Origin of the sequence: Gemmobacter lanyuensis (assembly GCF_014652355.1) — a bacterium.
Lineage (GTDB): Bacteria > Pseudomonadota > Alphaproteobacteria > Rhodobacterales > Rhodobacteraceae > Gemmobacter > Gemmobacter lanyuensis.
In genome coordinates, this window is sequence record NZ_BMYQ01000002.1 from 115344 (window position 1) to 228421 (window position 113078).

The 113078-nt window shown below is 63.6% G+C and carries 108 protein-coding genes (2 of these 108 cut by a window edge); 72 read left to right on the plus strand and 36 right to left on the minus strand.

Features of this window, described 5'->3' with window-relative positions:
* Window positions 1–189 carry the start of a uroporphyrinogen-III synthase gene (locus IE101_RS05625; RefSeq protein WP_189632840.1) on the minus strand. It extends 585 nt beyond the left edge of the window, so the window shows 189 of its 774 coding nt (coding positions 1–189); its start codon is at window positions 187–189; the stop codon falls past the left edge of the window.
* A 48-nt stretch (window positions 190–237) separates the two neighbouring features.
* On the opposite strand from IE101_RS05625, the gene tsaD reads away from it, so the two are divergent.
* The 4 genes from tsaD to IE101_RS05645 are packed head-to-tail and all read left to right on the plus strand — an operon-like array spanning window position 238 to window position 2944.
* A complete protein-coding gene (gene tsaD, locus IE101_RS05630; protein ID WP_189632841.1) occupies window positions 238–1317 on the plus strand; it encodes a tRNA (adenosine(37)-N6)-threonylcarbamoyltransferase complex transferase subunit TsaD in 1080 nt (359 codons plus the stop codon).
* A complete protein-coding gene (locus IE101_RS05635) occupies window positions 1314–2249 on the plus strand; it encodes an NAD(P)H-dependent glycerol-3-phosphate dehydrogenase (protein ID WP_189632842.1) in 936 nt (311 codons plus the stop codon). The genes tsaD and IE101_RS05635 overlap by 4 nt, the downstream gene beginning before the upstream one ends.
* A 3-nt stretch (window positions 2250–2252) precedes the next feature.
* A complete protein-coding gene (locus IE101_RS05640) occupies window positions 2253–2525 on the plus strand; it encodes a YciI family protein (protein ID WP_189632843.1) in 273 nt (90 codons plus the stop codon).
* Window positions 2525–2944, plus strand: a complete 420-nt coding sequence (locus tag IE101_RS05645) for an EVE domain-containing protein (RefSeq protein ID WP_189633106.1) — start codon at window positions 2525–2527, stop codon at window positions 2942–2944. Before IE101_RS05640 ends, IE101_RS05645 begins: the two co-directional genes overlap by 1 nt.
* A 206-nt stretch (window positions 2945–3150) precedes the next feature.
* On the opposite strand, the gene IE101_RS05650 is transcribed toward IE101_RS05645, so the two are convergent.
* The 3 genes from IE101_RS05650 to ahcY all read right to left on the minus strand — a co-directional run bounded on the left by IE101_RS05650 (window position 3151) and on the right by ahcY (window position 5707).
* Entirely contained in the window at window positions 3151–3492 is a 342-nt protein-coding gene (locus tag IE101_RS05650) for a DUF2853 family protein (protein WP_189632844.1), read from the minus strand.
* A gap of 116 nt (window positions 3493–3608) precedes the next feature.
* Window positions 3609–4175: a class I SAM-dependent methyltransferase gene (locus tag IE101_RS05655; RefSeq protein WP_189632845.1), complete on the minus strand. Its 567-nt coding sequence runs from the start codon at window positions 4173–4175 to the stop codon at window positions 3609–3611.
* 131 nt (window positions 4176–4306) lie between these two features.
* Window positions 4307–5707 (minus strand): adenosylhomocysteinase, encoded by a 1401-nt coding sequence (gene ahcY, locus IE101_RS05660; protein WP_189632846.1) that lies wholly within the window; start codon window positions 5705–5707, stop codon window positions 4307–4309.
* An 85-nt stretch (window positions 5708–5792) separates the two neighbouring features.
* Between ahcY and IE101_RS05665 the strand changes: the two genes are divergently transcribed.
* Complete coding sequence (locus IE101_RS05665) at window positions 5793–6440, plus strand: HD domain-containing protein (protein WP_189632847.1); 648 nt, start codon at window positions 5793–5795, stop codon at window positions 6438–6440.
* On the opposite strand, the gene IE101_RS05670 is transcribed toward IE101_RS05665, so the two are convergent.
* The 3 genes from IE101_RS05670 to IE101_RS05680 form a co-directional block, all read right to left on the minus strand.
* Window positions 6404–6712 carry an H-NS histone family protein gene (locus IE101_RS05670; RefSeq protein ID WP_189632848.1) on the minus strand — a complete coding sequence of 103 codons (309 nt, stop codon included), beginning with the start codon at window positions 6710–6712 and terminating at the stop codon, window positions 6404–6406. The two genes, IE101_RS05665 and IE101_RS05670, sit on opposite strands and share 37 nt — an antisense overlap.
* A gap of 114 nt (window positions 6713–6826) precedes the next feature.
* Window positions 6827–7381, minus strand: a complete 555-nt coding sequence (locus tag IE101_RS05675; protein ID WP_189632849.1) for an ActR/PrrA/RegA family redox response regulator transcription factor — start codon at window positions 7379–7381, stop codon at window positions 6827–6829.
* A 58-nt stretch (window positions 7382–7439) separates the two neighbouring features.
* Entirely contained in the window at window positions 7440–8072 is a 633-nt protein-coding gene (locus IE101_RS05680; protein ID WP_189632850.1) for an SCO family protein, read from the minus strand.
* A gap of 90 nt (window positions 8073–8162) precedes the next feature.
* Between IE101_RS05680 and regB the strand changes: the two genes are divergently transcribed.
* From regB to addA, 7 genes are all read left to right on the plus strand, one after another.
* Window positions 8163–9524 (plus strand): sensor histidine kinase RegB, encoded by a 1362-nt coding sequence (gene regB / locus IE101_RS05685; protein WP_189632851.1) that lies wholly within the window; start codon window positions 8163–8165, stop codon window positions 9522–9524.
* A 98-nt stretch (window positions 9525–9622) separates the two neighbouring features.
* Window positions 9623–11212, plus strand: coding sequence for a PAS-domain containing protein (locus IE101_RS05690; protein WP_229804032.1), 1590 nt, complete (start codon window positions 9623–9625; stop codon window positions 11210–11212).
* Window positions 11213–11254: 42 nt separating this feature from the next.
* Window positions 11255–11713 (plus strand): tRNA (adenosine(37)-N6)-threonylcarbamoyltransferase complex ATPase subunit type 1 TsaE, encoded by a 459-nt coding sequence (tsaE, locus tag IE101_RS05695; RefSeq protein ID WP_189632853.1) that lies wholly within the window; start codon window positions 11255–11257, stop codon window positions 11711–11713.
* Window positions 11710–12723, plus strand: coding sequence for an aminoglycoside phosphotransferase family protein (locus IE101_RS05700; RefSeq protein WP_189632854.1), 1014 nt, complete (start codon window positions 11710–11712; stop codon window positions 12721–12723). The genes tsaE and IE101_RS05700 overlap by 4 nt, the downstream gene beginning before the upstream one ends.
* On the plus strand, window positions 12702–13397 hold the full coding sequence (locus IE101_RS05705; protein WP_189632855.1) for a nucleotidyltransferase family protein: 696 nt from the start codon (window positions 12702–12704) through the stop codon (window positions 13395–13397). The genes IE101_RS05700 and IE101_RS05705 overlap by 22 nt, the downstream gene beginning before the upstream one ends.
* Complete coding sequence (addB, locus tag IE101_RS05710) at window positions 13390–16323, plus strand: double-strand break repair protein AddB (RefSeq protein WP_189632856.1); 2934 nt, start codon at window positions 13390–13392, stop codon at window positions 16321–16323. The genes IE101_RS05705 and addB overlap by 8 nt, the downstream gene beginning before the upstream one ends.
* Window positions 16313–19624: a double-strand break repair helicase AddA gene (addA, locus tag IE101_RS05715; protein WP_373296065.1), complete on the plus strand. Its 3312-nt coding sequence runs from the start codon at window positions 16313–16315 to the stop codon at window positions 19622–19624. Before addB ends, addA begins: the two co-directional genes overlap by 11 nt.
* Here the strand turns inward: addA and IE101_RS05720 are convergent.
* Window positions 19613–20476 (minus strand): ribokinase, encoded by an 864-nt coding sequence (locus IE101_RS05720; RefSeq protein WP_189632858.1) that lies wholly within the window; start codon window positions 20474–20476, stop codon window positions 19613–19615. The two genes, addA and IE101_RS05720, sit on opposite strands and share 12 nt — an antisense overlap.
* A 14-nt stretch (window positions 20477–20490) precedes the next feature.
* Window positions 20491–22746, minus strand: a complete 2256-nt coding sequence (locus IE101_RS05725) for an NADP-dependent malic enzyme (RefSeq protein ID WP_189632859.1) — start codon at window positions 22744–22746, stop codon at window positions 20491–20493.
* A 133-nt stretch (window positions 22747–22879) separates the two neighbouring features.
* Here IE101_RS05725 and mutS point away from each other — a divergent pair, with 133 nt between their 5' ends.
* Window positions 22880–25522: a DNA mismatch repair protein MutS gene (gene mutS / locus IE101_RS05730; RefSeq protein WP_229804033.1), complete on the plus strand. Its 2643-nt coding sequence runs from the start codon at window positions 22880–22882 to the stop codon at window positions 25520–25522.
* 35 nt (window positions 25523–25557) lie between these two features.
* Here the strand turns inward: mutS and IE101_RS05735 are convergent, their stop codons facing one another.
* Together IE101_RS05735 and hrcA are read right to left on the minus strand one after the other, a co-directional pair.
* Entirely contained in the window at window positions 25558–26091 is a 534-nt protein-coding gene (locus IE101_RS05735) for a nucleotide exchange factor GrpE (protein WP_189632860.1), read from the minus strand.
* Window positions 26092–26112: 21 nt separating this feature from the next.
* A complete protein-coding gene (gene hrcA, locus IE101_RS05740; RefSeq protein ID WP_189632861.1) occupies window positions 26113–27186 on the minus strand; it encodes a heat-inducible transcriptional repressor HrcA in 1074 nt (357 codons plus the stop codon).
* A gap of 120 nt (window positions 27187–27306) precedes the next feature.
* Between hrcA and rph the strand changes: the two genes are divergently transcribed.
* From rph to hemW, 3 genes are read left to right on the plus strand one after another with little or no spacing between them, the layout of a single operon-like run.
* On the plus strand, window positions 27307–28020 hold the full coding sequence (rph, locus tag IE101_RS05745; RefSeq protein WP_189632862.1) for a ribonuclease PH: 714 nt from the start codon (window positions 27307–27309) through the stop codon (window positions 28018–28020).
* Between the two features lies 1 nt (window position 28021).
* Complete coding sequence (rdgB, locus tag IE101_RS05750) at window positions 28022–28630, plus strand: RdgB/HAM1 family non-canonical purine NTP pyrophosphatase (protein WP_189632863.1); 609 nt, start codon at window positions 28022–28024, stop codon at window positions 28628–28630.
* Window positions 28627–29799, plus strand: a complete 1173-nt coding sequence (gene hemW, locus IE101_RS05755; protein WP_189632864.1) for a radical SAM family heme chaperone HemW — start codon at window positions 28627–28629, stop codon at window positions 29797–29799. The genes rdgB and hemW overlap by 4 nt, the downstream gene beginning before the upstream one ends.
* Window positions 29800–29830: 31 nt before the next feature.
* Here the strand turns inward: hemW and IE101_RS05760 are convergent, their stop codons facing one another.
* From IE101_RS05760 to hemJ, 7 genes are all read right to left on the minus strand, one after another.
* The gene (locus IE101_RS05760) at window positions 29831–30751 is read right to left on the minus strand and encodes a ParB/RepB/Spo0J family partition protein (RefSeq protein WP_189632865.1); all 921 of its coding nucleotides are present in this window, start codon (window positions 30749–30751) and stop codon (window positions 29831–29833) included.
* Between the two features lies 1 nt (window position 30752).
* Window positions 30753–31577, minus strand: a complete 825-nt coding sequence (locus IE101_RS05765) for a ParA family protein (RefSeq protein WP_189632866.1) — start codon at window positions 31575–31577, stop codon at window positions 30753–30755.
* A complete protein-coding gene (gene rsmG / locus IE101_RS05770) occupies window positions 31570–32190 on the minus strand; it encodes a 16S rRNA (guanine(527)-N(7))-methyltransferase RsmG (protein WP_373296074.1) in 621 nt (206 codons plus the stop codon). The genes IE101_RS05765 and rsmG overlap by 8 nt, the downstream gene beginning before the upstream one ends.
* Entirely contained in the window at window positions 32184–34043 is a 1860-nt protein-coding gene (gene mnmG / locus IE101_RS05775) for a tRNA uridine-5-carboxymethylaminomethyl(34) synthesis enzyme MnmG (protein ID WP_189632868.1), read from the minus strand. Before mnmG ends, rsmG begins: the two co-directional genes overlap by 7 nt.
* Window positions 34044–34054: 11 nt before the next feature.
* Window positions 34055–35347 (minus strand): tRNA uridine-5-carboxymethylaminomethyl(34) synthesis GTPase MnmE, encoded by a 1293-nt coding sequence (mnmE, locus tag IE101_RS05780; RefSeq protein WP_189632869.1) that lies wholly within the window; start codon window positions 35345–35347, stop codon window positions 34055–34057.
* Window positions 35348–35366: 19 nt separating this feature from the next.
* Window positions 35367–36650 carry a transcription termination factor Rho gene (gene rho, locus IE101_RS05785; RefSeq protein WP_189632870.1) on the minus strand — a complete coding sequence of 428 codons (1284 nt, stop codon included), beginning with the start codon at window positions 36648–36650 and terminating at the stop codon, window positions 35367–35369.
* A gap of 129 nt (window positions 36651–36779) precedes the next feature.
* A complete protein-coding gene (gene hemJ / locus IE101_RS05790; protein ID WP_189632871.1) occupies window positions 36780–37229 on the minus strand; it encodes a protoporphyrinogen oxidase HemJ in 450 nt (149 codons plus the stop codon).
* Between the two features lie 413 nt (window positions 37230–37642).
* Here hemJ and IE101_RS05795 point away from each other — a divergent pair, with 413 nt between their 5' ends.
* From IE101_RS05795 to dnaQ, 4 genes are read left to right on the plus strand one after another with little or no spacing between them, the layout of a single operon-like run.
* Window positions 37643–38242 (plus strand): Maf family protein, encoded by a 600-nt coding sequence (locus IE101_RS05795; RefSeq protein ID WP_189632872.1) that lies wholly within the window; start codon window positions 37643–37645, stop codon window positions 38240–38242.
* Entirely contained in the window at window positions 38239–39078 is an 840-nt protein-coding gene (locus IE101_RS05800; protein ID WP_189632873.1) for a shikimate dehydrogenase, read from the plus strand. The genes IE101_RS05795 and IE101_RS05800 overlap by 4 nt, the downstream gene beginning before the upstream one ends.
* Window positions 39075–39668: a dephospho-CoA kinase gene (gene coaE, locus IE101_RS05805; protein ID WP_189632874.1), complete on the plus strand. Its 594-nt coding sequence runs from the start codon at window positions 39075–39077 to the stop codon at window positions 39666–39668. Before IE101_RS05800 ends, coaE begins: the two co-directional genes overlap by 4 nt.
* Window positions 39661–40362, plus strand: a complete 702-nt coding sequence (gene dnaQ, locus IE101_RS05810; RefSeq protein ID WP_189632875.1) for a DNA polymerase III subunit epsilon — start codon at window positions 39661–39663, stop codon at window positions 40360–40362. The genes coaE and dnaQ overlap by 8 nt, the downstream gene beginning before the upstream one ends.
* 3 nt (window positions 40363–40365) lie before the next feature.
* On the opposite strand, the gene secB is transcribed toward dnaQ, so the two are convergent.
* Together secB and IE101_RS05820 are read right to left on the minus strand one after the other, a co-directional pair.
* Complete coding sequence (gene secB, locus IE101_RS05815; RefSeq protein ID WP_189632876.1) at window positions 40366–40854, minus strand: protein-export chaperone SecB; 489 nt, start codon at window positions 40852–40854, stop codon at window positions 40366–40368.
* 63 nt (window positions 40855–40917) lie between these two features.
* Entirely contained in the window at window positions 40918–41385 is a 468-nt protein-coding gene (locus tag IE101_RS05820; protein WP_189632877.1) for an FxsA family protein, read from the minus strand.
* Between the two features lie 111 nt (window positions 41386–41496).
* On the opposite strand from IE101_RS05820, the gene IE101_RS05825 reads away from it, so the two are divergent.
* Genes IE101_RS05825 through IE101_RS05835 form a run of 3 tightly spaced genes read left to right on the plus strand, consistent with a single transcriptional unit; the run spans window position 41497 to window position 43807 of the window.
* Window positions 41497–42159: a Tim44/TimA family putative adaptor protein gene (locus IE101_RS05825; RefSeq protein ID WP_189632878.1), complete on the plus strand. Its 663-nt coding sequence runs from the start codon at window positions 41497–41499 to the stop codon at window positions 42157–42159.
* Window positions 42159–43196: a murein transglycosylase A gene (mltA, locus tag IE101_RS05830; protein WP_505706135.1), complete on the plus strand. Its 1038-nt coding sequence runs from the start codon at window positions 42159–42161 to the stop codon at window positions 43194–43196. The genes IE101_RS05825 and mltA overlap by 1 nt, the downstream gene beginning before the upstream one ends.
* Before the next feature lie 5 nt (window positions 43197–43201).
* Window positions 43202–43807, plus strand: coding sequence for a Smr/MutS family protein (locus tag IE101_RS05835; protein ID WP_189632880.1), 606 nt, complete (start codon window positions 43202–43204; stop codon window positions 43805–43807).
* On the opposite strand, the gene IE101_RS05840 is transcribed toward IE101_RS05835, so the two are convergent.
* The 5 genes from IE101_RS05840 to IE101_RS05860 are packed head-to-tail and all read right to left on the minus strand — an operon-like array spanning window position 43804 to window position 48863.
* Window positions 43804–44922, minus strand: coding sequence for an alpha/beta hydrolase (locus tag IE101_RS05840; protein WP_229804034.1), 1119 nt, complete (start codon window positions 44920–44922; stop codon window positions 43804–43806). The genes IE101_RS05835 and IE101_RS05840 overlap by 4 nt on opposite strands.
* Before the next feature lie 58 nt (window positions 44923–44980).
* Window positions 44981–46279 carry an ATP-dependent protease ATPase subunit HslU gene (hslU, locus tag IE101_RS05845; RefSeq protein WP_189632882.1) on the minus strand — a complete coding sequence of 433 codons (1299 nt, stop codon included), beginning with the start codon at window positions 46277–46279 and terminating at the stop codon, window positions 44981–44983.
* Window positions 46276–46833: an ATP-dependent protease subunit HslV gene (gene hslV, locus IE101_RS05850; RefSeq protein WP_189632883.1), complete on the minus strand. Its 558-nt coding sequence runs from the start codon at window positions 46831–46833 to the stop codon at window positions 46276–46278. Before hslV ends, hslU begins: the two co-directional genes overlap by 4 nt.
* Before the next feature lie 45 nt (window positions 46834–46878).
* On the minus strand, window positions 46879–48030 hold the full coding sequence (gene nagA / locus IE101_RS05855) for an N-acetylglucosamine-6-phosphate deacetylase (RefSeq protein WP_189632884.1): 1152 nt from the start codon (window positions 48028–48030) through the stop codon (window positions 46879–46881).
* Window positions 48030–48863 carry a glucosamine kinase nucleotide-binding domain-containing protein gene (locus IE101_RS05860; protein ID WP_189632885.1) on the minus strand — a complete coding sequence of 278 codons (834 nt, stop codon included), beginning with the start codon at window positions 48861–48863 and terminating at the stop codon, window positions 48030–48032. Before IE101_RS05860 ends, nagA begins: the two co-directional genes overlap by 1 nt.
* A 463-nt stretch (window positions 48864–49326) precedes the next feature.
* On the opposite strand from IE101_RS05860, the gene IE101_RS05865 reads away from it, so the two are divergent.
* From IE101_RS05865 to IE101_RS05965, 21 genes are all read left to right on the plus strand, one after another.
* A complete protein-coding gene (locus tag IE101_RS05865) occupies window positions 49327–52164 on the plus strand; it encodes an Ig-like domain-containing protein (protein WP_189632886.1) in 2838 nt (945 codons plus the stop codon).
* Window positions 52165–52175: 11 nt separating this feature from the next.
* Entirely contained in the window at window positions 52176–53537 is a 1362-nt protein-coding gene (locus tag IE101_RS05870; protein ID WP_189632887.1) for a TolC family protein, read from the plus strand.
* A 26-nt stretch (window positions 53538–53563) separates the two neighbouring features.
* A complete protein-coding gene (locus IE101_RS05875; RefSeq protein WP_189633108.1) occupies window positions 53564–55741 on the plus strand; it encodes an ATP-binding cassette domain-containing protein in 2178 nt (725 codons plus the stop codon).
* Window positions 55738–56919 carry a beta-barrel domain-containing protein gene (locus IE101_RS05880; protein WP_189632888.1) on the plus strand — a complete coding sequence of 394 codons (1182 nt, stop codon included), beginning with the start codon at window positions 55738–55740 and terminating at the stop codon, window positions 56917–56919. The genes IE101_RS05875 and IE101_RS05880 overlap by 4 nt, the downstream gene beginning before the upstream one ends.
* A gap of 71 nt (window positions 56920–56990) precedes the next feature.
* Window positions 56991–58178 (plus strand): ABC transporter substrate-binding protein, encoded by a 1188-nt coding sequence (locus IE101_RS05885; RefSeq protein WP_189632889.1) that lies wholly within the window; start codon window positions 56991–56993, stop codon window positions 58176–58178.
* A 107-nt stretch (window positions 58179–58285) separates the two neighbouring features.
* Window positions 58286–59839 carry an ABC transporter permease gene (locus IE101_RS05890; protein WP_189632890.1) on the plus strand — a complete coding sequence of 518 codons (1554 nt, stop codon included), beginning with the start codon at window positions 58286–58288 and terminating at the stop codon, window positions 59837–59839.
* Window positions 59826–60491 carry an ATP-binding cassette domain-containing protein gene (locus IE101_RS05895; RefSeq protein WP_189632891.1) on the plus strand — a complete coding sequence of 222 codons (666 nt, stop codon included), beginning with the start codon at window positions 59826–59828 and terminating at the stop codon, window positions 60489–60491. Before IE101_RS05890 ends, IE101_RS05895 begins: the two co-directional genes overlap by 14 nt.
* 57 nt (window positions 60492–60548) lie before the next feature.
* Window positions 60549–61361: a flagellar motor protein MotB gene (locus IE101_RS05900; protein ID WP_189632892.1), complete on the plus strand. Its 813-nt coding sequence runs from the start codon at window positions 60549–60551 to the stop codon at window positions 61359–61361.
* Between the two features lie 83 nt (window positions 61362–61444).
* Window positions 61445–62749: a flagellar hook protein FlgE gene (locus IE101_RS05905; RefSeq protein WP_189632893.1), complete on the plus strand. Its 1305-nt coding sequence runs from the start codon at window positions 61445–61447 to the stop codon at window positions 62747–62749.
* Between the two features lie 9 nt (window positions 62750–62758).
* Window positions 62759–64189, plus strand: a complete 1431-nt coding sequence (gene flgK, locus IE101_RS05910) for a flagellar hook-associated protein FlgK (RefSeq protein WP_189632894.1) — start codon at window positions 62759–62761, stop codon at window positions 64187–64189.
* Between the two features lies 1 nt (window position 64190).
* Window positions 64191–65186, plus strand: a complete 996-nt coding sequence (locus IE101_RS05915) for a flagellin (RefSeq protein WP_189632895.1) — start codon at window positions 64191–64193, stop codon at window positions 65184–65186.
* A 41-nt stretch (window positions 65187–65227) separates the two neighbouring features.
* The gene (locus IE101_RS05920) at window positions 65228–66277 is read left to right on the plus strand and encodes a flagellar basal body P-ring protein FlgI (protein WP_229804036.1); all 1050 of its coding nucleotides are present in this window, start codon (window positions 65228–65230) and stop codon (window positions 66275–66277) included.
* Window positions 66278–66414: 137 nt separating this feature from the next.
* Window positions 66415–67248, plus strand: a complete 834-nt coding sequence (locus IE101_RS05925) for an urease accessory protein UreD (protein WP_189633109.1) — start codon at window positions 66415–66417, stop codon at window positions 67246–67248.
* Window positions 67245–67547 (plus strand): urease subunit gamma, encoded by a 303-nt coding sequence (locus IE101_RS05930; protein WP_189632897.1) that lies wholly within the window; start codon window positions 67245–67247, stop codon window positions 67545–67547. Before IE101_RS05925 ends, IE101_RS05930 begins: the two co-directional genes overlap by 4 nt.
* Before the next feature lie 9 nt (window positions 67548–67556).
* Window positions 67557–67739 carry a hypothetical protein gene (locus tag IE101_RS05935; RefSeq protein WP_189632898.1) on the plus strand — a complete coding sequence of 61 codons (183 nt, stop codon included), beginning with the start codon at window positions 67557–67559 and terminating at the stop codon, window positions 67737–67739.
* Window positions 67736–68041 (plus strand): urease subunit beta, encoded by a 306-nt coding sequence (locus IE101_RS05940; protein WP_189632899.1) that lies wholly within the window; start codon window positions 67736–67738, stop codon window positions 68039–68041. Before IE101_RS05935 ends, IE101_RS05940 begins: the two co-directional genes overlap by 4 nt.
* On the plus strand, window positions 68042–69748 hold the full coding sequence (gene ureC / locus IE101_RS05945) for an urease subunit alpha (protein WP_189632900.1): 1707 nt from the start codon (window positions 68042–68044) through the stop codon (window positions 69746–69748).
* A 12-nt stretch (window positions 69749–69760) separates the two neighbouring features.
* Window positions 69761–70246 carry an urease accessory protein UreE gene (locus tag IE101_RS05950; RefSeq protein ID WP_189632901.1) on the plus strand — a complete coding sequence of 162 codons (486 nt, stop codon included), beginning with the start codon at window positions 69761–69763 and terminating at the stop codon, window positions 70244–70246.
* Complete coding sequence (locus tag IE101_RS05955) at window positions 70215–70871, plus strand: urease accessory protein UreF (RefSeq protein ID WP_229804037.1); 657 nt, start codon at window positions 70215–70217, stop codon at window positions 70869–70871. The genes IE101_RS05950 and IE101_RS05955 overlap by 32 nt, the downstream gene beginning before the upstream one ends.
* Window positions 70868–71488 (plus strand): urease accessory protein UreG, encoded by a 621-nt coding sequence (gene ureG, locus IE101_RS05960; protein ID WP_189632902.1) that lies wholly within the window; start codon window positions 70868–70870, stop codon window positions 71486–71488. Before IE101_RS05955 ends, ureG begins: the two co-directional genes overlap by 4 nt.
* 100 nt (window positions 71489–71588) lie before the next feature.
* Window positions 71589–71903 carry an antifreeze protein gene (locus IE101_RS05965; RefSeq protein WP_189632903.1) on the plus strand — a complete coding sequence of 105 codons (315 nt, stop codon included), beginning with the start codon at window positions 71589–71591 and terminating at the stop codon, window positions 71901–71903.
* Here the strand turns inward: IE101_RS05965 and IE101_RS05970 are convergent, their stop codons facing one another.
* A complete protein-coding gene (locus tag IE101_RS05970) occupies window positions 71904–72185 on the minus strand; it encodes an SCP2 sterol-binding domain-containing protein (protein WP_189632904.1) in 282 nt (93 codons plus the stop codon).
* Between the two features lie 125 nt (window positions 72186–72310).
* On the minus strand, window positions 72311–73540 hold the full coding sequence (locus IE101_RS05975; RefSeq protein ID WP_189632905.1) for an argininosuccinate synthase: 1230 nt from the start codon (window positions 73538–73540) through the stop codon (window positions 72311–72313).
* Window positions 73541–73663: 123 nt separating this feature from the next.
* On the opposite strand from IE101_RS05975, the gene IE101_RS05980 reads away from it, so the two are divergent.
* The 3 genes from IE101_RS05980 to ilvA are packed head-to-tail and all read left to right on the plus strand — an operon-like array spanning window position 73664 to window position 76493.
* The gene (locus tag IE101_RS05980) at window positions 73664–74413 is read left to right on the plus strand and encodes a hypothetical protein (protein WP_189632906.1); all 750 of its coding nucleotides are present in this window, start codon (window positions 73664–73666) and stop codon (window positions 74411–74413) included.
* Between the two features lie 57 nt (window positions 74414–74470).
* Window positions 74471–75208, plus strand: a complete 738-nt coding sequence (locus IE101_RS05985; RefSeq protein WP_189632907.1) for a hypothetical protein — start codon at window positions 74471–74473, stop codon at window positions 75206–75208.
* 37 nt (window positions 75209–75245) lie between these two features.
* Window positions 75246–76493 (plus strand): threonine ammonia-lyase IlvA, encoded by a 1248-nt coding sequence (ilvA, locus tag IE101_RS05990; protein WP_189632908.1) that lies wholly within the window; start codon window positions 75246–75248, stop codon window positions 76491–76493.
* On the opposite strand, the gene IE101_RS05995 is transcribed toward ilvA, so the two are convergent.
* Window positions 76494–76826, minus strand: a complete 333-nt coding sequence (locus IE101_RS05995; protein ID WP_189632909.1) for an Hpt domain-containing protein — start codon at window positions 76824–76826, stop codon at window positions 76494–76496.
* Window positions 76827–76989: 163 nt separating this feature from the next.
* Between IE101_RS05995 and IE101_RS06000 the strand changes: the two genes are divergently transcribed.
* On the plus strand, window positions 76990–78246 hold the full coding sequence (locus IE101_RS06000) for a PP2C family protein-serine/threonine phosphatase (RefSeq protein ID WP_373296076.1): 1257 nt from the start codon (window positions 76990–76992) through the stop codon (window positions 78244–78246).
* On the opposite strand, the gene IE101_RS06005 is transcribed toward IE101_RS06000, so the two are convergent.
* The gene (locus IE101_RS06005) at window positions 78234–78680 is read right to left on the minus strand and encodes an NUDIX hydrolase (protein WP_189632911.1); all 447 of its coding nucleotides are present in this window, start codon (window positions 78678–78680) and stop codon (window positions 78234–78236) included. The two genes, IE101_RS06000 and IE101_RS06005, sit on opposite strands and share 13 nt — an antisense overlap.
* 72 nt (window positions 78681–78752) lie before the next feature.
* Between IE101_RS06005 and hslO the strand changes: the two genes are divergently transcribed.
* From hslO to IE101_RS06035, 6 genes are all read left to right on the plus strand, one after another.
* Window positions 78753–79751, plus strand: a complete 999-nt coding sequence (gene hslO, locus IE101_RS06010; protein ID WP_189632912.1) for an Hsp33 family molecular chaperone HslO — start codon at window positions 78753–78755, stop codon at window positions 79749–79751.
* Window positions 79741–80328: a CoA pyrophosphatase gene (locus IE101_RS06015; protein WP_229804039.1), complete on the plus strand. Its 588-nt coding sequence runs from the start codon at window positions 79741–79743 to the stop codon at window positions 80326–80328. The genes hslO and IE101_RS06015 overlap by 11 nt, the downstream gene beginning before the upstream one ends.
* Complete coding sequence (locus tag IE101_RS06020) at window positions 80325–81467, plus strand: CCA tRNA nucleotidyltransferase (protein WP_189632914.1); 1143 nt, start codon at window positions 80325–80327, stop codon at window positions 81465–81467. The genes IE101_RS06015 and IE101_RS06020 overlap by 4 nt, the downstream gene beginning before the upstream one ends.
* Before the next feature lie 133 nt (window positions 81468–81600).
* On the plus strand, window positions 81601–83445 hold the full coding sequence (locus tag IE101_RS06025; RefSeq protein ID WP_189632915.1) for an ABC transporter ATP-binding protein: 1845 nt from the start codon (window positions 81601–81603) through the stop codon (window positions 83443–83445).
* A complete protein-coding gene (locus IE101_RS06030; protein WP_189632916.1) occupies window positions 83442–84662 on the plus strand; it encodes a class I SAM-dependent RNA methyltransferase in 1221 nt (406 codons plus the stop codon). Before IE101_RS06025 ends, IE101_RS06030 begins: the two co-directional genes overlap by 4 nt.
* Window positions 84663–84770: 108 nt before the next feature.
* On the plus strand, window positions 84771–85268 hold the full coding sequence (locus IE101_RS06035; RefSeq protein WP_189632917.1) for a L,D-transpeptidase family protein: 498 nt from the start codon (window positions 84771–84773) through the stop codon (window positions 85266–85268).
* 57 nt (window positions 85269–85325) lie between these two features.
* On the opposite strand, the gene dalA is transcribed toward IE101_RS06035, so the two are convergent.
* Window positions 85326–85922 (minus strand): divisome-associated lipoprotein DalA, encoded by a 597-nt coding sequence (dalA, locus tag IE101_RS06040; RefSeq protein WP_189632918.1) that lies wholly within the window; start codon window positions 85920–85922, stop codon window positions 85326–85328.
* Between the two features lie 160 nt (window positions 85923–86082).
* On the opposite strand from dalA, the gene IE101_RS06045 reads away from it, so the two are divergent.
* Together IE101_RS06045 and IE101_RS06050 are read left to right on the plus strand one after the other, a co-directional pair.
* Entirely contained in the window at window positions 86083–86655 is a 573-nt protein-coding gene (locus IE101_RS06045; protein ID WP_189632919.1) for a L,D-transpeptidase, read from the plus strand.
* Between the two features lie 144 nt (window positions 86656–86799).
* Window positions 86800–86979 (plus strand): hypothetical protein, encoded by a 180-nt coding sequence (locus IE101_RS06050; protein WP_189632920.1) that lies wholly within the window; start codon window positions 86800–86802, stop codon window positions 86977–86979.
* Between the two features lie 78 nt (window positions 86980–87057).
* On the opposite strand, the gene hemH is transcribed toward IE101_RS06050, so the two are convergent.
* Window positions 87058–88143 (minus strand): ferrochelatase, encoded by a 1086-nt coding sequence (hemH, locus tag IE101_RS06055; RefSeq protein ID WP_189632921.1) that lies wholly within the window; start codon window positions 88141–88143, stop codon window positions 87058–87060.
* 51 nt (window positions 88144–88194) lie between these two features.
* Window positions 88195–89022 (minus strand): methyltransferase domain-containing protein, encoded by an 828-nt coding sequence (locus IE101_RS06060; RefSeq protein WP_189632922.1) that lies wholly within the window; start codon window positions 89020–89022, stop codon window positions 88195–88197.
* Window positions 89023–89057: 35 nt separating this feature from the next.
* On the opposite strand from IE101_RS06060, the gene IE101_RS06065 reads away from it, so the two are divergent.
* Genes IE101_RS06065 through IE101_RS06080 form a run of 4 tightly spaced genes read left to right on the plus strand, consistent with a single transcriptional unit; the run spans window position 89058 to window position 91373 of the window.
* Window positions 89058–89780: a double zinc ribbon domain-containing protein gene (locus IE101_RS06065; RefSeq protein WP_189632923.1), complete on the plus strand. Its 723-nt coding sequence runs from the start codon at window positions 89058–89060 to the stop codon at window positions 89778–89780.
* A gap of 58 nt (window positions 89781–89838) precedes the next feature.
* Window positions 89839–90096 (plus strand): glutaredoxin 3, encoded by a 258-nt coding sequence (gene grxC, locus IE101_RS06070; RefSeq protein ID WP_189632924.1) that lies wholly within the window; start codon window positions 89839–89841, stop codon window positions 90094–90096.
* 3 nt (window positions 90097–90099) lie between these two features.
* Complete coding sequence (locus IE101_RS06075) at window positions 90100–90930, plus strand: carbon-nitrogen hydrolase family protein (RefSeq protein ID WP_189632925.1); 831 nt, start codon at window positions 90100–90102, stop codon at window positions 90928–90930.
* A complete protein-coding gene (locus IE101_RS06080; protein WP_189632926.1) occupies window positions 90930–91373 on the plus strand; it encodes a MarR family winged helix-turn-helix transcriptional regulator in 444 nt (147 codons plus the stop codon). The genes IE101_RS06075 and IE101_RS06080 overlap by 1 nt, the downstream gene beginning before the upstream one ends.
* 6 nt (window positions 91374–91379) lie before the next feature.
* On the opposite strand, the gene IE101_RS06085 is transcribed toward IE101_RS06080, so the two are convergent.
* Window positions 91380–92504, minus strand: a complete 1125-nt coding sequence (locus IE101_RS06085; protein WP_189632927.1) for a polysaccharide biosynthesis/export family protein — start codon at window positions 92502–92504, stop codon at window positions 91380–91382.
* A 124-nt stretch (window positions 92505–92628) separates the two neighbouring features.
* On the opposite strand from IE101_RS06085, the gene IE101_RS06090 reads away from it, so the two are divergent.
* The 7 genes from IE101_RS06090 (at window position 92629) to IE101_RS06120 (ending at window position 100314) form a co-directional block, all read left to right on the plus strand.
* Window positions 92629–93480 (plus strand): NAD-dependent epimerase/dehydratase family protein, encoded by an 852-nt coding sequence (locus IE101_RS06090; RefSeq protein WP_189632928.1) that lies wholly within the window; start codon window positions 92629–92631, stop codon window positions 93478–93480.
* Window positions 93477–94097 (plus strand): sugar transferase, encoded by a 621-nt coding sequence (locus IE101_RS06095; protein WP_189632929.1) that lies wholly within the window; start codon window positions 93477–93479, stop codon window positions 94095–94097. Before IE101_RS06090 ends, IE101_RS06095 begins: the two co-directional genes overlap by 4 nt.
* Before the next feature lie 134 nt (window positions 94098–94231).
* Entirely contained in the window at window positions 94232–96154 is a 1923-nt protein-coding gene (locus tag IE101_RS06100) for a polysaccharide biosynthesis protein (protein ID WP_229804041.1), read from the plus strand.
* 89 nt (window positions 96155–96243) lie between these two features.
* Window positions 96244–98421: a YjbH domain-containing protein gene (locus tag IE101_RS06105; protein WP_189632930.1), complete on the plus strand. Its 2178-nt coding sequence runs from the start codon at window positions 96244–96246 to the stop codon at window positions 98419–98421.
* The gene (locus IE101_RS06110) at window positions 98418–99080 is read left to right on the plus strand and encodes a YjbF family lipoprotein (RefSeq protein WP_189632931.1); all 663 of its coding nucleotides are present in this window, start codon (window positions 98418–98420) and stop codon (window positions 99078–99080) included. Before IE101_RS06105 ends, IE101_RS06110 begins: the two co-directional genes overlap by 4 nt.
* 77 nt (window positions 99081–99157) lie before the next feature.
* Window positions 99158–99370, plus strand: a complete 213-nt coding sequence (locus tag IE101_RS06115; RefSeq protein WP_189632932.1) for a hypothetical protein — start codon at window positions 99158–99160, stop codon at window positions 99368–99370.
* An 86-nt stretch (window positions 99371–99456) separates the two neighbouring features.
* The gene (locus tag IE101_RS06120; protein WP_189632933.1) at window positions 99457–100314 is read left to right on the plus strand and encodes a YihY/virulence factor BrkB family protein; all 858 of its coding nucleotides are present in this window, start codon (window positions 99457–99459) and stop codon (window positions 100312–100314) included.
* Here IE101_RS06120 and IE101_RS06125 read toward each other — a convergent pair.
* From IE101_RS06125 to IE101_RS06135, 3 genes are all read right to left on the minus strand, one after another.
* A complete protein-coding gene (locus tag IE101_RS06125) occupies window positions 100308–104129 on the minus strand; it encodes a translocation/assembly module TamB domain-containing protein (RefSeq protein WP_189632934.1) in 3822 nt (1273 codons plus the stop codon). The two genes, IE101_RS06120 and IE101_RS06125, sit on opposite strands and share 7 nt — an antisense overlap.
* Window positions 104129–105952 carry an autotransporter assembly complex protein TamA gene (locus IE101_RS06130; RefSeq protein ID WP_189632935.1) on the minus strand — a complete coding sequence of 608 codons (1824 nt, stop codon included), beginning with the start codon at window positions 105950–105952 and terminating at the stop codon, window positions 104129–104131. The genes IE101_RS06125 and IE101_RS06130 overlap by 1 nt, the downstream gene beginning before the upstream one ends.
* 110 nt (window positions 105953–106062) lie before the next feature.
* Window positions 106063–107334 (minus strand): ROK family transcriptional regulator, encoded by a 1272-nt coding sequence (locus IE101_RS06135; RefSeq protein ID WP_189632936.1) that lies wholly within the window; start codon window positions 107332–107334, stop codon window positions 106063–106065.
* Window positions 107335–107547: 213 nt separating this feature from the next.
* On the opposite strand from IE101_RS06135, the gene xylF reads away from it, so the two are divergent.
* From xylF to xylA, 5 genes are all read left to right on the plus strand, one after another.
* A complete protein-coding gene (gene xylF, locus IE101_RS06140) occupies window positions 107548–108573 on the plus strand; it encodes a D-xylose ABC transporter substrate-binding protein (protein WP_189632937.1) in 1026 nt (341 codons plus the stop codon).
* A gap of 150 nt (window positions 108574–108723) precedes the next feature.
* Window positions 108724–110043, plus strand: a complete 1320-nt coding sequence (locus IE101_RS06145; RefSeq protein ID WP_189632938.1) for a sugar ABC transporter permease — start codon at window positions 108724–108726, stop codon at window positions 110041–110043.
* A 12-nt stretch (window positions 110044–110055) separates the two neighbouring features.
* On the plus strand, window positions 110056–110814 hold the full coding sequence (locus tag IE101_RS06150) for an ATP-binding cassette domain-containing protein (protein WP_189632939.1): 759 nt from the start codon (window positions 110056–110058) through the stop codon (window positions 110812–110814).
* A gap of 1 nt (window position 110815) precedes the next feature.
* Window positions 110816–112258 (plus strand): xylulokinase, encoded by a 1443-nt coding sequence (gene xylB, locus IE101_RS06155; protein ID WP_189632940.1) that lies wholly within the window; start codon window positions 110816–110818, stop codon window positions 112256–112258.
* Window positions 112255–113078 carry the 5' portion of a xylose isomerase gene (xylA, locus tag IE101_RS06160; protein WP_189632941.1) on the plus strand. It continues 478 nt past the right edge of the window, so 824 of the gene's 1302 nt are visible here — the first part of the coding sequence; it begins with the start codon at window positions 112255–112257; its stop codon lies beyond the right edge, outside the window. The genes xylB and xylA overlap by 4 nt, the downstream gene beginning before the upstream one ends.

Sequence of the window (113078 nt, forward strand, 5' to 3'; positions counted from 1 at the left end):
GACCGAGGTAAGGATAAGCGCTGAAACCGGACGATCAGGAAGATCAAAGGGCAGAAACTCCGGCGCCATCAGGGGCGACACGATCTGCCGCAGATCTGGCGCCCGGGCCGCCAAATCCCGCGCAAACCGCGCGCCCTGTTCAGCGGGGCGCGTAAGGATCACCACAAAGGGGCGGGATTGCCTGACCATGCCTGTGGTGTTACCTGCGGAGGGACCGTGTTTCAACCGGAACCACCGATGCCGGACAGCCTCACCTTCCTTGGAATCGAAAGCAGCTGCGATGATACGGCAGCCGCCGTCGTACGCCTGACCAGCGGGCGGGGCGAGATCCTGTCCTCGGTCGTCGAGGGGCAGACGGCGCTGCATGCGGCCTTTGGGGGCGTGGTGCCAGAGATTGCCGCCCGCGCCCATGCAGAGCGGGTTGATCTTTGTGTGGAGCGGGCCTTGGCCGAAGCGGGGCTGCCGCTGGCCGCGCTGGATGGTATTGCCGTGACAGCGGGGCCGGGGCTGATTGGCGGGGTTCTGTCGGGGGTTATGTGCGCCAAGGGCCTTGCCGCGGCAACGGGCCTGCCGCTGGTGGGGGTGAACCATCTTGCAGGCCACGCGCTGACCCCGCGCCTGACGGATGGCATCGATTACCCCTATCTCATGCTGCTGGTATCGGGCGGGCATTGTCAGTTCCTGCGCGTCGATGGCCCCGATGATTTCACGCGACTTGGCGGGTCGATCGACGACGCACCGGGCGAAGCCTTTGACAAGGTGGCAAAAATTCTGGCGCTGCCACAGCCCGGCGGCCCCTCGGTCCAGGCCGAGGCGGAACGCGGTGATGCCAAGCGCATTCCGCTGCCGCGCCCCCTGCTGGACCGACCCGGCTATGACCTGAGCTTTTCGGGCCTGAAGACCGCCGTCCTGCGCGCCCGCGACGGGCTGATGGCGGGGCTGGGCGGTCTGCGCCAGCAGGATCGCGCGGATCTTTGCGCCGCCTTCCAGCGCGCAGTGGCTGATGTGCTGGTGGAAAAGTCGCGCCGGGCGCTGACAGACCATCCCGTCCGTACCTTTGCCGTGGCGGGGGGCGTTGCCGCCAATAGCGAAATCCGCGCCCGGCTTCAGGCGCTTTGCGCTGGATTAGACACTGTTTTTCTGGCGCCGCCGCTGCGGCTGTGCACCGACAACGCAGCGATGATCGCCTGGGCGGGGATCGAGCAGTTCCAGCTGCGCGGTGCCGATGACATGACGCTGGTCGCCCGGCCACGCTGGCCACTGGACAAGCGCAGCCCCGCCCTGATCGGGTCGGGCAAGAAGGGAGCCAAGGCATGAAGATTGCCGTTCTCGGCGCGGGCGCATTCGGTGCGGCCCTTGCCATCTCTCTGGCCGCGAAGGGGCCGGTTACCCTTTGGGGACGCGGGCAACAGGGTCGCACCGTCCGCCGCCTGCCGGGCATCATGCTTCCGGACAACGTCTCTATCACAGCGGAAATCGCAGAGACCGACGAGGCCGATGCGCTGCTGCTGTCGCTGCCGATGCAGGCGCTCGCGGGGTTTGCCGCCGAACAGGCCAGCCGCTTGCGCGACCGCCCGCTGGTGGCCTGCTGCAAGGGGGTGGATCTGCTGTCTGGTCTCGGCCCGGTCGAGATTCTGCAAAAGCTGGGCGGGCCTGCCCCTGCGGTGCTGACCGGCCCCAGCTTTGCCGCCGATATCGCGCGCGGCCTGCCCACGGCGCTGACGCTGGCCTGCGCGGATGACACGCTGGGCGAGTCGCTTCAGGCAACGCTGTCGACGCCTGTGCTGCGGCTTTACCGGACGACCGATTACATCGGCGCTGAAATCGGCGGGGCGCTGAAAAACGTCATGGCCATTGCCGCTGGCGTGGTCATCGGCGCCGGTCTGGGTGATTCCGCTCGCGCCGCGCTGATGACGCGCGGCTATGCCGAAATGCAACGCTTTGCGCTGGCGCGCGGGGCGCGGGCCGAAACGCTGGGCGGGCTGTCGGGGTTGGGCGACCTCGTGCTGACCTGCACCTCGGATCTGTCACGCAACTTCCGCTTCGGGCATGCGCTGGGGGCCGGGCAGGCCTTTGACAGCGACACCACCGTCGAGGGCGCGGCCACCGCCAAGGCCGTGGCGCAGATCGCCCGGGCCGAGGCACTGGACATGCCGATTTCCACCATGGTGGCCGCGCTGGTTGACGGCAAAGTCACGCTGGCCGACGCTATGCAGAGCCTTTTGACCCGCCCCCTGAAACAGGAGTGATCCATGCGCGTGGCGCTTGTGTGCAAAGACAAACCCGGTGCGCTCCAGATCCGTCTGGATAACCGCCCCGCCCATCTGGACCATATCCGCGCCTCGGGCGTGGTGGAAATGGCCGGTCCGTTCCTGAGCGAGACGGGCGACATGTGCGGATCACTGGTGATCCTTGAGGTCGAAACGCTGGCGCAAGCGCAGGATTGGGCCGCGAATGACCCCTATGCCAAGGCGGGGCTCTTTGAAAGCGTGCAGATCACCGAATGGAAAAAGGTTATCGGCTGATGGCCTATTGGCTGTTCAAATCCGAACCCGATGCCTGGTCATGGGACCAGCAGGTCGCCAAGGGGGACGCGGGCGAGGAATGGGCAGGCGTCCGCAACTATCAGGCGCGCAACAACATGCGCGCCATGAAGATCGGCGATCTGGGGTTCTTTTACCATTCCAACATCGGGAAAGAGATCGTCGGCATTGTCGAGGTCTGCGCCGAGAGTGCGCCCGACAGCACGACTGACGATCCGCGCTGGGATTGCGTGCATATCCGCGCTCTGCGGCCCCTACAGCGGCCCGTGACGCTGGAGACCTGCAAGATGCAGCCGGGGCTTGAGAATATGGCGCTGGTGAAATCCATGCGGCTGTCGGTGCAGCCGGTGACGCCCGAGGAATGGCGCATCGTCTGTGCGCTTGGCGGCGTCGATCCGTAAACGAAATGGAGGGCCCCGACCCCAACGGGACCCTCCATCCACCCCACGCGCTCCCCTAGCACCACGCGTGTTCTGATAAGGTCCCGGGCGTCCTGCCCTTGTGATCTGGATACCACGTCCCGCCGTAGGGACCAAAGGCCAAGTATCCGGCATTTGATCCGAATGCCGCGGAACGGAAGCGCCCGCCAGCGCGGGCGCCCGCAGGATCAGCCGTAGACAGCCTCGCGCCCGAAGTGGCGGGTCAGCATGTAATAGACCACCGCACGGTATTTGTTGCGCTCGGACCGGCCGTAGATGTCGACCACGGCGTTGATCGCCTCCATCAACGCAGGGCCATCGGTCAACCCCAGCTTCTTGATAAGGAAGTTGCGGCGCACGGTTTCCAGTTCGGCCTCATCCGAGGCGGCAATGGTTTCGCTGTCGGCATTGTAGATCGCCGGACCGCAGCCAATGGTGACCTTGGTCAAAAGATCCATGTCCGGCTCGACCTTGCATTTATTGCGCAGATCCCCGGCGTATTTGGCAATCAGCTCGTCCCGCTTGCTCATCCGAAAACTCCCCTCGTTGTGCCCGGCGGGCTTCCGACCCGCCTTGGCGCGAAAGACTAGCCAAGGCGACATCGGCCACAAAGGGAATTATCGACGCAGGTTCCCGTTGAACGCAATCAAGGGGCTGGGCGGTTCAGCTTGACGATCCACTGATTGGCCAGAAGCGTCAGCTCGGCCTGATCGCCCAATGCGGACACCATGCTTTCCACCGCACGTTTGACCGGGGCACCCTGTGCATCCGACATCCAGTTGAAATCGTCGCCCGCAAGGATACCGTCATGTTTGACCTTTTGGAGGCAAAGCGCGATATCCCGCCCGACGAAGGGCTCATTGTGATTGCCGTCGATATAGACCCAGTCAAGCGAGGCATCTTCAAAACCGGCAAGCGCCACCTCTGACAGGGCGCGATGCACTTTCACCCGCGGATCCTGTGCGAATTTGGCGCAGACATCCTGATATTTCACGTCCATCAGGGTTTCGTTCTTCTTGCGCCCGAAGCCGGTATTGGCGAATTCCGGCTGATAGAGCCACGGGTCGATCAGATGCAGTTCGACAGGATCGCAGATCTCAAGAATACGCTCGCTGAAATGCCCTTCCCATACACCGATCTCGGCCGCGCGCGCCTTTTTGGGCATGGCTTCCAACAGACGGCGGCGCACCTTTTCACGCTTTGACTCTTCCACCTTTGCTCCCTCCGGAAATCACGCTCTTTGACGCGTTGCCAGTGAGATTAGCTCTGGAATACGCTCTCGGCAAATCAAAGGCCCCGGTTGATCCAACCGGGGCCCGGAATGATGCAGCGCTGCCGCAGCAATCAATAGCGGTAGTGATCGGCCTTGAACGGGCCATCCACCTTGACGCCGATATAATCGGCCTGTTCGGGGCGCAGTTCCGTCAGTTTCACGCCGATCTTTTTCAGGTGCAGACGGGCGACTTTTTCATCCAGCGCCTTGGGCAGGATATAAACGCCCGGCGCATAGTCGGCGCCCTTGGTCCAAAGTTCGATCTGCGCCAGAACCTGGTTGGTGAAGCTGGCCGACATCACGAAGGACGGATGCCCGGTCGCATTGCCAAGGTTCAGCAGACGCCCTTCCGACAGCAGGATGATCTTGTTGCCCGAGGGCATCTCGATCATGTCCACCTGGTCCTTGATATTGGTCCATTTGTGGTTACGCAGGGCGGCGACCTGAATTTCATTGTCGAAATGGCCGATATTGCCGACGATGGCCATGTTCTTCATCTCGCGCATATGCTCGATGCGGATCACGTCCTTGTTGCCGGTGGTGGTGATGAAGATGTCAGCGTCATGCACCACGTCTTCCAGCACCACGACCTCAAACCCGTCCATCGCGGCTTGCAGCGCGCAGATCGGATCAACCTCGGTCACTTTCACACGGGCGCCCGCGCCACGCAGCGAAGCCGCAGACCCCTTACCCACGTCGCCATAGCCGCAAACCACGGCAACCTTGCCGGCCATCATGGTATCGGTCGCGCGGCGGATGCCATCGACGAGCGACTCCTTGCAGCCGTATTTGTTGTCGAACTTCGACTTGGTGACCGAATCATTCACGTTGATCGCCGGGAAGGGCAGCAGGCCCTTCTTGTGCAGATCATACAGACGATGCACGCCGGTGGTGGTTTCTTCCGAAACGCCCTTGATCGCGTCGCGCTGCTTGGTGAACCAGCCGGGGCTGGCAGCCAGACGCTTCTTGATCTGGTTGAAGAGGCAGACTTCTTCCTCGCTGGTCGGAACGGCGATCAGGTCGGTTTCGCCCGCTTCCACCCGTGCGCCCATGAGGATGTAGAGCGTCGCATCTCCGCCATCGTCGAGGATCATGTTACAGGTGCCGCCCTCGCCGCCGAACTGGAAGATGCGGTCGGTGTATTCCCAATACTCTTCAAGGGTTTCCCCCTTGATCGCGAAGACCGGCGTGCCGCTGGCAGCGATGGCCGCGGCGGCGTGGTCCTGGGTCGAGAAGATATTGCACGATGCCCAGCGCACATCCGCGCCCAGCGCCTTGAGCGTTTCGATCAGCACAGCGGTCTGGATCGTCATATGCAGCGATCCGGCGATGCGGGCGCCCTTCAGCGGCTGGCTCGGCCCGAATTCCTCGCGGCAGGCCATCAGGCCCGGCATTTCGGTTTCGGCGATGTCGAGTTCCTTGCGGCCGAAATCAGCCAGAGCAATATCCTTGACGATGTAATCCTTCGGCATTCGCCGCACTCCTTGCCATGTCTTTGCGGGCTGAGATAGCACTCTGTCGAGGTGCGGACAACTTGCAGGGAAATCAGGTCGAATTATGGCGGGCACAGCACGAGGCAAACAGACGCGGGCCTGGCAGCGCATGCTTTCGGGCCGCAGGCTGGACCTGCTGGACCCCACGCCCATGGATATCGAGATCGAGGACATCGCCCATGGTCTGGCCTTTGTCGCACGCTGGAACGGCCAGACGCGGGGCGATTTCGCCTATTCGGTCGCGGAACATTCCTTGCTGGTGGAGCGCATCTTCGACCGGCAGAACCCCGGCATTGCACCGCGCTGGAAACTGGCTGCGCTGCTGCACGACGCCCCGGAATATGTGATCGGCGACATGATCAGCCCGGTCAAAGCCGCCGTCGGTCCGGGGTATGGGGAATTGGACGCAAGATTGACCGCCGCAATTCACCGCCGCTTTGGTCTGCCTGCGGTTTTACCGGCGCCGATCAAGAAGGCGATCAAGGCCGCCGATCTGGTTTCCGCCTGGATGGAGGCCGTGCAAATCGCAGGGTTCAGCGCCGAAGAAGCCGACGGATTTTTTGGCCATCCCGCCGCCATTTGGCGGAGTGACCTGGAAATTGTGCTGCGAGCACCGGTTCTGGTGCGCAACGATTTTACCGCGCGCTACCAGAGCCTTGTTACAGAGATCGACGGTCAGACCGCGAGATCATCCACCGAACGCCCGGACTGAAGCGCGGCCTCAAACCAGCGCGGCTTGCGCCCGCGGCCCGACCATGTTTCCGACGGATTTTCCGGATTGGCATATTTCGCCGAGGCCGGTGCCCGCTTGCGCGTAACCGGGGTACCCAGCAATTCCGCCAGGGTGAAACCCATGGCGCGCGCGCGATCTTCCAGCTCGGACAGGGCCTCTTTCTTTTTGCGATCTTCGTAAGAGGCAATGGCCTTGTTGACCTGCGTTTGCAGGTCTTTCAGCTCGCGCAGCGAAAGTGCGTTCAGATCCATACTGTCGATGTCCTTTCAGGAGTCCGCGTTTCTGTTTTTGTCAAACAGGAATTAACAGCTGATTACAGCGTATCACATAGATACGCTTTTAAAGCTGTTTTTTTTAGCGGCAACTTATTTTGGACTACGCTTGGCAAGAATGCGCTGCAACGTCCGACGGTGCATGTTCAGCCGCCGCGCCGTTTCCGAGACGTTGCGGTCGCACATCTCATAAACCCGCTGGATATGCTCCCAGCGCACGCGATCGGCCGACATCGGATTTTCCGGCGGATCGGGCAGCATTTCACCGCGTGACAAAAGGGCATTTGTCACTTCATTCGCATCGGCGGGTTTCGAAAGATAATCCGTGGCGCCAATTTTTACCGCGGCCACGGCAGTGGCAATTGCGCCATATCCGGTCAGAACCACAATGCGGCAATCGGGGCGGCGTTCGCGCAGCGCCTCGACCACATCGAGCCCGTTGCCATCTTCCAGCCGCAGGTCAACGACCGCATAGGCCGGCGGGCGGCTTTGGGCAATTGCCTTGCCCGCCGCGACGCTTTCGGCCGTTTCAGGAATGAAGCCGCGCTTTTCCATCGCCTTGGCGAGACGTTTGACGAAGGGTTCGTCGTCATCCACCAGCAAAAGTGACCGATCCGGTCCGAGATCGAGACTCAGATCTTCAACCATGGCGAATTCCTCTGTTCGGCGCGACGTTACGCAAGGCTAGGCTGCTTTGACGGGAAGGTCAATTTTTCGCAAGTCCTTTGGCGGCATCGACATAGCAGGCAACCCGATCCGCCATCTCTTCAGGTGTAGTTTCCCGCTTGAAGAAATCCACAAAGCCGATCCCCGGCAGGGTCAGATAACTGAAAGTTGAATGGTCCATCAGATAGAATTCATCCTCGGACTCCTGCTTCTTGAAATAGGTCTTGTAAGCCAGCGAGGCCGCCTTGACCTGTTCCATGCTGCCGGTCAGGCCAATCATCTTCGGATGCAGATTGGCGGCAAAATCCTTCATCACCTCGGGCGTGTCGCGTTCCGGGTCAATCGAGATAAAGACGGGCTGCACGTCATAGCCCTTGCTTTCCAGCAGATCGACGGCATCGGCGTTGCGGGCATTGTCCATCGGGCAGACATCCGGGCAGAAGGTATAGCCAAAGTATAGGATCGTGGGCTTGGTCAGCACCTCGGCATCGGTGACAGTTTTGCCGTTCCCATTGACCAGCGTGAAGGGGCCACCGATGGCGCCGCCACCGATCTGGCCGCCGCGGCAGGCCGCGAAGGGGTCATTCCCGCCTTGCAGGACGGAATAGCCGTAAAGACCGCCCACCATCCCCACGACGGCCGCAATGGCCAGACCCGCATAGAGTTTTGACATCCCCAGACCCCTTTCAAGAACCGGGCGCATTGATCCCGCAAAGCGCCGGTTTTAACAATGGCAAAACCAAGCCTGCGACAGGAAGGGCCCATGACCCCGAACCCGACCCTTACCAAAGGCGCCCCGCGCGACGATGTGCTGCGCCTGCGGACACTGATCCTTATCCGATGGGCTGCCATCACGGGGCAAATCGTAACGCTCTTTGCTGCCGACCAAATCTATCAAGTCGGTCTGCCGCTTGGTCTTTGCTTCATGGTGGTGGGCGCCTCGGTCATCGTCAACCTGTTGCTGATGTTCCTCTTCCCGGAAAACACCATGCTGACCGACCGGCAGGTGTTCTTCATGCTCGCCTTCGATCTGGCGCAGTTGGTGCTGCTTTTGTGGCTGACCGGGGGGCTGACCAACCCCTTCGTCCTGCTGATCGTGGCGCCGGTGACGATTTCGGCCACCGCGCTCAGCACAAGGGCGACGCTGGTTCTGGGCGGGGCGGCGGTGGCCTCTGTGTCTGGTCTGGCCGTTACGCATCTGCCGCTGACACTCCAGGGCGTGCCTTTCACGCTGCCCGCGCTCTTTGCCTTCGGGTTCTGGCTGGCGGTTGTGATCGGGATCGTGTTCCTCGGTATTTACGCGCGGCGGGTGGCGGGTGAAATCCACACCATGCAGGATGCGCTGCTCGCCACGCAGATGGCGCTGGCGCGGGCGCAAAAGCTCACGGATCTGGGGGGCGTGGTCGCCGCCGCCGCGCATGAGCTTGGCACCCCGCTTGCGACCATCAAGCTGGTCAGCACTGAGCTGATCGACGAGCTGGATGATGACCCCGACCTTCAGGCCGATGCGCGGCTGATCCGAGAACAGGCCGAACGCTGCCGCGAAATCCTGCGCTCGATGGGTCGGGCGGGCAAGGATGACCTGCATTTGCGGCAGGCCCCTTTGGAGGCACTGCTGCGCGAGGCCGCCGAGCCGCATATGGCGCGCGGCAAAACGGTCGACTTCCTGCTGCTGCCCCCCGAAGAGGACGACATTGCCCCAACCGTGCTGCGCCAGCCCGAGATCATCCACGGACTGCGCAACCTGATCCAGAATGCGGTGGATTTTGCAGACGGTCAGGTCTGGGTCGAAGCCGAATGGACCCCCGCCCAACTGACCCTGCGTATCATCGACGATGGCCCCGGTTATCCGCCCCAGATGATCGGCCGCATCGGTGAACCCTTCATGCGGAGCCGCCGCAGCAGTGCCGATCTGGCTGCGCGTCCCGAATATGAAGGCATGGGGCTGGGGCTTTTCATCGCCAAAACTCTGCTGGAACGCACCGGCGCGGAATTGACCTTCGACAATGCCGCCCGCACCAGCGCCGATAACCCGCGCAAGGGCGCCATCGTCGAGGTCATCTGGCCGATGGACCGCATATCGGCCGGGCGCGGCGCCTTGGGGCACAACCCCGTCAACGATTGATCCGCAATACCACAAAAATTACCTTGCAATTTTTCGTTTAACTTCACGTTAACTTTATCTCCTCAAGGTTGCTGAACCACAGCATGAGGGAGGGGACGTTGACAGGATGGGCGTTGCTGGTTCTGGTGCCAACTGCGGGCCTGCTGGCTCTCGCCGCGCTCTTTGTGCTGGCGGCCTTGCAGCGCCATGGTGATGCTCGGGCGGGCGGTATTTTTGCTGATCGCTGCGGAGGAACGGTCTTCCTGTTTGATGGTGATCGTCTGGTCGACGCGACCCCACCGGCACGCGCGCTTCTGGCGCAGGGCGCGGCGCAGGGGCCCAGTTGGGCGCGACTGCTCGCCTATCTCGGCCCGCGGTTTCCCCAGATCGAACCACGCCTCGCAGGGCTTGAGGCCGACGGGATGCTGACGCTCGCAAGCCGGGGATCTGACGGTATGCCCCTGTCGTTGCAGGCCGAACATCGTGGCGGGCTTTTGCGCATTACCCTGTCACAGGATGTCGGGCATCAGAACGGGCTTGGCCACGATCTGCTGACGCTTCGGGCGCTGCAGGATGAACTGGCGCAGTTACGCGGGACATTGGCGCAGGCACCCCTGCTCATCTGGCGGGAAACCGCCTCGGGCGAGGTGGTCTGGGCAAATGCCCGCTATCTGACCGAAGTCGGCGACCGCCTGGATCCCGGGCAGGATCTGTCCTGGCCGTTGCCACGGCTGCTTGAGGCTCCGGCCGACAACCCCGTGGCCCATGGGCAACGGCAGCGCCTGATGACGGAAGGGCGGAAAGACCGCTGGTTCGACCTGTCTGCCACAACCGACGATCAGGGCGAACGGCTGATCTTTGCCACACCCGCTGACACGACCGTGCAGGCAGAAGGCGCCCTCCGCGAATTCACCCAGACGCTGACCAAAACCTTCGCCCATCTGCCGATCGGTCTGGCGATCTTTGACCGGCAGCGTCAGTTGCAGCTCTTCAACCCCGCCTTGCTTGACCTGTGCAACCTGCCCCCGGATTTCCTGTCGGCCCGCCCCACGCTGTTTGCCTTTCTCGACATGATGCGCGACCGTAACATGTTGCCCGAACCCAAGGATTACCGCAGCTGGCGGAAGCAGATGGCCGAATTGGAGGCGGCAGCAGCCTCAGGACATTATGAAGAAACGTGGAGCCTACCCTCCGGACAGACCTATCGCCTCATTGGCCGCCCGCACCCCAATGGGGCCTTGGCGCTGATGTTTGAAGACATCTCGAACGAGATCACCCGCATCCGTCGCTATCGCGCCGATCTGGAGTTGGGCCAGGCGGTGCTGGATTCGATGGATGAGGCCTTGGCCGTGTTTTCGGCTGCGGGGGTCATGGTCATGGCGAACAGCCGATATGGCGAAATCTGGGGTCATGATCCGGCCGGAAGCATTGCCGGGGGCACGCTGGCCACCGTCTGCAGCTATTGGCGCGACCGTAGCGCCCCCAGCGCCTTCTGGACCGAGGCTGAGGCTTTCTGCCGCGACGACAGCCGCGACGACAGCCGCGAGGATGCGTTGCGGGGTGATATCCGCCTGCAAGACGGACGACTGGTGCACTGCGCCTTCAGCCGCCTGCCGGGCGGTGCGGCACTGGCCCGCTTCAGCGTGGCAGGCCCTGCACTGCCCGAACCGGTTGCTCCACCCGCCGAAGACGACCGTCGTTCTGCCTGATCCGGCTTGCGGCGGGGGTTCTTGCGGCGGTAAAACCGCTGCATGACACAAAGCCCGTTTTCGCTTTACCTGGCCGATGATGCGGCAACCTCGACCCTCGGCGCGGTCTTAGCGGATCGTGCCGGACCGGGCACGGTAATCTTGCTGTCCGGCCCGATCGGTGCAGGCAAGACGCATCTCGCGCGCGCCTTCATTCGGGCACGGATCGGGGCCGATATCGAGGTCCCCTCGCCCACCTTTACGCTGGTCCAGACCTATGAGGACGCGGCGGGCGACATCTGGCACGCCGATCTTTATCGGCTTGGCCACACAGATGAGGTGATCGAACTGGGGCTGGAGGCGGCCTTTGAGACGGCGCTCTGTCTGGTCGAATGGCCCGACCGACTGGGCCCGCTGGTCCCCGCCAACGCACTGCACCTGTCCCTTGCCCCCGAAGGCGAAGGCCGCCGCCTGAGCGCGACGCCCGCCGATCATCCGCTGCTGCGCGGTCTGGGCCAATGAAGGACCGGGACATCGCCGCGCGGGCCTTTTTGGAACACGCGGGCTGGGGCAAGGCCAAGCGGTATTTTCTGGCCGGGGATGCCTCGGACCGCAGTTATGAACGGCTGTCCAAGGGTAGCGCAACCGCCGTCCTGATGAACGCCCCCCCCGGGAAAGGCGATGACCCAGCGGATTTCATCAAGATCGCCCGGCATTTGCGGCAGATCGGCCTGTCCGCGCCCGCCATCCTTGCCGACGATCTGAAGCACGGGTTCCTGCTGCTTGAAGATCTGGGGGATGACATCTACGCCCGTGTGCTGGCAACCGACACGACGCTGGAGGTGCCGCTTTACGCCGCGGCGGCGGATGTGCTCTTGCATCTGCAGTCTGCACCCATGCCGGCGCAGCTGCCGGATCTGACCTGCACCGACTGGGCAACCGCTGCGGCATTCGCGCTTGACTGGTATCGCTTCGCGATTGTCGGCGAAAAGTGCGACACGGCGCCGTTTATTGATGCACTGGCCGCCGTGTTGGCGCGTCACGCGGATGGGCCGCGCGTGCTGATCCTGCGGGATTTCCATGCCGAGAACCTGCTGTGGCTGCCAGATCGGCAGGGGCTTGCACGGGTCGGGCTGCTCGACTTCCAGTTGGCGCAGGGGGGACAACCGGCCTACGATCTTGTGTCGCTGTTGCAGGACGCGCGGCGTGATGTTGCCCCCGAAACCGAGGCTGCGATCTGCATCCGTTTCCGCACCGCCCTTGGCCAAAGCGAGGCCGACTTTGGCGCGGCCTATGCCGCACTGGGTGCCCAGCGCGCGCTGCGTATTTTGGGGATTTTTGCCCGGCTCTGCTGCGTGGCGGGCAAACCCGGATACCTGACGCTGATCCCGCGCGTCTGGGGCCAGTTGCAACGCAATCTCGCCCATCCGGCGCTGGCAGAACTTGCCCCGATTTGCGCCGCGCTTCTGCCCGACCCCACGCCGGACCGCCTTCAACGGATCAAGGACCAATGCCCGCACCCCACGCCCTGATGCTTTTCGCCGCCGGGTTCGGCACCCGTATGGGCGCACTGACCGCGACCTGCCCGAAGCCCTTGGTCCGGGTTGCCGGGCGACCGCTGATTGATCACGCACTGGACCAGACCGCGGGCGTCAATCTGCAGCGCGTCGTCGCCAATGTGCATTACCTGCCCGATATGATGCGCGATCATCTGGCAAAACGACCGGACATCGCCATTGCGGATGAAAGCGCCGAAATCCTTGAAACCGGAGGTGGGCTGCGCGCGGCGCTGCCGCTGCTCGGCCCGGAACCGGTCTTCACGCTGAACACCGATGCGGTCTGGACCGGGGCCAACGCCTTGTCGCAGCTGGCGGCAGTCTGGCGACCCGAGGACATGGATGCTTTGCTGCTTCTGCTGCCTGCGGCGCAGGCCAGCGGCTACAGCGGCGCCGGGGATTTTCTGCTGGCGCCTGACGGGCGCATCCGGCGGGCGCAGGGGGCGGCGGGCTGGGCCTATCTGGGGGCGCAGATCGTGAAGACCGACCGTCTGGCAGAAATCCCCGAGCGGGTCTTCTCGCTCAACCGCCTGTGGGATCTGGCGATTGCCGAAGGGCGCGCATTCGGGGTGGTTCATCAGGGCGGCTGGTGCGATGTGGGCCGCCCCGAGGGGATCGCCGAAGCTGAGGCGCTGCTGGCCCATGCGTGAAACGGCTTCCCCCCTGTTCGCGCTGCCCTGCGGGGCGGATTTCCCGGCCGAACTGGTGCGCGGGCTGCGCGCGCGCCTTGCCGGATCGCCGCCCGAGGCGATGGCGCGGGTCCAGCTGTTCCTGAACACCGAACGCATGCGCCGCCGGGTGCAAGAGATCTTTGTCGCCGAGGGGGCAAGCTTTCTGCCCAAGCTGCGGGTGCTGACCGACCTTTCGCCCGAGGCTGCACGGCTGGGCATCCCCCAGCCTGTCCGGCCCCTGCGGCGGCGGTTGGAGCTGACGCAGCTGATCACCCGGCTGCTGGATGCACAGCCCGATCTGGCGCCACGCGCGGCCCTGTTCGATCTGGCCGACAGTCTTGCGAACCTTGTGGATGAGATGCAGGGCGAAGACGTGCCGCCCGAACGCATCGCCGCGCTGGATGTGTCCAATCATTCGGCGCATTGGACGCGGACCCAGTCTTTCCTGAACATCGTAACCCAGTTCTTTGATGCCGAGGCCGCACCGGACCCGCAGGCACGGCTGCGCCGCACGGTCGAGGCGCTGGCCCTGCACTGGGACCAGAGCCTGCCGCAAGATCCGGTGATCATCGCAGGATCGACGGGGTCACGCGGCACGACGCTGCGCTTCATGCAGCTGGTGGCGGCGCTGCCGCAGGGGGCGCTGGTGCTGCCCGGCTTTGATTTCGACATGCCGGATCATGTCTGGTCGGGCATGGGCGATGCGCTGACGGCCGAGGATCACCCCCAGTTCCGCTATCGCCGCCTGATGGACCTACTAGGCAAAACACCGGCCGACGTGCAGCGCTGGACCGATGCGACCGGCCCCGCCCCCGACCGCAACCGCCTGATTTCCCTTGCGCTTCGCCCTGCCCCTGTCACCGATCAGTGGATCACCGAAGGCCCGCTGCTGCCCCATCTCGGCCCCGCGACCGAGGGGCTGACACTGATCGAGGCCGACAGCCCGCGGGATGAGGCGCTGGCCGTGGCGCTGGTGCTGCGCGAGGCGGCAGAGGCTGGCACGCGCTGCGCGCTGATCACCCCCGACCGCGGTCTGACACGCCAGGTTGAGGCCGCGTTGGACCGCTGGGGCATCCGCCCGGACGATTCCGCAGGCAAACCGCTTGCCCTTTCGGCGCCGGGGCGGTTGCTGCGCCATGTTGGCGCGCTGATGGGGCGCAAGCTGACTTCGGAGGCGCTGCTGACGCTGTTGAAACATCCGCTTGTCGCCTCGGGCGGGGAACGGGGGCCGCATCTGCTCCTGACGCGGGAGCTGGAGCTGAAACTGCGCCGCAATGGCCCACCCTTCCCCGATGCGCTCTGGCTGCGGGAATGGGCCGGGGCGCGCAAAGAGGAAGCGGCGCTGCCTTGGGCCGAATGGATGATTGCCGCGCTGGCGGGGTTGGAGCAGGCGGTGATCCTGCCGCTGGCCGACCATCTGGCCCGCCACCTGCGCGTGACGGAAGAGCTGGCCCGCGGCCCCTGGGGAAGCGACACCGGCGAGCTGTGGCTTGAGGCCGCGGGCATAGAGGCGCAGCGCGTGGTGTGCGAGCTTGCCACCGATGCCGAAGCCGCCGGGCGGCTGGCGCTGCACGATTACCGCAACCTCTTTGACGCGGTGCTGAACCGGGGCGAGGTGCGGCAGGATGTGCAGACCCACCCGCTGATCATGGTCTGGGGCACGCTTGAGGCGCGGGTGCAGGGCGCGGATCTGGTCATTCTTGGCGGGCTGAACGACGGGATCTGGCCGAAACTGCCCGCGCCTGACCCCTGGCTGAACCGCCGGATGCGGAAGGACGCGGGCCTGAGCCTGCCGGAACGCCAGATCGGCCTTTCGGCGCATGACTTCCAGCAGGCGATTGGGGCTGCGCGCGTGGTGCTGAGCCGCGCCCGCCGCGATGCCGAAGCAGAAACCGTGCCGTCGCGCTGGCTGAACCGGCTGACGAACCTGCTGGGCGGCCTGCCCGATCAGGGCGGCGATCAGGCGCTGACGCAGATGCGCGGGCGCGGGCAGGTCTGGCTGGATCTGGCACATCGGCTTGAAACGCCCGAGGTGGAACTGCCGCTGTCGCCCCGCCCTGCCCCGCGCCCCCCCGTGGCGCATCGCCCGCGCGAACTGGCGCTGACGCGGATTTCGACGCTGATCCGCGATCCCTATGCCATCTATGCCCGCTATATCCTGCGGCTGTTCCGGCTGGAGCCGCTGCATCGCAGCCCGGACGCGCGGCTGCGCGGGTCGGTCCTGCACAAGATTCTGGAAACATTTGTCGGGCAGCGCCGCCCCGAAGATCGGCCTTCCGCGCGGCGATTGCTGATGTCCACCGCCGAGGCCGTTCTGGCGCAGGAAGTTCCCTGGCCCGCGGCCCGCGCGCTCTGGCTTGCGCGGCTGGAGCGAGCGGCGGATTTCTTCCTCGACCATGACGGGATGGAAGGGGGCATCCCCGTCAGCCTTGAGGAGAAGGGCCGTATCCGACTGGAAACGCTTGATTTTTCGTTGTTCGGTACGCCAGATCGAATTGACGCGCTGCCCGATGGGCGGCTGCACATCCTTGATTACAAGACTGGGACGCCGCCTTCGGAAAAGCAGCAGGAACTGTTCGACAAGCAGCTTCTGCTGGCGGCCTGCATGGCGGAACGCGGCGGCTTCCGGCAGCTTGGACCGGCCGAGGTGGCGAAGATCACTTATATCGGCCTCGGCTCCTCGCCCAAGATCGTCTCGACCCCGATGACTGCCGAGGCGACCGGCAAGGCGTGGGAGGATCTGCACAAGCTGATTTCGCGCTATATGGTGGCCGAAACCGGCTATACCGCCCGCCGCGCCATGTTTGAAACCCAGTTTCCGGGCGATTACGACCACCTTTCGCGCTTTGGCGAATGGGAGATGACGGATCGCGCCCAACCCCAGGATGTCGGTCATGATGCGTAACGCCGCCAGCGAACGGCAGGTCACTGCGGCCCATCCGGCCATGTCCACCTGGCTTTCCGCCAATGCCGGATCGGGCAAGACGCGGGTGCTGACCGACCGCGTGGCGCGGCTCTTGCTGTCCGGGGTCGAGCCCTCGCGCATCCTGTGCCTGACCTATACCAAGGCGGCGGCGTCCGAGATGCAGAACCGGCTTTTTGCGCGGCTCGGGTCCTGGGCGATGAAACCCGAGGCGGATCTGCGTGCCGCTCTGGAGGAGCTGGGCGTCGAGGGCGGTGTTTCACGTGAAACATTGGCCGAGGCCCGGCGCCTGTTTGCCCGCGCGATTGAAACGCCGGGGGGGTTGCGGATTCAGACGATCCACAGCTTCTGCGCCACGCTGCTGCGCCGTTTTCCGCTGGAGGCCGGGGTTTCCCCGCAATTCACCGAACTTGACGACCGCGCGGCAAAGCTGCTGCGCGAGGATATTGTTGAGGAGATGGCCGAATCCCTCGCCCCTGAAGCGATTTCCACCATGGCGGCCCTGTATTCCGGCGAAGATTTCGGACAACTGGCGGGCGAAATCGCGCGCAAGGCCGAGGGGTTTCAACCGCCGCTGCGGGAAGATCAGATCGGCGCCTTGTTCGGCCTGCGCCCCGGCGAGGATGAGGACGCCATTCTGGCGGATGTCTTTCTGGGCGACGAAACCGTCTGGATGCCCGACGCGATTGCGATCATCGCCAAGGGCAAGGCCACTGATGTGAAGACGGCCGGGCGGCTGGCCGCGCTGGATTTTACCATCCCGAACATAGGGCTTTTGGCCGCGCTGGAGGATCTGTTCCTGACCGGGGAAACCGCAAAGGAACCCTTCACCGCCAAGGTGGACAGCCTGCCCACCAAAGATATTCGCACCGCCCTGGGCGATCTGGGTGACAAGCTGGCCCAGCTGATGCGCCGCGTGGAATCCGCCCGCGGGCGGCGCGTGGCGTTGATCAGCGCACGGCGTAGCGCCGCTCTGCATCGCTTCGCTGCGGCCTTCTTGCCGCTCTATCAACAGCGCAAACAACTGCGCGGCGCGCTGGATTTCGACGATCTGATTGCCCGCGCCAAGGCCCTGCTGACCGATCCGGCCGTGGCGCAATGGGTGCTGTTCCGGCTGGATGGCGGGATTGACCATATTCTGGTGGATGAAGCGCAAGATACCTCGCCCGATCAGTGGAAGGTGATCGAGCTGCTGGCCCAGGAATTCACCTCGGGCCAGGGCGCACGAGAGGTGGAGCGGACGATCTTTGTCGTCGGCGATCAGAAGCAATCGATCTATTCCTTTCAGGGGGCGGATGTATCGGCCTTCGCGCGGATGCGCGATACGTTCCGCGACCGGCTGACCACCATCGGCGCGCCCTTCCAGTCGTTGGAGCTGGAACATTCCTTCCGATCGTCGCCCGCCGTGCTGCAGCTGGTCGATGAAACCTTCCCGCAGGATCTGCATGGGGCGCTTGGCGGGGCATCCCGACATATCGCCTTTCGGGACGCCCTGCCCGGCCGCGTGGAGATCTGGCCCCCCATCGCCCCCTCGACCAACCCCGAGGATGAAGACTGGACCAACCCTGTCGATCTGGTTTCCGGCGAACATCACGCGGCCGAGCTGGGCCGCCGGGTTGCAGCGCGGATTCAGGACATCCTCGACGCCGGAACACAGATCCCTGAAGGCAGCGGCAGCCGCCCCGTCCATGCCGGCGATTTTCTTATTCTGGTGCGCCGCCGATCACCGCTGTTTTCCGAAATCATCCGCGCCTGCAAAGAGGCGCAGCTTCCCATCGCCGGGGCGGACCGTCTGCATCTGGGCGGGGAAATGGCGGTCAAGGATATCACCTCGCTTCTGGCCTTCCTTGCCACATCCGAAGATGATCTGGCCCTGGCCGAGACGCTGCGTTCCCCCCTGTTTGGCCTGACCGAGGATGATCTCTACCGCCTCGCCCAGCCCCGCAAGGGCTATCTCTGGGCAGCCCTGCGGGCCGCTGAAGACCGCCACCCCACCGCTGTGGCCATTTTGCGCGATCTGCGGAACCAGTCTGATTTCCTCCGCCCCTTCGATCTGATCGAACGCGCGCTGACGCGGCATGACGGGCGGCGCAAGTTGCTGGCCCGCCTGGGGGCCGAGGCCGAGGATGGCATTGATGAGCTGTTGTCACAGGCGCTGGCCTATGAACGCAATGACGTGCCCAGTCTGACGGGTTTTCTGACCTGGCTGCAAACCGATGACGTGCAGGTGAAGCGCCAGATGGAAAGCGGCGGGCGCAAGATCCGCGTGATGACAGTACATGGCTCCAAAGGGCTGGAGGCGCCGATCGTCATCCTGCCCGATACCGCCGATGCGCGGCCGAATGACCGGGATGAGCTGTATATGCTCGACGATACCGCCCTGTGGCGAATGCCCCGCGACACCAGCCCCCCGGCGCTCGAGGCGATCCGCCGCGACCGGGCCGAGCGCAACAAGGCGGAATCGATGCGCCTTCTGTATGTTGCGCTGACGCGGGCGCAAAGCTGGCTGATCGTGGCCGCGGCCGGGCCGCTGGCTTCGCAAAAAGACGGCAAGAAAGAGGGTGAGCCCGCCTGGTATGATCTGATCCGCGCCGGGGCGGAACGTCTGGGTGCGAAACCGGACGCCGAGGGGCGGCTACACATCAGCCACGGTGACTGGCCCGCCGACAAAACCGTTTCTGTCCAGGCAGACATGGCAGAGGAAACGCCGCTTCCCGCTTGGCTGCGTCAGGCCGCGCCCGATATGCCCCGGCCGCCGAAACCGATCACCCCTTCGGGCCTTGGTGGGGCCAAGGCGCTGTTTGGGGATGCCGAGGGCGACACCCAGGCCGCGATGGACCGCGGCACCGCGCTTCACAGCCTGCTGGAACATCTGCCCGGCACCCCGCCCGACAGCTGGCCCGATCTGGCCGCCGCGCTGATTTCGGATGATGCCCTGCGCGCCGAGCTGCTGGCTGAGGCAACGCGAGTGCTGACCACCCCCGACCTCGCGCCGATCTTCGGGCCGGATGCCCTGACCGAAGTCTCTATAACAGCGGAATTTGAGGGTCAGCGGCTTTATGGGACCATCGACCGGCTGCTGATCTGGCCGGATCGGGTGCTGATCGTCGATTACAAATCCAACCAGATCGTGCCCGAAACGGCCGATCAGGTGCCGGAGGGCCTGCGCCGTCAGATGCAGGCCTATGCCGAGGCGATGCGGCAGATCTATCCGGAACGGAAGATCGAAACGGCGATCCTCTGGACGAAGACCGCCACGCTGATGCCTGTTTCAGTGGGTTGAGAGGAAGGCCTCAACCTCAGCCGCAGTGGGGATGGCCTGCGCCGCCCCCAGCCGCGTGACCTGCAAGGCCGAGGTGGCACTGGCGCGGCGCATTGCAGCCTCGCGCGGCAGGCCAAGGTCCAGCGCCGCGGCCAGCGTGCCGATGAACGTATCCCCGGCGCCCGTGGTATCGACGGGCATCACCTTGAAGGCGGGCATGAAAAGCGGCTCTGACACGGCAGAAATCCATTCTGCGCCCTGCGCGCCTTTGGTGATGATGCAGTCGATCTGCGGCAGCGCCCCCTGCGCCGCGCGCAGTTGTTCGGCCTCAACCTCGTTCATCACCAGCAGGCTGACATGGGGCAGAACGGCGCGCACGGCGCCGATGTCAAAGGGCGCGGCGGAATAGACTACGCGCATCCCGCGCGCAGCGGCAATCGCGGCGGCCTCGGCTTGCGCCGAGGTTTCGTTCTGCAGCAGGAGACTATCCGCCGGACCCGCCCCCGCCAGCGCAGCGGTGGCCATATCAGCGGTCAGGGCGCGGTTGGCGCCCGGAAAGATGACGATATTGTTTTCGGCCTGCGGATCGACATTGATGATGGCATGGCCCGTGGCGACGGGAAGCACGCTCACATACCGCAGATCGATGCCATAGGCCTGCATTTCGGCCAGAACCCAGTCACTGTTCGGCCCGATCGCGCCGATATGGTGGCACATCGCCCCAGCGCGCGCGGCGGCGACCGACTGGTTTGCCCCCTTGCCGCCCAGCCCCTGCGCGTAATCCAGCGCCGAAAGGGTTTCCCCCGGCGCCGGAAGGTGAGGCACGCGATAGACATGGTCGATGTTGATCGAACCCAGATTGTAAACCGCCATCGCGTGCCCTTTCGTCAGCCGATCTTGCAGGCGGCCAGCGCCGCCATGTTGAGGATGTCATTCACGGTCGAGTTGGTCGAACAGATCTGGATGGGCTTTTTCACCCCGGTCAGGATCGGCCCGATCACGGTGGCCCCAGCCATTTCCTGCATCAGCTTGACCGAGATCGAAGCCGAATGCCGCGCCGGAACCACCAGGATATTCGCCGGGCCCGACAGACGGCAGAACGGGTAATTCGCCATCGCGCTGGGGTTCAGCGCCACGTCCACGGCCATTTCGCCGTCATATTCGAAGTCGACCTTCATCTCGTCCAGAATGGCCGGCGCCTCATGCATCTTCGCGGCGCGTTCCGATATCGGATAGCCGAAGGTCGAGAAGCTGACGAAGGCCACGCGCGGCTCAAGGCCCAGACCGCGTGCGACATTGGCCGAGCGCACGGCGATATTGGCCAGATCCTGCGCCTCAGGCCATTCATGCACCAGCGTATCGCTGATCAGCACAATCCGCCCCTTGTGCAGCAGCGCCGTCACCCCGACCGCCCCGTCCGAGGATTTGGCATCGAAAACATGGTTGATCAGGTTCAGCACATGGGCCGATTTCCGCGTGGCGCCGGTGATCAGACCATCACCATGCCCATGCGCCAGCATGAGCGAGGAGAACACATGCCGGTCACGTGTGGCCAGACGGCGAATGTCATGGTCATCAAAGCCCTGACGCTGCAGGCGGCGATAGAGATAGTCCTTGTAGAGGTCGAGATGCCGGGAATTGGCGGCATTGACCACCTCAAGCTCTCGCACGGCGTCGTGCAGACCTGCGGTCTCCAGCTTTTCGCGCACATCCGCCTCACGCCCCACGACCAGCGCCTTGCCCAGACCGGCGCGCTGATAAGCAACGGCGGCGCGCAGCACCCGTGGGTCATCGCCCTCGGCAAAGATCATGCGGGCCTGTGCGGCCCGGGCGCGGGCATGGACGCCCTGCAGGATCGAGGCAGTCGGGTCCATCCGCGACTTGAGGCTGAGTTCATAGCCATGCAGATCGATGATCGGACGACGCGCCACGCCAGTGTCCATCCCGGCCTTCGCGACGGCGGGCGGAATGGTATAGATCAGACGCGGGTCAAAGGGTGTAGGAATGATGTAATCGCGCCCGAACGAAAGCTTGCGGCCATAGGCCATTGCAACTTCATCCGGCACATCCTCGCGCGCCAGCGCGGCCAGCGCCTTGGCACAGGCGATCTTCATTTCGTCATTGATGGCGCGGGCGTGAATATCCAGCGCGCCGCGGAACAGATAGGGGAAGCCCAGGACGTTGTTGACCTGGTTGGGGTAATCGCTGCGCCCGGTCGCCACGATGGCATCGGCGCGGACGGCGTGCGCCTCTTCGGGGGTGATTTCCGGATCAGGGTTCGCCATGGCGAAAATCACGGGGTTTTCGGCCATCGAGGCCACCATCTCGGCCGTCACCGCGCCCTTGGCCGAAACGCCAAGGAAGACATCCGCCCCCACCATCGCCTCTTCCAGCGTGCGCGCCGGGGTATTGGCGGCATGGGCCGATTTCCACTGGTTCATGCCCTCGGTACGGCCCTGGTAGATCACGCCCTTGGTGTCGCACATGATGCAATTGTCATGGCGCGCGCCCATGGCCTTGAGCAGTTCAAGACAGGCAATCCCGGCCGCACCGGCGCCATTGAGGACGATCTTCACATCCTCGATCTTCTTGCCGCTGATTTCGAGCGCATTCAGCAGACCGGCCGCACAGATCACGGCGGTGCCGTGCTGGTCATCATGGAACACCGGGATGTCCATGATCTCTTTCAGGCGCTGTTCAATGATGAAGCATTCGGGCGCCTTGATGTCTTCCAGGTTGATCCCCCCGAAGGTCGGGCCCATCAGACTGACAGCCTTGATGATTTCGTCGGCGTCTTCGGTATCAAGCTCGATATCGATCGCGTTCACATCGGCGAAACGCTTGAAGAGGACGGCCTTGCCCTCCATCACCGGTTTTGACGCCAGCGCCCCCAGATTTCCCAGACCAAGGATCGCGGTTCCGTTCGAGATCACCGCCACCATATTGCCCTTGACCGTATAGTCATAGGCGGTTTCCGGACGTTCAGCGATGGCCTGCACCGGCACAGCGACGCCGGGGCTATAGGCCAGCGACAAGTCGCGCTGGGTGGCCATCGGGGTCGAGGCGACGATGTCATATTTGCCGGGGCGCGGTTCCAGATGGTAGGCAAGCGCCTCTTCCGCGGTGATCTTGGTCTTGGTCATGTCAGGGGGCCATCCTGTATTGCTCTCTGTTTCGTCTTAGCGCCCCGGCACACGCCTGCCAACGACGCTTTGCCGCTTTTCGCGGCCAAAGCGGTTTTGTAGGGTCTGGCCAAGTCCGACGGGGGAATGACGGGTGAGCGACGACAACGTGACGCCGATGATGGCGCAATATCTCGAGATCAAGGCGCAATATGCCGATGCAATCCTGTTCTACCGGATGGGCGATTTCTACGAGATGTTCTTTGATGATGCCGTCGCCGCGGCCGAGGCGCTGGACATTGCGCTGACCAAGCGCGGCTTCCATCTGGGCGAAGCCATCCCGATGTGCGGGGTGCCCGTGGTCGCGGCCGAGGGGCATCTGCTGTCGCTCATCCGCAAAGGTTTTCGCGTGGCGATTGCCGAGCAGATGGAAGACCCCGCCGAGGCAAAGAAGCGTGGATCAAAATCGGTGGTACGGCGTGATGTGGTGCGCCTTGTCACCCCCGGCACGCTGACCGAGGACAGCCTGCTGGAGGCACGGCGGCACAATTTCCTTTGTGCCTATGCCGAGGTGCGCGAGGACAGCGCGCTGGCCTGGACCGATATTTCCACGGGCGAGCTGCGCGTGATGCCCTGCCCCCGCGCTCGGCTATCACCGGAACTGGCGCGGCTGGCCCCACGCGAGGTCCTGGTGAGCGAGAACGCCGCGGGCGACCTGCGCGCGCTGATCGAGGATCTGGGCGCCGCAGTCACCACAATGGCCCGCGCGGCCTATGACAGCACGGGCGCCGAAAAGCGGCTCTGCGCGCTGTGGCAGGTGGGCACTTTGGATGCCTTTGGCAGCTTTGAACGGGCCGAGCTGGCGGCGATGGGGGCGCTGGTCGAATACCTTGACCTGACGCAACGCGGCAAACTTCCCCTGCTGCGCGCACCACAGCGCGAGGCGCTTGGCGGCGCCATGCAGATCGACGCGGCCACCCGGCGCAATCTGGAAATCACCGCGGCACTTTCCGGCGGGCGGGCCGGATCGCTGCTGGAGGCAGTGGACCGCACGGTCACGGCCGGGGGCGCGCGACTGCTGGAACGGCGGCTGTCGTCCCCTTCCCGAGATCTGGGCCAGATCCGCGCCCGGCATGACGCGGTGGAACTGTTGCTGGATCAGGCCACCCTGCGGGAAGACCTGCGTGAGGCGCTGCGCCGCGTGCCGGACATGGACCGCGCGCTGTCGCGCCTTGCGCTGGACCGCGGCGGCCCGCGCGACCTTGCCGCCATCCGCAATGGGCTGTCACAGGCGGCATTGATTGCCGATCAGATCGCAGGGGTCGGGTCAGATCTTCTGGCCTCTGCCGCGCAGGGACTGCGCGGCAATGACGATCTGATTTCCCTTTTGGAACAGTCACTTGTCGATGAGCCGCCCCTTCTTGCGCGCGATGGTGGCTTTATCGCCGGCGGTTTTGACCCCGAGTTGGACGACACCCGGCGCCTGCGCGATGAAGGCCGTGGCGTGATCGCTGGCATGCAGGCCGATTACATCGAACGAACGGGCATACAGAGCCTGAAGATCAAACATAATAATGTGCTTGGGTATTTCATCGAAACGACTGCAACCCATGCCGACAAGATGCTGGCACCGCCCCTGAATGAGATGTTCATTCACCGGCAGACCACGGCCAATCAGGTGCGCTTTACCACGGTCGAACTGAGCGCGCTGGAGACTCGTATCCTGAACGCCGGAAATCACGCGCTGGAAATCGAGAAGCGCCATTTCGCCACACTGCGGGCGGCAGTGCTGGCAGCCGCGGGGCCTGTGGGTCTTGCCGCGGCAGGTTTGGCCGAGATCGACGTTTCCGCCTCATTCGCCGATCTGGCAGCGGCGGAGGATTGGGTGCGCCCGCAGGTCGATGCCAGCCACGCCTTCACCGTGATCTCGGGGCGGCACGCGGTGGTCGAACGCGCGCTGCGGCGGCAAGGGGGCGCGGCCTTCGTCGCCAATGATTGCGCCCTGACCGAAGACCGAACCCCCGCCATCTGGTTGCTGACCGGGCCGAACATGGCCGGGAAATCGACCTTTCTGCGACAGAACGCGCTGATTGCCCTGCTTGCACAGGCGGGTGCCTTCGTTCCGGCGCGGGCCGCGCATATCGGGTTGGTGAGCCAGCTGTTCAGCCGCGTCGGCGCTGCGGACGATCTGGCCCGCGGACGATCGACTTTCATGGTCGAGATGGTGGAAACCGCCGCCATTCTGAACCAGGCGGACGATCGGGCGCTGGTGATCCTGGATGAAATCGGCCGCGGCACGGCGACCTATGATGGCCTGTCGATCGCCTGGGCCACGCTGGAACACCTGCATGACGTGAACCGCTGCCGCGCGCTGTTCGCCACGCATTACCATGAGATGACAGCATTGGCCGGCGAGCTGACCGGGGTCGAGAATGCCACCGTGGCGGTGAAGGAATGGGAGGGTGAGGTCATCTTCCTGCATGAGGTGCGGCGTGGCGCGGCCGATCGGTCTTATGGGGTGCAGGTTGCGCGTCTGGCGGGCTTGCCCCCAGCGGTGATCGACCGGGCCAAGGTGGTGCTGGAGGCATTGGAAGCTGGCGAACGCGCGGGCGGCGGCAAGCAGAAGGCGCTGATCGATGATTTGCCGCTGTTCCGTGCGGCCCCCCCTCCGGCGCCGGCCGTCGTGAAAAAGGAATCGCCGATCGAGGCGCGGCTGCGCGAGGTGCAGCCCGATGATCTGACGCCGATGGAGGCGCTGAAGCTTATCTACGAAATGAAACAGGCGCTGGCAGGATAGCCAGCGCCTGTTGTTTCACGTGAAACACTCTGACCTTAGCCAGCGGTGTTCGAGCTGACGCCCACCTGCGCCGGGCGCAGAAGGCGGTCGTGAATCATGAAACCTTCGGTCATCACCTGGATGATCTGGCCAGCCTTGGTGCCGGGCAGCGGGGCTTCGAACATGGCCTGATGCTGCTGCGGGTCAAACGTGTCGCCCACTTCCGGCACGATGAGCGAAACGCCGTGCTTGTTCAGCACGGACAGCAGTTCCCGCAGGGTGAGTTCCACGCCTTCGATCAAGGCCGCAGACTGGGCGCGCGTCTCATCGGTGACAGCATTCAGCGCGCGGCGCAGGTTGTCATAAACGGGCAGCATGTCGCGGGCCAGTTTGGAACCACCATATTGCTCGGCCTCGCGCCGATCACGTTCACCGCGCTTGCGCGCATTTTCGGCATCGGCCAAGGCGCGCATGAATTTGTCGCGCATCTCATCGCGCTCGGCCCGCAGGGCCTCAAGCTCATCCGCGCCGATGAACTCTTCCAGATCTTCCAGGTTCAGATCGTTGGGGTCAGCCTGATCCTGCGCCATCTCTCAATCCTCTCTTTACGTTCATCCCCTGCCCCGGTCAGACACCAGCCGACCGACAAGCTGCGCCGTGTAATCGACGATCGGCACAACCCGCCCGTAATTGAGACGAGTCGGACCGATGACACCGACGGCGCCGATGATCTTCCGATCCGCGTTCATATAGGGAGAGACCACCAAAGAGGAACCCGAAAGTGAAAAGAGTTTGTTCTCGGACCCGATAAAAATGCGGACGCCATCCCCGGTTTCGGTCAGATCGAGGATATCGGCAATGTCGCGGGTCCGCTCCAGATCATCAAAGAGGTGGCGGATGCGGGCCAGGTCTTCGACCTCGGAGGTGCCCTCCAGAAGATTGGCACGGCCGCGGATGATCAGACGCTCGCTCTGCTCGCCCGCATTTTCCCAAACGGCAAGGCCGCTTTGCACAAGCGCGGCGGCAAGCGAATCAATCTCACGCCGGCGCAGATCAATATCGTGCTGGATGGTGCCGCGCAGGTCCGACAGCGTCTTGCCCCCTGCCAGCGCGTTGAGGAAATTCGCCGCCTCGCGCATGGCCGAAGGGGTCAGACCCGGCGGCGGCGTGAAGAGGCGATTTTCCACATGGCCATCTGCAAAAACCAGCACCACCAGCGCGCGCTGATCGCCCAGATGCACAAACTCAATATGCCGGATCGGCTCTTCCTCATGCTTCGGGGCCAGCACGACCGAAGCGCCGCGCGTGATCCCCGAGAGCGCCGCCCCGACCTTGTCGAGCAAGCTTGCCACATCTGGCGAGTCATCGCCGAGCGTGGAGTCGATCATCTCACGATCCGCGGTGGCGACGGATCCAACCTCAAGCAACCCATCGACAAACAGGCGCAGGCCCAGCTGCGTCGGGATGCGCCCGGCGGAGATATGGGGACTATCGAGCAGACCGAGGTATTCCAGATCCTGCATCACATTGCGGATCGTCGCCGCGCTGATCCGTTCAGAAAAGTCGCGCGTCAGGGTGCGGGACCCGACCGGATCACCAGAGGCAAGATAGCTCTCCACCACGCGGCGGAACACTTCGCGCGAGCGATCATTCAGTTCGGCAAGCAGACGGGGTGTATCGGACATGGCAGCCTTCGGGAACTTCGGCAAAACAGATTATGGGATGCGGCGAAGCAGCGTCAATAACGGTTGCATCCCTGCGGGCGCGATGGGTATTTGGCAACAGTTATTCACAAGGATACCCACATGCGCCCCTCTGGCCGGAAGCTCGACGAGCTGCGTTCTGTTTTCATCGAAACTGGCGTGACAAAGCACGCCGAAGGATCGTGCCTGATCCGCATGGGCGACACGCATGTCCTCTGCACCGCGACGATCGAGGACAAGGCTCCGCCCTTCCTCAAGAACACGGGTCTGGGATGGGTGACGGCCGAATACGGGATGCTGCCGCGCGCAACCAACAGCCGCACCCGGCGCGAGGCGGCTGCGGGTAAGCAAACTGGCCGTACGCAGGAGATTCAGCGCCTGATCGGCCGCGCCCTGCGCGCCGGGGTGGACCGTTCGGCCCTGGGTGAGCGTCAAATCGTCATCGACTGTGACGTGATCCAGGCCGATGGTGGCACGCGCTGCGCCTCGATCACCGGGGGCTGGGTGGCACTGCGTCTGGCGGTGAACAAGCTGCTGAAGGCCGGGGTCATCGTGTCGGACCCGATCATTGACCATGTGGCGGCTGTTTCCTGCGGGATCTATGCGGGGCAGCCGGTTCTGGATCTGGACTATGTCGAGGATTCGAGCGCCGGAACCGACGGCAACTTCATCCTGACCGGATCCAAACGGCTGATCGAGGTGCAGATGTCCGCCGAAGGCGCAACCTTCTCGCGCGCTGAAATGGGTGAGCTGCTGGACCTGGCCGATAAAGGAGTTGAGGCGCTGGTCGCGGCGCAGAAAGCAGCGGTGGCCTGAGATGCGGAAGTTCACCGAGCAGAAGCTGGTCGTTGCAACGCATAACCAAGGTAAGCTGGAAGAAATCGCCAAGCTGCTGGAGCCGTTCGGCATCGAAGTGGTTTCTGCCGGTGCGCTTGGCCTGCCGGAGCCGGAAGAAACCGAGACGACCTTTATCGGCAATGCGCGGATCAAGGCCCATGCTGCCGCCAAGGCGACCGGGCTTCCTGCCCTGGCAGACGATTCCGGCATCGCCATCGACGCACTTGGCGGTGCCCCCGGCGTTTACACCGCCGACTGGGCAACCACGCCGCAGGGTCGCGACTTCGGCATGGCCATGCAGCGGACCTGGAACGAGCTGGAGGCGATCAACGCCCCCTTCCCGCGTCGCGCCAAATTCTGCTGCACGCTTGTGATGGCCTGGCCAGATGGCCATGATGAGGTCTTCCCCGGTGAAATGCCAGGCGCCGTTGTCTGGCCACCGCGCGGTGATCAAGGGCATGGTTATGACCCGATCTTCCAACCCGAAGGGTTCGACATCACCTTCGGTGAAATGGACCGCTGGAAGAAGAACGAAATCAGCCATCGCGCCGATGCCTTCCGCAAGCTGGTTGCAGGGTGTTTCACGTGAAACATTCGGGTGGCGACGATTGGCAGGCAGGCGGCTTCGGGCTTTATGTCCATTGGCCCTACTGCCTGTCAAAATGCCCCTATTGCGATTTCAACAGCCATGTCGCGGCGAGTATTGACCAGGCGGCTTGGGCGGATGCCTATGAAGCCGAACTGCAGCGCGTCGCAGCCCTTGCACCTGACCGCGTGTTGCAGACGATCTACTTCGGCGGTGGCACCCCATCCCTGATGGACCCGGCGGTGGTTGACCGGGTCATTTCCACCGCCCGAAAGGTTTGGCGCGGCGCGAATGACATCGAAATCACGCTGGAGGCCAATCCGACCTCGATCGAAGCGGGCAAGCTGTCCGCGTTCAAGGAGGCCGGGGTCAACCGCATCTCGATGGGCATGCAGGCAATGAACGACGAAGACCTGCGTCGCCTGGGCCGGACCCATTCCGCACAAGAAGCACGCAAGGCCTATGAAACCGCCTGCAGCATCTTTGAACGGGTGACCTTTGACCTGATCTATGCGCGGCAGTTCCAGACGACCGAGCAATGGCGGGCCGAACTGAGTGAGGCGTTGGCGATGCAGACCGGGCATCTTTCGCTCTATCAACTGACCATTGAAGACGGCACTGTCTTTGGCGCGCGCTTTGCCCAAGGCAAGCTGAAGGGACTGCCGAGCGACGATCTGGGCGCCGAATTCTACGAGATCACGCAAGAGATGTGCGAAGCCGCGGGTCTGCCCGCCTATGAGGTGTCGAACCACGCGCGCCCGGGGCAGGAATCACGGCATAATCTGATTTACTGGCGGTCGGGCGATTATGCGGGCATCGGGCCAGGGGCGCATGGGCGGCTGACCCTCGGCGGCCAGCGCATCGCCACAGCAGCCCCCCGTGCGCCGCAAGATTGGCTGACCGCAGTGCAAAGCGGCCAGATGAATGACGTTGATGAGGTCCTGGCGACAGAGGATCTGGCGACTGAGTTCCTGTTGATGGGCCTGCGTCTGCGCGATGGTGTGGATCTGGCGCGGTTTGAGCGCCTGGCCGGGCAATCCCTACCCCAAGGGGTTCTGGCAGAGCTGCAAGAGCTGCAGCTGATCGAGGTCGAAGACCGCACCCTTCGCACCACTGCCAAGGGGCGGCCCTTGCTGAATGCGATCCTCTTGAAGCTGATCGAGGCGCTGTAAGAAAAAGGGCTGCGGAAACCGCAGCCCTTTTTCAGATCATATCCCGCTTGGCCATTGAAAGCGCCTGGCAGAGGAAATCCAGATCATCCAGCGTGTTGTAGCGGATGGTCAGCAAACCCCGCTCTCCGCCCGGTTCATGGTTGATGGACACGCCCATATGCAGATTGGCGGAAAGATCAGCCTCAAGCGCGCGGGTATCGGGATCTTTCTCTTCGACCCGACCCGGGGAAGCCGCGCGCTTCCCACCCGACTTTGCGTCAGGCTTCTTCACCAACTCTTCGGTTTCACGCACCGACAGGCCACGATCCACAACCTGACGCGCCAACTCCACCGGGTTGGGCGAGGTGATCAACGCCCGCGCATGGCCGGCGGTCAGCTTGCCATCAACAACCAGCGTCTGAACCTCATCCGGCAGGGTCAGCAGACGCAACAGGTTGGCGATATAGCTGCGGCTCTTCGAAAGTGCTTCACCCAGCTTTTCCTGCGTATGGCCGAAACGGTCCATCAGCTGCCGGAAAGCCTGCGCTTCTTCGATCGGGTTCAGATCGGCGCGCTGGATGTTCTCGATGATCGCAACTTCCAGCACCTCAGTATCGTCGAAATCCCGGATCAGGACGGGAACTTCGTGCACCTTTGCCATCTGCGCCGCACGCCAACGGCGCTCGCCTGCGACAATCTCATAATCGCGGCTCCCAGCGATGGGACGCACGATCAGCGGCTGCAGCACGCCTTTGGCCCGGATCGAGGTCGCCAAATCCGACAAATCCGCCTCGGCAAAGGTGCGGCGCGGCTGGTTCGGGTTGGGGGTCAGACGCTCCACCGGCAAAATCTCGGGCCGGCGCGGGGCGCCTTGGGGCGCCGCGGGTTCTGCCACGGCAGGACCCAGATTGATGTCCGCCATCAAAGCCGAGAGGCCGCGGCCCAGTCCCCTGCGATCAGGTTTCTTTTCCATCTCAAGCCCTCTCCCTGCCGCGTGAACGGAAACCATTGCGCGTGACGATCTCCAGTGCCAGTGCTTTATAGGCCTCGCTCCCCTTTGACGAGGGGTCATAGGTCAGAACCGGCATGGCAAAGGACGGCGCTTCGCTAACCCGCACATTGCGCGGTACAACAGTCTCAAAGACCAGCTCGCCCAGCGTCGTCCGCACGTCTGTTTCCACCTGCTGGGACAAGTTGTTGCGACCATCATACATGGTCAACACAACCCCTTCGATCCGCAGATTGGGATTGGCGGTTTCCCGCACGGTGCGGATTGTCAGCATCAGCTGTGAGAGCCCTTCCAGCGCAAAGAACTCCGCCTGAAGCGGGATCAGCACCGAATGGGCCGCGCACAGTGCGTTGACCGTCAGCAGGCTGAGCGAGGGCGGACAATCGAGCAAGATGTAATCCAGCGCGAAACGGTCGATATCCTGGCTCCGCAGCGCATCATGCAGCAGGAAACTGCGCTTTTCGTTCGCTACCAGCTCAATATCAGCCGAAGCAAGGTCAGCATTCGCAGGACAAATCCAGAGATTGGGCACCGAGGTGTCCTGGATGGCCTGACTGATCGGCGCGTCCTCAAGCAGCACATCATAGCTCGTCATCTGCCGCTGACCGGGATCGATGCCAAGACCCGTCGAGGCGTTCCCCTGCGGGTCCAGATCGACCAGCAGCACCCTCCCGCCCAGCTCGGCAAAGCCGGCGGCGAGGTTGATGGCCGTGGTCGTCTTGCCGACACCGCCCTTCTGGTTGGTGATGGCAATGATCTTGGGAAGCGGGGGACGCGTGGGGTCAGACATGATGGATCGACTTCACTCTCAGCAGCCTTGCATCGCTATGCGTCAGGCTGACGCGCTCGTCCAGATCGAAGTTCCATTCCTGACGCGCGTCCTCCACCTCATCGACGAAATTCGCGCCCTTGGGGAAAATCGCAAAGCCCGTCGGCGCAAGGTGGCGCGCAGCAAAGCCGCACAGCATCCGCAGGGATGCCAGAGCCCGGGCCGAAACGACATCCGCGCCCAAGGGCGCCAAAACTTCTACCCGCTGGGTATGGACCTGCACCTTCAAGCCCAGCGTCTGGGCCGCCTGACGCAGGAAAGTTGCCTTGCGTTGATCAGATTCCACCAGATGAAACGCCGTATCGGGGCTGCGCTCGAGCGCCAAGATCGCCAGAACGATGCCGGGCAGCCCCCCACCGGATCCAAAATCCGCCCAAATGCGAATTTCCGGCGCCAGATAGGCCCCAATCTGTGCCGAATCTTCAATATGGCGCGACCAAAGCTCGGCCAGTGTGGATTTGGCCACCAGATTGATCGCCGGATTCCATTTTCGGATCAGCGCTTCATAGGTTTGCAGACGCTCAAATGTTTCACGTGAAACATCGAGACCGCCAATCTCGTTAGCCGTCATGATACCGCCTTTTGCGGACGACGCAGGCGCGACAAGATCAGCACCAGCGCCGCGGGTGTCATCCCCTCAATCCGCCCCGCCTGGGCCAGCGTCGACGGCTGCTGTCGTTCCAGCTTTTGTTTCAGTTCGCCAGACAGCCCGGACAGCGCAGCATAATCGAAATCCGCTGGAATTGCGGTACCTTCATCCCGCTTCAGCGCGGCAACATCGGCCGACTGGCGTTCTGCGAATTGGGCGTAAAGCGCGTCGGTGCGGATTTGTGTCTGAATCTCGGCATCCAGCGCGGCGAATTCGGGCGAAACCTGCGCCATCACGGCCGGCTCCACATCCGGAAAGGCCAACAGCTCCCGTGCGGAGCGGCGGCCACCATCTTTGCTGACCTCAATCCCCAACGCCAGCGCTTCTTTCGGCGTCAGGCGCACAGCATCCAGCGCAGCAGCCCCCCGCTCAATGGCTTCCATCTTGCGCGCAAAGGCCACGCGGCGGTCTTCACGCACACAGCCCAAGGCATCGCCCAGCGGCGTGAGCCTCTGGTCCGCATTGTCGGCCCGAATGCTCAGCCGATATTCTGCGCGCGACGTAAACATACGGTAAGGCTCACTGACCCCAAAACTGATGAGGTCATCGATCATCACGCCGATATAGCTTGAGGTGCGACTGAACTGCACCGCATCTTCGCCACGTACCGCCCGCACCGCGTTCAGCGCCGCGACAAGCCCCTGCGCCGCTGCCTCTTCATAACCCGTGGTGCCGTTCACCTGCCCCGCAAGGTAAAGCCCCGTGAAGGTCTTGCTTTCCAGAGAGAATTTCAGGCCACGCGGATCGAAGTAATCATATTCAATCGCATAGGCCGGCTGCAGGATCTTGACCTCTTCCAGACCCCGGATCGATCGGACATAGGCATCCTGCACCTCAACGGGCAGCGAACTGGAAATGCCGTTCGGGTAAACGGTATCGTCGTCCAACCCCTCAGGCTCCAGGAAAACCTGATGGCTGTCCTTTTCGGCAAAGCGCACAACCTTATCCTCAATCGAGGGGCAGTAACGCGGGCCGACGCCTTCGATATGACCACCATACATGGCTGAACGCGACAGGTTGGCGCGGATGATGTCATGCGTCTGCGGATTGGTATGGGTGATCCCGCAGGAAATCTGGCGCACCAGCGGCGCCTTGTTACGGAACGAGAACATCACCGGGTCTTCGTCGCCATCCTGACGGTCCAGAATGTCCCAGTTGATGGTACGACCATGCAGCCGCGGTGGGGTGCCGGTTTTCAACCGCCCGCGCGGCAGGCCCATATCCGCCAGACGCTGTGCAAGCGAGACCGACGGTTTATCGCCCATCCGGCCCGCTGATTGGCGCACGTCGCCGATATGAATGATGCCGTTCAGGAAGGTCCCCGCTGTCAGGATTACCGCCCCGGCGCGAATTTCTGCCCCATCAGCCAGCCACAGACCGACAACCCGGTCGCCTTCGAAAATCAGATCGGCCGCCTCGCCTTCGATCAGGGCCAAATCCGGCTCCGCCTCCAACGCCGCGCGCATCGCGGCACGATAGAGCTTGCGGTCGGCCTGCGCACGCGGGCCCTGCACCGCGGGCCCTTTGCGACGGTTCAGAAGGCGATACTGAATACCAGCTTGGTCCGCCACACCGCTCATCACCCCGTCCAGCGCATCAATTTCGCGCACCAGATGGCCCTTGCCAAGGCCGCCGATGGCCGGGTTGCAGGACATCGTCCCGATATCCTGCATCCGCAGGGTGACAAGGGCAGTCTTCGCCCCCATCCGCGCCGAAGTGGCCGCAGCTTCACAGCCCGCATGCCCTGCCCCGATCACCACGACATCAAAATGTTTCACGTGAAACATCCTCATTTCCCGATGCAGAAGGACGAAAAGATTTCGCCCAACACATCCTCAACCCCAATCCGGCCAATCAGCATATCCAGGGCGCGAATGGCGCGGCGCACCTCTTCTGCGGCCAGCTCGATTCTGTCTGCCCCGAAATCTAGCTCATGCAGCGCCGATTCCAAAGCTGCCACAGCCTTCTCTACCACCAACCGGTGCCGTTCGCGGATGAGACTCCCCGACCCCGCGCTGCGACGGGCCAGAATGCCGCCAATATCGGCGACCAATTCCTCAACACCAAGGCCCGTGCGCGCAGAAATCATGCGCCAACCCGGAAACTGGCGCAGATCCGCTTTACCGATCACCACCAGATCATCAGGTTCCAGATCGATCGGGACCGCCTCATCCGGCTGTTCCAAGATGACGATCCGCAGATCGGCCGCCCGACCCCGTGCCACGGCGCGTGAAATGCCGATGGCCTCAACCCGATCCTCGGTTTCCCGCACCCCGGCGGTGTCCAGAAGCGTGACCGGCAGCCCAGCGAGATCGAGCCGAACCTCGATCACATCCCGCGTCGTGCCGGCAACTTCTGACGTGATCGCCGCCTCGCGACCTGCCAAAGCATTGAGAAGTGTGGATTTTCCGACATTCGGCGCCCCAATGATGGCGACCTCGAACCCGTCGCGGATCCGCTCGGCCACCACCGCGCCGGCCACTTCGGCCTGCAGTTCCACCCGCAAACCGTTCAGCAAATCACGCACTTCAGGAGTGACGTCAGTCGGAACGTCCTCGTCCACGAAATCGATCACCGCCTCCAGCAGCGCTGCCGCGCGCAACAGCCGCGGCCGCCAGCCGTCGATCCGTCGGCCAATATCCCCCGAAAGCACACGCAACGCCTGTTTGCGCTGCGCCTCGGTCTCAGCATCGATGAGATCCGCCAGACCTTCGACCTGGGCCAGATCAAGGCATCCGTTTTCCAGCGCCCGTCGCGTGAATTCCCCTGCCTCGGCCAGCCGCAACCCGGGCTGCGCGGCCAAGGCGCGCAACACCGCACTGATTACGGCACCAGAGCCATGCAGCTGAAGCTCAGCCACCAATTCGCCGGTAAAGCTCTGCCCCGCGGGAAACAGAAGGACCAAACCTTCATCCAGCACCTCGTTCTGCCAGATGATCCGCCGCAACCCGGCCTGGCGCGGCGGCGGAAGATCGCCCCGCGTCAGCGCCTTTACCGCCAGATGTGCAGACGGACCCGAGAGCCGGATGACGGAAACGCCCGCCCGGCCCCGCGCTGTTGCCAGGGCATAAATCGTGTCCATCGCGCGCTCCCTGCCGGGATCAGGTGTTCATGGAATCGAAGAATTCCGAATTGCTCTTCGTCTGTTTCAGCTTGGAAATCAGGAACTCGATTGCATCCGTAGTGCCCATCGGGTTCAGAATCCGCCGCAGAACATAAGTTTTCTGCAGATCGGTCTTTTCAACCAGCAGATCCTCTTTCCGGGTGCCGGATTTCAGGATGTCCATTGCCGGGAAGACGCGCTTGTCAGCGACCTTGCGGTCCAGCACGATTTCCGAGTTACCGGTGCCCTTGAATTCTTCGAAGATCACCTCGTCCATCCGGCTGCCGGTGTCGATCAGGGCGGTGGCGATGATGGTCAGCGACCCCCCCTCTTCGATGTTGCGCGCCGCACCGAAGAAGCGTTTCGGGCGCTGCAGGGCGTTGGCATCCACACCACCGGTCAGAACCTTGCCCGACGACGGCACCACCGTGTTGAAGGCGCGGCCCAGACGCGTGATCGAATCGAGCAGGATCACCACATCGCGCTTGTGTTCAACCAGGCGCTTGGCCTTTTCGATCACCATCTCGGCGACGGCGACGTGACGGGTTGCCGGTTCGTCGAAGGTCGAGGACACAACCTCACCCTTCACCGAGCGCTGCATGTCGGTCACTTCCTCGGGGCGTTCGTCGATCAGCAGGACGATCAGATAGCACTCGGGGTGGTTGGTCTCGATGCTATGGGCGATGTTCTGCAGCAGAACCGTCTTGCCGGTGCGCGGCGGCGCCACGATCAGCGCGCGCTGGCCCTTCCCGATGGGCGCGACCAGATCGATGATCCGCGCCGAACGATCCTTGATCGTCGGATCTTCGATTTCCATCTTCAGCCGTTCATCGGGATAAAGCGGCGTCAGGTTGTCGAAATGAACCTTGTGCTTGGCCTTTTCCGGATCGTCAAAGTTGATCCGCTCGGCCTTCACCAGGCTGAAATACCGCTCATTGTCACGCGGGCCCTGAATTACGCCCGAAATCGTATCCCCGGTCCGCAGGCTGAAGACGCGGATCATCTCGGGGCTGACATAGATGTCATCGGGGCCGGGCAGATAGTTCGCCTCAGGGCTGCGGAGGAAGCCGAACCCGTCCTGCAGAACCTCCAGCACGCCATCGCCGCCGATTTCCCAGCCCTCTTCGGCGTGTTCCTTCAGGATCGAGAACATCATCTCGCCCTTCCGCATGGAAGGCGCGTTCTCGATTTCCCACTCTTCGGCCATGGCCAGCAGCTCTGCCGGGGTCTTGGCCTTGAGATCGGAAAGGTTGAGCCGCTCGATGGTCTGGGCAATCGTCATGAAGGGTCCGTTCATCCGCAAAAACCCGCAGCGCGGGCCTGGATCAGCTTGTCATCGGGAAACGCATCAGGCCGGACGGCCCTGCTTGGGTTCGCCACTTAGCCCCGAAGCCGCCACGAGTCAACAAATTCAGAATTTCACGATGACCGAAGCAACGATCACGATCATCAAAAGCGTCGGAACTTCGTTCATCATCCGGTAGCGGCGTCCGGTTACGCTGTTGCGCCCTTCCGCGAAATCCCGGCGCCGTGCGGCCAGCCACATGTGAAACGCCGTCATCCCCAGCACAGACCCGGCCTTGAGCCAGGGCCAAAGCATGGTCCAATCGACAATTCCCGGCGTCAGGACCAGCGCAAGGCCGAAAACCCAGCTTGCGATCATCGCGGGATTCATTATGGCCCGCAGCAGGCGACGCTCCATGACCTGGAACAGGTCATCCGTCGGATTGCCCTGCCCCACGCGCTCCGCATGGTAGACGAAAAGCCGCGGCAGGTAGAACAGGCCCGCCATCCAGCTGATGACCGAGATGACATGCAGGAACTTTACCCAAGGGTAGAGGCCCGCCAGAAAATCTTCCATCCCGATCCATCCTTCGTGCAACCTTACCTCTTCTTAAAGAAAGAAAGAAAAAAAGGAATGTTGATTTAGGGGCTGGGGAAAACCGGATTTCCGGAATCCTCCCTCGGGTTTCCCACAGGCGCGGGGCCGTGGATAAGTTTGGGACGAATCTTTTTGGGCCTCTTCCGCAAAACCGGCCGCAGCGCTTGTTTTTATGGGCATAGACGCGGTTTTTGACCATCCACAGGGAGTTATGCAATGGCTGTGGGCCTCTGGCTTGTCCCACAGATCCCGGAAATCCAGCCCACAGGTGGACAAACCCTGCGCTCAGCTTGACAAAACCTGCCTTCCGACCGCACCAAGGCGAAGACATGACTTTGGCCCCCAAATTCGCGTCAGGAACAAACAGAGATTTTCCACAGCCTCGCCCCCAGATGACTCGCCCGCTTCTCCTCGCCTCTTCCTCGGAAACCCGGCTCGCGCTGCTGCGTGCGGCGGGGGTTGAGGTCACGGCCCATCCCGCCCGCATTGATGAGGAAACGATCCGCCGCGCGCTGGAGGCCGAGGGCGCCCATCCGCGCGACATCGCCGATGCCCTGGCCGAGATGAAGGCCCGCAAACTGGCCGAACGGAACCCGACGGCGCTGGTTCTGGGCTGCGATCAGGTGCTGGAATTTGACCATCGCGCCTGGGGAAAACCCGAAAGTCTTGATGCCGCGCGCGCGCAGCTTTTGTCTATGCGGGGCAAGACGCATCGTCTGCTCTCGGCGCTTGTGCTTTATGATGCGGGGGAACCGACTTGGCGCCATATTGGCCGCGTTGACCTGAAAATGCGCGATTTTTCAGATTCTTGGCTGGAAGGATATCTGGCGCGCAACTGGGAAAGCCTGCGCCATTCCGCCGGGGGCTACAAGCTTGAGGAAGAGGGCGTGCGCCTGTTCTCTTCGATCGAGGGCGACTATTTCACCGTTCTGGGCCTGCCGCTGCTGCCGTTGCTGGCCTATCTCGAACTTCGGGGGTTCATCGAGACATGACCGATCATCCGCGCATCCCTTTGGCCGGGGTCATCGGCTCGCCCATTGCGCATAGCCGCTCGCCTGCGCTGCATGGCTTTTGGCTGCGGCGCTACGGCATCAAGGGGCATTATGTGCCGCTCGATATTGCGCAGGCGGATCTGGCCGAGGCGTTGCGGATGATGCCGCGTATGGGCTTTGTCGGGGCCAATGTCACCATTCCGCACAAGGAAACCGTGCTGGGTCTTGCGGATATCGTCACGGATCGCGCGGCGCTGATTGGGGCTGCGAATACGCTGATCTTCCGCAAGGATGGCAAGATCCATGCGGACAACACCGATGGTCTGGGGTTTATCGCCAACTTGCACCAGAATGCTCCCGGCTGGAACGCCGCTGCTGGCCCCGCCGCAGTCTTTGGTGCAGGTGGCGCGGCGCGGGCAGTGGTTGCGGCCTTGCTTGAGGTTGGCGTACCCGAAGTGCGGATCGCCAACCGCACCCGCCTGCGGGCCGAGGCTTTCCGCGCCGATTTCGGCGCCCGCGTCACTGCGTTCGACTGGGTCCACGCTGCCGAGATGATCGAAGGCTGCGCCACAGTGGTGAACACCACGGCGCTGGGGATGACCGGAAAGGCTGAATTCGGCATTTCCTTGGCGGCCATGGCGCGTGGCGCGCTGGCCACCGATATCGTCTACACCCCCCCCAAGACCCAGTTCCTGATTGAGGCCGAGGAGCGCGGCGCCCAGATCGTCGATGGGTTGGGCATGTTGTTGCATCAGGCCGTGCCGGGCTTTGAACGCTGGTTTGGCCACCGCCCCGAGGTGGATGAAGACACCCGCCGCGCGGTCTTGTCGGCATGACGCCCTTCCGCCTTGGCCTGACCGGCTCTATCGGCATGGGAAAATCCACCACTGCGGCCATGTTTACCGCCGCCACTGTGCCCGTTTGGGATGCGGATGCTGCGGTGCATCGGCTCTATGCACCGGGTGGGGCTGCCGTGGCGCCGGTGGGGCAACTGGTTCCCAAGGCGATTGGCCCCGAGGGTGTTTCACGTGAAACATTGAAACAAGCCATCGCTGCCGACCCCACGCTGCTGGCGCAGCTCGAGGCCATCGTTCACCCGCTGGTCGCCGCCGATCGCGCTGCCTTTCTGGCGGCCGCGCAGACCGATATCGTGGTTTTTGACATCCCGCTGCTATTCGAAAAAGGCACCGAGGCCGAGATGGACGCGACCCTTCTGGTCACCGCCCCGCCCGAACTGCAGCGCGCGCGGGTGCTGGCCCGCCCCGGTATGACCCCGGCGCAGCTTGACCTGATGCTGTCGCGACAGATGCCGGACCGTGACAAACGCGCCCGGGCGACCCATATCATAGAAACCCTCAGCCGCCCTGCGGTCGAAGCCGCCGTGGCTGCGCTGATCGCCTATATCCGGGAAACCCGCCATGCGTGAGATCGTTCTGGATACCGAAACCACGGGTTTTGAGCCGTCGGAGGGCCATCGCATCGTCGAAATCGGCGCGGTGGAGCTGTTCAACCACCTGCCCACGGGCCGCACCTATCACCAGTATCTGAACCCCGAACGGTCGATGCCGAAAGAGGCCTTCGAGGTGCATGGATTGGGCGATGATTTCCTGCGCGACAAGCCCCTTTTCCGCGATTGCGCGCGGGCCTTTCTCGATTTCGTGGGCGATGCGAAGCTGGTGATCCATAACGCCGCTTTCGACATGAAATTCCTGAACTGGGAGCTTCGCACCCACGGTTTCCCGACCCTGCCGAATGATCAGGCGATTGATACCGTCTTGATGGCGCGCAAGAAATTCCCGGGTTCGCCCGCTTCGCTCGATGCGCTCTGCCGCCGCTTCGGCATCGACAATTCGATGCGCGAAAAGCACGGCGCGCTGCTCGACAGTGAAATCCTGGCGGAGGTATATCTGGAGCTGATTGGCGGTCGGCAGCCCGATCTGGTGCTGGCGGCAAGCCCCGCAGCGGCGCAGAAAGGGCCGGTAACGCAGGTGGATACCGATTGGCGGCCCCGGCCGCGTCCTGCGCCCTTGCCCCCCCGCATCACCCCGGAGGAAACCGCCGCCCATGAGGCCTTTGTGGCCAAGATGGGCGACGGTGCAATTTGGCTCAAGCGCGGCTAGCGGTCACTGGACCGGCTGTTGCGCTTGGGCGCGGCGTGCGAGTTCCTGACGGTAGAGCGCCAGATAATCCACAGTGTCGATGTTCAGCGCCGGGAAGCCGCCGTCACGCGTCACGTCCGAAATGATCCGGCGGATGAAGGGGAACAGCAGCCGCGGGCATTCGATCAGCAGGAAGGGGTGCATCTGGTCATCCGGCACGCCTTCCACATGGAAGATCCCGCCGTATTCCAGTTCCATCAGGAACAGCGTGTCGCCCGTCGCCTTGTTCTTCGAGGTGACGCGGAACTTGTTGATCACTTCATACTGGTGTTCGGCGCCGCGCTTGCGGGCATCGAGGCTCACCTGCACCTGAACGTCGGGCTGCATTTCGCTGCCGTTCAGGCCTTTTTGCGCCAGCACGTTCTCGAACGACATGTCGCGCACGAACTGGGCCAGAACGCTCATCTTCACCTGCGGGGCAGCGGCCTGCCCGGCATCGTTGGTCTCACTCATCCCTATCTCCTGCTGCCAGGGCGCGGCCGCGCCCATGGGGTCGCGCCCTGTCTAGCAGGTGGCTCAATGGCGCGTCCAGCCCGAGGGGCCACGCGGCGGTTGTTGCGGCTCATTGGGGTCAAGCTCGATGAACTCGGCGTCGATCACCACATTCGGCCCCGGTTGCACGCCAAAGCCGCGATGCACCTGCACCCGGCGTAGCACAGCGCGGCGGATCAGCGCCCGCACCGGCGGCAGCAGCAGCAAAAGCCCCAGAAGGTCGCCCAGAAACCCCGGCAGGATCAGCAGCAGGCCCGCGAACATCCGCAGCGCGTGATCGCCTGCCGCGACCTCCGGTTGTCCGATCCCGGCCATGGCGGCGCGCAGGTCGCCTGCGGCTCTTTGTCCCGTCGCCCGCAGGATGCCCACACCCAGCAGCGCGGTGCCAAAAATCACCAAAAGCGACAGGGCCAGCCCCATCCAGCCGCCCAATGTGATGAACAGCGCGATTTCCACCAGCATCAGCAGGATAATCGGTGTAAAAAGCCGCATCGCGCCGTCTCTCCTCTCAACTGTCTGTCAGGATGTGGACTTGTCCACACCCCTTCCCTACATAGGTCTTCAAGGTCCCTGTTACCAACCCCATCCTTTCTCGAGGTCTGCATGAACAACGCCCTGATCCAAATTCTTGTGCTTGCCGGGATCGCGGTGTTCCTGATCATCAAGCTGCGCTCGGTGCTGGGCACCCGCGAAGGGTTCGAAAAACCCCCGCTGCCGTCGCAAGAGGGCCCCGCCCGCCCTGTGCAGCGCAATTTTGAGGTGATCGAGGGCGGCCCCGACCGCGACATCACCGATCACGTCGCCGAGGGCTCTGCCGCTGCGCTCGCGCTCGCCGGGATGAAATCGGCCGAGCCGTCCTTCTCGGTCAATACCTTCCTCCAAGGCGCGCGCGGCGCCTATGAGATGATCCTCATGGCCTTTGAGCGTGGCGATCTGGCCGCCGTGAAGCCCTTCCTTGCCCCCGATGTCTATGAAAGCTTTGCCGCCGCCGTTGCCGCGCGCGAGGCGCAGGGTTTGACCGTCGAGGCGAATTTCGTGGGTCTGCGCGAACTTGCCCTGCAAGGCGCCACTTGGAATGCCGCCACGCGCGAGGGCGAGATTTCGGTCCGCTTCACGGGTGAGTTGACGACCGTGGTCCGCAATGCCGCCGGTGAGGTTGTCGAAGGTTCGGCCACCGAAATCAAACGCCAGCGCGATGTCTGGACCTTTGCCCGCACCATGGGCAGTGCCGACCCCAACTGGCAGCTTGTCGCGACCGGAGAGTGATGTTTGCCCTGCGACCCCTGTTCGCCGCGGCCTGTGTCGCGGTTGCAGCCATGACTGCGCCGGACCCCGTTCCGGCGCAGGTTCTCGTTTTTGAGGAACTCGACGGCTGGCGCGATGATGATCAGCGCGAGGCCCTTCGCGCCTTTCTGGAAACCTGCGATCTGCTGAAGGACCCGCTCTGGGCGCCGCTTTGCCGTCTTGCCGCCGATGCGGGCGAAAGCGCGGATAGTGCGCGCGCTTTCTTTGAGCTGTTCTTCCGCCCCGTGGTCATCGGCACCCCTCCGGCGCTGTTTACGGGCTATTACGAACCCATGCTGGATGGATCGCCCGTCCGCACGGCGCGGTTCCGCTATCCGATCTATGCCCGCCCGCCGGAATTGCGCGACGGCATGGTCTATTATTCACGGTCGGACATTGAAGCCGGCGCGATTGCGGGCCGCGGCCTCGAACTCGCCTGGCTGGATGACCCGGTGGAAGTGTTTTTCCTCCATATTCAGGGATCTGGCCGCATTCGCATGCCCGATGGCCGTGTGATGCGCGTGGGCTATGGTGGCAAGAATGGCCACCCCTACCGTTCTGTCGGGCAAGAGATGGTCCGCCTTGGCACCCATACGCCAGATCAGGTATCGGCCCAGACCATCCGGTCCTGGGTGCGCGCCAATCCGGGGCCGGGCCATGCGATGCTGGATCACAACCCCTCCTATGTCTTTTTCCGCCGCCTGCCCGATCTGGCGGCCGACAAAGGGCCGATTGGCGCCATGGGCCGTTCGCTGACTGATCTGCGGTCGGTTGCCATTGACCCGCGCTATAACCCCTTGGGCGCGCCGATCTGGATCGAGAAAGAAGGGCGCGACCCCATGCGCCGCCTGATGGTTGCGCAAGATACCGGGGGTGCCATCAAGGGCGCGCAACGCGCCGACATCTATTTCGGCACGGGCGATGCCGCGGGCGATGCGGCAGGCACGGTCAAGGATGGCGGGCGTATGGTGGTGCTTTTGCCCATCGACCTTGCCTATGCCATGCTGCCGGATGGCTGATCATCATGGCCCGCCGTCGTACCCTGCGCCCCGAAGAGGCTGAGCTTTGGCAGGCCGTCGCCCGCACGGCCAAGCCGATGCACGCGCCGACGCTGCATCGCAAGCTGCCCGATGCCGACCCCATGCCGCCGCTTCATAAGCCCGAGGTCCTGCCCGCGCCGCCTGAACCCAAGCTGAACCGCTTCCGCATCGGCGAACGCAAGCGCGAGGCGCCGGTGCTGGACACCCTGCCCCCGTTGGCCGAACGTCTGGCCACCGCCCCGGTGCTGATGGACCGCAAGAACCATGACCGCATGGTCCGCGGCAAGCTTTCGCCCGAGGCGCGGCTTGACCTGCATGGCATGACCGTGGCCGAGGCGCATCCCGAATTGATCCGCTTCATCCTCAACGCCTGGAATGATGGGCTGCGGCTGGTGCTGGTCATTACCGGCAAGGGCAAGCAAGGCCCAGATCACGGGCCGATCCCGATCCGCTACGGGGTGCTGAAGCATCAGGTGCCGCATTGGCTGCACCTGCCGCCGCTCGGCCCCTGCGTGCTGCAGGTGACGGAGGCGCATCTGAAACACGGCGGCTCGGGCGCCTATTACGTCTATCTGCGCCGCCCGCGTTAGTTCGACAGGCCTTCAGCCACCACGCCCACCGGTGCCAGCACGATTTGGGTGGCGTTCTGCACGGTCAGCACCACGCCCGGCAGCAGCCCCACCTTGCCCCGTTGATCCGATCCGAAGGCGGCATCCACATCCGCCACCCGGCTCATCAGTTGCAGCAGCGCGGCGCTGTCGCCCAGATTGAAATGCCCCGACCCTTCGGAATAGGCTTTGGTATCCAGGAATGTCACATCCAGATCCGCCACGCGGCTGATGTCTGAAAGGTTCCCCAGCCGTTCAGGCTGGCCGGTCAGCTGTGCTGAAAGGCTCAGTAGTGAATCCCGGTTTGATCCGAAGATGATGAAGGGCTGCGGCAGGGCGCCATAGGTGCGGGCCTGCATCCGGAACAGATCGACGTCCAGATCCGGCGAAATCAGGATCACCCCGGCCATGCGCTGCCGGATGCGATTATCGCCGCGGATCGCCACCTGGCGCAGGGTTTCCATTGTCAGCGCCGACCCCATCGAATGCGCCACCAGCACAATCCGTTCGGCCCCGGCATCGGCGGTTTCGTGGATCAGCCGTTCCAGCCCGTCGCGCGCGAACATCGCGGAATCCCGATCCGCGACATAGCCCAGCGGATTGCCGATCGACGGCCAGCTGTAGTGGAGCGTTACCCCCGGCATCTCAAGATCATGTGAGAGCTGCGCGATCCGATACAGCCCTTCGGCAAAGGTGTTATTGAAGCCGTGGACATAGATCACCGCCTCGCGCTGGCTGCGCGGCAATGCCAAGAAGGCCTGATGCAGATCGGCCGAGAATTCGCGCCGGCTCAGGTGCATTTCCTGTTCCGTCGTAAGGAAATGCCGCTGCGGATCGGGTTTGGCATGGCGGCCGGGGAACTTGATCTCGCCCAGTTTGCGGTTCGGGGGCACCGAAATGGCATAGCGGGCAAAATGTTCCTCTTCCGACCGGCCGCGCCCGAAGGTGCCGGTGTCGGCGTCGATCGCGCGCGTTGAGCCGACAAAGATCTCCTCGACCTGTCCCACCTTCGCGGCGGCCGGATCTACGACGATGGTGCCCCGCGGCGCGCAGGCGGCAAGGCTGACAAGGCAAAGACAGATCAAACTGCGGCGCACGGAAATCCCCTTAAAGAACAGGGTAAGCCTTGCCGATTTCTGCGCCGCCGCCAAGCCGTCAAAGAACGTAACGGCTAAGGTCTGCCGATCGCGCCAAAGCGCCCACATTCGTCTCTACAAAGGCGGAATCGACGACAACCTCTTCTCCGCGCCGGTCCGGGGCGCTGAAGGAGAGATCCTCGAACACCCGCTCCAGAATGGTATAGAGCCGCCGCGCCCCGATGTTTTCCACACTGCGGTTCACCTCGGCCGCGATGCGGGCCAGTGCCGCGATGCCATCTTCGGTAAAGCGGACCTGCACCTGTTCCGTCGCCATCAGCGCCGCATATTGCCGCGTCAGCGCATTGTCGGTCTCCGTCAGGATGCGCGTGAAGTCGCCCTCGGTCAGGGCCTGCAGCTCCACCCGGATCGGCAGGCGCCCCTGCAATTCGGGCAGCAGGTCTGATGGTTTGGCCACATGGAACGCGCCCGAGGCGATGAACAGGATATGGTCCGTCTTGACCGGCCCGTATTTGGTGGAAACCGTGGTGCCTTCGATCAGCGGCAGCAGGTCGCGCTGCACCCCCTCGCGGCTGACATCGGCGCCCCGCGCCTCGGCCCGGGCGCAGATCTTGTCGATCTCGTCCAGAAAGACGATGCCGTTTTCCTGCACCGCCTCCAGCGCGGCGGCCTTGACCGCCTCATCATCCAGCAGCTTGTCGGCCTCTTGTCCCAGAAGCAATTCATAGCTGTCGGCCACGGTCATCTTCTTGCGTGTGCTGCGCCCACCGAAGGCCTTGAAGATGTCCTGGAGGCCCTGCATCTGCATTTCCATGCCGTTGCCGCCGCCCATCATCATCGGGAAGGGCGTGCTGTCCTGCACCTCCAGCTCGATCATGGTCTGGTCCAGTTCGCCGCGTTTCAGTTTTTGGCGGAACAACTCGCGCGTCTGGTCTCGGGCATCCTTGCCGGCAATGGCCTCGATCACCCGGTCTTCGGCGGCGCGCAGGGCGCGGGCCTTCACCTCGTCCCGCATCCGGGTGCGGGTTTCGATCATCGCGGCATCCACCAGATCGCGGATGATGCTGTCCACATCGCGGCCGACATAGCCAACTTCGGTGAATTTCGTCGCCTCGACCTTCAGGAACGGCGCGCGGGCGAGTTTCGCAAGCCTGCGGCTGATCTCGGTCTTGCCGACGCCGGTCGGCCCGATCATCAGGATGTTCTTGGGGTAAACCTCGTCGCGCAGATCATCGCCCAGCTGCTTGCGGCGCCAGCGGTTCCGCAGGGCGACCGCCACGGCACGTTTGGCATCCGCCTGCCCGATGATGAAACGATCCAGTTCCGAGACGATCTCGCGGGGGGTGAGATTGGTCATTTCGCAATCCGCTCCACGGTCAGGTTGCCATTGGTGTAGACGCAAATATCGGCGGCAATCGCCATGGCTTTGCGCGCGATCTCTTCCGCCGGAAGGTCGGTGTGCATCAGCCCCCGCGCCGCGGCGAGCGCGAAGTTCCCACCCGATCCGATAGCCGCGATGTCATGTTCCGGTTCCAGCACATCGCCCGCCCCTGTGATCACGAAAAGGTCGGCGCCGTCGGTCACGATCAGCATGGCTTCAAGGTTGCGCAGGTATTTGTCCATGCGCCAGTCCTTGGCCAGATCGACACAGGCCCGGGCCAGCTGCCCCGGTGCGGCCTCCAGCTTTTTCTCCAGCCGTTCCAGCAGGGTAAAGGCATCGGCGGTCGATCCGGCAAAGCCGCAGACCACGTCGCGCCCGCCGGGAGACAGGCGCCGCACCTTGCGCGCGGTGCCCTTGATCACGGTCTGACCCAGGCTGACCTGCCCGTCGCCTGCGACCACGACCTCACCCCCCCGGCGCACGCCGATGATGGTGGTGCCATGCCAACCGGGAAATTTGTCCTCTGCCATCGGGGCCTCCATTGTTTGAAGTTATATGGCGCAGCCCCCGGCCCTTCACAACCCGCGCGGCGGTTTGATCCATTGGCCAGCCTGGCAGACGCCTGCCAGTGCCCAGTCCGGCCCCAGCGCCACCAGATCGGCCTGCCTGCCCGGCGCGATCAGGCCAAAGCGGTCTTCCAGACCTAGCAACCGGGCGGGTTCGGCGCTGGCCATCCGCAGCGCGCGTGCGGGGTCAAGGCCCACTTTTTCAACCAGTACCCCCACCGCACGCGGCAGCGTCAGGTCCGCTCCGGCCAGCGTGCCATCCGCCAGCGTCAGCCGCCCGTCTCGGCGCAGGATCTGGCGTCCGCCAAGCTCCATCTCTTGCAGGTCGCTGCCCGCAAAAGCCATGCAGTCACTGACCAGGAACACCCCCTCGGTCCGCGCAGCCAGCGCTGCCCGCAGGGTTTGCGGATGCACATGCACCCCGTCGGCAATCACCCCGGCCCCGGCCGTGCCGCCCAGCACCGCCCCGACCAGACCCGGCTCTCGGTTGCCGAGCTGGCTCATCGCATTGAACAGATGTGTGGCGCAGCGCGCACCCGCCGCAAAGGCGCGGTCCGCGCTTTCGGCCGTGCAGTCACTATGGCCGAGGCTCACGATCACCCCGGTTTGGGCCAGCTGGCGGATCTGATCCGGGGTCGCGGCCTCGGGCGCAAGTGTCACCATCAGGCGCGGCAAGCGTTCCGCAGCCGTACATAGCAGATGCAGATCGTCAGCGGTCATGGGGCGGATCAAACCGGCATCATGGGCGCCCTTGCGCCGCGGGTCGAGGTGCGGCCCCTCCAAATGCAGGCCCAGAAAACCCGGCACACCTTGGCGCGCGGCGTCGATTCCGGCTGCAATGACCTGTGCGGTCACCTTCGGCGTATCTGTGATCAAGGTCGGCAGAATTCCTGCCGATCCCAAGGCCAGATGCGTGGCGCAGATCTGGCGCAGCTGGTCCGCCATGGTCGTGGCGCCGACCATCTGCCCGCCCCCGCCATTTACCTGCACATCCAGAAATGCGGGTGCCAGCGTTATCCCCGGCAATCGCCTGTGATCTGCGGCCCCGGCCTGACTGGCGGGCAACACGGCCGCGATCTTTGACCCCTCCAGAACCAGCGCAATCTGATCAAGGATCTGTGTCCCGTCAAAGAGACGGTCGGGAAGCAGAACCTGGCGCATCAATCCGCCCCCGTGCGGGCCATCCAGAGCGCGCCATCCACGGCAGAGCCCCGTGCGGCGCGTTGCGGCCAATCCGATTGCAGCGCAGCCGCGTAAAACGGCCCCAGTCCACCGAGAAAGACAACCGGCAGCGCAGGCTGGGGCTGAATCGCCTGAATCAGGCCACGCACTTCCGCAAGGGCTGTGGCGCGAACTTCGATCGCCGCAGAATCATCCGAGCCAAGGATTTGCGGCGCGAAGGCCCCGAAATCCACGGGCCGCGACTGTCCGCCAAAGGCGATGATTCCCTCCGGCCCGCCCATTTCACGCAAGATCGTGGTCAGAAGCGGTGTCAGCGGGGCATAGCCATCATGGGCGCGCAGGGCTGCAGACAACAGCCGCCGCCCCAGCACGGCGCCACTGCCCTCATCCCCCAGCAGAAACCCATGGCCGCCGAACTGCGCAAATGCCCCGCGCTGTTGCCGCGTGAAAACCGACCCGGTCCCGAGGATGGCGACGATTCCATCTTCACCCTGCAGCGCGCCCGTGGTTGCGGTCACCGCATCATTGACGATCCGGCAGGATCGGAATGGCAGGTTCCGGGCAAGCTCGGCCACGGGCCCCGGCATCCCTGCGCCGGCAAGACCCAGAACGGCCGTCAGGTCGGGCGCAGAAATCCCGGTGCCATCCAGTGCTTGGTCCACGGCGGCCATGATATTCGACCGTGTTCCAGCCACGTCGGTATTCACATTCGCAGGTCCGGCATGACCCCGGCCCAGAATGCGCCCCGTTTCATCCGCCACGGCGACGCGGCATCCGGTCCCGCCGCCATCAACCCCCAGATAATGTGGCATCACCTTCCCCAATCACCGCTGCGCCACCATCCATAGCGGAAACGGCCCTGCCCGCGCAAATCGGAACGCGCCGCTGCCGTCAAACCCGCCCTGTGGCGGCGCAGACACAGCCGTCCTGCGCTACGGGGGATCTGCGGGGCTGGAATACCCCGCCCCAGAGCGCATTCTTCGGGCAGCACCGCCGATCAAGAAGGTCAGGCCGGTTTCCAGATCCTCTGTCCAATTGTGCTTTGATCATAAGTTTACACAATATGTAGTGTTAGGTTTGCGTGAGTAATCTACGGCGCTGCACGCAAAGATTGTGGCTAAACTATGGGGAAAAAGAGGAAAATCGAGACGCCACCTGAACAGAGGGCTGGAAATGGCATCCAAACGAATGTATTTCTGAACCTAATTGGACCCTGAAAACAGGGCCGACAACAAAGTTGCGGGTGAGCAGCCCGATTTGAGGCGGAGTAGTAAGATGGTTCAGGCGATTGATTTCGCCGTCCGCAATTCTGCGGGCGCAGTGACGCATGGCATCGCTGGCGGCGAGGGCAGCAATTTCATTCAAATTGGATCGGGTGAGCAGATTTCGCTCAATGTGGCCCAGTCCAGCGTCCTTGGGTATGAACGCAAGGGCGCAAACCTCATCGTGCATCTGGTGGATGGCAGCGATGTTGTTCTTAACGGTTACTACGATGTTGCCCCGGGCCAGCTGAACCGCCTTTACCTGTCGTCGAACGGCGAGGTGACAGAGGTTCTTCTGAGCGATGCCGGCACCGCTGGACCGGTGGCCGCAAGCTATGGCCCGGTCGACGCCTGGAACAAGTTCTCGACGCTCGACGATCTGCGTTTTGAAGGTGCGGATGCTTTCGCCGATGCGCAGATCTATTCTGACGAACCCGCGGGCATGGGCGCGCTGGCACCCGGCCTTCTGGGCGCTGGTGGTTTGGGCGCTGCCGCACTTGCGGCCGGCCTTCTGGGTGGTGTCGCCCTGCTTGGCGGCGGCAGCAGCGGCGAAGGGGGCGACAGCACCGACAATTCGGGCGGTGACGGCACCGATGATGGTGACGATGACGGCACCGACGATGGCACCGATGATGGCGATGACGACGGCACCGACGATGGCGACGACGATGGCGACGACGACGGCACCGACGATGGCGATGACGACGGCAACGACGATGGCGATGACGACGGCACTGACGATGGCGATGACGACGGCACTGACGATGGCGACGATGACGGCACCGACGATGGCGACGATGACGGCACCGATCGCGCCGAACCCACAGTCGACGACCCTGACCATTCTGAAACCCTGACCACCAATACCGAGGATCCCAAGCTGGTGATCACCGGCACGGGTGAGCCGGGCGATCATGTGACCGTGGTGGTTGGCGACCGGACGCAAACCACCACGATCACCAGCAACGGCACCTGGGGTGTAGAATTCTCGGGCGAGAATTTCCCCTCGGATGGCAATTTCAGCAGTGAAGTGACCGTCACCGGCGGTGGCTTCACCTATGAACTGGATGGCCCCGACTTCATCATCGACATGACCCCGCCGCCGGTTTCGGCGACCCGCGGTGTCGAAAGTGTCGGTGATGTGGAAAATGCTGCGGAATATGCTGATGGCGTGACCATTGCCGGTCGCGGCGAAGCAGGCGCAACGGTTGAAGTGGTGATCGGCGGCGTCAGCCACACAACCACCGTCGGCCCGCGTGGCAATTGGTCTGTGACCTTCACCACCTCGGAAATCCCCTCGGGGGAGGCGGTCCATGAGGCGACCATCACTGCGACCGATCCGCTGGGCAACCAGACGGTCATCACCGAAAATGTCGTGATCGACACGGAGATTCCGCTGGCGATTACCTCGCCGGTGATGGGCGATGACTATATCTCGGCCTCCGAACGTTCGGCGAGCGCGGGGATCACCCTGTCCGGCACGGGCGAGGCGGGTGCCTCGATCGAAGTGTCGGTCGAAGGCGTTACCCGTAGCGCGACGGTGGCGGATGATGGCAGCTGGTCGGTGAATTTCGCCGGTACCGAGCTGCGCGCCGGGACCTATGATTCCACCGTTTCGGTTACTTCCACCGATGCCGCAGGCAATAGCACCACCGAGACTCATGTCGTTCATATCGACACCGAAGTCCGCAATTTCGCAGGGGCAACCGACAGCGTGGTGAACGCCGCCGATGCGGCGGGGGACCTGGAGGTGACAGGGACCGTCGAAGTGGGCGCGCGCGTTCAGGTGGAATGGAAGGGAACCTGGTACAACGCTTCGGTCGATGCCAGCGGCAACTGGAGCGCCTCGATCCCGGCCTCGGCCATCCCGGCGGGGGAAAGCAATGTCGTTCTGACGATGCGTGCCACCGATCATATCGGCAATGTCAGCACACAGACCCAGACCGTGCGCGTTGATACGCTGGTCAATACGCTGGGTCTGTCGGGTGACATCGGCGGCGATGGCGTCATCAATGCGGCAGAACATGCCCAGGGTGTGACGATTTCGGGCTTTGTCGAGCCGAATTCCACGGTCGAAATCTCACTTCCCAATGGCGCGACCCGCACCGTGACCGCCGGGGCCAATGGCCGCTGGAGCGCGGATTTCGCATCGGCCGATCTGCCGTCGGGCGACGGGGTGGAAACCACGTTCACCGTCACCGCAACGGACAGCGTGGGCAATACCGATTTCTTCGAAGAGGTGGTGACGATCGACACCGTCGCGCCGCCCAGCCCTGAAATCACTGCCGTGACCCCCACCAAGGACGGCAGCGGCAATGCGGTCGGGGTGCGCGCACTCTATACCGAGATGACAGATGACACTTACACCTTCGACCGTGTCGATGCCTCGGGGTCGGTGACGCATATCTCGGCAACCGAGACGGACAACCAGACCTTCGGCGAAACCGAATTCCGGTTCGGGTCGAATGTGCCGGATGGCAGCTATCTGGTGATCAACAACGCCGATGCGGCTGGCAACAGCTCGTCCACGCTGCTGATTGTCAATACGACCAGCTCGGTCGAGGTGGATCTGGACCGCGCGGGCTTGTCCCACTTTGACTTTGCCGCCGTGGACCTGACCTGGGCCCCCGATGCGCAGCTTACGATCAACGACACGCAGCTGCACCATCTGACCGGATCGGACCATACCTTGATCATCAAGGGGGACAGCCGCGATGATGTGACGCTGGACGGCGACTTCCACGCCACAGGAACCCGGACGATGGATGGCCAGAGCTATACCATCTACACGCTGGATGGCGGCGCCGGGTCGGTGCTTGTGGATGACGACATCACGACCCGTACGATCTGACGGGGCCCGCCATGCCCGCCCCCCATGTTCTCGCTGTGTCTGCCGGGGTGAAGCGCCCCGGCACCGCCCTGACGCTTGTGCTGGCCCTGTCGGGGTGCATGGGCGGCTACGGGCCGGATGTTACCAAGTTCGGGTTTGGGGCGGGGACGCGCCCGGATCAGGCCAGCCTGGCACCGGGGGGCGAATTGGCCCGTTCGGGTCAGGCCTCGGCGCAAGGATCGGCAATCATCGGTGATCTGGCTGCGCGTCAGTCCGTTCTTCCCACGGTTGGCCCCTATGCCGACGTGGCGCAAGCGGTGATCGAGGCCAATGCAGGCCCTGCCCGTGCAGAATTGCGCGTGGCCCGTCTGCGGGCCGAGGCCCGGTCGCAGAACTGGCTTCCCACGCTGTCGCCCACGCTGAGCCTGACAGATCTGGGTGAGGCTGCGGCCTCGCTCCTGCTTGAACAGGTGCTGTTTGATGGGGGGGGCCGCAAGGCCGAACGGGCCTTTGCCGCCGCCGATGTCGAGGTTGCGGCGACGACGCTTTCGCTCGATTTCAACCAGCGCGTCTTTGAAGGCCTGGGTCACTACCTCCGCGCGCAACGTGCGCTGGAACAGGCGCGGCTGGCCGAAGCGGCCGTGGGCCGCATGGCCGAATTTGAACGCATCGTTGGAATCCGTCTGGAAGGCGGTATGTCAGATCGGTCGGAACAGCAGGTCATCGCGCAGAAGGCCGCTGAAATGCGCGCCAAGATGAACGATGACCGCTTTCAGGCGCAGCAGGCCATGGCAGAGCTGAACGCCATGTCCGCGCGTCCGCTGGACGGTCTGTCGGGGCTGCAACCCCTGCCCGCCGATCCCGGCGCGCCCGAACCCCTTTCGGTCGTGAAGGCCCGGGCCGAGGCGGCGCGCATGATGGCCGAGGCCGATATGGCCCGTTCGGGCTATGCGCCCAAACTGACTGCCGCCGCCGCGATGGATCACAAGGGCAATGCGGAATCCGGCCTTTCGGTGGAATTCGACAATGCCCTCGGTCTGGGCACGGGGGCCGCGCTGGATGCGATTGCCGCATCGCGCGATGTGGCCGACCGTCGTGTTGCCCAGACATCCGAAGCGGCCAACCGTGATCTGGTCGCCCTTCAGCAAGAGATTGCGACTCTGACCGCCCGCGAGGCCGAGGGCCGCGCCGTGCTGGGGCAAACTGAAGCCACGCTCCATATGTTCACCGAGCAATACAAGGTTGGTCGGCGCACGCTGATGGAATTGGTAAACATGTTCGAAAGCTATTCCGCGATGGAGCGCGAAATGGCGGGCCTGAAGTATGAAATTGCCCTGAAGCGGCTTCAGATCGCGCGCGACAGGGGTGTTCTGGTGAATGGGGCTCTGTTGTGACCGAAACCCGCGTTGTCGCCTTTGACATGAATGCAAGCCGTGCGGGTGCCCCTGTGGCGGCGCGCGTATCGGCCCAGCCTGCCCCGCCGCGCCAGTCGGAGAAGATCCTCGCCCGTGCCGGGTTGGCCCGTGTCTATCTTGGCCTTGTCGGCGCCGAGGTAACGGCGACCGACCTTTCGGAACAGATGGAGCTTGCCGCAACCGACGGCGCCCTGCCCGCCCTGCCCGAAATCGCCCGCGCCATGATTGCGCTGGGTCTGAAGGCCAAGGTCGAAGATGTGGCCGAACTGACCCCTGCCCTCTGGCCCGCGCTGGTGCAGATGAGCGGCGGGCAAATCGTGCTTGTGCTGGGGCAGACCGCCGAAACCCTCTCGGTCTATGACGCAAGCCTGCCCGACAAGCGGTCCGATGTGGATCTCAAGGATTTTGCATCGCTGCATGATGGGCGCATCCTGCGGGCCCGCCCCTCGCTGCGCGCGCTTGAGGCCCGGCATATCGAAAACAGCCGTGCGCCCCATTGGTTCTGGGGGGAATTCCGCAACTACCGCCGCCAGCTGTTTGAGGTTTCGGCCGGGTCGCTGGTGGCGAACCTGCTGGCGGTCGCCGTGGCGATGTTTTCCTTGCAGGTCTATGACCGTGTGATCCCGCATCAGTCGCAGCCCACGCTTTGGGTGCTGGCGCTTGGGGCCATGCTGGCGGTGCTGCTGGAAGGCTGTCTCAAAGTCGCGCGGTCCACGCTGATGGACATGACCGGCCGGCGCATCGAACTCGCCGTGCAGGAACGGCTGATGGAGCGCCTTCTGGGCATGAAGGGCGGCCCGCGCCGCACCACTCCGTCGCAGACCTTTGCCGCCATGCGCGAATTTTCGGCCGTGCGCGAATTCTTTACCGCCACGACCATCGGCACCCTGGCCGACCTGCCCTTCCTCTTCATCTTCTTTGCCATCGTCGCCAGCATCGGCGGCAGTCTGGTCTGGGTGCTGATTGCCGGGTCGGCGCTGATGGTGCTGCCGGGGATCTTCTTCCAGAAAAAGATGATGTCGCTGACGCGTGATACGCAGGGCGCATCTACCCGGGCGGCGCGGCTGCTCTATGAAGCCGTTTACGAACACGAAACCGTCACCACCCAGCGCGCGCAGGACCGTATCCGCCGCATCTGGACCGAACTGACTACGCTTTCGGCGGTCAAATCCTCGGATCAGCGGCACTTGGCCTCGATGCTCACCTATTGGGCGCAGGCGATGCAGCAGCTGACCTATATCGCCACTGTGGTGATCGGCGCCTATCTGGTTTTCGCGGGCAACTTCACCGTCGGGACCATCATCGCCATCGGCATCCTGACCTCGCGCACGCTGGGCCCGCTGTCGCAGGTTTCGGCCACCATGGCCCGCTGGGCGAATGTGAAAGAGGCTCTGAACGGCCTGAATGCCATCGCCGAGGCCCCGCAGCAGGAAGAAGTTGGCCGCAGCTATCTGCGCCGCGAACGCATCAGTGGCAATTATGAACTGCGGAACCTCGAATTCTCATATGATCCGAAATCGGCCCCGGTGATCGACATTGCCGCGCTGGCCATTCCGCAGGGCCAGCATGTGGCGGTGCTGGGCACCAACGGGTCGGGCAAATCGACATTGCTGCGCCTTCTGGCCGGGCTTTACGACCCGACCAAGGGCCGCGTGCTGATTGACGGGGTGGATCTGGGCCAACTGCATCCGCGCGACCTGCGCCGGGGCGTGGGTTATCTGGGGCAGGATGTGCGGCTCTTTGCCGGGTCGATCCGGGACAACCTGAACATGACCCAGCTGGAACGCGACGACGACCGGATGTATGCCGCGCTCGACTTCGCGGGCCTTGGCCCCTTCGTCCGGAACCATCCCCGCGGGCTGGATCTGGAAATCCGCGAACTGGGCGAAGGCCTGTCGGTCGGCCAGAAACAGAGCATCGGCTGGGCGCGGCTCTGGTTGCAAGACCCGTCGGTGGTGCTGCTGGATGAACCCACAGCCGCGCTGGACCAGACGCTTGAGGCAACGCTGGTCAGCCGCCTGCAACACTGGCTTCAGGGCCGTACCGCCGTGATCGCCACCCACCGGGTGCCCATCCTGCAACTGACGGAACGAACGCTGATCCTGCAAAACGGCAAGATGGCGGTCGATGGTCCGCGCGATGCGGTTCTGGCGCATCTGCGTCAGGCGGGGGGCCGGGGATGAGCATCATGTCCTTTGACGACGATCTGGCCGCCCAGAACCGCCGCCCCTCGGCGATCATCTGGACGATAGCCGCCGCCGTGGTGATCTTCCTCGGCTGGGCGGCCATCGCCTGGGTCGCGGAAATCGTGAATGCGCCAGGGACGATCGTCTCCTCCTCGCGTCCGCAGATCATCTCGAACCTCGAGGGCGGGATTCTGGCCGAACTCAACGTGGCCGAGGGCGATATCGTGCAGCCCGGCGCGGTGCTGGCCCGTCTGCAGGGCACCCAATACCAGACCATGGTGGATGATCTGCAGGACCAGATCGCCACGCTGGAAATCCGCCGCCTGCGGCTTGAGGCCGAAGCCCTGGGCGTGGTCGATTTCGATGCTCCGCCCGAACTTGCGGCGCGGGTGCCCGATATTATCGCCTCGGAAACCGCGCTGCTGAATGCGCGGCTCTTCGACTACAAGATGAAGAAGGAAGGCGCGCAGGCTGTGTTGGACCAGTCCCAGAAAGAGCTTGATATCCTCGAGAAGATGCTCGCGATGGAAGTGGCTCCCCTGATCGAGGTCACGCAGGCCCGCAAGGCGAAATCCGAGGCCGAGGGCCGTCTGAATGATGTAATCACGCAGATGGAACTGGACCGCGCCAATACCTATTCCGAAACGCTGGGTAAGCTGGCTTCGCTGCGCCAGCAGGCCAAAAGCGTGCAGGATCAGCTGGACCGTACCGTCCTGACTGCGCCGATGAAGGGGGTGGTCAACAAGCTGTCCATCACCACCATCGGCGGGGTCGTGCGTCCGGGCGAAGAGATCCTGCAACTGATCCCGCTGGAGGATGAGCTGTTCATCGAAGCGCGGGTCAAGCCCGAGGACATCGCCTCGGTCCGCAAGGACCAGGAGGCGACGATCAAGCTGACCGCCTATGATTACACGATCTATGGCACGCTGCAGGGGAAGGTGGATTTCATCTCGGCCGATACGTTCAAGGACGAACGGTCGCGCAATCCTGATGGCGATCCGCATTACAAGGTGACGGTGCGGGTGGATCTGTCGAAGTTGACCGAACGACAGCGCAATCTGGAGATCCGGCCCGGCATGCAGGCCCATGTGGAATTGCAGACCGGTGGCAAGACGATCCTGACCTATCTGACCAAGCCGCTCTACAAATCGCAGGAAGCGCTGCGCGAACGCTGATCACCTTCCCGTCAGAAAGCGTGACGCGGGGGCAGTCGCGGGCTACACCTGCGACAGCGAGAGGAGCTTTCATGCGTTTCATTTTATCCGCTGCCGCGACGCTGATGCTGGCCGCCCCTGCCCTTGCACAGGATTGGCAGGCCAAGCTTGAGGCCGCACGCGGTCAGACTGTCTATTTCAATGCCTGGGGCGGCGATCCCCGCACCAATGATTTTCTGACCTGGGTCGGGGCCGAGACAGAGCGGCTTTATGGCGTGAAGGTCGAACAGGTGAAACTGGCCGACACCGCCGAGGCCGTCAGCCGCGTTCTGGCCGAGAAGGCCGCCGGGCAGACCGAGGGGGGCAGTGTCGATCTGATCTGGATCAACGGGCCGAACTTTCTGGCGATGAAGGAGCAGGGCCTGCTGCATGGCCCCTTCGTGGCCGATCTGCCCAATGCGAAATATCTTGATCTTGCGCCCGGCGCCCCCGCGACGCTCGATTTCACCGTGCCGGTGGAGGGGATGGAAAGCCCCTGGCGGCTGGCCAAATTCGTCTTTGTCGCGGATACCGCACGCGCGGGCGCCCTGCCCCCGGACATGGCCGGTTTCGTGGATTGGGCCAAGGCGCATCCGGGCCGCATGACCCATCCGAACCCCGCCAATTTCATGGGCGCGACCTTTCTGAAACAGGCGTTGGTGGAACTGGCGACCGACCCCGCCGCCCTGCAGCAACCCGTCACGGATGAGGCATTTTTGGCTGTAACAGAGCCGCTTTGGGCTTGGTATGACGCGCTGCGCCCGAACCTCTGGCGTGAAGGGACCGCCTTCCCCGAAAACGAAAGCATCCAGAACCAGATGCTGAATGATGGCGAAATCGATCTCTCCATGAGCTTCGATCCCGCTTCGACTGCGGCCTTCATCGAACAGGGGCTGATGCCCGAAACGGCGCGGGTTTTCGTGCCGAAGGGGGGATCGATCGGGAATATGTCTTTCGTCGCGATCCCCTTCAACGCGGCCCATCGCGCCGGGGCCGAGGTGGTTGCGAACTTCCTGCTTGATCCGGCGACGCAGGCCCATGCGCAGGACATCCGGGTTCTGGGCAGTTTCTCGGTTCTGGACCCCACGCGGCTGGACGCGGCGCAAAAGGCGGCCTTCGATGCCCTCCCCGCCGCCCCGGCGCTGCCGCGGCTTGAAGATCTGGGGCCGACGCTTCTGGAACCCCATCCCAGCTGGATGACGCGCCTGACCGAAGAATGGGCGCGCCGGTATACAAGGTGAGACAGTCTGCCGCCCGGATCGGCATTGTCGGAATGCTGACCCTTCCGATCTGGGCGGGCCTGGTTCAAACCCTTGCCGCGGCTTTCGGCTGGATCCCCGAAATGGGGATGAAAACAGTCACTATTCAGGCAATTTGGCTCTTGCTGGAAGCGCCGGGGTTCTGGCCTGCGTTGCGTTTGACGGTGGTGACAGCCGTCGTCGCAACGCTGGTGTCGCTGCTGTTGGCATTCGCACTTTTTGCCCGTCTCGGGGGGCATCGGCCCTGGTTCGTGACCCCCCTTCTTGCGACGCCGCATGCCGCGCTCGGACTGGGTCTGGCCTTCCTGATCGCACCCGCTGGTTGGTTGATGCGGGCATTCGGGCAGCTGCTCGGCTGGACCAGCCCGCCTGCGATTGTCACGGTGGGCGATCCTTTTGGCCTCGCGCTGATGCTGGGGCTGGTGGTGAAAGAGGTGCCGTTCCTGCTGTTGATGATGCTGGCCGTGCGATTGCCGCTGCCTGTGGGACAACAGATGGCGGCGGGGCGGTCGCTGGGTCATTCAGCGGCATCTGTCTGGATCAAGGTGATTTTCCCGCAGATCTATCTGCTGATCCGGCTGCCTCTGTTCATCGTGCTGGCTTTTTCGCTTTCCGTGGTGGATCTGGCGCTGATCCTGGGGCCAGGGGTGCCGCCGCCGCTGGCTGTCTTGCTGATGCGATGGTTTCTGGGGCCGGACCCTGCCATGATCGCCCCGGCAAGCATGGGTGCGGTTCTGCTGATGGTGCTTGCGGCAGGGTTGGTCATGCTCTGGATCATGGGTGAACGGTTGCTGGCGCATCTTGGGCGGGGGTGGCTGCGGCGCGGGGGCCGGGGGCGCAGCCTTCATGCCCTGATTGCAGGTTTTGCGGCCGTGGCGCGATTGGCGCTGGTGCTGGGGATCGCGGCTCTGGGGGTTCTGGCCTTGTGGTCAGTGTCTCTCCGTTGGCCTTTTCCGCATCTCCTGCCGGATTTCAGCGTGATGGCGTGGCAGGCCGCAGACTGGGCCGATCCTTTCGTGACGACCCTTGCATTGGGCCTTGCCAGCACCGCTGCGGCCCTTGTTCTGGCGATACTGGTCCTTGAGGCCGAAGATGCTGGCCTCTTGCCGCGGGGACGGTGGTTGACGGCGGTGATCCTGATCCCTGTGCTGGTGCCGCAAATCGCGCTTTTGCCGGGCATCTACCGCTTGGCGCTGCCTTTTGGCATGACCGGCGGCTTTGGCGCCACGGTCTGGGCCCATGTGATCTTTGTCTTTCCCTATGTCTTTCTGGCCTTGGCCGATCCATGGCGGCGGCTTGACCCACGCATGATCCATGTTGCGGCGGCGCTGGGGGCAGGGCGCGCGCGCAGGTTATGGCGCCTGAAGTTACCATTGCTTTTGGGGCCGTTGGCCGCGGGCGCTGCCCTTGGCCTTGCGGTTTCCGCAGGCCAGTATCTTTCAACACTTTTTCTGGGGGCTGGCCGTGTTCAAACCCTTGCGACCGAGGCGGTGGCGCTTGCCTCCGGGGCCGACCGCCGTGCAGCTGCGGCGCATGGGGTGGTCTTGGCCCTGCTGCCGCTGGCTGCCTATACAGTGGCGATCTGGTTGCCGAGGCACGTTTTCCGCCATCGTAGAGACATGTTAACCGATGCTGCACCTTGACCGTCTGAGCGTGAGCCTGCCCGACACCGGCCCGATCTTTGCGCCGGTCAGCCTGGTGGTGCAGCCGGGGCAGGTGGCAACCGTCATGGGGCCGTCGGGGGTAGGGAAGTCGACGCTGCTGGATGCGATTGGCGGGCATCTGGCACCCGGCTGCCGCGTTCATGGCGATGTTCGGCTGGGGGAACGCTCGCTCTTGTCGCTGCCGGCTGAGCGGCGGCGGATCGGGCTGCTGTTTCAGGATGCACTCCTGTTTCCGCATCTGAGCGTGGGGGACAATCTGGCCTTCGGCCTGCCAGCCCGGGTGAAGGGGCGTGCCGCACGGCGCACGGCGGTCGAAGTGGCGCTGGCGCAGGCCGGCCTTGCGGGATTTCACGACCGTGATCCGGCCACGCTCTCGGGCGGGCAGAAAGTGCGCGCGGCGCTGATGCGGACGCTGCTGGCCGAACCGCGGGCGGTGCTGCTGGACGAACCTTTCGCGCGGCTTGATGCCGGTTTGCGCGCCGATATTCGGGCCTTTACCTTTGACCACGCGCGGCAGATGGGCATCCCGGTTCTTCTCGTCACCCATGACGCCGAGGACGCGCAGGCCGCCGCTGGCCCGGTGGTCGAGCTTTTGGCGGCGGAGCAATTTCCCTCGGGTTTTAGGCGTTAAAGGCCCGTTCACCGGTCAGCTGCTACACCGGGCCTTGGGTGAATGAAGGGGTGTGTGATGGCCGGCAACAAGAATGCCGCGCCAGTCATCATCAAACGGAAAAAGATCATTGCAGGCGGTGGGCACCACGGTGGGGCGTGGAAGGTGGCCTATGCCGATTTTGTGACTGCAATGATGGCCTTTTTCCTGTTGATGTGGTTGCTGGGCGCGACGAATGAAAAGCAGCGCAAGGGCGTTGCGAATTACTTCAACCCCTCGGTGGCGATGTCGCCCTCGGGTGCGGGGGATGGCGTGATGGGGGGCAATACTCCCATGGCCGAACGCACGGCCAATGAATCCGGCACGGGCTTCGAAGGGGGCCGTATCCATGCGGAGGGGCCAGAATCCGACACGGCCGGCGCACAGGCGCAGAAAGAGGCTGTGGACAAGGCTTTGGCCGCCTATGCGGGCGAAAGCCTGACGATGAAGCAGCTTTTACCCCATGTCGTGACCCGCGTTTCGGATGAGGGGTTGGTGATCGAGGTTTTTGACCTTGATGACCGGCCCCTGTTCTACCCCGATACCGCTGATCCTAAGCTGGTCCTGCCGCAAATCGCGCGGATGTTTGCTGTGGTCCTGGACAAGACGCCGAACGGCATTGCCATCAATGGCCATGTCCGCTCCTATCCCATGACGATGATCGACAACCCGGTCTGGCGGCTGTCCGCAGCCCGGGCAGAGGCCTTGCGCGATCTGATGCAACGGGCCGGGTTGCCCGGGTCACGGTTGCAGCGGGTGACGGGCCATGCCGACAGAAAGCCTGTTGCTCCGGATCCCATGTCGATCCGCAACAACCGGCTCGAGATCATTCTCTTGCGGAAGAATCGTTAGCCCGCTCCTGTTAGGCAGAAATTAAGCTGGCGTGCGCAATCTGGGTTTCGAACGGGAATCGATGCTCAGAAAGGCGCTGCTTCATGACGATTTCTTCTGCCCTCAACGCGGGGGTTGCCGGGCTGAATGCCAATGCCAACAGGCTTGCCGCGATTTCGGACAATATTGCCAATTCCAGCACCTACGGCTACCGCCGTGCCGGCATAGATTTCGAGGCGATGGTGCTGACGCAGGGCGCCGGGTCGGGCACCTACACCGCCGGCGGGGTTCGGTCCCAGGCGACACGGCTGATCGACCAAAGGGGGTCGCTGATTTCAACCTCCAATGCGCTTGATCTGGCCGTGGCCGGACGCGGGATGTTGCCCGTCATGCAGGGGACGGATCTTGCCGCAACAGGGGGCCGCAACCTGTTGATGACCACGACAGGGGCCTTCCGGGCAGACTCGAACGGGGTGCTGACCACCTCCTCCGGCCTCGTGTTGATGGGCTGGCCCGCCAATGCCGATGGCACGATCCCGACCTTGCCTCGGGATAGTGCGGCGGGGCTTCAACCGATCGTCATCAACAGCAACCAGCAGGCAGGCGATCCGACGACGGAAATCACGCTGGGTGTCAATCTTCCTGCCAGCGCTACGGCGCCCGGCGCCTCGGGCAGCGATCTGCCCCTGTCGGTTGAATATTTCGGGAACCTCGGCACCTCGGAAACGCTGGATTTCACCTTCACGCCGACAGTCGGGGCGGCCGCAAATTCCAACAGCTGGACCATGGAGATCCGCGATTCCGCCCAAGGGGGCGCCGTGATCGGGGAGTATCAGCTGACGTTTGACGATTCCCGCACCAATGGCGGCACGTTGACCAATGTGACGGCGGTATCGGGCGGCGCTTACAATCCTGCAACCGGTGCGCTATCGCTCAACGTTGAAGGTGGCCCCATGTCGATCGAGATCGGGAAACTGGGCGATACCAGTGGCCTGACCCAGCTTTCGGACAGTTTCAGCCCCACCTCGATCAGCAAGAACGGCTCACCCGTCGGCAACCTGACTGCTGTCGAGGTCGATGAGGCCGGAATGCTCCGTGCGACCTATGACACGGGCTTCACCCGCACGCTGTATCAAATCCCGCTGGTAGATGTGCCCAACCTGAACGGGCTGCACAGTCTCGCCAACCAGAGCTATGAGATTTCGCCGGATTCCGGCAATTTCTACCTCTGGAACGCCGGGGATGGCCCCACGGGCGCTGTCGCAGGTTATGCGCGTGAGGAATCGACGACCGATGTTGCCGCAGAGCTGACCAGCCTGATCCAGACCCAACGCGCCTATTCCTCGAATGCAAAGATCATCCAGACGGTGGATGAGATGCTTCAGGAAACCACCAATATCAAACGGTAAGGATCAGCCATGACCTTGGGTTCGGCGATGAACATGGCCATGACCGGTCTGTCGGTTTCAGCCCGATTGGCTGAACTTGTCTCGACCAATGTGGCCAATGCGACCACAGCCGGCTTCGTTCGGCGCGAGGCCGAGGTTTCGGCCCTTGTGCTTGGCGGGCAGGGGGCGGGCGTGCGCATCAGCGCAGTGCGGCGGGACCTTGATCCCCATCTTCTCGCGGAACGTCGCGGGGCGGATGCCGCCCTTGCGGCGGCCCAGACCTTGACCCGCTTTCAGCGGGCCGCGGAGTCCGCCCTTGGCGGGGCTGAGGATGGCACGTCCCTGTCCGGTCGCATTGCAGACCTGGAAAGCGCCCTGCTGTCCGCAAGCGGTCAGCCTGATTCCGACAACCTTCTTGCCCGTGTCCTGTCTGCAGCCCAGTCCCTGACCAGCCAGATCAACGCGGCATCGCAAGGTATTCAGGCGCTGCGGGGGCAGGCGGATCGGGCGATTGCCTCGGACGTGTCGCTGCTGAACGGGGCGCTGCAAAAGGTTCAGGATATGAATTCCCAAATTCGCAGCACTGCGGCCTCGGGTCGTGATACCGCAGCGCTTCAGGATTTGCGCCAAAGCACCATTGATAGCATCGCCACCATCGTACCGTTGCGTCAGGTTCCGCGCGAAAATGGGGATATTGCACTTTACACCACGTCAGGTGCCGCGCTGGTTGAGGGGCGTGCCTCAGTCTTCGGCTTTGCTCCCACCACAACCGTTACGGCGGACCAAGCCCTCGGTACTGGCGGGCTTGGCGGTCTTACGCTAAACGGTCGTCCCCTTGCGACGGATGCGACAGGCCTTGTGTCCGGTGGCAGCTTGTCTGCGCATTTTGCCATACGTGACCAGATTGCGCCGGGCGTTCAACAGGGCCTTGATAACCTAGCCAAGGACCTGATTCTTCGCTTTCAGGACACGGCCGTCGATGCGACGCGCACTGCCGGTGAGGCGGCATTGTTCACTGAAGCAGGTGCGCCCTTGAACCCGAATGGTCTCCCTGGCTTGGCCGGTCGCCTTGATGTCAATGCCGCCGTCGATCCGGCCGCCGGGGGTGCAATCTGGCGTTTGCGGGCTGGCCTCGGTGCGGGCAATGCGGGGGCTATCGGGGATCCCAGCCTGCTCAGGGCGCTGGCTGGCACGCTGACGCAAGCGGGATCTTTCGGGAAGACAGCAGAACGCCAGGCGGCCGACCTGATGTCTGCGACCGCCACATCCCGACTGCGTGCGGAAGATGAACTTGCGTATGCCTCGACCCGCGCGACCAGCCTGCAAGAGCAGGAGGCCGCCAAGGGCGTCGATACGGATCAGGAACTTCAGCACCTGATGCAAATCGAACGCGCCTATTCTGCCAATGCGCGCATGCTTCAGATCGTCGATCAGATGCTCGCGACCCTGATGGAGATTTGACATGGCATTGACCTCGATCGGGGATCTGGCGCAGTCGCTCATGCTGCGGCGAAGCATGGCCTCCACCAAGACTGAAATTCACCGTCTGACGCAGGATAGCACCACGGGTGTTGTCAGCGATCCGGCCCGGCATCTGTCGGGCGATCTCGGCGCGCTCAGCGCCCTGCGCGCCGATCTGCGTCGGACAGAAGGGTTTCAGACCGCACGTGCCAGCGTACAACTTCATGTCGATGGGCAGCAAACCGTGCTGCAACGCCTGAACACCCGCGCGACAGAGCTTTCCGCTTCCCTTGTATCCGCAGGCGACACGGGGCAGTCGATGACGCTGATGACCATGGCACTGAACGCCCGCGCCGCGCTGTCCGAAGCGGTGTCTGCCCTGAATACACAGGTCGCGGGGCGGTCACTCTTTTCGGGCAAGACCACCAACCGACCGGCGCTTCCGTCGGCCGAAGCTTTGCTCGCATCGCTCGGCGCCATAACTGGCGGACTTTCCTCTGCTGCGGATATCGAGGCCGCTGTCGACGGATGGTTTTCGTCCACCGCTGGTTTTGCATCGGCCTATGGCGGCGATGACCCCATCGGCCGCGTTGCCATCGCCCGTGGGCAAGAGGCTGATCTGAATCTGACGGCAGAGGCCCCGGCCATTCGTGACACGCTGCGTGGTTTCGCCCTGGCCGCGCTTGCGCAGGATGCCGGATTGCCAGGTGCAGAGCGGTCCGCCTTGGTGTCGGCCGCAGGCCAGACGCTGCTCAACAGTTCGGCCGCACGTGCCGATCTGGCGGCGGAGCTTGCTGTCACGCAGAACCAGATTGCCGAGGCCGAAGCCCAGAACAGCAGTGCCACGACCGCCCTGGAAATTGCACAGGTCGATCTGATCGGCGTTGACGACTATGACGCGGCAACGCGGCTTTCGGCGGCGCAGACGCGGCTTGAAACCATCTATGCCATCACCGCGCGTATGTCGGCGCTCACCTTGGTGAATTACCTGAAATGATACGGATTTTCCTGTGCCTCTTTCTGCTTGCCGGACAGGCCATGGCTGCGCCGATCCGGATCAAGGATCTGGTCGAATTCGACGGCGTGCGCGGCAATGACCTGGTCGGATATGGTCTGGTCGTCGGCCTGAACGGCACGGGCGATGGTATCCGGAACGCGCCCTATACCGAGGAAATCATGGCCAATCTTCTTGAGAGGTTGGGCGTCAATGTGACGGGTGAGGCCTTTCGTCCGAAGAATGTCGCCGCTGTTTTCGTGACTGCGACGCTGCCACCTTTTGCACGGTCGGGCTCGCAGATCGATGTTACCGTTTCTGCCATCGGTGATGCCAAAAGCCTGCTTGGCGGCACCTTGGTCATGACGCCGTTGAACGGCGCGGATGGGCAAATCTATGCGGTGGCACAGGGTACGATCATCGCTGGCGGGATCGCCGCCGAGGGTGAGGCCACGCGTGTCGTGCAGGGTGTGCCCACGGCGGGCGTGATCCCGTCAGGCGCGCGGGTAGAGCGTGAGGTCGAGTTTGATTTCAGAACTGTGACCTCGCTGCGCCTTGCGCTGCGCGAGCCTGATTTCACGACTGCGGCGCGGATCGAATCGGTCATCAATTCAGAATTTGGTCGCAATATTGCGCTGATGTCGGATGCGGGGACAGTGACGCTGGATCTCGGGCGCACGCGTATGGCCTCGCCTGCCCATGTCATCGGCCGGCTTGAAAACCTTCTGGTTGAACCGGAATCGCGCGCGCGTGTCATTGTGGATCAAAGATCGGGGACCATCGTCATGGGGGCCGATGTCCGCATCAGCCGCGTGGCGGTCGCGCAGGGTAACCTGACGCTGCGGGTGGAAGAGGCGCCCATCGTGGTGCAGCCCAATCCGTTTGCGGATGGCGAAACTGTCGTGGTGCCACGCAGTGCGGCAGAGATCGACAAGACCAAAGGTACGGGGCTTGCCGAGGTTCCCGAAAGCGCGACGCTGTCGGACGTTGTCGCCGGATTGAACGCCCTCGGGGTCGCGCCGCATGACATGATTGATATCCTCAAGAGCATCAATGCCGCGGGTGCGCTGCACGCAGAGTTTGTCGTGCAGTAGCGGCCCAAAAATGCGGCATGAAGCCCGCACATTGGGCAAATGCCCGCGTCGGGTGCATCGGTGTCTCTCTCTGGTTCGGGGTGACGATTGTTCTGGCGGTGCCCGGGTGCAGTCTGATCCCGAAAGGGGACAAGGCGATGCGCGATGCCCAGATCGACCAGCAGCATGAACGCAGCCATGGCGAGGCACGGGTTGCTGTCGCCATGGGGGCTGCCGGGCCGCGACTGTCAGAGTTGTGGCAAAGCGGCTCTGCAAAGGCGTTTTTGCCGAAAGGTGCGCCGCAAGAGGTGATTTTTCTCAACACCTCGGGCGGTCTGACCGGGGGGGACCGGCTTGCCTTATCGCTTGAGGTCGGCGCTGGACTTCACTTCACCGGGACCACGCAGACGGCCGAGCGGGCCTATGCCGCGGTCTCCGGCTGCGCTGAAGTGCAGGTCAACCTTACGGTCGGGGCGCATGCGCATCTGGATTGGCTGCCGCAGGAAACCCTTATTTATCAGGCTTCGGCGCTGAAGCGCGAGACGACCGTGGCGCTAGCCCCGTCAGCGACCTGCCTTTTGTGCGAAACGCTCATCCTGGGGCGCCATGCGATGCGGGAAACGGTAACGCGCGCGCAGCTGCAAGATCGTCGGCTGGTTCTGCGGGCAGGGCGCCCTGTCTGGGCCGAGGCACTGGCGCTGACCGAAACATCGCTTGCTGCGCGGCAAAACCCGGCACTTCTGGCTGGCGCGCAATGCTGCGCGACGGTCGCGCTGATTGCACCGGGCGCGGAAGATGCGGCCCAGGCGCTGCGCCCGCTGCTAGCGGCTGAAGGCTGCGAAACCTCTCTTTCCGCATGGGACGGGCGCGCCATCCTGCGGCTGCGCGCCGCCGAGGGCTGGCCCCTGCGCCGCCAGCTTGCCCGTATTCTTGGCCAATTGCGTGGCCGGCCCTTGCCCCGGGTCTGGCAGATGAATGGAGATCTTGCATGAACCTCACCCCTCGCGAGCGGGAAAAGCTGCTGGTGAGCCTTGCCGCCATGGTGGCGCGCAACCGGCTGGCCCGTGGAGTCAAGCTGAACCACCCCGAGGCGATCGCGCTGATCACCGATTTCGTGGTTGAGGGCGCGCGCGATGGCCGCACGGTCGCGGATCTGATGTCGGCCGGGGCAGGGGTGATCACGGCGGCCGACTGCATGCCGGGCGTCCCCGAAATGATCCATGCCGTGCAGGTTGAGGCGACCTTCCCCGACGGGACCAAGCTGGTCACCGTCCACCACCCCATCCGCTGAGAGGTTCCGATGCGCTATCTTTTGCCGCTGCTTTTTGTCCCGACGCTGGCCCATGCCCATGCGGGCACCCATGATCAGGGGTTGCTTGCCACGCTGCGCCATGCGCTGGCCGAGCTGGATCATGCGCTGGCCCTGATGGCGCTGTTGGTGGTTCCGGTCGCGGCATGGGCCTTTGCGCGGGGACGGCGATGATCCCGGGAGAAATTCTGCCCGCGCCGGGCGACATTGTGCTGAACGCAGGGGCTGAGACGCGGGTTCTGATGGTGGCCAATACCGGCGACCGGCCGGTCCAGGTGGGCAGCCACTATCATTTCGCGGAAACCAATGCCGGGCTGCAGTTCGACCGTGCTGCGGCGCGGGGCATGCGGCTGGATATTCCGGCGGGGACGGCGGTGCGCTTTGAACCGGGCCAAAGCCGCGAGGTGCGGCTTGTGGCGCTGGCGGGGCTGCGGCGCGTCTTCGGCTTCAACCAACAGGTCATGGGGGATCTTTGAATGGCGGTTCGCATTTCGCGCCCGGCCTATGCGGCGATGTATGGCCCCACTACGGGTGACCGCCTGCGACTGGGCGATACCGAGCTGATCATCGAGGTTGAGCGCGACCTGACCACCTATGGCGAGGAGGTGAAGTTCGGCGGCGGCAAAGTGATCCGTGACGGCATGGGCCAAAGCCAGATCAGCCGGGCCGGGGGCGCGGTGGATACAGTGATCACCAATGCGCTGATCGTTGATGCCTCGGGCATCTACAAGGCCGATATCGGGCTGCGCGACGGGCGTATCGCAGCTATCGGCAAGGCCGGAAACCCCGATACCCAGCCGGGGGTGACCATCATCATCGGCCCCTCGACCGATGTGATCGCGGGCGAGGGGCGGATCGTCACCGCCGGGGGCATGGACGCGCATATCCATTTCATCTGCCCGCAACAGGCGGAAGATGCGCTGCATTCTGGCGTCACCACCATGCTGGGCGGCGGCACCGGTCCGTCGCATGGCACGCTGGCCACCACCTGTACGCCGGGGCCTTGGCACATCGGGCGGATGTTGCAGGCGCTGGATGCCATTCCGATGAATTTCGGCCTTGCGGGCAAGGGCAATGCCTCGCGCCCCGAGGCGCTGGTCGAGATGGTGAAGGCCGGGGCCTGCGCCATGAAACTGCATGAGGACTGGGGCACCACCCCCGCCGCCATCGATTGCTGCCTGACCGTGGCCGATGAGATGGACGTCCAGGTGATGATCCACACCGACACGCTGAACGAATCCGGTTTTGTCGAGAATACGCTGGCCGCGATTGGCGGGCGGACCATCCATGCCTTTCACACCGAAGGGGCAGGGGGCGGCCATGCGCCTGATATCATGAAGGTGGTGAGCAGCCAGAATGTGCTGCCCTCCTCGACCAATCCGACGATGCCCTATACCGTCAACACGGTGGAGGAGCATCTCGACATGCTGATGGTCTGCCACCATCTGGACCGCTCGATCCCCGAGGATGTGGCCTTTGCCGAAAGCCGTATCCGGCGCGAAACCATCGCGGCCGAGGATATCCTGCATGACATGGGGGCCTTCTCGATCATCTCGTCCGACAGTCAGGCGATGGGGCGGGTGGGTGAGGTCATCACCCGCACCTGGCAGACCGCGCACAAGATGAAGGTTCAGCGGGGGCGGCTTGCGGAAGAAACCGGCGCGAATGATAACGCCCGCGTCCGTCGCTATATCGCGAAATACACCATCAACCCGGCCATCGCCCATGGCCTGTCGCAGCATATCGGCAGCGTGACGGTGGGCAAACGCGCGGATCTGGTGATCTGGAGCCCGGCCTTCTTTGGCGCCAAGCCCGATATGGTGCTGATGGGGGGCATGATCGTGGTGGCGCAGATGGGCGATCCCAATGGCTCGATCCCGGTGCAGCCCATGTATTCGCGCCCGATGTTCGGTGCGCTGGGGCGGGCGCGGCATGAAAGCTGTGCCACCTTCCTGTCGGCGGTGGCTTTGGCCGAGGGGGTGGGGGCGACGCTGGGGTTGCAAAAGCAACTGCTGGCCGCGACGGGCACGCGGACCGTGACGAAATCCGACATGGTCCATAATGCCGCCACCCCGCTGATCGAGGTTCACCCGGAAACCTATGAGGTGCGCGCGGATGGTGAGCTTTTGACCTGCCAACCCGCCACCGAACTGCCGCTGGCGCAGCGGTATTTCCTGTTTTGAAAGAGGGCCGAGATGCAACCGATCACCGCGCATGAGGTTTTGCGCTCTGGCCTCTGGCTGCGCGCCGACAGCCGTGTGGTGCTGGGCTATGACGCCCGCCTGCTGCGCCGCCGCCGCCTCACGGCTGAGGATGGGACCGAATTTCTGGTCGATCTGCAGGAAACCACAAGTCTGGAGCAGGGCGATGCCTTCCGGCTCTCGGATGGGCGGTTGATCGTGGTCATTGCTGCGCCGGAACCTGTGGTGCAGGTGCGGGGGAACCTCGCGCGTCTCGCCTGGCATATCGGAAATCGGCACACGCCCTGCGAAATCGCCGACGATCATCTCGTCATCCGGCGCGATCATGTGCTGGAACGGATGCTCACCGGCCTTGGGGCGGTGCTGACGCCCAAGGAAGGCCCGTTTCGGCCCGAAGGCGGCGCCTATGGCCACGGGCGCACAATGGGCCATGACCATGGGCACGACCATGGCCAGTTTCATCTGCATCCCCATGCTTGAAGACCGGCTGAAACTGGCACAATGGCTTTCGCCCGCGTTTCCGATCGGGGGGTTCGGCTATAGTCAGGGGCTTGAAACGCCAATGTCCACCGGGGTGGTGGCCACGGCGGCCGAGGTTGAACGCTGGGTGCGTGATGTGCTGCGCCATGGGGCGGGGGGCATGGATGCCGTTTTTGTGGCGCGGGCGCATGCGGGCGATGACCCCGCGCTGCTTTCTGACTGGGCGATGGCCTATGCCAGCTGCGCCGAACGCGCGACCGAGCTGACCGATCAGGGCCGCGCCTTTGGCCAGCTGATGACCGCAATGACGGGCGCGCCGTTTGACAGCTGGCCCTATCCGGTCGCGGTGGGCCTTGCCGCGCGCAGCCTGAACCTGCCGCGCGTCGAGGTGTTGGCCCTGTTCCTGCACGGTGTCGCGGCGCAGATGGTTTCGGCCGCCACGCGGTTCTTGCCGCTGGGGCAGTCCGAGGCGCAGGCCCTGCTGATGCGGCTGGCACCCCTGATCGCAGAGCTGGCGGAACAGGCGGAGCGCCGGTCGCTGGACGACATTTTCACCTTCACCCCCGGCGCCGATCTGGCCGGCATGCAGCACGAAACGCTGGAGATCAGGATATTCCGCACATGAACAGCCCCAACGGCCCCCTGCGCGTCGGGATCGGCGGCCCCGTCGGCGCCGGCAAGACCACACTGACCGAGCAACTCTGCCGCGCCCTGGCCCATCGCTGCTCGATGGCGGTGATCACGAATGACATCTACACGCGCGAGGATGCCGATTACCTGACACGGGCGCAGGTCCTGCCTTCGGAGCGTATCCGGGGGGTGGAGACCGGCGGCTGCCCCCATACCGCGATCCGCGAGGATGCGAGCATCAACCTCGCCGCGGTGGCCGACCTGCGCGGCCACTTCCCCGATCTGGACCTGATCCTGATCGAAAGCGGCGGCGACAATCTGGCGGCGACCTTCAGCCCCGAATTGGCCGATCTGTCGATCTATGTCATCGACACCGCCGCGGGGCAGGATATCCCGCGCAAGAAGGGGCCCGGGTTGGCGCGGTCAGACCTTCTGGTGGTCAACAAGACCGACCTTGCCCCCCATGTGGGTGTCGATCTTGATCTGCTGCAGGCCGATACGCTGGCGGCCCGCGGCAAGCGGCCCTTTGTCATGGCCCGGTTGCGTCAGGCACAAGGCATTGATCGGATTGCGGAGTTTCTGATGGAGGAGGGTGGCCTCCGGCTGCGATAGGCGGCGCAGCACCTATACTTTAGGGTCATTGACCTAAAGTAACCCTTGCGAACCGAAAGGGGGGTGTCATGGTTCAGTCGTAAATATACGAGGCTGAAACATGTTTCTCACCCCCTTTCGGGCTGCCGAACTGACGCTGGAAACCGGCGTCATGATTGCTGAAGCGCAGGCCGTCATCGCTATGCGGCTTTGGGGGATGGCCGGGTTATGGAACACCGCGCCGGAAGAAAGCCTGCGGATGGTGCAGGAAAAGGCCGAGGCGGCGCTGCAATCGACCCTTGCAGCCGGACGTGCGGTGATGAACGGCAAGGACAGCACCGCCGTGGCGCTGGCCGCGCTGAAACCGGTGCGCCATCATACCCGCGCCAATATGAAGCGGCTCAGCGCGCGCGGGCCTGCGGTCTACAAGGGCTGATCAGCCCAGCAGCTTTGCCAGGCCCATCGCCACGGCTGGATTTCCCGACAGCTTCAGCTTGCCGGTTGCAAGCGCCATCATCGGGTTCAGCTTGCCCTTCAGCAAGCTTACCAAGTTTTCCGGGCTGAGACGCAGGGTGCAATCGGTTTCGCGATCGACGGTGCTTGCAGTGCCTTCGGCCAGCACGATCACGCCTGCCTCACCACAGTCGAACTTCAGGCTTCCGCTGAAGCTGCGGGTTTGCAGGGCTTTGCGGATATCGGCGGCGATCTCGTCCAGCATGGGGTTCTCCTCTGTTCGGGGCAGACTGACCAAGCAAAAGCAGCCGCGCAACAAGGCCGTTGCGTCACGAAAAAGGGCCGCATCCCGGATGCGACCCTTTCGAATGTTTCACGTGAAACAAAGGCTTACTTCTTGGCGACCCGCGCATTCCGCGTCGCGATCAGTTTGAGACGCAGGGCATTCAGGCGGATGAATCCTGCCGCGTCCTTCTGATCATAGGCGCCGGCGTCTTCCTCAAACGTGACGTGCTTTTCGGAATAGAGCGAATGCTCCGACCAGCGACCCACGCAATGCACCGAACCCTTGTAGAGCTTCAGGCGCACCGTCCCGGTGACGTTTTCCTGGCTCTTGTCGATCAGCGCCTGCAGCATCTCGCGCTCGGGCGAGAACCAGAAGCCGTTGTAGATCAGTTCGGCATAGCGCGGCATCAGGCTGTCTTTCAGGTGGCCTGCGCCAGCGTCCAGCGTGATCTGCTCGATGCCACGATGCGCTTCCAGCAGCACGGTGCCGCCGGGGGTTTCGTAAATCCCGCGCGATTTCATGCCGACAAAGCGGTTTTCCACGAAATCGAGACGGCCGATCCCATGCTTGCCGCCCAGTTCGTTCAGGCGGGTCAGGATCGTTGCGGGCGACAGCGCCTCACCATTGATGGCGACGGCATCGCCCTTTTCAAAGGTGATCTCGATGTATTCCGGGGTATCGGGCGCCTCTTCTGGCGAAACGGTGCGCTGATAGACGTAATCGGGCGCTTCCTCGGCCGGGTTTTCTAGCGCCTTGCCTTCCGACGAGGTGTGCAGCAGGTTCGCGTCCACGCTGAACGGGGCCTCCCCGCGCTTGTCCTTGGCGATTGGAATCTGGTTCGCCTCGGCGAATTCGATCAGCTTGGTGCGCGAGGTCAGATCCCATTCCCGCCAAGGCGCGATCACCTTGATCGAGGGGTCAAGCGCATAAGCGCTCAGCTCGAACCGGACCTGATCGTTGCCCTTGCCGGTCGCGCCATGGGCCACGGCATCGGCGCCGTGCTGATGCGCGATATCGACCAAATGCTTGGAAATCAGTGGCCGCGCGATCGAGGTGCCCAGCAGATAGAGCCCTTCATAGACCGCATTGGCGCGGAACATCGGGAAGACGAAGTCGCGCACGAATTCTTCGCGCACATCGACGATATGGATGTTCTCGGGCTTGATGCCCAGAAGCTCGGCCTTGGCACGGGCGGGTTCAAGTTCTTCGCCTTGGCCCAGGTCGGCGGTGAAGGTGATGACCTCGCAGCCGTATTCGGTCTGGAGCCATTTCAGGATGATCGAGGTATCAAGGCCGCCAGAATAGGCGAGCACGACTTTCTTCGGCTTCGACATGGGGTGCTCCAATCGGTTTCGCCCGCGATTAAAGGGAAATTGTCGCGCGCGCAAGCATGCCGCCGTGGTTGACAGTCGCGCAGCGCTCTGACTTCTGTGCTGGCATTGATTGAGGGGGCCGACATGAAGGCGTGGCAGATTTTCGTGCATTCGATCCGGCAGGTTTTCGGCAATCTGCCCGAGGCGCTGCAGATTTCCGGTCTGATCTATTTGGCCCAGATGGCAGCATCCATCGCTATGGGCGCGGCCCCGAACCTGATGGGCACCCCAGAGGCCGACCCGACCCCGGGGGCGGCGCTTGCCATCTTCGTCTCGGCACTGATCTTTCTGCTTTCGACCCTCTGGATTGCCGTGGCCTGGCACCGCTTCGTGCTGACGGGAGAGCGCCCGGCAGGCTATGTGCCCGCGCTGCAAGGTGGGCGCGTGATGCGGTATGCGGGCCGGTCCATCCTGATCGCGCTGGTCGTCATTGCCATGGCGGGCGTTCTGGCGATTGCGTTTGGCGGCCTTTACTACGCGCTGGTGGCCTCACCCGAGGTGGCAAGTCTGCTCACCGTGCTGAGCGTCATGGTCCCCATCCTGACGGTGCTATACCGCCTCAGCGCCGTTCTGCCCGGCGTTGCGCTGGACCGGGCGGTGGGTTTTGCCGACGGCTGGGTTGCCACCACAGGGGAATCCGGAACGATTCTGACCCTCGCCTTTCTTTCTGGCGTGGCGAGCATCGTGATGGGCATTCCGCTGAGCCTGCTCGCCCCCGGGTCCCTCGCCGCCCTCTTGTGGGAGGTGGTCGCAGGCTGGATTCAGGTCATGGTCAGCGCCTCGATCCTGACCACGCTTTACGGGCATTATATCGAAAAGCGCCCGCTTGTCTGAATTGACACCCGCCTGCGCGCCCCCCACCTTCGCCCGGTGATGTCATCGGAGGTGGGTGTGAAAGGCTGGCTTATTTTCAAACATGCGCTGCGGCAGGTGACGGGCAACCTTGGGCCTGCACTGCGTGTGTCGCTGCTGCCATTTGTCGGGATGATCCTTCTCTCGGCCGTGGTGGTTCTGGCCCTGATGGCCATCGCCTATAGCGGAACCGAGCCGACCGCCCTGGCCGTCTTTGCCGCGGTCATCGCGGTGCTGGCCTATATGCTGATGCTGGGCACCATTGCGGTGAACTGGCACCGCTTCGTCCTGTTGAATGAACCGATCGGCTGGCTGCCCAGTCTGCGGTTTAACCGGATCGGCGCGTATCTCTGGCGTTATGTGCTGGTTTTTCTTCTCTGCGCACTGGCCGGGGTGGGGCTGGCGATCCCGGCGGGGCTGCTGTCTTCGGCCGGGTCGGCCCTGGCGATCGGGCTTTTTGTCGTCCTGATGGTGGTGATCCTGATGCCGCTGTTCCTGCGCCTTTCGGCGAGCCTGCCGGGCGCGGCGGTGGACGGGGGGCAGGGCATTCAGGCCAGCTGGGCCGCCACTGCGGGCGAGACGGTGACCTTCCTGGCGTTGAGCCTGATTTTCTTGGTCTTTCTGTTGCTCACCGGGATTGCTGCCCAGGTGGTGGGGATGATCCCGGTGCTCGGCCTTTTGGCGCAAATCGCGTTCAACTGGTTCTCCACCATGCTTGGCCTTTCCGTTCTGACCACAATCTATGGTCATTATGTCGAGAAGCGTCCGCTTCTCTGATCTTGCCAATGGCGCGGGGCGGGGGTCTAATCCGTGCATGACCGATTTTGCCCGCGCCGCCCGCCAGACCACAGATGCCCTGCGCGATCTGTTTGAACCCACGCCGCTTCAGCGCAATGATCACCTGTCGCTGCGCTACGGGGCCGATATCTGGCTCAAGCGCGAGGATCTGACCCCCGTCCGCAGCTACAAGTTGCGCGGGGCGTTCAACGCCATGCGCAAGGTGCGCGCCACCCATCCGACCCAGCAGCATTTCGTCTGCGCCAGCGCGGGAAATCACGCGCAGGGTGTGGCCTATGCCTGCCGTCATTTCGGCGTCCGCGGCACGATCTTCATGCCCGTCACCACGCCACAGCAGAAGATCGACAAGACCCGCACCTTCGGCGGCAGCGCCATTGAGATCGTGCTGACCGGCGATTATTTCGACCAGACGCTTGCGGCCTCGCAGGCCTATTGCCGCAATCATCAGGCGCATTTCCTGTCGCCCTTCGATGATGCGGATGTGATTGAGGGTCAGGCCAGTGTCGGGGTCGAACTTTTGGACCAACTTGGCGCCGCACCGGATTTGGTGATCTTGCCGGTCGGGGGCGGGGGGCTGTCTTCCGGGGTGACGCGCTATCTGCGCGAGGTCGCGCCGACCGTCGATTACCGCTTTGTCGAGCCGCTGGGGGGCGCAAGCCTGACGGCAGCGCTGCACGCGGGCGCGCCCGTGACCCTGCCGCGCGTCAACAGCTTTGTTGACGGTGCCGCGGTGGCGCGGTTGGGCGAACAGACCTTTGCCTGCCTCAGCTGGGCCGATCCTGCGCAGGTTCTGCTGGCCCCAGAAGATCGAATCTGCATCACCATGCTCGAAATGCTGAATATTGAGGGCATCGTGCTGGAACCCGCCGGGGCGCTGTCCGTCGATGTTCTGCCGGTGCTGGCTGACCAGATTCGCGGCAAGACCGTGGTCTGCGTCACTTCGGGGGGCAATTTCGATTTCGAACGCCTGCCCGAAGTGAAAGAGCGGGCGCAGCGCTATTCGGGCCTCAAGAAGTATTTCATCCTGCGTATGCCCCAACGCCCGGGCGCGCTGCGGGAATTCCTGATGATGCTGGGCCCCGATGACGATATCGCGCGGTTTGAATACCTCAAGAAATCGGCGCGGAACTTCGGCTCGGTGCTGATCGGGATCGAGACGCGCAAGGCCTCGAACTTTGCCGAATTCACCGGGCGGATGGATGCCGCCGGGTTCGCATATCGAGACATCACCGGGGATGAGGCGCTGGCCGAATTCCTGATCTGATCACGCGGCCGGGCGGTTGGCCTGACCCGCCCGCAGCGCGGTCTTCGACTCCTCATACAGGTGGCGCAGCAGGGGCAGGTTGATCCGCCCTGCGCCCCCAGAATCGCAGAGCCGCTCTCCCTCCTGGCACAGTTGTGCAAGTGCCCGCAGGCCAAGGTTGAGCGCACTTCCCTTCAGGAAATGCAGGTCGCGGCCCAGCTGTTGTGGCGCTGCGTCGGTTGACAGGCGGGCCATCACCTCATCGGTTTCTTCCAGAAACAGGGTGATGACTTCACACAGGCCGTCTTGCCCCACCTCCTCTTCAAGCTCTGCAACGCGTTGCCAGTCAATCATCGACGGTCCCTTCCTGTTCGCCCTCACAATCCTGAATGCCGCTGCTTGCCATTCTGTTAATCCGCGCCCGCCAGACCCTGAAAATTTGAACATTCACCCTCTCTTAAAGTCCTGCGGCGAAACCTGACCCATGTCCTCGGTGCGGAGAAGTTTGGTGAAGCAGGTGAGTCGCCCCCTGTCCTTGGTATCGCGCAGCCCCGATCTGTCGCGGCGGGTGCTGGTGGTTGATGACAGCCGCGCCCAGCGTAAAATCCTTTGTCTTTTGTTGCAGCGCTGGGGCTATCAGGTGACGGAAGCCGCCTCGGGCGAAGAGGCGCTGCGCCTGTGTGAGGCACAGACCTTCGACATCATCCTGTCGGACTGGGTCATGCCGGGCCTGTCAGGCCTGGATTTCTGCAAATCTTTCCGGGCCTTGCCGCGTGATGGATATGGGTATTTCATCCTGCTCACCTCAAAATCCGAAAAGACGGAAATTGCCGATGGTCTGGACGGCGGCGCCGATGATTTTCTAATCAAACCCGTTAGCCCTGACGAATTGCACGCCCGTCTGCGCGCGGGAGAGCGTTTGTTGGGCATGCAGCGCGAGCTCATCGACAAGAACCGCCTCATCGGTGCCACGCTGGATGAACTGCAAAAGTTGTATGATTCGCTGGACCGCGACCTTATCGAGGCGCGTAAGCTGCAACAGACCCTGGTTCGCGAACGCCACCGCGACTTCGGGCGGGGCACCGCGTCGATCCTGCTGCGGCCCTCGGGGCATGTGGGGGGGGATCTGGCCGGTTTTTTCGACATCAGCGTCCGGCGTCGGATTGCGCTTTATTCCGTGGATGTGTCCGGGCATGGCGTCGCTTCGGCCATGATGACCGCGCGCTTGGCCGGGATGCTTTCAAGCGCAGCCCCCGATCAGAACATTGCGCTGGCTGGCGGGGTCGACGGGAACCGCGGCGCCTGGCCGCCCGAAATGGTAGCTTGGCGCTTCAACCGCATGATGCTGGATGACATGCAGGTCGATCAGTATTTTACCATGGCCTATGCAGAAATTGACCTGCACACCGGGAAGGTGATGCTGGTTCAGGCCGGGCATCCCCATCCCTTGCTGATCCGCGCCAATGGGGGGGTAGAGCTTTTGGGAAACGGTGGCATGCCCATCGGCCTGCTGCCCAATGTCGGGTTTGAACGGATTGAGGCGCAGCTCTTGCCCGGTGATCGTCTGTTCCTGGTGTCGGATGGCGTGACGGAATGTCCTGATCCGCAAGGGGTGGAACTGGGAGTCGAAGGCTTGACCCAGTTCCTGCTGGATCATGCAACCCTGGATGCGCCTGGGCTTCTGGATGCGCTGGTCTGGTCGTTGAACGCCTATGCCGGGGACGCGGACTTTCCGGATGATGTTTCGGGTGTCCTGTTCCACTACCGTGGATGACGCATCGCCTGTGCCAGAAACGCCCGGTCCCCGGCATTGCCCAAAAGCGTCAGCGCCTCTGCCGCAGGCAGCCACACCGCGCTATGACCTGCTTCAGTTGGCGGTCCGATCGGGCGCACCGGCCGGGCCAGATAGATGCTGCACAACTTTTCTGCCCAAAGGTCATAATCGGGCATGTAACAGAACCGTCGAAACGCCCCGAGACGCCGTTCGATGCGGATGGTCCAGCCGGTTTCCTCCATCACCTCGCGGTGCAGGGCAGCGATCGGGTGTTCGCCCGCGTCAATCCCGCCCCCCGGAAGTTGAAACTCAGGCTTTGGGTTTTGCTGAAACGTGGTCAGGATGTGATCCCCGTCCCGCAGCACGGCATAGACACCCGGCCGCCGCCGATAGTGTTGCCCGGGCTTCACTGCTTCGCCATATCGCCTGATCATCTCTTGGGCCTCGAACTTGCCGCGCCTATATGATCGCGGTATGCCAAGACTGGCTCGTTCAGGAAACCCCCCATGACCATTGGATCGCAGATCGCTTGGGACGATACCGTCCTGCCGTTTCAACTTGACCACTCCGACATCCGCGGCCGCGTTGCGCGTCTGGACGGGGTGCTGGATCAGGTGCTCAAACAACATGCCTACCCGCCGCAGATCGAAGCTCTGGTCTGCGAAGCCACGCTGCTGACCGCGCTTATCGGGCAGACGATCAAGCTGCGCTGGCGGCTGTCGTTGCAGATCCGTGGCACTGGTGCGGTGAAAATGGTCGCGACCGATTACTACGGTCCGACCGAGGATGGCCAACCTGCGCGGCTGCGCGCCTATGCCAATTTCGAACCCGATCAACTCGATCCGAATGCCAAGCCCTTTGATCTTCTGGGCGAGGGCTATTTCGTGATCGTGATCGATCAGGGGCAGGGCATGGTGCCCTATCAGGGGATTACGCCGCTGACCGGCGGCACCCTTGCTGCCTGTGCGCAAACCTATTTTGCCCAGTCGGAACAGCTGCCCACGAATTTTGCCCTGTCCTATGGGCGGTCGCAGGTGCCGGGTGGGCAGCCGCATTGGCGCGCGGGGGGCGTAATGATCCAGCACATGCCGAAAGCCTCGCCCTTTGCCAAGGATGGTGGCTCGGGCGAAGGTGGGCTGCTGCAGGCGGCGGACATTGTGCATGGCGAGGATGGCGAAAACTGGAACCGTGTGAACCTTCTGCTCGAAACTGTCGAAGAGATGGAGCTGATCGGCCCGTCCATTCCGCCGACAGATCTTCTCGTGCGCCTGTTCCATGAAGAAGGCCCGCGCGTTTTTGACGCCCAGCCTGTGCGTTTTGGCTGTTCCTGCTCGGCCGAGAAGGTGCGGTCCTCGATGTCGATCTATTCGCAAAAGGACCTGCGTCATATGACGACGCCCGAAGGGATCGTGACGGCGGACTGCCAGTTCTGCGGTGCGCATTACGAATTTGACCCCCTGACCCTGGGGTTCGATGCGCCCAAGGCTGCGCCGGATGCAAACTGAAGCCTTGATCCGGGCTTTGTCACGCAATGGCGTGGCAAGCTCGGATTTCGATCTCAATCCTGAACTGGTCCTGCCGCCCGGGCGCAAGCTGCGGGCGGCGGCCGTTCTGGTAGCGGTCTGTACCGGGGGCGATGGCCCTTCCGTCCTGCTGACCAAGCGGGCCTCGGGGTTGCAGCACCATCCGGGCCAGATCGCCTTTCCCGGCGGCAAGATCGACGCCACGGACGCTTCGGCCGAGGCTGCCGCTCTGCGTGAGGCGCAGGAAGAGGTCGGCCTCGACCCGTCGCTTGTAACGGTTCTGGGGCGTTTGGCGCCCCATGAAACCGTCACGGGCTATACCGTCACCCCTATTTTGGGCCTGATTAGAGCCGATTTCACCACGCAGCCCGAAGCGGGCGAGGTGGATGAAGTGTTCCAAGTGCCCCTGTCGCATCTGGCCGATCTGTCGCGCTTTCGGATCGAACGTCGGCGTTGGCTGGGCCAATGGCGCTACTACTATACGGTTCCCTATGGCCCCTATTACATCTGGGGCGCAACGGCCCGCATGTTGCGTGGCCTGGCAGAGCGGTTGCAATGAAGATTACCGGCGCCTGGATCGACAATCCTGTGACACAGGCGGTCTGCGCCGCGCTGACGGGGGCGGGGGTGCAGGCGCTCTTTGTCGGGGGCTGCGTGCGGAATGCGCTGCTGGGGGTGCCGGTTTCGGATATCGACATCGCCACGGACGCGCGGCCAGAAATCGTCTCTGACATTGCCAAAAACGCCGGTTTCAAGGTGGTGCCAACAGGCATTGACCATGGCACGGTGACGGTGATTGCGGATGGCCTGCCGCATGAAATCACCACCTTCCGCACCGATGTGAAAACGGACGGGCGGCGCGCGGTCGTGGCCTTTTCCACCCGGATTGAGGAGGACGCGGCCCGCCGCGACTTTACCATGAACGCGCTCTATGCCGCGCCCGATGGCACGGTGATCGATCCGCTGGGCGGGCTGCCCGATCTGCTGGCGCGGCGGCTGCGGTTTGTGGGCCTGGCCGAGCAGCGCATCCAGGAAGATTACCTGCGGATCCTGCGCTTCTTCCGGTTTCACGCGATTTACGGCGACCCCGATCAGGGCATTGATGCCGAAGGTCTTGCGGCCTGTGCCGCATTTTCTGCAGGAATAGAGACGCTTTCGGCCGAACGCATCGGAGCCGAGATGCGGAAGCTTCTGGCCGCGGCGGACCCGGCCCCGTCTTTGGCGGCGATGGCGCAATCCGGCGTCTTGGCGCAGGTGCTGCCGGGGGGTGATCCGCGCGCCGTGGCGCCGCTGGTTCATCTTGAGGCCGGTCGCCCGCCGCGTTGGCAGCGCCGGCTGGCTGCGCTGGGCGGCCCGGATATAACCGACCGCTGGCGGCTGTCGCGGCAGGAAAGCCGCAATATCAGCCATATCAGAGACGCTTTGGAACATCTGCAATCGCCAGCGGTTCTGGGCTATCGGCTGGGGCCAGAGCTGGCGGTGGACGTGATCCTGCTGCGCGCCGCGCTGTTTGAAAGCCCCTTGCCGCCCCATTGGGCGGCCGAGGTTGCACGGGGTGCGGCGGCGGAATGCCCAGTGCGATCTGCCGATCTGATGCCGGGGCTTAAAGGGGCGGCGCTTGGCGCCCGGTTGAAAGAGCTGGAGGGCCGGTGGCTCGCCTCGGACCTGCGGCTCGGCCGCGCCGATCTTCTGGGGTGATCGGTTTTCCTTTTGGTCAAAACGGATTATATCCGGCGTCAGGCCATGGGCATTTGCCGGGCCAAGGGCGCCCTTCATGGACCGCCACCAAAGGCCGCGCGCCCCTTTGCGCCGCCGGAACGGAGACAGTGGAATGAAGATGCTGCGCGCCCTTGGCGGGTTCATTGATGCCTTTCGGCCAGCGGATGGCGCCCCACCGCAAAAGCTGGGCGCTTTCTTCAACTGGTGCCTGAAGGGATCCTGGGGGCCGCTGACGGTGGCGGGGGGGATCTCATCCCTCGCCGGGACAACCGAGGTCGTCTCGGCCCTGATCCTTGGCTGGGTGGTCGATGCGGCGGTGGCCGAAGGTCCGGCCGGGTTTTTCACCCGAAATATGTCTCTGTTATTGCTGTTTCTGGCGTTTTATCTGGCGCTCCGACCGCTGGCTTTTGCGGCCTCGGCGGCGTCGAACTCGGTCATCGTGGGGCCGAACGTCTTTCCTTTGGTGCTGAGCCGTCTGCACCGCTGGACGCTGGGGCAGAGCGTCACCTTCTTTGACAACGATTTCGCGGGGCGCATCGCGCAAAAGCAGATGCAAGCCGCGCGTGCCGTCACCGATGTGGCGACCGAGGTGATCAATACCGTCTGTTTCGCGCTGGCCTCGGTCATCGGGTCGGCGCTGTTCCTGATCGCGATCGATGCCCGCATAGCGTTGGCGCTTTTGGTGTGGATGGTGGTCTATCTGGCGCTGGTGCGGTTCTTCCTGCCCAAGGTGAAGGGCAATTCCGCTGCGCGGGCGGCCGCGCGGGCGATGGTATCGGGCCAAGTGGTTGATACCATCACCAATATCAAGACGGTCAAACTCTTTGCCCATTCCGCCTTTGAGGACCGCGTCGCCCTGAAAAGCATGGAGGTGTTCCGCGAGCGTAGTATCGAATTCGGCCAGATCTCCACCTGGTTCCGGTTTTCGCTGATGACGCTGGCGGGGGTGCTGCCGGTCTTGCTGATCGGGGGCACCGTGATCCTATGGCAGGATGGTAGCGCCACGGCCGGTGATATTGCCGCCGCCGGCGCCGTTGCCATGCGGATCGCGCAGATGACGGGCTGGGTGAGCTTCACGCTCATGTCGATCTACACCAGCATCGGTGAGGTCGAAGATGGCATGCGGACGCTGACCGTGCCGCATCAGCTTGCCGATGCGCCGGGGGCGGTGGACCTGCCCGCGATCCGGGGCGAGGTGCTGTTCGACCACGCAGGCTTTGCCTATGGGCGCAAGCGCGGTGGTGTGGATGATGTGACGCTGAATATCCAGCCGGGCGAAAAGATCGGCATCGTGGGCGCCTCGGGTGCGGGGAAATCGACCCTCGTTTCGCTGCTTTTGCGTCTCTATGACTGCGAAAAAGGCCGTGTTCTGGTGGATGGCGAGGATTTGCGGCAGGTGACGCAGGAAAGCCTGCGCCGCCAGATCGGCATGGTCACGCAGGAAACCGCGATGTTCAACCGCTCGGCGCGGGACAATATCGCCTATGGCCGCCCCGACGCGACCGAGGAAGAGATCATCGCCGCCGCCCGTCAGGCCGAGGCGCATGATTTCATCATCGCGATGGAGGATCATCAGGGCCGCAAGGGCTATGACGCCTATCTGGGGGAGCGGGGCGTCAAGCTTTCGGGCGGGCAGCGGCAGCGCATCGCGCTGGCGCGGGCTTTCCTGAAAGATGCACCCATCCTGGTGCTGGATGAGGCGACCTCGGCCCTCGACAGTGAGGTCGAGGCCAGCATCCAGGAGGCGCTGGACCGTGTGATGGTGGGCAAGACCGTGCTGGCCATCGCCCACCGCCTGTCCACCATCGCCGCAATGGACCGGATCATCGTGCTGGATCAGGGCCGGATCGTCGAGGAAGGCAGTCATGAGGCACTTCTTGCAAAAGGGGGGCTTTACGCGCGCTACTGGAATCGGCAATCGGGGGGCTTCATCGTCACCGAAGAGGCAGCGGAATGAAGTTGACCATCGAACGTCTGGGGCATCTGGGCGACGGCATCGCGCAGGGGCCGGACGGGCCGGTCTATGTGCCGGGCATGCTGCCGGGCGAAGAGATCGAGGGCGAGCTGCGGGGCGACAGCCTGCAAGGGGCCAAGATCGTCACCCCTTCGGCGGACCGGGTCAAACCGCCGTGCAGCCATGCGCGGACCTGCGGGGGCTGCCTGATGCAACATGCCCGCGACAGTCTGGTTGCGGACTGGAAGCTGGGCATCGTGCGGGGCGCGCTGTCCGGGCAGGGGCTTGAGGCGGTGCTGCGGCCCATCGTGACCTCGCCGCCGAAATCGCGGCGCCGCGCCACGCTGGCCGCGCGCCGCACCAAGGGCGGGACGATGATCGGCTTCCACGCGCGCGGGTCGGATCTGCTGATCCCGGTGCCGAATTGCCAGCTGCTGCACCCCGATCTGATGGCGGCGATGCCCGCGTTGGAGGCGCTGGTTCTGGCGGGCGGGTCCCGCACGGCCGAGCTGGACCTGACGGTGACGCGCAGCCTTGCCGGGCCGGATGTGCTGGTGAAGGGGGGCAAGCCGCTGGATGCCGACCTGCGCCTGAACCTGGCCCGAATTGCCGAGGCGCATGGCCTGTCGCGCGTCACCTGGGAGGATGAGGTCGTGGCCCTGCGCGCCGCGCCCATGCAGCGTTTCGGCAAGGCGCTGGTTGCCCCGCCGCCCGGCGCCTTCCTGCAGGCCACCGCCGAGGGCGAGGCCGCGCTTCTGACCGCCGTGCGTGAGGCCGTGGGCAACGCCAGCCGCATCACCGATCTTTTCGCCGGCGCGGGGACCTTTACCCTGCCACTGGCAGATCAGGCCGATATCCATGCGCTGGAGGGCGATGCCGCCATGATCGCGGCGCTGGACAAGGGCTGGCGTCAGGCGGGCGGGCTGCATCGTGTGACAGCCGAAACCCGCGATCTTTTCCGCCGCCCGCTGGAACCTGATGAATTCAAGGGCGTGCAGGCCGCGGTCATCGACCCACCCCGCGCGGGGGCGGAGGCGCAGGTGGCAACGCTGGCGCGGTCGAAGGTGCCGGTCATTGCGATGGTGTCCTGCAACCCCGTCACCTTTGCGCGCGATGCGCGGGTTCTGGTGGCGGCGGGCTATCGCATCGACTGGGTGCAGGTGGTCGATCAGTTCCGCTGGTCGGCGCATGTCGAGCTTGTGGCACGCTTCTCTCTTTGATCCGTGCACCAATCCGTGAACGCCTTGTGCTGCCCTGCACCTTTGCAGACTAGGCAGGTCATGAGAAAATGGGTATGGGCAAACAAAAAAGCAGAATACAGGCGTTCGATGTCTTTCACCCGCATGCTCTTGGTGGTGGCGCTGGCCTTTGGCCTTGCGGCCTGTGGCCATAACAAGTTCCGCACCTACAACGGGCCATCCGTGACCTCGATCCAGGTCCATAAGGGCGCCCGCAAGATGTATCTTCTGCACGGCTCGGACGTGCTGGAGGAATATGACATCTCGCTGGGGTTCCAGCCGCTTGGGCACAAGCAATTCGAGGGGGATGGCAAGACGCCCGAGGGCGCCTATTTCATTTCCCACCACAACCCGAAAAGTCGCTATCACCTGTCGGTTGGGGTGTCCTATCCCAATGAAAAGGATGTGGCTTTTGCGCAGGCGCAGGGCAAGTCTCCGGGCGGGGATATCATGATCCACGGGCGGTCGAATTACAAAGGCACGAACATCGGGGATTGGACCGCGGGCTGCATCGCCGTCACCGATAGCGAGATGGAAGAAATCTACGCCATGGTCCGGCGCAATACGCCAATCTTCATCCTGCCGTAAGGCAAGACAAAGGGGCCCGCGGGCCCCTTTTTCATATTCTGCCGGATCTGCCTGCCATTACTGGCTGGGCAGGTTGTCCATTTCCGAGGTGACAGTGCGGCCCAGGGCCGTTGCGCTGACATTGGCGACCGGGCCGCGCGTCGCATCACCGGTGAGCAGGGTCCACCAGATCTTGCCGCTGGGTTCCTGATACCAGCCGAAACCCAGTTCATTGGCCTGCGGGTCCATCAGGATCTGACGGGTATCGGTCTGTGCGCTCCAGTCTGCGAGCGTTTCCAGCTCGGAGACATAGGTCTCGGAAATCAGCTCGCCCTGCATATGGCCCATATAGCCTGCGCGTTGCGCCCGCAGCAGCGGGGATGAACCGTCGGACCCGAAATGCCAGGGGCGGTTCTGTGCGGACATGTCGCGGGCATGGGACACTGCGGCAGAGGTCAGCTGCGCATTCAGCTGCAGCGGCACCAGACCCCGGGCCGAGCGCAGCGTATTGACCGAATCAAGCATGCGATACGGAATTTCGGCCTCGTCCGACTTTCCGATCTTGTAGATCCGCGGCAACGGACGGCCATCCGGGCCCAACTGAGGCTCGGACGTCGATGCGCAGGCAGACAGGATGGCTGCGGCACAGACTGCCAGAACGGAGAATCTCGTCATCTTGCTTTACCTAAGGCTTGGATTGCATGTCCTTAGCCAATACCTTGCGCAGGATCAAACCCAACTCTGCGTGAATCCGCCGGATGACACGGCTTTGAATTGCGATATTGCATCGCAGCGGCTAAAAACCGCGCAAAATACCTCAGAAGGAGTTCAGTGGATGTCTGCTGACACGTTCAAACCCACCCGTCGGGCAGTTCTGGGCGGGGCTGCGGCTGTCCTTGGGGCTTCGATGGCGGCCCCGGTGCTGGCGCAAAGCGAAGGGGCCGTGCGCTCCAACGTCTCCAGCTTCCGGATGCTGGATTGGCAACCCTATTTCGCGAACCTGGCCAAGGGCGCGGTGCTGGTCGATACCACGTCGCGCGCGTTGCATTATTGGTCGGAAGATCAGGCGATCTACAAGCTTTACCCGACTTCGGTCCCGGTTTCGACCGAACTGACCCGTCTGGGCCGCACGCAGATCATCAAGAAAGACCCGGCCCCGTCCTGGCGTCCGACCCCCTCGATGAAAGAGCGCAACCCCGACTGGCCGGACTTCATTCCGCCGGGTCCGGATTGTCCGCTGGGCACCCGCGCCATGTGGCTGTCGTGGGAATATTACCGTATCCACGGCACGCATGACACGCGCAAGATCGGGCGCAAATCGTCGAACGGCTGCATCGGGATGTTCAATGAACATGTCGAAGAGCTTTACGAGCTGTGCAACATCGGGACGCAAGTGTTGCTAATTTGACGCCATTTTTTTGCCGCGATTTCCGGTTGTGCGCCAAAAGTTGCGCGATTGGGAATTGGGGCCTAAACAGCAGATCACGAGGTAATAGCTTGGACCCGGTGTCGCCTCTGCAAAATTCGGCATCGGTATGATCTGGAGGTCAAAATGAAGAAACTCGCTCTTGCAGCCGCCCTGTCGGTCGCCGCTTCGACCGCTTTCGCTGGCGGCCTGACCGAGCCGGTGATGGAAGAAGAAGTTGTGAAAGCTGGCGCTTCGTCGTCGGCTGGCGGCGTCGTCGTTCCGCTGCTGCTTCTGCTGGTCGTGGCTGCTGCTGCTGCCAACTGATCCAAAATCACAGGCGTGATGGAAAAGGCGTCAGGGTTTCCTGACGCCTTTTTCAGTTTCAGACCCTGCTGCCGGATTTCAGATCCAGCCTGCCAGGTTTTCGCGGATCAAGGCATCCAGCGCGGTGATATGCGCCTCTTCGGCATTGAGGCAGGGGATATAGGTGAACACCTCGCCCCCGGCATGTTCAAAGCTTTCGCGGATTTCGCCGTTGATCTCTTCCAGCGTCTCGATGCAATCGGCGCTGAAGGCCGGCGCCATGACGGCGATGCGCTTTTTGCCCTGTTTCGCCAGCTCTGCCACATGTTCGACGGTATAGGGGCGCAGCCATTCCTCGCGGCCAAAGACCGACTGGAAGGTCACGTCGATGCTTCCTTTCTCCCAGCCCAGCCGTTCGCGCAGCAGGCGCGAGGTCTTGGCGCATTGGCAGTGGTAGGGGTCGCCCTCCATCAGATAGCGTTTGGGCATGCCGTGATAGCTGGTGACCAGCACGTCGGGCTTGTGGTCCAGCGTGGCATAGACCCGCTCGACCGATTGGGCCAGCGCCTCGATATACAGCGGATGGTCGAAGTATTCCGCCACGGTTCGGGCCGCGGGCTGACGCTTTTCCTTCATCAGCGCGCGGAAGAACTGATCATTCGCCGTGGCCGAGGTTGCGCCCGCGTAATGGGGGTAGAGCGGGAAGAACAGAATCTTTTCGCAGCCCGCATCCACCATGGCGCGCACCTTTGAATCGGTCGAGGGGTTGCCATAGCGCATGCAGAAATCGACCATCACCTTGTCGCCAAAGGCCGCCTGCATCCGCGCGGCAATGGCCGCGGTCTGCTCTTTGGTGATGGTCATCAGCGGGCTTTCGTTCTTCTCCTCATTCCAGATCAGCTTGTAATTCGCGCCGCTGGTGAAGGGCCGCTTGGTCAGGATGATCAGTTGCAACAGCGGCTGCCATTTCCAGGCTGGAAAATCGATCACGCGCTTGTCTGACAGAAACTCGTTCAGATAGCGCCGCATCGACCAGTAGTCGTAATTGTCGGGCGTCCCCAGATTGGCCAGCAGCACGCCGATCTTGGCCGCCCGCACCGGGGGATGGTTGGCCGGGGCATGGGTAAGGCGCCCCTCACCGGGCTTGATCCAGCCATTCACCGCATCACGCAGCACATCGAGCATCGTCGTCTCCTGCAATCGTTCCGCCCCGAGATAGCCTTGGCAGGCCCGGGGTCAACCGTCCTTTTTTGTCATAGGGGTTTGCGCCGCCCGCAAGGCATCTTCCAGCCGCTGCACCGCCGATCCGGGCCGCAGGGGCTTTTGCTGGCTTTCATGGGGGGCCCATCCGGTCAGGCAGATCACCTCGAAGGTGGCGGGGATGCGCCCGTCCGGCTGACCAAAGGCCGCGGCATAGCGTTCGGCGGCGGCAATCATCACGGCGCGGCGGGTGAAATGGCGGGGGCGATCCATCAGGGCGCTGGCCTCGCCCATGGCGCGCAGATCGGCCATGAGGTGAAAGAGGTCGCGGTAACTGGCGGTGCGTGTGAAATTGTCGGCCACCGGCAGATTCAGACCAGCGCGTTGCAGCAGCGCGCCCAGATCGCGGATTTCGGCCATCGGCAGCACACGGGGCGACAGGCCGCCCGTTACCGCCGCCTCGGCCTCGGCAAGGCTTGCCCGCAATTCATGCAGCGTTTGGCCCCCCAGCGTGAATGCCAGAAGCAACCCATCCGGGCGCAGCGCGCGGCGGCATTGCACCAGCTGCCCCACCGGGTCATTTGCCCAATGCAGGCCCATCGCGTGGATGATCAGGTCATGCGCCTCGGGCTGCAGATCCAGCACCTCATCATCCGGCAGGAGGCGCGCGCCGGGCAGCACATCGGCCCAGATTTCCGGAAAGGGCGTGATGATGGCGGGCGCCGTAAACTGCCTGTTAACCGCGCTGAGTCTTTCCTGAACTTCGAAGACGGCTTCGTCATGCAGGAACAGCGCATCGCGCGTGGCGCGGTGGCGGTTGCGGGTCAGGGCGGCGCGGTCAGTCAGCTGGGGCGGGGTCTGCATGGGGCCTCTCTTTTGGCGGACCATAGGAGGGATGGATGAGAATGCAAGCCGCGGTGCAACTGGTGTATCCGCCCCAGTGCCTGACCTGTGATGCGCTGGTGACCACGGATTTCGGTCTTTGTGCCGCCTGCTGGCGCGAGACGCCCTTTGTCTCGGGTCTGGTCTGTGATTGCTGCGGTGTGCCCCTGCCGGGCGAGGAGACGGGCGGCCCGGTGCAATGCGACGATTGTCTGGCCGTTGCGCGGCCCTGGTCGAGGGGGCGGGCGGCGCTGCTTTATTGGGATAACGCGCGCAAGATGGTCATGGCGCTGAAACATGGCGACAGGGTTGATCTGGCCCGCCCGGCCGCGGGCTGGCTGCACCGGGCGGCGCGGCCGCTGCTTGCGCCCGATACGCTGATCGCGCCGGTGCCGCTGCATTGGACGCGGCTGATCCGGCGGCGCTACAACCAGTCGGCCTTGCTGGCGGCGGCGCTGGGGCGGCTTGCCGATCTGCCGCATTGTCCCGATCTGCTGATCCGCCGCCGCAATACCCGCAGCCAAGAGGGGCGCGACCGCTCGGCCCGCTTTGTCAATGTGCATGAGGCATTCCGCGTGAACCGCAAACGCGACTGGATGATGCAGGGCCGCCCCGTGCTGCTGGTGGATGATGTGATGACCTCGGGCGCGACGCTGGCCGCCTGTGCCGAGGCCTGTCTGGCCGAAGGCGCCGCCCGTGTTGACGTGATTGTGCTGTGCCGCGTTGCGAAGGATGCTTAAATCCTTATAATTTCTGCAACTGCAAGCATCGGCCCGGCCCAGGGCCACAGAGAGCACCATGAAATCCGTCGAAATCTACACGACCCCGACCTGCCCCTATTGCCTGGCCGCCAAGCGCCTGCTGCAAAAGAAGGGCGTGGACTATGCCGAAACCGATGTCAGCGCCGATCCCGCCCTGCGCGTGGCGATGACGGAACGCGCCAATGGCCGCCGCACCGTGCCGCAGATATTCATCGGCGGGGTGCATGTCGGCGGCTGCGATGATCTGCATGCGCTGGAAGACGCGGGCAAGCTCGACCCCTTGCTGGCGGACTGACCCATGCGGATCGCGCTTGTGCAATTGACCGTCGGGGATGATCCGGCGGCCAACCTGCCGGAAACGCTGGCCTTTGTGCGCGCCGCCGCCGAAGGGGGGGCGCAGCTTGTGCTGACGCCGGAATGCACCAACCTGCTCAGCTCGAACCGTGACCATCAGCGCCGCACCCTGCGGTCCGAGGCCGAGGACCCCACCCTCGCAGCCCTGCGGGCCGAGGCCAAGGCGCTGGGGATCTGGCTGCTGATCGGCTCCCTTGGCGTGCTGACGCAGGATGCGGACGGGCGCTTTGCCAACCGGTCTTTCCTGATTGACCCGCAGGGTGAGATTGCCGCGCGCTATGACAAGATCCACATGTTTGACGTGAACGTGTCAGAGACGGAAATCTACCGCGAAAGCGCCGCCTATCGGCCGGGTCATCAGGCGGTGGTCGCCGATACTCCCTTGGCGCGGATCGGCATGGCGGTCTGCTATGACCTGCGGTTCCCGCATCTTTTCCGCCGTCTGGCGCAGGCCGGGGCGCAGATCCTGACCGTGCCCGCCGCCTTCAACCACCTGACGGGAGAGGCGCATTGGGAAACCCTGCTGCGCGCCCGCGCGATCGAGACCGGCTGCTTCGTGCTGGCCCCGGCCCAGACCGGCTTTCACCCCGAAGCTGAAGGCAAGGGCCGCCAAACCCATGGTCACAGCCTTGCCATCGCGCCCTGGGGCGAGGTTCTGGTCGATGCCGGCACCGACCCCGGCGTCACGATCATCGATCTTGATCTGGCCGAGGTGGAGCGCGCGCGGTCTCGCGTGCCTTCGCTGGTCCATGACCGCGCCTTTGACGGTCCGTGATGGCGGAAAAGACCGAAGATCTGGCCATTGCCCTGTTTGGCGAGCTGTTCATGGCGGATCAGCTGGCCCGGAACCGCATCTCTAAAGTGCTGCCCAAGGGGATGGAGCTGTCGCATTTCGGGGTGCTGAACCATCTGGGGCGCATCAATGAGGAACGCACCCCGGCCCAGCTGGCCCGCAGCTTCCACGTCACCCGTGGGGCAATGACCAATACGCTGACCAAGCTGGAAATCGCGGGCCATATCCACATCCGGCCTGATTGGGATGATGCCCGGCGCAAATTCGTGGCGATCAGCCCGGCGGGCCGGGCCGCGCGCGACCATGCGGTGCAGTCCATCGCCCCGCTGATCGCCGAGGTCGTGCAGGCGCTGGGCGCTGACCGCGTCCGCGCCATTCTGCCTGTGCTGCGTGAATTGCGCACCCGGATGGAGGGCGAGGTCTGACGCGCGTCAGTTCCGCAGCGACCGCGCCCGCAGGCCGATGCCCAAGGCATCATACATCACAGAGATCACCGTGCCATTCTGCACGACCGAGCTTTCGGTCACAAGAACAAGGTCCTTGTTTGCAATCTGGAATTCGCCCGCGCTGAACAGCCCGTCGGCCGAGGTCAGGTCAAAGCTGAAGATCGTGCGCTCTTTGCTGGGGCCGGTGCCATCGCTCCGCACGTCCGAGCCATCATAATTGCGCAGGACCAGCACCCCTTTCGGATTGGCCCGGTTGTCGGCAAAGCCCCCGATGAGCGAGGCCGCGTCCAGCGCCGTGACCTGATCGTCCGGGAAGGGGATCTGGGCTTCTTTCGATGCGGCGCCCAGCGACAGGAAATAACGCTCATCGCTTTCGACATAGACTTTGTCCCCGCCGCGCAGGGTGGTGTCGAGCGCGGGCGATTTCAGCAGCCGGTCCAAAGAGATCCCGTAAAGCTTGCTCCCCCGCATCAGCCGTACTTGCGGGTTGGTCAGGTGCGCTTCGACACCGCCGCCAAGGGCAATCAGGCTCAGAACCGAAACATTCCGGTCCGGCAGCGGGAAATTCCCGGGCTTGCTGACACCGCTGATCAGATCGACCGAGCTTTCGCGGCCGGGCTGGTGGTTCAGCTGCACCTGGGCCGTCGTGCTGATTTCGGCAAAGCGTTTCTGGATCGTCTCGCGCGCGGCGTCGGGGGTCATCTTCGCGACATAGACCTGGTCGACATAGGGCAGGAACACGTCGCCGGCGGAGGAAACGCGGATGCTGCGCAGTTCGACCGCCTTCTGGCCCTTTTGGGCCAGAAGCGAGGATTCGCCGTTATCCCAGATCGAAAGATCGAGCATGTCGCCCGCCTGAATGATCTGCGAGGCTGGCCCACTGCTTTTTTCAAGCCATCCCGACACGGGTTGTGACGAACTCTGCGGCCATTTCGACAGCTGTGGCAGCGTGGCCCGTGTCACCGGAACCACTGCAAAATCCGCGTCTTCGGCCTGAGCGCCGCGCAGGATCTCTTTGGCCTGGGGGGCGCCACCGGGGGCATCACCACATGCGGCAAGGGCAAAAAGGCTCACGGTAAGCAAAAGAACCTTGCCGGAAAAAAGACGCATCTGTGACCCCGCTGAGACCACCCCGGTACGAGGGGTGGACTTGACTGTGCCGTGCAAGATACAGGGGAGCCGTTCAGGGTTCAACATCCCATTCTGTGATGGGCAATCCCATGCCGGGGGTCACATGATCTGTATCTTGGGGGCTGCGGGCCGAATTGGCCATATGTTGTATGCGACATGGCCCGCGAATCGCACTCAACCTGTGATCCGCCAAGGCCGTGGCGCGGCACCTGTCGGGGGACTTCGCTGGGACATGCTGGTTGAACCGGTCCCGCCCGAAATGCCGCGCGGCTCGGTCATCCTGAACCTTGCGGGGGTCACGCGGGGTGATGAAACTGCCCTGACGGCGAATGTGACGCTGGCCCTCGCGGCCCTGGACGCGGCGCAAGAGACTGCGGCGCGGCATGTGTTTCTGTGTTCCTCTGCCGCTGTGTACGGGGCCGGTCACGGGCAAGACCTTGGGGAAGAGGATCCCACTGATCCAGTGAATCCATACGGCCGCGCCAAACTGGCGATGGAGGTGGCCGCCGAACGCTGGGCCGCAGAACACCCCGCCATCGGCGTGACGGTCTTGCGGATCGGCAATGTCGCGGGGGCGGATGCGCTTTTGGGGGGCGCCGTTGCGGGGCGGCCTGTGACCCTCGACCCGGTTCCGGGGCATGATCGCGGCCCCGAGCGGTCTTATATCGGACCCTGGGCTTTGGGGCGGGTGCTGGCGGGGCTGGCGGATCTTGCCTGCACTGACCAGCCTCTGCCCTTCCGGCTCAATATCGCGGCGCCCGGCGTGGTGGGGATGGCCGATCTGCTTCGGACCGCCGATCTGCCTTGGGGTTGGGGTCCCCCCAATCCGTCGGCGGTGGCGCGTGTCGGGCTGAACACCGCGCGGCTTGAGGCGCTTTTGCCCGGCGCTGCCGGGGCGGGGAATGCCGAGGCTCTCATCGCCGATTGGCGCCGTTGGAAAGAGGCCACCGCATGACCCCGCAGAAACGCATTTTCGATTTGGCCCTCGCCAGTCTGCTTGCGGCGGTTCTGGCGCTGCCCTTCGCGCTGCTGCTGCTGGTGCTGCTGTTGAGAGAGGGGCGGCCAATTTTCTACGTCGCGGAACGCATGAAAGCCCCCGGTCAGCCTTTCCGCCTGTGGAAGTTGCGGACCATGACCCTCGCAAAGGCTGATAGCGGGGTTTCCGGCGGTGACAAGGCCGCCCGCATTACGCCGGTCGGGCGGTTCCTCCGCAAGACCCGCCTTGATGAGGTGCCCCAGCTGTGGAATGTGCTGCGCGGCGACATGAGTTTTGTCGGCCCCCGCCCGCCACTCCGGCTTTATGTTGAACGTTTTCCAGAGCTTTATGCCCAAGTTCTGCAAAGCCGCCCGGGGATTACCGGCCTTGCGTCACTACATTACCACGCCCATGAAGAGCGCCTTTTGGCCCGCTGTGCCAGTGCCGAGGAAACGGATGCCGTCTACAGTCGGCGCTGCGTACCGTGGAAGGCGCGGCTGGATCTGATCTATCAGCGCCACCAGACACTTTGCTTTGATCTGGCGCTGATCTACGAAACCGGTCGCCGCGTTCTGGTGCGTCGGCTGTTCAAGTGAGCGCCAGCTGCCCGCAGAATAGGCGCGTTTCAGCCGCTCTGCCTTGTTGCACATGCGAATGTGAGGTAGATTGCAACAATTATTTGCGCTAATCGGGCCCTTTAAAGGGGGCCAGGTGCAGTTTGGCGGTATCCATGAACATGATGATGCGGCATTTCCGACACGTGCTTTTTGCCGTCCAGTCGAATTTGTCGCGGCGCAACAAACAGTTCGTGCTTCTTTGCCTCGACATCGTGCTTCCGCCGGTGATCCTGCTGTTGACGCTTGCGCTTTTGGGGCGAGGGATCCTCGCGACGGTCAGCTTCTATGAACTGGCCTATCTGCTGCCGATGGTTGCAGTTCTGGGGGCGCTGATTTCCAGCTGGCTGGGCCTGCCGCGCGTTCAGCTGAAATCCTACGACACCATGGCGATGATGCGAACCGGCATCTACGCCGCCGGAATGACCGTGATCGGAACCGTCCTGGTCGAGGCCGTGGTGCCGAATTTTCCGGCAGCGGGGTCAGTGATCTTCGGAATGACACTGTTTCTGACTTCGGTCGGGTTGCGGCTGGCGCTGTTTTACATGCTTCTTTGGGTCTTGCGGCATGACAAACCCAAGCAGCGCGTGATGATCTATGGTGCGGGCACGACCGGGGTGCAGCTGGTGGCAGCCCTTCGGTCGCATGAACGGATCGTGCCTGTCGCCTTTATTGATGACAATGACTCGCTCCATTCCACCACTGTATCGGGGCTGCGGGTGCTGCCGCCTTCCCGCATCGAAGAGCTGGCCGAGCAATATGATGTGAAGCGTGTCATCCTTGCCATGCCTTCGGTTTCGCCGCCCAAGATTGCCCGGCTGTCACGGCAGCTGCGTGGCATGGGGCTCAAGGTTCAGTCGCTGCCTTCCTTCGCGCAGCTGCTGGGCGAGGAAGAGCTGATCGACCAGCTGAGTTCGGTGGCGGCCGGACAGTTTCTGGGGCGCGACCAGATCAGCCACCATCTGCAAAGGGCGGATGAGGCTTATCGTGGCAAGTCTATTCTGGTGTCGGGCGCGGGGGGATCGATCGGATCCGAACTGTGCCGTCAGCTTCTGAACTATGCCCCTGGCCGTCTGGTGCTTTATGAGGTGAGCGAGGTCGCCCTCTACAACATCGACCGGGAACTGCGCGAAAAGGCCGAGGCCTGTGGCGTCGAGATTGTGCCGGTGCTGGGCTCGGTGACGGATTCCCGTCTGACGCGGATGGTCATCACGGCAAACCGGATCGACGTGGTGTTCCATGCGGCGGCCTACAAGCATGTCCCGCTGGTCGAGATCAATCCGCTGGCCGGGCTGGCCAACAATGTCCTCGGAACCCGTACCCTTGCCGAAGTGTCGCATGAGGCAGGCGTCGGCCGGTTCATCCTTGTCTCATCGGACAAGGCGGTGCGGCCGACGAATGTGATGGGCGCGTCGAAACGTCTTGCTGAACTTGTCGTGCAGGACATGGCCAAGCGTTCGCGGGGGACGGTGTTCTCCATGGTGCGCTTCGGCAATGTGCTCGGGTCGTCCGGGTCGGTCATTCCGCTGTTCAAGGAGCAGATCGCCCGGGGTGGCCCTGTCACGCTGACGCATGAAGATATCACGCGTTACTTCATGACCATCGCCGAGGCGGCGCAACTGGTGCTGCTCGCCGGGTCGTTTTCAGATGCCGAAACCTCGCGCGGGGGGGATGTCTTCGTGCTGGACATGGGCCAGCCGGTCCGCATCCGCGACGTGGCGGTGCAGATGATCCAGGCCGCGGGCTATTCCGTGCGCGATGAGGCCCATCCCGACGGCGATATCGAGATCGTGGTGACGGGTCTGCGCCCGGGCGAAAAACTGCATGAGGAACTGCTGATCGGGGAAGGCCAGCTGACCACCCCGCATAGCAAGATCATGCGCGCCCGCGAGGAAAGCTTGTCGGAGCTGGAGATGGCCTCGGCCCTGCGCGCGCTGCGGGAAGCCGTGGCTCTGGGTCAGGAAGAGGCCGCCCGTGCGGTCATCATCCGCTGGGTGAACGGATATAGACCCGCTGCCCATGCAACAGCGGCGCAATGATGTGCTGAACGCTGCCCGGATGGATTGTTGATCTGGGTGATTTCCCCTAGACTGGACGGAAGTATGTTCAGCTTCAGGGCGTAATCAGCATGGCATCAAATCCGGCCCGTCGCGCACGGCTTCTTGTCGCGACATCATTTTTGGCGCTGATCGCGCCAACGCTGATTGTCGCCCAATCTTCGGACCGCAATTCGCTGAACTTCAACGGCGCAACCGGGCTGATCGATATGCCTTCGGGCGAACAGCAGCCCGATGCCTATCTGACGATCACCTCGGGCCATTTTGGCCCCGTCAGCCGCACCACGCTCAGCTTCCAGATCACGCCGCGCATGTCGGCAAGCTTTCGGTTCATGGGCATCCGGCAATGGAATGCGCAATCCGCCTGTCAGCCCGATTGCTCGGGCGAGCCGGACAGTGATGGCTACCCCACTTACTACGACCGCTCTTTCGACTTCCGCTACCAGCTGTTGAAAGAAAGCAAATATGTACCGGCCTTCACCATTGGCCTGCAGGATCTGGCGGGGACAGGGGTCCTTTCGGGGGAATTTGTCGCAGCGACCAAGCATATTACCCCCGATCTGAAGGTGACGGCGGGTCTGGGCTGGGGTCGTTTGGGCAGCTACGGGTCCATCGGGGCGCCCTTCGGGGACCGCGATCCGATCGATATTGGCGAAGGCGGCAATTTCAACGCGGGCCAGTGGTTCCGTGGTGATGCGGCGCCCTTTGCCGGGGTGGAGTGGCGCGCGAACGATCGCCTGACGCTGAAGGCCGAATATTCCTCGGACGCCTATTATGTCGAATCCGAGCGTCGCGGCACCTTTGACCGCAAGAGCCCGTTCAACTTTGGCGCAGAATACACCGTCAACGAATGGTTCCAGATTGGCGGCTACTACATGTATGGCAGCGAACTGGGTATCGCTGCACATTTCACCATGAACCCCAAGAACCGCCCGATGGGCGGGATCAAGGATGGGGCGCCTGATCCGGTAAAGGTGCGTCCGACCCGCGCCGCCGACCCCGAGGCCTATTCGACCGATTGGGTCACCCAGGCAGATGCGGCCTCGATCCTGATCATCAACCTCAACAAGCGCCTGAAAGGCGACGGGGTCGAGGTCGAGGCGATCAGCTACACCAAAGACCGGGCGCAGGTCCGTATCCGCAACATCCGCTATGATGCCGAGGCTCAGGCCATCGGTCGCGTCGCGCGGGCCATGTCCTATGTCATGCCCGAATCGGTCGAAGTGTTTGAAATCGTGCCGATGGTTGCAGGGATGCCCGCCTCGAAGGTCGAACTGCGCCGCAGCGATCTGGAGCGTCTGGAACACAGCCCCACTGCGTCTGATCAGATGCGCGCGGCGGTGACCGTCTCGAACCCCGGGGCCCGTCCGCAACTGACCTATGACGCCGAGAAATTCCCGGATTTCCGTTGGTCGCTCAGCCCCTACAACCGTATTCGCCTGTTTGATCAGCGCGGGTCTCCGTTCAAGATGGACGTGGGCGCGCGGCTGTCGGCGCGCTATGAATTCAGCCCCGGCTGGGTGCTGGAAGGTGCCGCCGTCAAGCGCGTCGTTGGCAACCTCGCGAATGTGCCGCCCACCATCGACACCGGGCTTCAGCCTGTGCGTTCGGACGTGGAACGCTATGATGCCAACGGTGATCCGGCGATCGAGCGCATCACCCTGTCGAAATACATGTATTTCGGTGGCGACGTGTATGGTCGACTCTCTCTGGGCTATCTGGAACGCATGTTCGGCGGCGTCTCGGGCGAGGTGCTGTACAAGCCGGTGGATCGCAAATGGGCCCTGGGCGCCGAGCTGAACTACGTCGCGCAGCGCGATTCCGACGGGATGCTGGGCTTCAGCGAATATGATTACCAGACCGTCTCGGGGCATGTGTCGGCCTATTATGCCTTTGCAGAAGGGTATCATGCGCAGCTGGATGTCGGTCGTTATCTAGCCGGTGACATCGGCGCCACGCTCAGCCTTGATCGCGAATTTGCCAACGGCTGGCGCGTCGGGGCCTTTGCGACCAAGACCAATGTTTCGGCCGATGACTTCGGGTCGGGCTCTTTCGACAAGGGGATTCGTCTGGAAGTGCCGCTGGCTTGGGGCCTGGGCACGCCCGGCCGCAAAACCTATGAAACCGTTATCCGTCCCTTCGGGCGGGATGGCGGAGCCCGCCTGAACATTGAAGGGCGGCTCTATGACACGGTCCGGGATTACCACACCTCGGGAATTGACGATCAGTGGGGGAGATTCTGGAAATGACCCGCGTTTCGCTGCTGGGCGCCTGCGGCGCCGTGGCGCTGGCTCTGGCCGGCTGCGGCAACCAGTCTGATACCTCGCCCGTGCTGCGGGCGATGAAGGGGGTGGCCACCGCCATGGTGAAGACGGGCGATGCCCCCCCGCCCGCTCCGATCACGCGCGCCGATCTTGCCGCGCTGAAGGTGCCGGTGATTCAGGGTGAGATGAAGAGCGGCAACTCCACCTTCTATCTCGTCCCGATCGCGCGCCAGGGCGCAGCTGAAACCTGGGGCACGTCGGATGACCTGACGGTAACCTTCCGCAATGGTGTGCTGGCCGAAACCCGCGGATTCGGCCCTGATATCATGGAATCGACGGTGCCAAGCCTGTCGCAGCTGCAATCCGGTCAGGGAACGCACCGCCGCAGCTATGTTTACCTCGACGGAGGCGACCAGCTGCGCCGCTTCGATTACGACTGCAGCATTCAGAATGCAGGTGCAGAAACCATCACTGTGGTAGGGCAGCAACATTCCACGCGTCATGTTGTCGAGAATTGCACCGGAAAATGGGCCAGTTTTACCAACGAATACTGGTTCGAAAGTAGTGGAAAACTTAGGAAATCCAAGGAGTTGCTTGTTCCTGAGTGGGGCTATCTCGACCTATCCAGGGTCATTGACAGCTGACCCAAGTTTAGTCTTACTAACCGCGACGCGTTGTGGTATCGCGTAACTAATCGCCAAACTAAGTTATGGAGACAAATATGAAAAAGCTCGCCGCTCTCGTTGCCGTTGCTTCGCTCGCTTCGACCGCTGCTTTCGCTGGTGGCCCGGTTGTCGTCGCTGAAGAGCCGGCTCCGGCTGTTGCCGTTGCCCCGGCTTCGTCGGGCTCGCTCGGCGGTGGCGCCGTCCTCGCTGGCCTGGCTGGCCTGGCGCTGGTCGCTGCTCTGGTTGCCAACGACTCGGGCGACCACTAATCGGTTCACGTCGACCCAACCGGTCGGCTGACTTAGAGGGGCCCGCATCTTGCGGGCCCTTTCTATTTTCGCGATAAGCTTGGCCCATGTTCAACCGCTGGAAATTGCGCATTGCGCGGGTGCTGGCCCGTGCTTCCCGTGCCAATCTGGGCATGGTTGCGGCGGCGGTGTCCTTCTTCGGGTTTCTGGCCATCTTTCCCGGCATCGCGCTGGTGATCGCGCTCTGGAGCTATGCGGCCAAGCCAGATGCTATCCGGCAAGAGCTTGCCCTGCTGGCCGATTTCCTGCCGCCCGATGCCTTCTCGCTGTTGCTGACGCAGGTCGAGGCACTGCTTGCCGCCAATTCGACCGAACTGGGCTGGACGACCGCCCTCTCGCTGCTGGTGGCGCTCTGGTCGGCCCGTGCGGGTGTGGCGGGGATGATTTCAGGGCTGAACGCGGTGCATCACCGCCCCGACCACGGTAGTGTCCACGGCACATTGCTGGCTTTGGCGCTGACGGTGGTGCTGACCTTCATCGCCCTGACGGCACTTGTGGCGGCGGTTCTGGTGCCGCTGGCGCTGGCGCTGCTGCCCCTTGGCAAACTTGCCACGTTGACGCTCGAGCTGGCCAATACGGCCTTCACGCTGGGGCTGGTGGTGCTGGGGCTGGCGGTGACTTATCGCTTTGGTCCGAACCGGCTGGATCATCACCGACCACGGCTTTTCACGCTGGGTCTTCTGGTGGCGGTGGTGCTGTGGTTCATCGTTTCGCGGGGGTTCGTGCTCTATCTCGCGAATTTCAACACCTATAACAAGGTCTATGGCTCCATCGGGGCCGTGGTGATCCTGCAGATGTGGCTTTATCTCAGCGCCTATGCGGTGCTGTTTGGCGCGGCTGTCGATGCCGAACGCGCCCACGTTCCGGAAGAGGGGCTGCCGCCAGCCCCTCTGCCCGGTCAATAGTCCTTTTCCTTGAAGATGCCGATGCTCGTCTCGCCCTCGGCTCCGACAGATCCGCGCACCGTCAGGCTGTCGGTCACGTCAAGGTTCAGGTTGATCTGCGCCTTCCCGCTCTGATCGACCTCGACCTCGGTATAGGCATTGCGCGAGATGTATTTGCCTGCTTTCAGCGTGGTGTCGCCTTCCGCATTGGTCGTCACGTCCAGATCGTCCAGCCCAAAGCCCTGCCGTAGCTTCCCGACGATCCCGTCCCCGCCCTTGCCTGCAAGCGTGGCAACCGCACTGGCCAGTTGGGCCGCCTGGAAGGCCGAGAGCGAGGAGAGATCCTGGCCGAACAGCAGCTGTGCCAGCACCTCTTCCTGCGGTAGCTCGGGCGCAGATTCAAAGCGCACCTCGGGCGCGCTGGCGCGACCCTCGATCACGACCGAGCTGACGACGCCATCATTTTCGGTTGATGCCTTGACCGAGAGGTAGGGATCAAGATCCCCCTGCAGGTTCACATCGGCCTCGGAAATGGTCAGCCGCTTGCCCAGAATGTCGAGCCGCCCCCGGACAAGTTTGAACGACCCCGCAGGGACTACCGCCTGCGTGCTGCCGCCCACCTGAAGGGTGCCGCCCACCTCCATGTCGAGCCCGCGGCCCCGCACGAAGATGCGCTGCGGCGCGGTGATCTGCAGATCAAGCGCATAGGGCCGTGATGTGGCGTTTTCACCGGTCGCCTCGACCGCAATCAACCCGGCACGGGCGCGCGTTGCACGCACATCGGCGGGCTCGGCGCGATGTTCAAGGTCATCCAGCCCGCTGGCGGCACCGAAACTGGCCGATGGAATCCGAAGCTCGGTTTCATTCAGCAAGATGTCCCCGGCGATCGTGGCCCCGCCCGCAAGCGGGCCGCGCGCCCGCAGCTGGCCATTCAGGCGCGTTTCATAAAGCTGGGGGTCCTTCAGATGCACCTGGCGCAGTTCGACCGCCAGATCCCCATTGAATGGCGCCTGCAGGCCCGAGGTGCCCAGCAGCGTAAAGCTGCCGCCGGTCGAGACATTGCCGCGCAGGTCAACCCGCGCCTGCCCGGACCCCAGCGTGACGGTCCCGTTCAGCGCGTCAATCGCCGCAGGCGCTTCGGGCGCTGCGATCCGCAGCCCGCCCAAGGTGATCGGCCCGCTGAGAGAGGTAAGCGCCAATGGCCCCTTCAGCCGCAGGTCATAGCGCAGGCGGCCCGAGATGGTGGTGGGGCTGATGAAGACATTGGCAAGGCCCGCCTCGGCGCCGCCGATGATCGCAAGATCGGCGTTGCCGAAGCCGGGCGCAACGCGGCCCTTCACGGTGGTGTCAATGCCGCCAGGACCGCGCAGGCCAAGGTCAAGCGCATAGCCCTGGCCATTGTCGACCGCCTTGCCGTTGATGGCGAGACGCCCGGGGAAAGGCGGCAGAAGCGTCGCGAGATTGACGATTTCCGCGGTCAGGTCGATCTGGCGTTGGTTGCCCGCGACAGTGCCTTTTGCATCGGCGCGCAGTTGCGGATTGCTGATCTGGGCAGATTTGATGCGGATTTGCCCGTCCGCAAGGTCCAGATCGGCCGAAAGCTGCGTTTCGCCAGCCAGAAGACGGTCCGCTTCGGTTTGCCCGATGGCCAGACGGCTGCCAGTGGCCTTGGCCGTCAGCCGGCCCGCATCCGCCGTTCCGGTGAACGAGGTTTCGGCAGTCAGCGCGCCACGATAGCCTGCGCCCAATGCGGAAAGATCAGCAACAGAAAGCGTGGCCTTCACGTCGCTGCCCGCAGTCGCCAGCTTGCCTTGCATGGCCGCCGACAGACTTGCCGCATTGACCGTCGCCTTCTGCAGCGTCACCACCTGATCGGCGTAATCTGCCATAAGCGCGATGGTCGATTGACCGCGAAGCAAACCATCCACCTCGGCGATGCCCATGCCGAGGCCATTGCCTGTGGCATCAAAGCTGATCGTTCCGGTTTCGGCGGTGCCGATAATATGGGCGAGCCCCGTCACCCCCCCGCGCCAGGCGCCGCCAAGGGCGGACAGATCGGTGAAATCCACCTGGGCCGTCAGATCGCTGCCCGCTGTCGCCAGCGTGCCTGCGGCACGGGCGGTCAGGCTGGCGGCGCGCAGGTCCAGCTGGCGCAATGTGGTGCCGGTTTCATCGCGGCGCAGGGCAAAGTCGATCTTGGCACTGCCCGAAAGCAGGTTGTCCACCTCGGGTTGGCCGATCTTCATGCCCTCACCTTGGACGCGGCCAGTCGCATCGAAGGTGCCTGCCAGAAGGGCGGTTTCGCCGCTGATCGTCAGAAACGCCCGGCCCGCAAGGGGGCGCCCTGCCAGATCCGCATAACGCGCAAGATCATCGGCGCGCAGCGTGGCATCCCCCGTTACGGTGATCCCGGTGCTCAGCCCCGCAAGCGCAATGGCGGCACGGGCGCTGTAATCGGCGCCCTCAACCCGCAGCATGGGCAGGGCTAGGGCATCCTGCCCGTCCTGCCAGCGGAATTGCAGCGCGCCGGTGATTGCATCCCCGACCGCCTTGGCCAGCGCTGCATCCTGCGGTGCAAGGCCTGTGGCGGTAAAGTCAAAGCTGCCTTCGGCCATCGCGCGGCCTTCGGGGCGGCCAATGGTGCCGCTGCCGGTCAGCGTCGCCTCGCGCGCCGTGAAATCGGCGCGTTCCAGCCCGGTCAGGCGCAGATCGGCGGTCCAGCCTTCGCCCTTGGCGGCGTCAAAGCCCAGCGTCAGGTCCGCATGGGTTACCGCCGTGCGCTGTTCGGTGGTCAGGGGCAGCACCACGGGGGTGCCGTCAATCCCCAGCGCCCCGGTCAGGTCGAACCGCTCCGGCAGGCCATCCGGGGCAAGTTGCAGCGACCCGTTCAATTGCAGCGCCTGCGTTTCGACGGTCAGCCGCGACAGATTCAGGCGCCCGTCGGCGGCCTTGGTGCCTTCGGACTGCAGACGCACGTCATCGCCGAAGAAGGCCGCATATTCGGGCAGGAAAAGGGGGGCTGGATCGCCACCCAGATCGGCGGTGAAGCGGGTTGCACCCTCTGGGCTGGCGGCAAGCGTGACACGGCCTACCAGCCGCTCAACCCCGTCCGAGGCGAGCCGCAGGTCCGCCGCATAATTCGCCAGCGGCCCCTCACCCTTGATGGTCAGATCCACCGCAGGCGCCCCCGGCAGGCCCATCAGCGTGGTTGCGATGCCTTCGGCCCCTTCGGTCGCGGTCAGATCCAGCGTCAGAACCCCGGTTTCATTGGCAAATCCCGCTTTCAGCACGAACTTGCCCCTGGGGCCGGTATCGGTGCGTTCCAACGTCAGATCGGTATGGCCTTCGCCGCCGCTCAGATCCGCGCTGGCCTGCAGGCGGGCCTGCACCGGTTGGCCCAGTACGGTTTCCCCCAGCGTGATCTTTTCGGCGGCCAGCTGGCCCACCTGCACCGATACCGGAAGCTCGGGCAGGGCAAAGCCGCGTGCCTCGGGGGTGGGCAGGCTGTCATCGCTGCCCGTTTCGGGCAGGCGGTCCAGAATGATCTCGGAGGCGCTGAGCGTATTCACCGACACCCGCCCCGCCAGCAGCGCGGCGCGGTTCCAATCCAGCACCACCCGGCGCAGCGTCAGCCAGGTGCCGCGGTCATCGGCGATCGTCAGCTCGTCAATCGTGGCCTGAGAGGACAGCGCCCCCTGAAAGCCGGTGATCGTCACCTTCCGCCCGGCGTCCGAGAGGTTGTCCTCCAGCAGTGCTGTCAGATAGCCGCGGTCGTCGGCCAGGACGGGCGTGGCAAGCGGAAGGGCGCAAAGCGCAAGCGCAAGAAGAGGTTTCATCAGAAGGCCTGCCCGATCCCGACATAGAACTGCACTCCGTCCCCGGTATCGCGGCTGCCCCCGACGGGGGCGGCAATATCAAGACGGATCGGGCCAAAGCCCGTGTTATAGCGTAGGCCCAAGCCCGCGCCGGCATGCCAGTCACCCAGCGAATCGCCAAACTCCATGCCGCCGACATAGCCTGCGTCGGCAAAGCCCACGACGCCGATCTTTTCGCTGACGCGGGCGCGAATCTCGCCCGAAACCGCCGCAAAGGCCATGCCGCCGATCCCGGCGCCCAGGCTGCGCGGCCCGGCGATCACGCCCAGCGATTGATAGGGTTGGCCCCGCACCGATCCGCCGCCGCCGGAATAGAACAGATAATCGCGCGGGGTCTGCAGCAGGTCCGATCCGAAGACCGCACCGATCTGCGCCCGCCCGGCCAGCGTTACGCCGCGCGCATCGCCGAAGGTCTTGTAGGCGCGGCCGTCCGCCTTGATCTGGGCGCCGCTGTCGGTAAAGCCGAAGCCGAGGAAGGGGCGGAATTCCGCATCCAGATAGGTGCCCTTGCGCGCATCAAGCTTGTCGTCGCGGTTGTCCCAGGTCACGCCGATCGGCAGGGCCAGATGCTTGTAGGTATAGACATCCACCACATCCTCGACCTTGGCATAGCTGTATTCCAGCCCCAACCGCCCGGTCAGCCTGTCGGAAAAGTAGTGCGACAGGTTGGTGCCCAGGGTCGCCACATCGGCGGTGTAATCTTCTTCGTTCAGATGGCCGATCTCGGTGGTGAAGCCCAGTGTCGTATCGGGGGTGATCGTCGCGGGCCGGTCGAGCGAAAGACCCAGCGAGTAATCGACCCCGCTGGCCTGCGCGCCGATATTGGAAATTTCGCCCTCGATCTTCAGCCGCTCGCCCCCGCCCATCAGGTTGCGGTGCAGCCAATAGCCGGTGAGGTCGAGGCCATCAAAGCTCGCCACCTCGGCGCCGATGGAATAGCGGTGCAGCTTTTCCTCGACCACGGTGGCGGTGATGTCGAGAAGGTCCGGCGCGCGGATGGTTTCGGCCTCGGTCAGCGTGACCGAGCTGAACACCCCGGTGCGGCGCAGGCGGTCGGCGCTCCGTTCCAGGTCTTCGGGGCTGTAGGTGCTGCCTTCGGGCAGGCCGGCGATCTTGTGGATGCGGCGCGGGCGCATCCGTTCTTCGCCCTTGATGATGAGGCTGCCGAAACGCAGCCTGGGACCGGGGTCCAATGTTACCTCTGCCGAGAGGCGCTGCGTGGCGTGATCGGCCACCACCTGCTGCCCGGCCACCTTGGCCTTGGCATGCCCGACCTCTCGCCAGCCGTCGATTCCGCTTTGCACCGCTTCGCGCACAAGTCCGCTTTCGGCTACCTTCCCGGGGGCAAAGCCTTCGGGCAGGCGCGTGTCGCGTGTCAGTGGGGAAACCGTGGCCGTGCTGAAGCGGAAGCGGGGGCCGGGGTCGACCGTCACGGTGATCTTGCCGATACTGTCGGGGGCGTCCAGCGGCGGGATCTCGGCCGCCTCGCGCCCGTCGATAAGAACATGGATCACCGGGCTGTAATGACCCATCGCATAAAGCGTATTCACCAAAGGCCCATATTCCGCGCGGGCGGCGGCAAACAGGTCTTCGGCTGCGCTTTTCTTTTCGCGCCGGGCCGAAAGAACCGCCGACGCGCTGCGAAGGTTGTCTTCGATCTTGCCGGATTGCCCAAGAACGCGAAATTCGATGCGGCTCTCGGCGGCGACCGGGCCGAAGCTGGTGACAGTGGCAGTCAATAGGATGGAGAGCCCCAGAACGGGCCGGAAAATGGATTGAGACACGCGTTTCCCCCGAAGCAGCGTGGGGCGAGTATTGCAGCTTGCCCCTGCAACCACAATGAAAGACCGCCCCGGCAGCGGGTTTTGGCGCAGGGTCAAGCAGCCCGAAGTGCCTATTGTGCCGCGATGTCGCGCCCTGCGGTCAGCAGGCCATCGCTGACCTCGGACAGCGCGAGCGCCGCCGCGCCATGCGCCCAGAGCAGGTCCCCCCAGGCATGGATCTTGACCGGGGGTTTCGGGCGGCCCGTGGAAATCGCCAACTGCTCCATCTCGGCCAGCGTTTCCGAGGCATAGAGATAGTCATAGCGCATCCGTTCGCCCGACAGGATGATAAGCGAAGGGTCGAACAGGTTGATGACATTGGACAGCCCCACCGCCAGATAGCGCCCCGCCCGGCGAAAGATCGACCGCGCGGCGGTGTTCCCGGCCTTGGCGTGGTCATAGAGGCTTTCCAGCAGGACGTTGATCGTCTGGCCTTCCTTGTGGCTCCAGTTCAGGGCGGTGGTCGCCTCGCGCGCGAGGGCATAATCGGCGACATAGGCCTCAAGACAGCCGCGTTGCCCGCAACGGCAGAGCGCCCCGTCGAGTTGCACCTTGGTGTGGCCCAGCTCCATCCCCAGCCCCTTGGCCCCGCGATAGATGCGGTGGTTGATGACGCAGCCCATGCCCACGCCATGTTCGATGGTGACCACGGCGAAATCGGCCAGCGTGCGCCCCGCGCCGAACCACAGCTCGGCCAGCGTCACCAGATTGGCGTCATTGTCCACATGGACGGGCAGGCCCAGATGTTCGCTTGCGGCCTTTCGCAGGGCGACGCCCCGCTCCATCAGCACCGAAGACCACATGACCATGCCGGTTTCGGAATCCACAAACCCCGGCACCCCCAGACCCAGCGCCGAAAGATCGCGCGGCGTGACGCCCGCCTTGGCGCAGACACGGGCCAGCAGCGTTTCCATCGCCGAGAGGAGTTCCGGAAGATTCAGCGCGCCGGGACGGCGCGGGATCACATCACCCGCAATCAGGTTCCCGGCAAAATCCACCACAACGGCGGTATGTTCGCGGTCCGACAGCTTCATCCCGGCCACCAGATGCGCGCCCGGCCGCACGCCCAGCGATACCGCGGGTCGCCCCCGGCCCTGATCGCCATCGCGCGGGGCCGCGACCTCTTCGATCAGCCCGGCCTCGATCAGTTCCTGCGTGATCGTCGTGACCGAGGCGGGAGAGACACCAAGCTCTTTCGCCACCTGCACCCGCGGGATGAGCCCTGCGGCGCGCACGCGATCAAAGACCTGCTGGCGCAGCGGGCGGGTCGTTTCCGAAAGCGGCGCGATCAGCGGGCCGCAGCCCTTGCGCTCTTCCGCGCTGGGCGGCGCTTGCGGCTTCATTTATTTTCCCTCCGAACAAAAATCTGGGCGCGTTACCAGATTTCCGCTGCGGCAATGCTGTATCGCAGCATGAAAGCGCCGAATTTCTGGACGTATACAGATTCCATCATTATTTTTATTTTGACAACTGAAATTATTGCGGGCAGTTTCTCGGTAAGCTGACGAATCTGTCGGCTCGGCCATGCGCTGGCCGCATCCATAGGGAGGATACATATGCGTAATGCTCTGATCGCCGCGGTCATCGCGGCTGCCGGATTTTCGTCGGCGGCACTGGCCGAGGGCCTGACTGTCGGCGTGAGCTGGTCGAACTTCCAGGAAGAACGGTGGAAAACCGATGAAGCCGCCATCAAGGGCGCACTGGAAGCCGCCGGAAACAGCTATATCTCGGCCGACGCCCAGGCTTCGGAAGCCAAGCAGCTGACCGACATCGAGGCGCTGATCGCACAGGGCGCCGATGCGCTCATCGTGCTGGCCTACAACAAGGACGCCATCGGCCCGGCCATTGAAAAAGCCGCCGCCGAAGGGATTCCGGTCGTGGCCTATGACCGCCTGATCGAAGATCCGCGCGCCTTCTACCTGACCTTCGACAACAAGGGCGTGGGCAAGATCATCGCGGAATCGGTGACTGCCGCGCAGCCGAAAGGCAACTATGCCATCATCAAGGGCGACCCCGGTGATGCCAACGCGGGCTTCCTGCTGGAAGGCATGATGGAAGTGCTGCAGCCGAAAGTGGACGCTGGCGACATCAAGATCGTGGGCGAGCAGTTCACCCAGGGCTGGAAGCCGGAAGGCGCCCAGGAGAACATGGAACAGATCCTGACCGCCAACAACAACGCCGTGGACGCCGTTCTGGCGCAGAACGACGGCATGGCGGGTGGCGCGATTGCCGCGCTGTCGGCGCAGGGCCTGAACATTCCGATCGGTGGGCAGGACGGCGACCTTGCCGCGCTGAACCGCGTTGCCCGCGGCACCCAGACCGTGTCGGTCTGGAAAGACAGCCGTCAGCTGGGCGCGAAAGCGGCCGAGATCGCTTCGGCCCTGGCCGGTGGCACCGCGGTTGACGCCGTGGAAGGCGCGGTGAAGTTCTCGGGCGGTGAAAAGGGCGTGGAAATGAATGCCATCTTCCTGCAGCCGACCCCGATCACCAAAGAAAACCTGAACCTTGTGATCGATGCGGGCCACATCTCGAAAGAGCAGGCCTGTGAAGGTGCGGCCGCCGACGTGGCAGCCTGCAAGTAACCCGTTCCGCCCGGCGGTGGCCGTTTTCGGTCGCTGCCGGGCGTTTTCCTTGGGGCGTATGTCCCCCTTCCTTGCGACACTGGCCCCGCGGGACATGGCCCTTCCGCAGGTCCGTCTGCACCCCTCACCCCTGTAGTGCTGGACGACCCGATGACCTCATCCTCGAATTCCTCAAACGGGACTGATGCGACCCTCAGCCCCGTGGCGCGCTTTCTGAAAGCGACCGAAATTGACACCCGCCTGCTGGGCATGGTTGGTGCCCTGTTGCTGATATGGCTGGGCTTCCACATGTTCGGCGTGATGTTCAAGGGTGGCGGCGCCTTCCTGACCCCCCGCAACCTGTGGAACCTTTCGGTGCAGACCGCCTCGATCGGGATCATGGCCACCGGGATGGTTCTGGTCATCGTGACCCGCCATATTGACCTGTCGGTCGGGTCGGTCCTGGGCTTCTGCGCCATGGTCATGGGTATTCTTCAGGCCCGTATCCTGCCTGATATGCTTGGCCTCGGCAGCCCGATGATCTGGGTGGTCACCGCTCTGGCGGGCATGGTGGTCGGGATGCTGATCGGCGCTTTCCACGGCTGGCTGATCGCCTATCGCGGTATCCCGTCCTTCATCGTCACGCTGGGGGGCCTTCTGGTCTGGCGCGGCGCGGCCTTCCTTCTGGCACGGGGCGAGACGATTTCGCCGCTGGACAGCACCTTTTCGCTGCTGGGCGGCGGGCCTTACGGGTCGGTCGGGGCCGTCGGCAGCTGGATCGTGGCGCTGCTTGCCTGCGCGGCGATCCTGTGGATGATCTTCAGCGGCCGCAAAAGCCGTGCGACCCACGGCTTTGCACAGCGCCCCATGTGGGCCGAATATTTCCTGTCGGTGCTGGGCTGCGGTCTGGTTCTGGGCGCGACCCTGCTGGTCAATTCCTACCCCTGGCCAAAGGGCATCGTGAAGCAATATGCCGAGGCCAATGGCCTTGAGGTTCCGGCCGAGGGCCTGTTCATCGCACATGGCTGGGCCATTCCGGTGCTGATCCTGATCGGGGTGGGCGTGGTGATGACGGTTCTGTCGACCCGCACCCGCTTTGGCCGCTATGTCTTTGCCATCGGTGGTAACCCCGACGCGGCCGAGCTTTCGGGCATCAACACCCGCTGGATGACGGTCAAGATCTTCGCGCTGATGGGCTTTCTGACGGGGCTGTCCTCGGTCGTGGCCTCGGCCCGTCTGAATTCGGCCACCAACGCACTGGGCACGCTGGACGAACTCTATGTCATCGCCGCGGCGGTCATTGGCGGCACCTCGCTCGCCGGGGGGGTGGGCACCATCTACGGCGCCATCATTGGCGCGCTGGTCATGCAATCGCTGCAGACGGGCATGGTGCTGATCGGCTTTGACGCGGCGCTGCAGAACATCGTCGTCGGCACGGTCCTCGTTCTCGCCGTCTATCTCGACATCATCTACCGCAAGCGCACGAAATAAGGGGGCGAAGCCATGACGAACAACGTGACCCCTCTGGTCGAACTGCGTGACATCTCGATCTCGTTCGGCGGGATCAAGGCGGTGGACCATGTGTCCGTCGACCTGCGCCCCGGCGAGGTGGTGGGCCTGCTGGGCCATAATGGCGCGGGCAAATCCACGCTGATCAAATGCCTCTCGGGCGCCTACAAGGCGGATTCGGGCGAGATCTGGATCAACGGCCAGAAGGCCGAGATCAACAACCCCCGCGATGCCCGCAGCTACAACATCGAGACGATCTACCAGACGCTGGCGCTGGCGGATAACCTAGATGCGGCCTCGAACCTGTTTCTGGGCCGGGAAATCGTGGGGGCGGGCGGCTTTCTGAACGAAGCCGCGATGGAGGCCGAAACCCGCAAGATCATGGGCCGGCTGAACCCCAACTTCCGCAAGTTCAATGTGCCGGTTTCGGCGCTGTCGGGCGGGCAGCGGCAGTCGGTGGCCATCGCGCGGGCGGTCTATTTCAACGCCAAGATCCTGATCATGGACGAACCCACCGCTGCGCTGGGGCCGCATGAGACCCAGATGGTGGCCGAACTGATCCAGGAGCTGAAGAAGCAGGGCCTGGGCATCTTCCTGATCGAACACGACATCCATGCCGTGATGGAGCTTTGTGACCGCGCCGTGGTCATGAAGAACGGCCAAAGGGTCGGCACGGTCAACGTCAATGAAGTCACCGATGATGACATTCTGGGAATGATCATCATGGGCAAGAAACCTCCACAGGCATACTGACATGTATATCGGACTCGATCTCGGAACCTCGGGATTAAAGGGCATCGTGATCGACGACGCTCAGGGGGTGGTGGCGGAAGCCACCGCCCCCTTGGGCGTTTCGAGACCGGCAGAAGGCTGGAGCGAGCAATCCCCCGCAGACTGGATTGCCGCCGCTGAAGCGGTGATGGATGCGCTGAGCCGTCAGGTCAGCTTGGGCGCTGTGCGCGGCATCGGCCTGTCGGGGCAGATGCATGGCGCGACGCTGCTGGACGCCGCCGATGAGGTGCTACGCCCCTGCATCCTGTGGAACGATACCCGCAGCCATGCCGAAGCCGCGACCCTGGACGGCGACCCGATCTTCCGCCGCATCAGCGGCAATATCGTGTTCCCCGGCTTCACCGCGCCCAAGCTTGACTGGGTGCGCCAGCATGAACGCGCCCTGTGGGACAAGGTGGCCCGGGTGCTGCTGCCCAAGGATTACCTGCGCCTATGGCTGACGGGCGAGCATGTGGCCGAGATGTCGGACGCCGCCGGGACAAGCTGGCTTGATACCGGGCGGCGCGACTGGTCGGATGATCTGCTGGCGGCCACGGGTCTGACGCGGGCGCATATGCCCCGGCTGGTCGAAGGGTCCGAGGTTTCGGGCCAGTTGCGCGCGGCCCTGGCGCAACGCTGGGGGCTGGCCGCGGGCGTGGTGGTTGCGGGGGGCGGCGGCGACAATGCGGCCTCGGGCGTGGGTGTCGGCGTGGTGCGGGCGGGCGATGCCTTTGTCAGCCTCGGTACCTCGGGCGTGCTCTTTGCGGCCAATGACGGGTATCAGCCCGCGCCGGAAACCGCTGTGCATACCTTCTGCCATGCGCTGCCCGATACCTGGCACCAGATGGGTGTGATCCTGGCCGCGACCGATGCGCTGAACTGGTATGGCCGTTTCGTGGACCGCGATGCCGCCACCCTGACGGGTGAGCTGGGCGGCGCGTTGCAGGCGCCGGGCAAGGCCGTCTTCCTGCCCTACCTGGGCGGAGAGCGCACGCCGCTGAACGATGCCGCCATCCGCGGCGCCTTCACCGGGCTGGAACATGCGACCGACCGGGCCGCCGGAACCCGCGCCGTGCTGGAAGGCGTGACCTTTGCCATCCGCGATTGCCGCGATGCGCTGGCTGCCACCGGCACGCGGCTGGAACGGCTGATCGCGGTCGGCGGCGGCTCGCGGTCGGACTATTGGCTGCAGGCCATCGCCACGGCGCTGAACGTGCCGGTGATGCTGCCGCAGGCGGGCGATTTCGGTGGCGCCTTTGGCGCGGCGCGGCTGGCCCTTATGGCTGCAACCGGCGCGGGGGCCGAGATCGCAAGCCTTCCCCCCATTGCGCGCACGGTGGAACCCGTGGCCGCGCTGACTGATGCGTTCGACGCGGGCCATGCCCGCTACCGGGCCGCACAAACTGCAATCCGAGGACTGAAATGACCGAGTTTTTCAAAGGCATCCCCCAGATCAAATACGAGGGGCCGGCCAGCACCAATGAATTTGCCTTCCGGCATTACAACCCGGACGAGGTCATTCTGGGCAAGCGCATGGAAGATCACATGCGCTTTGCCGTCGCCTACTGGCACAGCTTTGCCTGGCCGGGCGGCGATCCCTTCGGCGGCCAGACCTTCGACCGCCCGTGGTTCGGCGATACCATGGCGCTGGCCAAGCTGAAGGCCGATGTCGCGTTCGAGATGTTCGACATCCTCGGCGCGCCCTTCTACTGCTTCCACGATGCCGACGCCCGCCCCGAAGGCGCAACCTTCGCCGAAAGCCTGCGGAACCTTCAGGAAATCGTCGATTACCTTGGCGAAAAGCAGGCGAGCCACAAGACCCAGCTCCTGTGGGGCACCGCCAATATGTTCAGTCACAAACGCTGGATGAGCGGCGCGGCCACCAACCCCGATCCCGATGTCTATGCCTATGCCGCCGCCAATGTGAAAGCGAACATGGACGCGACGCACAAGCTCGGCGGGGCGAACTACGTTCTGTGGGGCGGGCGTGAGGGCTATGAGACGCTGCTCAACACCGATCTTAAGGCCGAACGCGAACATGCCGGCCGCTTCCTGCAGCAGGTGGTCGAATACAAGCACAAGATCGGCTTCAAGGGCGCGATCCTGATCGAACCCAAGCCGCAGGAACCGTCCAAGCACCAGTATGACTATGACGTGGCCACGGTGTACGGCTTCCTCGTGCAGTTCGGTCTGGAAAAGGAAGTGAAGGTCAATATCGAGCAGGGCCATGCCATTCTGGCCGGTCA

Bases quoted from the DNA above. Each gene is read 5' to 3' on its own strand.
- IE101_RS05875 (WP_189633108.1), top strand. From the start codon at position 53,564: ATGAATGCAAGCCGTGCGGGTGCCCCTGTGGCGGCGCGCGTATCGGCC.
- mltA (WP_505706135.1), top strand. From the start codon at position 42,159: ATGTTTGCCCTGCGACCCCTGTTCGCCGCGGCCTGTGTCGCGGTTGCA.
- IE101_RS06080 (WP_189632926.1), top strand. From the start codon at position 90,930: ATGGCGGAAAAGACCGAAGATCTGGCCATTGCCCTGTTTGGCGAGCTG.
- IE101_RS05650 (WP_189632844.1), bottom strand. From the start codon at position 3,492: ATGAGCAAGCGGGACGAGCTGATTGCCAAATACGCCGGGGATCTGCGC.
- IE101_RS05935 (WP_189632898.1), top strand. From the start codon at position 67,557: ATGCGCTATCTTTTGCCGCTGCTTTTTGTCCCGACGCTGGCCCATGCC.
- tsaE (WP_189632853.1), top strand. From the start codon at position 11,255: ATGACACAAAGCCCGTTTTCGCTTTACCTGGCCGATGATGCGGCAACC.
- IE101_RS05680 (WP_189632850.1), bottom strand. From the start codon at position 8,072: ATGTCAAAACTCTATGCGGGTCTGGCCATTGCGGCCGTCGTGGGGATG.
- flgK (WP_189632894.1), top strand. From the start codon at position 62,759: ATGACCTTGGGTTCGGCGATGAACATGGCCATGACCGGTCTGTCGGTT.
- IE101_RS06005 (WP_189632911.1), bottom strand. From the start codon at position 78,680: ATGATCAGGCGATATGGCGAAGCAGTGAAGCCCGGGCAACACTATCGG.
- IE101_RS05675 (WP_189632849.1), bottom strand. From the start codon at position 7,381: ATGGTTGAAGATCTGAGTCTCGATCTCGGACCGGATCGGTCACTTTTG.
- IE101_RS05925 (WP_189633109.1), top strand. From the start codon at position 66,415: ATGCGCGATGCCCAGATCGACCAGCAGCATGAACGCAGCCATGGCGAG.
- rho (WP_189632870.1), bottom strand. From the start codon at position 36,650: ATGACGATTGCCCAGACCATCGAGCGGCTCAACCTTTCCGATCTCAAG.
- ahcY (WP_189632846.1), bottom strand. From the start codon at position 5,707: ATGCCGAAGGATTACATCGTCAAGGATATTGCTCTGGCTGATTTCGGC.
- secB (WP_189632876.1), bottom strand. From the start codon at position 40,854: ATGAGTGAGACCAACGATGCCGGGCAGGCCGCTGCCCCGCAGGTGAAG.
- IE101_RS05940 (WP_189632899.1), top strand. From the start codon at position 67,736: ATGATCCCGGGAGAAATTCTGCCCGCGCCGGGCGACATTGTGCTGAAC.
- IE101_RS05975 (WP_189632905.1), bottom strand. From the start codon at position 73,540: ATGTCGAAGCCGAAGAAAGTCGTGCTCGCCTATTCTGGCGGCCTTGAT.
- IE101_RS05930 (WP_189632897.1), top strand. From the start codon at position 67,245: ATGAACCTCACCCCTCGCGAGCGGGAAAAGCTGCTGGTGAGCCTTGCC.
- IE101_RS05820 (WP_189632877.1), bottom strand. From the start codon at position 41,385: ATGCGGCTTTTTACACCGATTATCCTGCTGATGCTGGTGGAAATCGCG.
- hslU (WP_189632882.1), bottom strand. From the start codon at position 46,279: ATGACCAATCTCACCCCCCGCGAGATCGTCTCGGAACTGGATCGTTTC.
- addA (WP_373296065.1), top strand. From the start codon at position 16,313: ATGATGCGTAACGCCGCCAGCGAACGGCAGGTCACTGCGGCCCATCCG.
- IE101_RS05795 (WP_189632872.1), top strand. From the start codon at position 37,643: ATGACTCGCCCGCTTCTCCTCGCCTCTTCCTCGGAAACCCGGCTCGCG.
- IE101_RS06065 (WP_189632923.1), top strand. From the start codon at position 89,058: ATGAGAATGCAAGCCGCGGTGCAACTGGTGTATCCGCCCCAGTGCCTG.
- IE101_RS05895 (WP_189632891.1), top strand. From the start codon at position 59,826: ATGCTGCACCTTGACCGTCTGAGCGTGAGCCTGCCCGACACCGGCCCG.
- IE101_RS06125 (WP_189632934.1), bottom strand. From the start codon at position 104,129: ATGAAACCTCTTCTTGCGCTTGCGCTTTGCGCCCTTCCGCTTGCCACG.
- IE101_RS06085 (WP_189632927.1), bottom strand. From the start codon at position 92,504: ATGCGTCTTTTTTCCGGCAAGGTTCTTTTGCTTACCGTGAGCCTTTTT.
- IE101_RS05640 (WP_189632843.1), top strand. From the start codon at position 2,253: ATGCGCGTGGCGCTTGTGTGCAAAGACAAACCCGGTGCGCTCCAGATC.
- IE101_RS06060 (WP_189632922.1), bottom strand. From the start codon at position 89,022: ATGCAGACCCCGCCCCAGCTGACTGACCGCGCCGCCCTGACCCGCAAC.
- IE101_RS06020 (WP_189632914.1), top strand. From the start codon at position 80,325: ATGAAGATTACCGGCGCCTGGATCGACAATCCTGTGACACAGGCGGTC.
- IE101_RS06120 (WP_189632933.1), top strand. From the start codon at position 99,457: ATGTTCAACCGCTGGAAATTGCGCATTGCGCGGGTGCTGGCCCGTGCT.
- IE101_RS06135 (WP_189632936.1), bottom strand. From the start codon at position 107,334: ATGAAGCCGCAAGCGCCGCCCAGCGCGGAAGAGCGCAAGGGCTGCGGC.
- IE101_RS05720 (WP_189632858.1), bottom strand. From the start codon at position 20,476: ATGGCGGTTTACAATCTGGGTTCGATCAACATCGACCATGTCTATCGC.
- IE101_RS05765 (WP_189632866.1), bottom strand. From the start codon at position 31,577: ATGTCTGACCCCACGCGTCCCCCGCTTCCCAAGATCATTGCCATCACC.
- IE101_RS06095 (WP_189632929.1), top strand. From the start codon at position 93,477: ATGACCCCGCAGAAACGCATTTTCGATTTGGCCCTCGCCAGTCTGCTT.
- dnaQ (WP_189632875.1), top strand. From the start codon at position 39,661: ATGCGTGAGATCGTTCTGGATACCGAAACCACGGGTTTTGAGCCGTCG.
- IE101_RS05880 (WP_189632888.1), top strand. From the start codon at position 55,738: ATGAGCATCATGTCCTTTGACGACGATCTGGCCGCCCAGAACCGCCGC.
- IE101_RS06035 (WP_189632917.1), top strand. From the start codon at position 84,771: ATGTCTTTCACCCGCATGCTCTTGGTGGTGGCGCTGGCCTTTGGCCTT.
- IE101_RS06090 (WP_189632928.1), top strand. From the start codon at position 92,629: ATGATCTGTATCTTGGGGGCTGCGGGCCGAATTGGCCATATGTTGTAT.
- IE101_RS06030 (WP_189632916.1), top strand. From the start codon at position 83,442: ATGAAGTTGACCATCGAACGTCTGGGGCATCTGGGCGACGGCATCGCG.
- ureG (WP_189632902.1), top strand. From the start codon at position 70,868: ATGAACAGCCCCAACGGCCCCCTGCGCGTCGGGATCGGCGGCCCCGTC.
- IE101_RS05865 (WP_189632886.1), top strand. From the start codon at position 49,327: ATGGTTCAGGCGATTGATTTCGCCGTCCGCAATTCTGCGGGCGCAGTG.
- hrcA (WP_189632861.1), bottom strand. From the start codon at position 27,186: ATGTCCGATACACCCCGTCTGCTTGCCGAACTGAATGATCGCTCGCGC.
- IE101_RS05980 (WP_189632906.1), top strand. From the start codon at position 73,664: ATGAAGGCGTGGCAGATTTTCGTGCATTCGATCCGGCAGGTTTTCGGC.
- IE101_RS05970 (WP_189632904.1), bottom strand. From the start codon at position 72,185: ATGCTGGACGAGATCGCCGCCGATATCCGCAAAGCCCTGCAAACCCGC.
- rdgB (WP_189632863.1), top strand. From the start codon at position 28,022: ATGCGGAAGTTCACCGAGCAGAAGCTGGTCGTTGCAACGCATAACCAA.
- tsaD (WP_189632841.1), top strand. From the start codon at position 238: ATGCCGGACAGCCTCACCTTCCTTGGAATCGAAAGCAGCTGCGATGAT.
- IE101_RS05635 (WP_189632842.1), top strand. From the start codon at position 1,314: ATGAAGATTGCCGTTCTCGGCGCGGGCGCATTCGGTGCGGCCCTTGCC.
- IE101_RS05915 (WP_189632895.1), top strand. From the start codon at position 64,191: ATGGCATTGACCTCGATCGGGGATCTGGCGCAGTCGCTCATGCTGCGG.
- IE101_RS05645 (WP_189633106.1), top strand. From the start codon at position 2,525: ATGGCCTATTGGCTGTTCAAATCCGAACCCGATGCCTGGTCATGGGAC.
- IE101_RS06025 (WP_189632915.1), top strand. From the start codon at position 81,601: ATGAAGATGCTGCGCGCCCTTGGCGGGTTCATTGATGCCTTTCGGCCA.
- IE101_RS05825 (WP_189632878.1), top strand. From the start codon at position 41,497: ATGAACAACGCCCTGATCCAAATTCTTGTGCTTGCCGGGATCGCGGTG.
- nagA (WP_189632884.1), bottom strand. From the start codon at position 48,030: ATGCGCCAGGTTCTGCTTCCCGACCGTCTCTTTGACGGGACACAGATC.
- IE101_RS05955 (WP_229804037.1), top strand. From the start codon at position 70,215: ATGGCCAGTTTCATCTGCATCCCCATGCTTGAAGACCGGCTGAAACTG.
- ilvA (WP_189632908.1), top strand. From the start codon at position 75,246: ATGACCGATTTTGCCCGCGCCGCCCGCCAGACCACAGATGCCCTGCGC.
- IE101_RS05950 (WP_189632901.1), top strand. From the start codon at position 69,761: ATGCAACCGATCACCGCGCATGAGGTTTTGCGCTCTGGCCTCTGGCTG.
- IE101_RS06110 (WP_189632931.1), top strand. From the start codon at position 98,418: ATGACCCGCGTTTCGCTGCTGGGCGCCTGCGGCGCCGTGGCGCTGGCT.
- IE101_RS05905 (WP_189632893.1), top strand. From the start codon at position 61,445: ATGACGATTTCTTCTGCCCTCAACGCGGGGGTTGCCGGGCTGAATGCC.
- IE101_RS05995 (WP_189632909.1), bottom strand. From the start codon at position 76,826: ATGATTGACTGGCAACGCGTTGCAGAGCTTGAAGAGGAGGTGGGGCAA.
- IE101_RS05760 (WP_189632865.1), bottom strand. From the start codon at position 30,751: ATGGAAAAGAAACCTGATCGCAGGGGACTGGGCCGCGGCCTCTCGGCT.
- rph (WP_189632862.1), top strand. From the start codon at position 27,307: ATGCGCCCCTCTGGCCGGAAGCTCGACGAGCTGCGTTCTGTTTTCATC.
- addB (WP_189632856.1), top strand. From the start codon at position 13,390: ATGCGTGAAACGGCTTCCCCCCTGTTCGCGCTGCCCTGCGGGGCGGAT.
- hemH (WP_189632921.1), bottom strand. From the start codon at position 88,143: ATGCTCGATGTGCTGCGTGATGCGGTGAATGGCTGGATCAAGCCCGGT.
- IE101_RS06015 (WP_229804039.1), top strand. From the start codon at position 79,741: ATGCAAACTGAAGCCTTGATCCGGGCTTTGTCACGCAATGGCGTGGCA.
- hemJ (WP_189632871.1), bottom strand. From the start codon at position 37,229: ATGGAAGATTTTCTGGCGGGCCTCTACCCTTGGGTAAAGTTCCTGCAT.
- coaE (WP_189632874.1), top strand. From the start codon at position 39,075: ATGACGCCCTTCCGCCTTGGCCTGACCGGCTCTATCGGCATGGGAAAA.
- xylF (WP_189632937.1), top strand. From the start codon at position 107,548: ATGCGTAATGCTCTGATCGCCGCGGTCATCGCGGCTGCCGGATTTTCG.
- xylB (WP_189632940.1), top strand. From the start codon at position 110,816: ATGTATATCGGACTCGATCTCGGAACCTCGGGATTAAAGGGCATCGTG.
- IE101_RS05835 (WP_189632880.1), top strand. From the start codon at position 43,202: ATGGCCCGCCGTCGTACCCTGCGCCCCGAAGAGGCTGAGCTTTGGCAG.
- hslO (WP_189632912.1), top strand. From the start codon at position 78,753: ATGACCATTGGATCGCAGATCGCTTGGGACGATACCGTCCTGCCGTTT.
- IE101_RS05890 (WP_189632890.1), top strand. From the start codon at position 58,286: ATGAAAACAGTCACTATTCAGGCAATTTGGCTCTTGCTGGAAGCGCCG.
- IE101_RS05800 (WP_189632873.1), top strand. From the start codon at position 38,239: ATGACCGATCATCCGCGCATCCCTTTGGCCGGGGTCATCGGCTCGCCC.
- IE101_RS06075 (WP_189632925.1), top strand. From the start codon at position 90,100: ATGCGGATCGCGCTTGTGCAATTGACCGTCGGGGATGATCCGGCGGCC.
- IE101_RS05885 (WP_189632889.1), top strand. From the start codon at position 56,991: ATGCGTTTCATTTTATCCGCTGCCGCGACGCTGATGCTGGCCGCCCCT.
- grxC (WP_189632924.1), top strand. From the start codon at position 89,839: ATGAAATCCGTCGAAATCTACACGACCCCGACCTGCCCCTATTGCCTG.
- IE101_RS05670 (WP_189632848.1), bottom strand. From the start codon at position 6,712: ATGGATCTGAACGCACTTTCGCTGCGCGAGCTGAAAGACCTGCAAACG.
- IE101_RS05725 (WP_189632859.1), bottom strand. From the start codon at position 22,746: ATGACCAAGACCAAGATCACCGCGGAAGAGGCGCTTGCCTACCATCTG.
- IE101_RS06115 (WP_189632932.1), top strand. From the start codon at position 99,158: ATGAAAAAGCTCGCCGCTCTCGTTGCCGTTGCTTCGCTCGCTTCGACC.
- dalA (WP_189632918.1), bottom strand. From the start codon at position 85,922: ATGACGAGATTCTCCGTTCTGGCAGTCTGTGCCGCAGCCATCCTGTCT.
- IE101_RS05920 (WP_229804036.1), top strand. From the start codon at position 65,228: ATGGCTGCGCCGATCCGGATCAAGGATCTGGTCGAATTCGACGGCGTG.
- IE101_RS05870 (WP_189632887.1), top strand. From the start codon at position 52,176: ATGCCCGCCCCCCATGTTCTCGCTGTGTCTGCCGGGGTGAAGCGCCCC.
- IE101_RS06050 (WP_189632920.1), top strand. From the start codon at position 86,800: ATGAAGAAACTCGCTCTTGCAGCCGCCCTGTCGGTCGCCGCTTCGACC.
- ureC (WP_189632900.1), top strand. From the start codon at position 68,042: ATGGCGGTTCGCATTTCGCGCCCGGCCTATGCGGCGATGTATGGCCCC.
- regB (WP_189632851.1), top strand. From the start codon at position 8,163: ATGACCCCGAACCCGACCCTTACCAAAGGCGCCCCGCGCGACGATGTG.
- IE101_RS06105 (WP_189632930.1), top strand. From the start codon at position 96,244: ATGGCATCAAATCCGGCCCGTCGCGCACGGCTTCTTGTCGCGACATCA.
- IE101_RS06100 (WP_229804041.1), top strand. From the start codon at position 94,232: ATGAACATGATGATGCGGCATTTCCGACACGTGCTTTTTGCCGTCCAG.
- hslV (WP_189632883.1), bottom strand. From the start codon at position 46,833: ATGGCAGAGGACAAATTTCCCGGTTGGCATGGCACCACCATCATCGGC.
- IE101_RS06150 (WP_189632939.1), top strand. From the start codon at position 110,056: ATGACGAACAACGTGACCCCTCTGGTCGAACTGCGTGACATCTCGATC.
- IE101_RS05900 (WP_189632892.1), top strand. From the start codon at position 60,549: ATGGCCGGCAACAAGAATGCCGCGCCAGTCATCATCAAACGGAAAAAG.
- IE101_RS05665 (WP_189632847.1), top strand. From the start codon at position 5,793: ATGGCGGGCACAGCACGAGGCAAACAGACGCGGGCCTGGCAGCGCATG.
- IE101_RS05700 (WP_189632854.1), top strand. From the start codon at position 11,710: ATGAAGGACCGGGACATCGCCGCGCGGGCCTTTTTGGAACACGCGGGC.
- IE101_RS05735 (WP_189632860.1), bottom strand. From the start codon at position 26,091: ATGGCGCAGGATCAGGCTGACCCCAACGATCTGAACCTGGAAGATCTG.
- IE101_RS05860 (WP_189632885.1), bottom strand. From the start codon at position 48,863: ATGCCACATTATCTGGGGGTTGATGGCGGCGGGACCGGATGCCGCGTC.
- IE101_RS05705 (WP_189632855.1), top strand. From the start codon at position 12,702: ATGCCCGCACCCCACGCCCTGATGCTTTTCGCCGCCGGGTTCGGCACC.
- IE101_RS06145 (WP_189632938.1), top strand. From the start codon at position 108,724: ATGACCTCATCCTCGAATTCCTCAAACGGGACTGATGCGACCCTCAGC.
- mnmE (WP_189632869.1), bottom strand. From the start codon at position 35,347: ATGGACACGATTTATGCCCTGGCAACAGCGCGGGGCCGGGCGGGCGTT.
- IE101_RS05965 (WP_189632903.1), top strand. From the start codon at position 71,589: ATGTTTCTCACCCCCTTTCGGGCTGCCGAACTGACGCTGGAAACCGGC.
- IE101_RS06045 (WP_189632919.1), top strand. From the start codon at position 86,083: ATGTCTGCTGACACGTTCAAACCCACCCGTCGGGCAGTTCTGGGCGGG.